This is a genomic window from Paenibacillus sp. UMB4589-SE434 (assembly GCF_030226685.1).
Taxonomy (GTDB): domain Bacteria; phylum Bacillota; class Bacilli; order Paenibacillales; family Paenibacillaceae; genus Paenibacillus_B.
The window spans coordinates 1-115343 of sequence record NZ_JASOYK010000009.1 but is presented as its reverse complement, the minus strand read 5'-3'; the positions used below and the strand labels follow the sequence as shown (position 1 = coordinate 115343).

Genomic DNA, 115343 nt, shown 5'->3' with positions numbered 1-115343 from the left:
CGTTTAAAAAGTAACATCCCCTATTCTACCAAAGTCCCAAGCGAAAATCATCTTCGAACGTATAGAGGTTATGTGAACAAACCAGCTCAGCCTTTCCACATCGGATTTACGATCGGCCTCGTGACTGGCTTCGAATAGTCTTTGTTGTCCGTTCCCTGAATATCCGCTGCACCGTTCATACGAATTTGAACTTTCCCCACATTAGGCAGCTCTGTTAATGACAGTACTACTGATTTTAGAAGATCGGCAGGAACTTTATCGCCCTTCTCAAACATGGAATCAACCAGATCAACCGTCACGGTATCCTTGGTATGTTCGATATTTTTTATTTTTGTCGCCTCAGTAGCTACCATAGACATCGCCTTTTTGTCTTGTGGTCCTTGAATAATCTGCTGAAGCGCAGCTTCTACAGGGTTCTCTGACGGTTCAATCAGACGTGTTACGGGAATGTAGTATGATTTTCCATCCTCTGTGAGTGAAGTGAAATATAACATAACAGGCATCGATTTTAAGTAATTGACGCTTTCACCCTTCTCCAGATTAATGCCTAAACTGCGTGTGATGTGCGTATCTACTGGAGTACGATCAACAGGCATCTCTGTCAGCTTCTTCGAATTCATCCACAATTGCACTTCCTTGACATTAGGCAAGGACGTTAAAGTCCAAGTAATGGATTCCAAAATGGAACGTTCCTGAGCGGCCTCGTAATTTTTGAACTCATCCGAGAACTCCACAACAGCCAGCTTCTGCTCTGGCTTTAACGACATATTAGTAATTCGTGTGCCTTTAGGAAGTGTTGTCTTAAAACCTGCTGGCAGCTTGTTGGCATATACGCCGCCATCAATCAGCATTTCCAGCGCAGTCTTAGCCAGTGCAGTCTCATCTTTAGCCTGCCAGTGATAGGCGATCGGTGCCAAATATCCATGACGATCCTTTAAATATACGAACATATTTGCCTGTGCAGCTGCATCGTCTGTCAGTTGGCCTGTACTGTTCACATCCGTGACAGCCTGTCCCTCCGCTTGACGCAGCATCTGGGTTTCTACATCAGGGGGCGGGGCGTCGATTGCACCTTCACCTCCGCATGCTGCTAGACCCGTGGATAATATAAGCGTGCACGCAAGCACTCCTAAGCGGCGGCGGAACGTGTTCGTGTGTGGCGTAAGCAGTTTCGAATTATTCATCTGTTACTAATGCCTCCTTGACCTGTAGTGATGCGTGTTCGCAAGCGAACCAAGCTTGTCTTCGCACCCATTTGTCCTATGTATACGAAGGGATAAGCTTATTCATGACGAGATTTGCAATTTTTGTTGCGCTCGTGCATGCTAAAGAAGTACACCAATCAGCGCGATAGATGTGGATGCTAATAATGAGGTGAAATGTATGAGTGAACAGATGAAGCTGGACAAGCACAACTTGTCAAACGATTTGTTAGACAAAGACAAGGCAGCGATAGAAAAGAAGCCTTACACCCTGAACAGCGAGAAAGTGGAAGCCGAGACGCGTGCATGGCTGAAAAAACGTGGGGTCACAACTGATCAGATTGCCGAATTGGTTCTGTTCTTGCAGCACAAATATTTCCCGGAGCTAACACTCGATTATTGCAAATATAGCGTGGAGCAAGTGTTGTTGAAGCGCGAAGTGCAAAATGCCATTCTGACAGGCATTCAATTGGATGTACTGGCAGAGGAAGGCAAGCTGATTCCAGCCTTGCAGGAAATGGTTGAAAATGATGAAGGATTGTATGGCGTTGATGAGATCGTTGCCTTGTCGATCGTTAACGTATATGGGAGTATTGGCTTTACCAATTTTGGCTATGTGGACAAGATGAAGCCAGGTATACTTGAGCGTTTAAACGATAAGAGCAGCGGGGAAATACATACTTTCTTAGATGATATTGTTGGTGCAATCGCAGCAGCCGCAAGCAGTCGAATTGCCCACCGCAAGCAAGCCGAACGAGAAGAAGATATGGTGAAAATGCGCGCTCTTCAACAAGCAGAAGCGGAGAAGTAGATCGCGCATCGCCTTAAGCACCTATAACCTTTGTAGCCTTCATACAACGAATCTGTTTGATGCCCAAAAAGCATTATCAGGTTCGTTTTTTATTTTATTAATACTTATGAACATATTTTTAAATGAAAATACAACCATTTATGTCATAAATATATCATTCATAATTAGCAGGATTATTACGATATGAATACGACGGGGCTGTAGGCAAACAGTCAAAACAAGCAGCATCATTTTCGGAAGGAGTTTACAGATTGGATAAGTTAAGTAAGTGGTTTAGACTAAATTCTTTGAAAAAACAGCTTATATTTACGTTTGGAGGGCTGCTGATCGTATTATGTATCGGTTTGACAGCAACCTCTTACCTTGAAGCGAAGAAAGAGCTGGAGTTGTCAGCAGAAGCGATGCTTCCCCAGCTTGCCAAACAATCGGCCATGCGTTACAACGATGCATTAAATAACAAGCTGAGCTTCCTCATTACGATGAGTGGCATGAACGGGGTTAACGAGTTTAAGCAAGGTGTGTCCAAATCATTGTTAAAACAATTGGAGCACCATTTTCATTTGGAAGAAGCTAATGGCTGGGGAATCGCTGACCAAAGTGGTCTTAATAGGTTTGGAACAGAGGTTGGCTCAAACATCGCACAGCGTGATTACTTTATGACCGCTAAGACCGGAAGCCCAGCAACTTCTGACGTGTTAATCTCTCAGGTAGACAACAAGACACTTATTATCGTATTTGCAGTTCCGCTGTATCACGATGGTGCTGTTAACGGCGTAATCTGGATGGAGCATAAGGCGGATCGATTGAGTCGTATCGCCAATGACATGAAAGTTGGCGAGACAGGTCGAGTATTTATTGTCGACAAAGATGCTAACGTTGTAGCGCATGAAGACATTAATATGGTATACAACCGTATAAATCTGATCCAAGCAGGTGCACAGGACGCCAAGCAGGCAGGCCTCGCAGAGATTACCAAGCGGATGATTGCAGGTGAGACAGGTAATGGCAAGTATACATATGAAGGAGAGACCAAGCTTGTCGGATTCTCACCTATTCCGCTGACTGGCGGTTCAGCCGGCATCTATATGCACGAAGATGAGCTGCTAAGCGGTGTGACGAAGATGCAAAGGGATTTGGTCATTGGTTCCATTATTTTTATCGCGTTTGGCATAACATTAGTCCTGTTATTCTCGAATCGATTAACTGGGGCATTCCGTATGATAAGCAGTAACTTTAATGCGATTTCCAAAGGACGACTGAATACACAAGTTAATGAAGCTATCTTAAAACGCAACGATGAACTTGGCGCCCTTGGTGGCATGCTCGTTAATATGCAGCAGTCCTTAAGACAGCTGATTGGGACAGTGCAGCAGCAATCTCGCGAGATCGATGATGCTTCTGTTCAGCTAAGCCAAGCTGCCCAAGAAATGTGTGTCGCATGCGATACGGTCTCTACTTCTATTCAAGATGTAGCAGGCGGTGTGGGCGCACAGACCGAAGACCTGGTCAGCATTAGTGATACCTTATCCAGTTATGGTCAAAGACTGGATGAAATGTCCAATTCCGTCTCTGTTATTGATCAGAGCGGCAAACAAATACACCAACTTGCCGATGGCAGCCGTACAAATATGAATAAACTCGAAACTTCCGTGCACGATATGCAGCGAGCATTCGAAGCCTTTATTCAGAACATCGTGGTGTCAAACGAAAACTTTAAGCGAATTCATCGCATTACCGATACGATGAATGAGATCGCAGAACAGACGAATTTGCTCGCACTTAATGCTGCCATCGAATCCGCACGCGCAGGGGAAGCAGGCAAAGGCTTTGCCGTTGTAGCAGATGAAGTACGCAAGCTGTCGGAGCAATCTCGTGAGTCCGCACGTGCTATCGCTATGCTCATTCACGGTGTATCCCACGATGCAGCTGAGATGCTAAATACTGCTCAAGTGATGCAGAGTGCTGTAACAGAGCAGCGCCAAGATGTGGACACGGCCATCGTATCGTTCCAGCATATTATCGAGGCACTGGAGTATATCACACCGCAGTTGGATGCGGTGAACCAGGCTGCCATCGTCATTAATCAAGAAAAAGACGATATCCTGAGCCGCGTAGAAGCAAGTTCTGCGATTGCGGAAGAAATATCCGCGTCTTCAGAAGAAATTGCAGCAACATCCGAGGAAACGGCGGCCGCGTCTGAGGAAGTACTTGGAACAGCCGAAGGACTTACGCTGATGACACGACATATGATGGACGAGATTAACAAGTTTAAATTGTAGCAGACATTATATATTCCCTTATAAATTTCATTTGTAATGAACAAACAGCCCCTGCATCCTTAATCGGATGCGGGGGCTGTTGCTTTCCACACGGTAACCTTGTCCACTTGCCGAGTAGTCACTTGTTTGCGCCACTGCAACTCAGTCAAGTGAGCCAGCGTCTCACCCATAGCAAAACGGAACTGATGGATGGTAAGCCGTTCAATTGACCCGAAAAGCTGGGAACAAAGCTCTTGGGCAGTCTGTTCTGTGACAAGCATAGCTCGCAGTTCTGTTAGACGCTGCTCGTGGTGACCAAGAAGATCCTCAATTCGGCTGTGAAAGTAAACAAAAGGATGTCTATGACCAGGCAATACAAGTACAGCGTCAAGTTGTGCCAGCCGTTCTAACCCTAGCAAGAAGTGATGCAGGGGCTCAGGATCACTTCCTGGCATGTAGCTGACGTTAGGCGATATTTGGGGTAGAACGTGATCTCCGGCAAGTAAAACCCGACACTGCTCGTTATAGAAGCTGAGATGACCCGGTGCATGCCCATGCGTCTCTATTACCTGCCACTCCCGACCACCAAATCGAACAATCTCGCCATCCCCCACCAAAGTGACCTGCGGAAGTGGGGATACGAGCGGGATAAAGCTGTCCATGTGTTCGCCAACAAGCTCGCTTACTTGTTGTGATACGCCGTGCTGCTGAAGCAGCCGCTGCATCTCGGCAGTCATTGTCTGCCCTGCTCCCCATAACATCTGGGCATGCTTCCAGCCGATCTCCGACATCAATACGGGAACCTGAAATCGCTGCTGCAGCCAGCCTGCTAAGCCAAGATGATCCGGGTGATAGTGCGTGAGCACAATACACGCTACTCCCCCTTGATTCAGATTCATTTGTACGATAATCTGCTCCCAGACCAACTCCGCTGCGGCTGTACGCAGACCAGGGTCCACCAATGTCCAGCCCTCTGCTTGATCATAGATGGCATAGGCGTTTACCCAGCGCAGCGAGAACGGCAGTGGAATACGAATCTGATATATAGCGCTGGCGTCGTTGACTCCATCCTCGTTCCAGACCGTAATCGACCAATTTTCGCCTTCTGCCCACGTCTGGCTTGTATAATCTTGCTTTGCGAGTTCCCCTACAAGATTGGACTCCGACATTTAGATGCCTCCATCTCATGTGAACGTTACTGGATCTGCAGTCTGAGCTAGGTGTTAGTTTGACTTATAACGAATGCCTTATAGCTTGCGTCCGACTAGGATGAGACGGGTGGATCGCTCTGCATCGTATTCTGAACCTTCATAATCTCCATACACATGGTCCAGCATCAGGCCTGCGTCAGCAATCATACGCCTGAATGCAAGCAAACCGTACAGCTTCACACGCTCGTTATAATGACGTGTGGTCTCCTCTACGGACTGTTGTTTATCCTGCGTAATCGTAGTTAATTTAATATTCTTTTTCACACATCCATCTTCAATCATTCGGGTCTCTTGAATAAGTGTGTTCCCGTCTACGCGCTCTGATTGGCGCACCAAGTGTTGTTCCACGTAAGCTGCGTTCAGAAAATCAATGATAAAAGGACACCCGGTTCGCAATACACGCGCAATCTCAGTGATTACTTGTGCATTGTCTGCATCCTCTTCAAAGTAGCCAAACGACGTAAATAAGTTCACAACAGCGTCAAACGGGCCTTCTAAAGGCACGCGTCTCATATCTCCTCGTACAAACGTAACGGATCCTTTCCCATCATGAAGCCGCGCTTCCCTAAGCAGTACTTCAGACAAATCCATTCCCGTTACCTGGTATCCGGCTTCCGCCAGAGCTACAGAATGTCTGCCCATACCGCAGCACAGATCAAAAATATGCGCCCCTTGTGGAAGCTGCAGCCAATTCACCATACGGTGCACCTCTTCTGCCGCCCCTTGCATGTCTCGATGCTTGTACACAAGTAAATAGTCCTCACCGAAACTTTGTTCATACCATGCCGGCATGTTTGGCTCATCCTCCTATATGGTTAAGTCTATATGTAGGTATACGCCTTCTATTCTAACGGTTGCAATCGCATTTGTTAACCTTTGTGTCCAGAATAACGAATAATGGCAGCCCGCGATGGAGCACTCTAAGAGAACAGGAATTACGCAGATACCATGATTCGCAGTATCCACTACTCGCTTCTGCATCTATCTAAGTTTGGAGGTGAACGTTCTTGCTTTGGAACATCTTACTCGTATTTTCACTGATCGCACTTACCTCCTTCTTTGTGGCGACAGAATTCTCGATCGTCAAGATGCGTTCTTCCCGTGTGGATCAGCTGGTGCTGGAGGGGGTGCCTAACGCAATTGAAGTTCAGAGGATCGTTACCCAGATGAACAGCTATTTGTCTGCCTGTCAACTTGGCATTACTATTGCTTCACTTGGCCTGGGCTGGCTTGGCGAGCCCACTTTCGTACGACTGCTCCAGCCGTTGTTTGATTCCTTGGCCATACCAACCCCCGTTTCACGGGTCATCTCGTTTGCGGCGGGATTTACACTCGTCACCTACATATCGGTCGTATTAGGCGAACTGGCGCCAAAAACGATTGCTTTGTATGAAGCGGAAATTCTTGTACTTAAATTTGCCAAACCAATTATATGGTTTTACCGTGTGATGTATCCGTTTATTTGGATGCTGAACAGCTCGGCTAACGCAATCGTGCGCCTATTCGGATATAAATCAACCAACGAACATGAGGCTGCACATTCAGAGGAGGAGATTCGCATCATTCTCTCTGAGAGTCTGGAACGCGGGACCATCACCAAGACGGAATTTGGATACGTAAATCGCATTTTTAATTTTGATGATCTGTCTGCTAAAGAGATTATGATTCCGCGCACAGATATGGTATGCCTTTATAAAAATAAATCCATGCAGGAAAATGTCCGTGTCATCAAGCGCGAGCAGTATACCCGCTTCCCAGTGGCAGATGAAAACAAAGACCATATCATAGGTCTTGTGAATACGAAGCAATTGTTTCTGGAAGCCGATCATGATCTGAATTATCCATTTCATCGGTTAATAAGACCCATTATCAGTCTACCGGAATCAATACCAATTAAAATCGTGCTTCGTCGGATGCAGCAGGAGCATATTCATATGGCTATTTTACTGGATGAATATGGTGGCACAGCAGGGTTGATCACCATTGAAGACATCTTAGAGGAGATTGTTGGAGAAATTCGAGACGAATTTGATGACGAAGAAGTGCGAGAGATTGCTACTCTGCACGAAGGGCATTACTTGATCGAAGGGCGAACACCACTATCACATGTGAATCATACAACAGGTTTGCACCTGGAGAGTGAGGATGCAGATACGATCGGGGGCTGGCTATATAGTCGGAATCCGGAACTTCGATCAGGGCAATCCTATGTATATGAAGGTATGCAGTTTACGGTCAAACGGAAAGACCGGCATCGAATTAAAATGGTAGAACTTAAATTAGCAAGGCTCGATTCTACAAGTCAAGCGGAATAGAGATAGAAAAAGCCAGGAAGAGCGCCCCACGCAATCGTGTGGGAACATGCTCACCCCGGCTTCATGAAAATGCCGTCTGCTACGCACTTACCTGTTTCTCAGCGGCAGAGGCGGCAGCTTGAGAAGACTGCTTGCCGTCTGCGCGATCCTGCTCCTCAATACGATCCCACGGCACGATCCGATCAAATATCAACGTAATCATCATGCCCAGCAGCAAGCCGTTGGAAATCAAAGGACGGATCAAGGCAGGAAATTGTACCCATACTGTATTCGGCATCGTCATCCACGCCAATCCGATGAAGAGTGGCAGTGCTACACGGTAAATTGATCGACTCGTAAACGATATTCCCTCCAGCTGTTTAAGTGATGCACCTAACATGCTTAGATATGCAACAAATAGTACCGCATTGCCAACTGTGAGCGGTAACGCTGAGAACATCTCAGCCAACTGCGGTACAAAGCCGAACACCATCATCATGACAGCTCCGATGATATATGGAAGTCGGTTTAGTATCCGCGACGCTTGCAAAAATCCAATCGAAGACGCAAACGTCGAGTACGGGACAACGCCGAACAATCCTGCCAGCATATGCATAATCCCGGTGACAACAAAAGCTCCGCTGTATTGTCTTGGTGTCGCTTCTTTACGATAAATGACGGCCGCTCCTTTTAAGGTAGCCATTGAATTAGCCATATTCAGCAGACCCGTCACATAAGCTACGCCGATAACACCTAAGTTAAGACTATGTTCCGTCGGACTTCCCCATGTGAACAGCTTCCATAGGCTGCCACCCTCTTCCATCGGCTGCACACGTGCATCAAATAGTAAGGCATAGGCAATCCAGCCCACAATAATCCCAATTAAGACTGAGAAGTTACGCAGCTTTTTCGGTCCGAATAAATTAAATAACAGCAAAAACACGATAATCGCAAAACTGAGCAGTGCGATATTTGGTGAGATCTCTGGACTATCGTTTAGTCCGAGCATGCCTTTCGAGAAAATAATCATGAGCTGTGAACCAATAAGCAGCAAAATAACAAACATTACATTCGGGTTAAACCAAGGTCTTAATTTGTCAGCAACACCAAATAGACCAAGCAATATTATCGTGACACCCGCCAGCACGATCCCTACAGCCAAGCTGGCCCCTAACTCGGGCAGCGTTATACCCATCGTGGGTGCTGATGCGCACAAACTGATAATAACTCCCCACCACAAACCGGCCTGTCCTTCCATTAGCACCCATTTATGTCCCCACAGCACCTGCATTAAACAAGCAGCACCTGTTAAAATAAAGGAGCGCTGCATCATTAATGCTACATCAGCCGCACCGAGTTCAAATGCATGGCCAATGGTCAGTGGAATTACAATTGTGTTTGCAAACATAAAAAACAACCATTGAATGCCAGCGAGCGCCGTCTTCAAGGTTCCTTGCCGTTCCATTATGAATCACCCTTCCGCTTCTACCTAGACGTTACATCATTATGTCACAGGTAAAAATACGACACAACAAGGTTGAGAATCCATAATAGGCACTTAGAGGCTGATAATGTTCACTTATGAGCCTTTCTATCGTTTTCTCTGTGCCTTACGATAAGACTGGAACTTCATAAACAGGCAGTCGGGACTTTGCCGTCGCTGTACGGAACAGCCTATTTCAGAACACCGTCGACTATCTTGTCTTTATCTCTTACATAAACATCACATTAACTTCTGACAATACGCGATATAGAACAATTTGAGAATAACCTAGATATTTTTACTTTTTTTTAAATAACCACAGCACTTAAACGATTATTTTTATTATTGCAACCTTTTAAACGTTAGGGATTGGATAGGAGAATGCTGGGGATAAAGATTGTAATCATCTAGTAAGTGGTGGGGACTTACTTCTATTATGAAAAAACCAAGAGGCTGAACTGTGATGCTGCGCAACATGTCACCTGACCCTATGAGTGCATTGGGCGATGCCTAGTATCGCCTTTTCCTTATAAATGTCTACATCTAAAAAGGGGAATTTATACTTTGTGCAGATAACTTAATCATCACGGATGATAAATGTGAGGAAATTACTTCTGTGTTCAATAAAACTACGGATACCATTTCAAAGAGTTATGCTGCTTCAGTTCAGTTCCTGAGTAGTCGCATGTCACCATCATTACGCCTAGCTGCACAAGACCGGACGATTCATATGAGCCGGCCTGTGCGGACGCGTTATTCTATAAGTTGTCAGAGCGTATTATGTAACGGCAAATACCTGCACATTAAGTGAAATCGCAAGCTTAGATACAGCCCGCCACTTTAACTTGTAATAACTATATTCCGTTAGCGGCGGATCAAATGTGAAGTTGTACACCTGATAATCGTATACATCATCATCCTTCAAATATCGATCCGTTATTAATTGGCGTTCCTTGTCCGGAAGCCGTGATACAGCCTTCTCGACACGCTCGCAAAAAGCACGCATCTTCTCCGGTATATCAACGTTATCCGCGGCAATATCTCCTGTCTGATCGGAGATACGGTTCGTCTCTCCGTGAACACGAGCAGTATATGAAGATGTAAGTCTGGTCTCTCTCACCTCATAGCCAATCTGCTTGTACATACGATACTTCTCAAATACTGCTTCAACATTTCTACGTGTGGCTTCTTTGTCCATCTCAGGAAGGTCAAAAAATACGTCACATAGCATCAAAACACCGCCTTGTTCACTTCTTCTGTAATGTCCGCTGCTAACATTGATTAGCTGGTCTTGGAGCAGATCAGGTCATGCCTATCGCCTCTCCTTAATGAGAAGAAACAGTCAGCCTCTCTTCCGAGAGGCTGCAAAAAATGAGGAGAAGTAAGTCATGATAGTGGCCCTGTTCTTATTATATAGGAACATACGTTCTTATTCAAGAGGATTGTTTGGGATATTATTTATTTTTTCTTTTACTTTGTGGCTTATCACGTAGAAGGTTACGAGGATTGTCACCCTTTCCCTGTAAAATGGCGATAGCCTGTCTAATTGCCGGAGGAATGGGTGCCCCCATGCTGCCCCCATTTTCAACGATGGACAGCAGTTCGTTAGCGATATAAAAAAAAGCAATCATATCCCTGAACATATGGGCATCGCCCAGAATGCTATCTACTAGATGGCCGACGGATACCATAGCAAACATGTACGCTTTCCTTGCTATGCCTATCAAGCCAGTTCGACTCACCAGTTTCCCAGCAAATGCTGCGGCCCCTACTCCTGAGACATAATCTATACATGCAAGCGCTGCCAATACACCAATGACGGAAGACGTTTCGCCAAACAAATAAGCTATCGCACTGGATGCAGCCGCCACGATCCATTTTAGCAGAATATCGAAGCGCTCCATATTTCATGCCTCCTTAAATGAACATGAGCTTGAGAATGACATTGTCCATGCTCAAGCTCATATGTTCGAGTATGACAAGCTGTCTTGCTACTGCAGAATTATGTTTTGGCGGATTCGTTATTAAGCTTGCCTTGCAGTACCTCTTTGTGTAAACACCCCATCCATGTGAGTCTAACTACACCCCTTCAAATGTAATGCCTGTAATGTCAGCATATTGTTCCTGGGTAATCTCACCAGACGGATTTATATCCGTCTTCACTACCCGACGTAATATTTCCGCACTGATCCAGTTGAGGTTGTATGCATGTTTCCAAAATTCCATGAGTTTTGCTCCTTTCATATGGTTATGTGTTAATATGTTGCGAGCCCCTTTTGTACCTTTACAAAAGGGGTTCAAACTCCGTTTATAAATTACTGAAAACTACAGCCCTGCACAGGTAGTAACTCTTTTGTAAATCCTCCATCCCTAACCATTAGCCGTGCTTCACCTGTATCAGTTCTTGTTTAAGAGCTTGAATTTCGTTTTGCTGCTGTATGGCTTTCAGCTTTAATTGCACCAGCTCTCGTCCAATAACCTCTGTATCTGTTATTGTCGCTGCATTATTTTGCAGCGCATTAATTTCCTCCTGCTGCATACCTTCCATCCATACAGCAAGCTTAAAGTCCCAACGTGGTTTGTATAATCCCGCTGGCACTTCAACAGCAACGATATGACCGGTAAGCATCTGCTGTTCAGAACTCGCTGCTTCGGATCCCATGACAGGAAAAACGCCTGTCACGGAATCCGCAACAAGCGTTGGTTCGACGTAGAATCCGTCAATATTAACTTTTATCGCTTCTTTCATTAGGACTCCTCCTCAGCTAATGTCAAATGTAATCCCATCCAAACAGATTGAGTTTGAGGGACCCATTTCAATGATTACTGTTCCATCTGGGTGAACACAAATGTATCTGCTCGAAACAGTAAAATCGTTTACTGTGAGATAGGTTGAAGTCTTCGGGCGGTATCCCTCAGGTAATACAAACGCAGGTATATTGAGTCCCACACTCCCTGAGGCAAGGCGCCCTTTGAGCTTCACAACATCATGAATCTTTCTATATCCCACTGGCAGGTGTTCGAATGCTGTCCATCCATTTAACAATGTCGGTTTAACCCATTGCGGAGTATCTGTTACACTTGAATAGTTTTCAATTACAGTTAAACGCCGTTCCATGTCGCCCGTTTGTTGCACTAGATTAGACACTGTTCCTCGAAGACTGCTTGATAAAGCTGTTTCAATGATTGGAGTTACACTAGGTGTCAAGGACACATAGGTAGCCCAGTACGTTTTTTTAGGATTATAACCTTGTATTAATGTTCTAAACTTTTCTTGACCTGCAGGATTGATGGCAGAAGTATACCAGTTGAGATCTTGCTTTCCATTAACCGAGATATACAACGCTTTTTTGATATCCTGTTTCAAAGGTGAATTGATATCTCCAATCGCGGCGGCTGTATCCGTTGTTAATACGGAATAAACTCTTTCCGAGAGTACTAAACCAGAGCCTGCTTCTACCATGTTAGCACCCTTGAACAGAGTCGCCCCTATTTCGTAGTTCTTAATCTCTTCAATGGTTGGAACAAGTTTAAGATATTGAAGTTTATAGCCCCTATAATTGTAAGGATTAATTGATGTAGGGAGTGTTCCTACACCACTTCCACTAACTACTGTGCCATTGGCATACATAAAAGGTGTTCCTTTTCCACAATAAATAGCACTCCATCCCTTTGTTCCTTCTCCGTTAAAAGGTTCCAAAGTACTATTCCATGATTCTTGTGTTGTCATACGCCAGCCCATAAAATATGCTTTAACTTCGTCAACTGAAGGTGTGTAACTTTCCCCCCAACCGCTGTTGACGTTACTAATTCCTACATATAAATGTCCCGTTTCTGGTTGAAAGATAAACGTATCCGGGGTTATGACATGACCATCTGGTTTTAGTTGGCTGCCATCGTGCTTGACACCAAACATATGGTAGATTGATTCTGTACTAGAATGGATCGGAACATAATTTTTAATTCGCACCTGTTTTACACCTGCTGCAAAACTACTAAATTGCCATGGTTCCGAACCATCAAGCGTTACTTTTTCCCACTTCTCAAGCAGCTTAGGTGTCCCATCATCACTAATAAATAACTTATCTGCATTACTTCCATCTATCGGATGTGCAGCTAATTCACATTCTGCTGCCCATAAACTTTGTCCGTGTGGTGTAAATGAATTAGTTTCTGCATCAACTGCAAGCATAGGATTTGAATAACTGTAAGTCCCTATGCCACCAGCAGCCAATATAAACGATGCCCTGACAGCCCCTACTGGAGCTTTGACAGAAGATCTTATTACGCCATTACCTGATGGCTTCACATCGTTAAAACCAAGCGATGTACCTGAATGATCAAGAAATTCTAATGTCATATAAGGTGTAACACTTGCAGAAATATATCCACCAACTGTGCAAGAATAAGTATAGGTTTGATTGGCTAATACGGGAAACGTGTAATAACCCACCCTTGACCATTCTGCCTTCGTAGTTGCTTGAATAACATAGGAATCGTGTAAGATTGTAATGGGATCTAGAAACCATTGCGTAAATGCTGGGACCAAATTAGATCCCGTAATCTTTGCATACGGATTATTTATATTAGTCATTCCATTCACAAAAGGAAACCGCTCTTCAATCTCCTCTAGAGCTAAAGATCTAAATGCAGTATAAGTATTATCTGCCACCGCGTATACTCTAGCTTTTTTAATGAATACTTCGTCACCGCTCTTTCCTTGTACCACAACTGAAAAATGTACGGGGTTAGCACCAGACAGCTTACCTTTATCCACCATGATCACATGCGGCTTAAATGTAGAAGATACGACGCTCGTGAACACTTCATTTCCGTTTTCCTCAATTAATCTTATTCTGGCAGTACTAGTCGACTTCACTTCTGCAATAACTATATAGTTCCGAGTCGGATCATACGGTACTCTGTGAAATGCGTCTGTTACGGTTGCCCCCTGAGGGATCACTGAGCTAATTGATTCTCCATCAGTTGTTAATCCGTTTCCTGTCCATCTGTTTGTACAGATGCCCTCCCCGTCAAACCCCAATAAGTTTATGAGTGTACGTCCATTAATTGCCTTTACATTGAATGGAGTATCTCTTGGAACACTAACCTTTTGCAGTTTCTCTTTTAATTCAATGGCTATCACAGGAGTCTCTTCAAGCTCTGGTCTGATGACATCCATTACTTCTTTTCTAATATCATTGTTCACTGCACGAAGGGTACCAATCGCACTATCAATTGTCTCCCACTGCTCATTAAAATGTTCCCTACGAACATAGTCATTGGAATCAAATTTATTCAAACCGTTCGGTAATTTATGAACCATACTCAACCTCCTTACTGTTTAGCTAAAAATGAAATACCATCAAGCCCTAGATAACCGTTATATCCTTGCACAAAAGTCATTTTACCATCAGTACTAATTTCTACACGAGAGAGGTTCTGCATAGTCCCATTGCTGCTAGCTGGGAAGTAGTTCAATCTATTAGCTGGAGTGTATCCTTTTGGTAGAATGAATATTTCCGTACCTATTAGTCCACCCTTTACAAACCCACGTAAATATACAATCCCATTATCATCCGTACAATAAGCAGCATCAGAATAACCCTCGCCAAAATTTACCCAACCTGACAACAATGTAGCTTTTATCCACTGTGATATTCCTTTTGTAGATGTTTGATTCTCCAATACATTTATTCTGCGTTCAGCCCCACTCATCCAATCATGTACATCTGAAATAGAACCTCGTATATTAGCTGACAATGACCCATATATAGGTACTTGGAGAGCAGGTGACAGCGATAAGTAGGTTACTTGATACATAGCTGATGAATCAAAATGATGTTGAGCACATGAAGCATTTACAATACCATAATCAATGTTGACATCCGAAGCATACAAATTCCAAGAGTAGTCCTGAATCTGGTTTTTATATATAGCTACGATATTCTCAATCAAATCATCAGTTTTATTTCCCAGCCCTCGAGAATGCACATAATACTGATTCCATTCCCCTTTCATTGGGGTAATCTGTTCCCGTAGTTTGATCCCCGAACCTACTTCAATGAGATTAGCTCCCGAAGACAAGACTGATCCTGTCTCATAATTCTGTACAGCTTCAATAGTAGCTAGGATTTTCAAATACTGCATTTGGTAAGGTGTCCAGCTGCTAAACCTTGTGTAACTAAATTTCGATACAGGCTGTGTTGGAGTACTTTCCAAATAAAATGAGCCAGTATTTCCGTGAATACCGTCAAGCGGAACCCATGCTTTGGTCCCCGTTCCATCATACAAAGTATTGGGATTACCCGAACTGCCTTCACACATCTTCCACCCTAAGAAAAATGCGTTTATATCACTATCCGACGGTGTGTATTTGTCACCCCATCCACTATCTTTTGAGCTTATTCCTAGCCCTAGAAACGGAGCCTTCTCACCCCAATCCCTAATACTATAACAGTCCACGCTACCCGAAGGTGCTCCGCTTCTTAGCAATGTACCATTATGTTTTGTTATAAAGGGCAAGGTGGTGATGTCAGCATCTGTAAGTAAATAATTAACCCTTACACACTTTCCACCTGGGTACGAATTATAAAATGAGTACGTAAACTTATCGTCTAACCGTATTTTTTTCCATTTTTCCAGTACGCATGGTTTAAATTCATTGTTTACGTAGAGGATGTCAGCATGACTTCCGTCCATAGGATGTGAGGCTAGTTCACACTCTGCTGCCCACATATTAAATTGTGGGGGCTGAAAAGACGCTGCAACAGTTCCAAAGGTGAGCATTGGATTCTTATACGTAAAGTTTCCACTCTTATCATTGCTAATATAAACTATTACATATTTTGCATGTAGTGGTGCTATAAGGGTCTGGCTTTGCTCGGCTGTATACCCTGATGAGTGTATAATCTTATCCTTCTCATCCTGGAATGCCAGCTGTATCAGTCCATCATGTTCACATGTAAACGTATACGCTTGTCCTGCAACACAAGGTATTTTAGGCATTCCATGCCACATATCTTTTGATGGAGCCACATTTTTTAAAACAAACGGGCTTTCGATTCTAAATATACCTTCTCTTTTAGGGACCCAATCGTAAAAAGAAGGACAGAGATTCTTTGCTTTAACAAACACATAGGGATTGATGACATTAGTGATCCCATCCACATAAGGATAAACCGACTCTACTTGTTCTAACTCGAGATGCCGAACAGCATTATAATTTATTTCAGATAGTTCAAATAGTCGGAAGCTATTCACAAATCCGTATTCATCCTTTAATGAATGTGGTGCATAAGCATATATAAATGTTTTGGCATTCTCCTTGCTTGAAGTTCTAAAAACAACATGTTTTAATTGGAAGTCTGTTGATTTATTAAGCTCTGATTCCGCTACATATTCTCCTGAAGCAGCACGAACTCCCACACCATGTAATGAATTACCGTTTCTCACATTAGCAAGTGCGATATAATACTTCCCGGGCAATACAATAGCAGATATATCCGCGTAGACGCCCATTGCATCATCATTCCTGCTAGAGAGAAATTGGATAGATTTGCGGCCCATGTTGTTATACAGCGGTTCTACCGAAACAAGCGAGGAATAATAGGGCACCCAATCTTGCAACCCCTCAAAACGACCGGAATTTCCCAACAAATTAATTAATGTCCGGCCTTGAATGCCCGATAGCTTAAACAAAGAATCTTCCTCCGCCTCCACCACCTGAACGCCCGGCTTCAGCTCCAACAACACAGGCGGCTTTTCCACCAATGGAGTGCCACCCTGCAAGGGATACAAGCCCATCCTATCTCACCCCCACAACTTGAATCTTAGGTGTTCGCTCCGAGATAACATGCAGCTCCGCACCACGTACATTCAATGTATAGCCCATACCTTCCGGTACCATGATGCAATCCGCACCATCAACGGTTGCAGCGGCACCGATGTTGACGAAGATATCACCAACTCCAAAGTTGTGGATATCAAACGCTTCGCACGTCCCCGTAAACGTCAATCGTGTACTCACCCGTGCTTCCAGCTTTATTCGTTTCACTTCCTTGGCTTCGAATCCGGTAGACTGCGACGGGACTGTAAATCCGTTGGTGCCAAGCGACTTGACGGCCCCCGCCTTATTGTTGGAATCCACAGGGAATGTAAATGTCACCGCTATCCCTCCTTCACTTATCTTTCAAACTAATATCTAATAGAACCTCAGACCGCCTCACGCAGCATGCTTCTAGATCAGCACGAGATGACCAGTGCCAATCTCGTACCTATTTGTCCCTGTTCTGGTCTGATACTCTCGTTAGAGTAACCTAAAGCGCCTTAACCAACAGATTTATCACCTGCATCAAGGTTCACCCATCGTCAACCCCACACTGGATCTAACTATAGACTGACGATGATCCAGCACTTCGGCCTGCTCCCAATCCAGTTGAAGATCGTCGAAATCGTTCCAATTTAATTGCATTTGATCCAAGTTTCCCCATGTTAAATAAGTAAACTCATATTCGATGTCCAAATGCGCAGGAATGAGTGCCCGCAGACTTGCCTGTAAATCCGCCAGATTAGGCGGAATCCCCATTTTTCCAATAAAAGTAACGACCAGTTTGTACTCGGCAGCCAACTCACGAATGCTTACTTCGCCGTTTGAATAGGATTCTGCTACATTTTTGATCACGCCTGCTGTGACTGTACCGATCCCCCGCAGCTTCGACTTGATGACTGCACGCCGCTGGTCGATCGGTTTGACAGTACTTGCCGGGATACCGCAGAATCGTTCCCACAAGTCCAGACCATAAGTAGCGGTATCCACATAAAATTGGCGCAGCAGTTCTTCTATGTCGTAGTTCAATTTCCCGAAGCGCTCTGCCTCTGCTTTCAGCAGTTGACTGTACAACGGCGATTCCAACAGGAACTCAGGGACAGATTGTCGCATTTGTTCTAAAATAATGCTGCGCTTGTCCCCTAATGATTCTGGACTTGAGACAAGACTTGTTACTCGTCCACTGCTCATAACAACTTCACCGTCCCCAGTACGGCTACCTGATCTTCCTGCAGTACAAGATTGTGGTTACCGTCATTCATCATTAATTGGTCATAATCCAACACAGCAGGGGTATCCAGCAGCACATTGGCAATCCGAGCAATTCTTACGACACGGTCTTTAAATGCCAGCTTATGCAAGTATTCCTTAATCCCCTGCTCAATCTGGGCCCGTACTTGGTCCAAGCTTCCAGCTTCAGGCGTCAGAGAGATTTGAACCTCTACATGAACAGGCACTTCTATTGCCCCTGCAACGGTAACATCGGCGCCAATCGGTCTCATCGTCTCGATGTGCCGACGCACCTCTGCAATCACCTCTATGCCAGGAGCCTGCTTATCACTGCCCAGCGCTACGATCTTCACCGTTCCAGGCCCTTGCCAGATCGGGAATACCTTGGCGTCTCCAATACCTGGAACCTCTAGCGCCCATTGTAAATAATGATCCGCATTGCCGCTTGTTGCCGGATTGCGCACTTTAGCAAGCAGACGCTGCAGCAGTTCACTATCTGGTTCCCCATCATATCCCCCTAGGGTCGGCGCAGCATTAAACACCGACTGGACGCCTGGCAGTTCCGTAATAATTGTATTAATAATAGCCGCAGGTACATTACCGGAAGATCCGGCTTCTAGTGCCTTAACGGCTGCCGATACAACTCCTGTATCGGATACAATCGCAGCGGCCTGCGTGCGGTACATCGTGCCATCCGCCGTGGCCACTATTACGCCTTTAGGAACTGCTGCCCCCGCCTTGCCCTTAAATGTGACAAACCCTTGCGCAGCCTCTGAGGTCTTGCGCTTTAAGCCATGCTCGTCTGCACGCATGTCGAGGTAACGGCCATAACTCGTCTCCGCAAATCCAATCTGTAATACACGATTCAACTGCATATAAACTTGTTCCAATTGAAGCGCTGCTGGGGATAACACGTCATACACAAATGTACCCTCACGTTTAGCTACCTGCGGCAAATGAACTGCTGTTAATAGGTCATCCATCAACTGCTCCCACGTCTTATGTTCATACATCAACATTCACCTCCCCATAGATGGTATGGACGGTTACGTTAATCCGCAGCTCATCGCCAGCAAGCAGCACATCTGGCTGCTCAATGCTTACGATATATGGATTCACGAGCAGCGCCTCGCGAATATAACGTTCGGCTTCGCTCCGTTGAATTACGGATGTAAATGCACTGCCGATAAGCGCCTCAAATTCACTGCCATAATTCCAACTGTATGCCGGATATCGATAACGATCCGTCTTTAACGTTTTATAAATCCATACTCGCAATGCATCATTACCTGCCAGCAGCAGCGGTTCACCGTTATGCATCACAAAGTCGTTAAGCTCATAGTTCCAAGCATATTCTTGGAACAAAGGCAGTTCTGTATTTTCATTACCATCTAGCCTCTGTTCTCCATCAATAAACGGAAATATGGAACCCATTACGGCCTCACCACCTTACCTAGTACGATAAATCGCTGCGAATCCTTCATGGGCATAATAGCTACCTGCGCACCTGCTGGAATATTCCGATCCAAGAGCGATTCGGCCACCCACAGATCCTCCGTGCCAAGCACAATTCCCTCCACTCGAATCTGCAGCTTGGGCGAAGGTTCCAATACTTCACCCACCATCATATAAGGCGGATTGTACTTCGCCCCCTGCTCCCGAATGTAATCGACGAACCAGGACCATTGCGACATATGCCACCTCCTTATTCCGCTGTACGTTCGTCCATCATCTTATTAAATTGCAGCTCCAGTTGAATGAGATGCTGCCCACTTTCAAAGGTGTGTGTATCACCGCTCACAAAAAAGAGGCCAGTCCTCCCCAAGATGCCATGGTTCATCATGACCATGTGTCCCGTGATCATGTCCAGTGCATCGTGTCCGCCCAATACTTGCGCGGAGGCTGTCCTCTGTATGCCATTCTGATGTTCTTTTGCCAATGTGAGATTATCTTTCTGTTCTTCTTGCTGCACGGTTGCCTGCAGCTTCCCATATTTTTGTATCCAATCTTCTTGTACAATCTGCTTGATTAACGTACCGTTCTGATCCGTCACTCGGACCGAGTTAATCATACTTTCGATATCTTCATCATATTGGGCTTCTAGCAGATTAGATGCAGAGGACATAAGCCTGTCTGCAATCACATCTCCTGAAGTTACAACTACTACCTTCCCCTCTTGCATGCGGGGGATATAGAGCTTGCCTGTCTTCTTCGATAGCTGCGTATAGGCTACCATAATAGCCTCATAAGCACTTTTTCCCATATGCACAAAGCTAATTGGGAAATCCGATTCCGGCAAGACACCAACCTGTAGATTTAATTCTTTACAGATTAGCTTCACAATGCTGCCTGCTGTCAGCTTCTCGAACTTCATTGAAATCGTTGATTTTAACAAGTAGATTAGGCCATCGTAGGCATTATAAGAAATCTCAGTCCCCGTAAGCGACTTGCCCTTGCGAAAGACGTAGCCCCGAAACAGCTCACTGTCGTCCTCCGCGTAGAGTGTCACCATTTCGCCGAGATCGATCGGAGTATTAGCGATATAATAATCGTGATCGGATACTAGAACAGACCATTCCAGCTTGCGTGCTGCTTCACTCAAGGTACCGCTCCAAGTCATGCGGGTAATGAGCTCCGTTATATTCGTCCTGTTTCCATCGCGAGAGGTATGGATAAGCTTCATCTATTCACCCCCCTTTATTTCAAATAAATCTCTCTCCACTCATGAGTGGTTAGCCAAACGTCATCCAGCACCGTCGTATTCGTCTTCTTTCCTATCCCCTTCTTCTCATTCAGCTCCTGAAGAAACTTCGCCTTCGCACCGCTGCCCCATACTTTTCGAGCAATCCAGAACCAAGTATCTCCCGGCATGACTCTATATTTAAGTGGGATCTGTTTCTCGTTCGGACGAGTCTGGCCTTGCTTCTTTACTTGCCCTTTTTGAGCCGGCACAGCACTCACAGTCGTTAAGAAGCGGTATTCTTTCAGATCTAGTGTAAATTGGACATCTTCCGGACCATGCTTCTGTGAATAGTTAAAATTCTCAATCGCCATCGCTTCATTAATGTTTAATCCCTGTCCTTGAATGATCAAACGTATTGGCTTGCCGCTGTCGCGCCATTTCTCAATCATCCGTACACATCTCTGTGGTGTGGGAAAGCTGCTGTACTGACATAGGCCATCATTGACGATTGGAAAATACGAACTAAGTGATATCGCTTTTAATCGCCTCCTGCCAATTACGTTGGCTTCGCCCAAACTGTGAATATTGACAGCAGTTAAGGTGGCACCTGTTTGCATTTCAAATGTCTGCGGCGGAACCGGGAGCCTAAGATGCTCGGCTCCGTTCTGAAATGACAGCCAAAATTGGATCATGTTATCTCACCTCTTTTAGACCATGTTAATAACTGCACCTTCCAATTCAGCACGTAGCACTTGAGCCCACTTAGCAAAGTCCGCCTCATCGCGTGCTACCGGATGGTTCAAATTAATCGTAATGCCATGACTGCCGCCGCGACCGTTCCGATATTGATTTGCCTCTTGTGCAGTCAGCACCGCCTCGTTCTTATGCAGCAGTGCGGGATAGTTGTCCCGCGGAACCGTACGTAGGCCTGCCGCATGGGGTTTGGCTGGATTACCAGGAGAATCGGGAGGCTCCCCACCAATCATCCAATCAATCAGATTGCCAAACTTGTCGCCAACCCAGTTCACAATCTTTGAAATCCCATCCATGATAGGCTCTAATAGCGTCCACAAGGTTTCAAGCATCGGTCGGAAGCTTTGGTTAAAAACAAATACGACGAGTCTAAACACATCGACAATCCCATTAAAGATCGGCTCAAAGATTCCCCACGCCGTAGATAAAATATCTTGAATAATCGGCCAAGCTTCCTGCCACGTTTGCCATAAGGAATTAAACGTATCCAATACCGTATAGATGACCGGTTGTAGAAAATCAAATACCGCACCAATCGCTTCTTGAAAGATAGGCATATTTTCCTGAATCCATCCAAACACGCTTTGGAACAAGGTCATAATCGGTGGCAGCAATGGGGTAATAAATTGTACCGCTTGTTCCACGACCTGCTGGATAATGGCGATCACTGGCTGGATTAACGGCGTAATCCAATCGATAAAACGTTTCAGATGTGAAATGACAACGGGAATGGCTTTTGCCGCAGTTGTGCCAAAATTGGTCATGAAGTCAACCATATTCCCCATGAACGGTGTTAGTTTCTTCAGTTCAGGAGCTAAATTTTTAATAAATTCATTTCCCATGCCGGCTAAGCCCGACTTGAACTTATTTTTAATGACCGTGACCATCCCGCCAGCCGTTGCCCCTAGTTTGTCAGAACCGCCGCTAAACATTTCGGTCAATCCAATCCCCTGCTGCCCTTTTATTTTGCTCCAATCCCCATTTGCGCCAGCAAGCTGATTCGGATCAACTTCAAAGCCATAGTCTTTTATATCGTAAGCGACTTTCATGCCCGATTTGCCGATCTTTAATTCATTAAGCGCACCTAGTGCGTCCTCTAGTGACTTGGCCGGATTAACGGCTACCATATCTTTGGCCAAATTAAGCATCGTCATCGCTTGAGTCGAATCTCCAGCTGACATTTTTAAAGCAGAAGCTCCTGCCTTCAACATGTCGTCAGGGTCAAACGGAGAATTAGATATATTGCTATCAAGCATTCTAAGATAATCGTCAGCTTCATTCTGAACGGTTCCAGCTGATTTCCCCGGCTGACTCGATGCCATGATGTGATTTATGGACATCCCTTGCCTTTCCCAGTCAAAAGCACTGTTCAGGGCAAAGCCAATCCCGTCTGTCAGCATCTTGTCAAACTTAATATTTTTTAAGAGGGAGTGAATGCCTTTGCTAATGCTAGCGATAGCAGACGCAGTAAGGTCCACTGCTTTAAAAAATATCGTGATCGGCTTTACCGAAATTTGAGCAATTGCTTTAGATATTTTGGCAGTTTGCACAAAGAAAGGAGCAATTACCGCTTTAAAATAAATTTTCTTCGCATCCATCTGAAGGTCTAAATGTTCTTTTACCGACTGGAACGATTGAATCATTCGAAAAGCTGCTCTCGCAGAGCTGATTTTCAAAAATCCGAATACCCCTTGAAAGCTAGTTTTAAAGTCCTGAAGTATAGGATTCATTTCTTTCTCTAACCCCATAAAACTATAAAATAGATTTTGCACAAGAGGTGGAGCATCCATATCCATTTTCGAAATCTGCTGCAAATTTTTCGTCACAAGCGTCGCTTTTTGGGATATGGCATTCATTGCCGAAACACCCGCTTCTTTTAAAACTTCAAACGGTTTTTTCGCCTCTTCTTCTTTGCCTTGCATTTTTTTAAGCTCTGCTGTCATTGATCTTTGGGTCGAGAGAATTTGTTTACTAGCCCGCTCGAACGATTCGATCATGGAAGCTGACAGATCTTGGTACTGCTTCGCCGTATCCTTGCTGAATTGCTTTGTTTTTCTGACACTCACCTATATTCACCCCCTTATAAAGCAGGCATCGTAATCCACACCTGCCCCGTTTTAGCCATCTTCTCCCGATCTTCCTGCTCCATCTCATAGAAAGCTCGGATCAGATGTCGTTCTCCGGCAGGCATCGATTGAATTATAGAAGGCCGGATGCCTTTGCGGCTCCAATAATAATAGAGCATCTCGCCATAGCCATCCGACCTTAGTCGTTTTTTAACTCTTCCATGGAGCCCTCACCAAAGCCAGATAAGGAAGAAATCATGTTATAAATTTGAGTAATTTCACCAGGCAGGAGCAGCTTGGAGGATTCAAGCAATTGCTTCGGCGTGGATACCCCGAATGCTTCCAGAAGCTGAGGTTCCTTCAGGTTCGGTTCTACGACACCTTGCAGAACCGTAAACAACTGCACCCGACTGGCGCTAAAGTTTTCCAATTCACCCTTTTTACTAATCGACATCGAGATTTCCTGAATCTCCTCAAACTCGTCCATTGTTAAGGCCTGGCACTTAAACACAACCGGCTCGCCTGCTGATTGACTTAGGCGCTTTAGCTCCACTTCTTTAAAAGGCCGCTGCAGTTTTCCATTTCCCATTCCCAACAATAAGTCAAACGTTGATTTTCCCATAATCAAGCTCCTTTTTTCATTTGAATTGTAATAAGACGGCATACTTTGTACACCGCCTGTGTCTTGCTTGATAAATCTCCAATTAGTCCGCTTTCACTGAATCCTGTACCGTCCAATCCGTAAACGTAAAAGGAGCTTCGATCTCGCCTTTTTTCTTCAGTTCCCAGTTCACCAGGCTTAAGTCATTAAAGCAGGCATCTTTAATTGTGATGACTTCACCACCGTCGGCGGAGGGATCTTTTAATTTGGACATAATCATAAACCGTGGATTAATCCCTTTCTTGATCTGCTCGCTCAGTAGATTAATCATACGAGAATTCGCTTTGTGCATTTTCAAGGTGCCTGAACCCTTGTAGCCCATAAATTTAGAATCTGTTGCAAACTTGCCTGCCAACGGAACGTCTTCCTTTTCAATCTCAATTTTGGCTTCCATCGAAAGTGCTTCAGCCACTAATTTTCCATCCAGCCATACCTCCCCGAACGTACCGGACATTACTTTTTCTCCATGAAATGCAGTTGCCATATTAGCTTCCTCCCTTATTTTCACATGACTCCGCTGCCCACAGCAGTTGCCATATCCATTTTGATTACAAGCATGCTACTATACACAGCACTAAAAGTAGCTTTCTCCTACAAATAAACGGCAAGCTTCACATCTTCAATCGCATCAAGCGGACGCTGAGTTGCAGTGAGGAACACTTGATCATGCGTATTTGCTTCTTTAATGTCCTGCTCCTTCATTTTGGCTACTTCTTCTGCCCCTAACAGTGATTTCAAGTAAGTACGCTGTGCGGCCATGTCGATAGAGACTATATTTTTGCCCACATCAAGTACTCCCTCTTGCTCCAATACCTCGTAATAGGCATTAATAGCGGAAATCAGCAGCAGCTTATTCATGTATGAATTTTGTACTTTGCCGATATAGAGATCCTCAATCGTGTCTTTTATATCGTGATAGGTCTTATTTAATACACGCACCACCTTAATTTTCTTCCAGTCCGGCCCCATGGCCTCGGTCACCGTCTGGAACGAAGTTACGCCGCGCGCAATCTTCACTTTCTCGCCGTCATGGTAAAGAACGAGCTTACCCGCATTAACTGCTGCGTCAGCTTCCGCCTTCGTCAACTTTGGTACGTTGGTCACTTCGTTCAGCACTTGGAAGGTTGGTGCAACGGTCAGCGGCAGCCCCGCGATCAAGCCTGCAATGCGGGCCGTATACTGGCTTGCCGTATACTTCTTTGTACCAACTTCAATATGATCCGTTGCCAGGTTTACAACTGCCGGGTGATCCGCGGCTGCATTTGGCAGTACGGTCAGAATACGGCGCTCCTTATTGGCAAACATTGATTTGGACCATGTGGATAGTGCCGTCACATCGGCTTCCGCCACACCAGGAAAAGCGACTACGTTGAATTTCAACGTTTCCAGCAGATCCAATGCTTTATTGTAGTCAGTCGCTGCGGCTGGAATAACAACAAGCTTCACTTCCTTTGGCAGCCCCATAAGTCCCTGTTCTACATAGGCTCGGTTATCCGCACTTAACCCCGCTGGAATCTCTTCGATGCCAAACACTTTATACTCCTTTGCTTCCGTGACACTGGCATCCTTTAGTACAAGCGCCAACGTCCCAGCCGCTCCCTGCGTCACTGCTCCAGAAGCTTTCTGCTTAAATTCAATCGTTACACTAGGCAATCCCATCGATTATTCCTCCTCATAATGTACAGATACCCGCTTTACCTGATCGTATAGCTCCTGCGGCAATTCCTCTTCCGCAGCTAACGTTACCCGGACAAAAGTATCGTGTGACCGGGTCCCGCCCTTGACCGAGACGAGGTCAAACACGTCTCCTTCCATCCCACTCAGCTGCCTATGTCTGGACAGATCGCTGCGAATCAACTCTGCTGCCCGCAGCTGTGCCATACCGTCCGGCAATCCGTTTACAACAGCAGGCACATAAATAATTTGCCATGATGCAGCAGATGATAAGGTCCAAGCTCCTGTTCTCTCATCTTCTGCTTGCATAAGCTGCACCCATATGGCAGGACGTGCAGGTGATTCAGGACAGCTTCCCACATACCATGCAGAAACTTCTGGGAATAAGGCAGCCAACTTCACTTGTAAAGCTTGATAACTTCGCTCCCACATCGTGTTAAAAGATTCACCCCCGCTGCTAAACTCGCTTTTGAAACAAAAAAATCAAACCTAATCCGAAGCACACGCATCATAAGCGCTTAAGCGCAATCGTTCCATTGTGGAACCGGTGTGTCGTTTACGTTTGATTTTCCTAATACCAATTTATCATGTTATAGACCTAACGCTTGATGATAGGTCTATTAATAAAATACGAACATACGTTCCTTTTATATTGTAGATCCATTGAGCCATCTCTGCACAGTCGTTGAATGATCGTTGAACATTCTGTTCTTTTAAGAAATAAATCAAGTTTGTGCTTATATAGGAATAGAAGTCACAGACGTTCTACGAAAAAAGAAGCCTTGCAAATACCGCAAGGCTTCTCCCTAGTTGATGTTAATATGTTTTATTTATGCTAAATCAGCGCCTAGCGTATCCACATCCAGTCGAATCTCGCGCCCTTCCTTGGCAGAGCGATACATCGCATCGAGAATTCGAATCATATCGATGCCCTGATCCGGCGTAAAGTCCGGCTCTACCACGCCGCGGACGACATCTACAAAATGATTCACGTTCTCTTGATGTCCCCAACCGCCCATCGGAACTTGCGGCATTTGATTCAGCGGTTCCCCCGCCATATCCGTAAACAGCTTGAACTCCTCGTTCTTCAAACTGAAGCCAGCCTTGGTCCCACGCATCTCCACGAACAGCTCGTCCTGCTCAATATGAGAGGCCCAGCTTACCTCTACCTGCAGCGTAGCACCATTATCAAAGCGAATAAAGCCCGTAGCCAGGTCCTCCACATCATACGTGTTGCCTTCGACTACACGGGTCTCACCTTTGATGTGTGCTTGACCGAAGTGGCTGTATGTCGCTCCAGTTACAGAAACCGGCTTCGGATTGCCCATCAACCATACGGCCAAGTCAATCATATGCACGCCAAGGTCAATTAGCGGGCCGCCGCCAGACATCGACTTTGTCGTAAACCAACCGCCTTTGCCCGGAATGCCCTTGCGCCGCAGCCAACCGCAGCGCCCTGTATAAAGCTCACCTGCACCACCGTCATTGATCCACTGCTTCAAAAAACGGGAACGCGGCCGAAAGCGATTGTTGCGCATAACCATAAGCACCTTGCCTGAACGTTCCGCCGCTTCCTGCATCTTTATCGCTTCTTCTGGCGAAATGGCATCAGGCTTCTCACAAAACACATGGAAGTCATGCTCCAATGCAGCAATCGCTACCGTCGCATGCAAATAGTTCGGTGAACATATATCAATAATATCCAAATCCTCACGTTCCAACATTTCCTGCCACTCCGTGTACACACGAACTTGGCCTAGTTCATCTGCCACCTCGCACGCAGATGGTTTATGCGGATCACATACAGCTACGATCTCTGTATAAGGATTAGCAACAAATGCTGGCATATGAGCGCCGCGAAATATACCGCCTGTAGATACGACCCCCACACGAAGTGGCTTCACTGTAAGTTGTTCTGTCATCGTCAGGTCACTTCCCGTCTCTTCATAGTAAAGACGGCTCAACTATGTTATTCACATGTGAGCCGTACGTTATATTCTTAATTATAGACCGTTTAGTTCAACGGCTCAATTGGCTGTGCATTGCCATAAGACGGATAAGGACGCGTAGATGGCTTCGTCCATTCAACCGCATTGCGGATGATGCGCTGTACGTTCTCATTGTAGTAAGTAGGATACGTTTCGTGTCCTGGACGGAAGTAGAATACTTTACCCATCCCCCGCTTGTAGCAGCAGCCGCTTCGGAACACCTCTCCACCAGTAAACCAGCTTACAAGCACCAGTTCATCTGGCTGTGGAATATCAAAATGCTCCCCGTACATTTCTTCTTCTGGAAGCTCGAAGTACTCGCCGATTCCCTCAACGATCGGATGACCCGGAGCTACAACCCACAGACGCTCCTTATCATTAGCTTCACGCCATTTCAAATCGCATGAAGTACCCATTAGCTTTTTGAATATTTTCGAGAAATGACCTGAGTGCAGTACGATTAAGCCCATACCGTGCATAACACGGTTATATACACGCTCGACTACCTCGTCGCTCACTTCACCGTGTGCCATATGGCCCCACCAGATCAGCACGTCCGTATCATTTAGCACCTGTTCAGATAGTCCATGCTCAGGCATGTCCAACGTAGCATACTGAACGCGATAGTTCGCTTCAAGCGGCTCGCCAATTGCACCGTGAATGCCTTTAGGATAAATGTTGGCAACTGTCGGGTTGCGGTGCTCGTGGCGATATTCGTTCCACACGGTTACAGTCAATGGTTGTGTCATGATGTCTTCTCTCCTTTAGTGTCCAATGTACATTTCCAATTATGTCGACTTAGGTTTGTTAATCCAATTAACTATCAGGGAGTTGGGGCAGCGCACATCAAGCTGCCGCCCCGTTGCCAAGTACGCAGGTTGAACAACAATAAAGCTGCTTACACCCACCACATCTCGCCTAACGGCTCTTTCATCAAGATCGGCTGCAAAGCTTGAACCGCCTTCGTAAATCCTTCATCAATCGACATAAGCCCGTCCTCATGCTCAATGCTAACAACATAGTCATAACCAACTAAACGAAGCGCACTAATAATATCCGCCCACGTCTTGGCATCATGACCGTAGCCTACCGTACGGAACTGCCATGCGCGATCCAGCATGTTGGTATACGGCTGCATGTCCGTAATCCCATGCATGTTTACGTTAACCGGATCAATCGTAGTATCCTTCGCATGGAAGTGATGGATCGCCTGCTCACGCCCCAGAATACGAATCGCCTGCACCGGATCAATCCCTTGCCACCACATGTGGCTCGGGTCCAGATTGGCCCCAATAACGTCACCCACTGCTTCACGCAAGCGCAGAAGCGTTCCTGGGGAATGGACAGAGAAGCCCCCATGCAATTCGAGGCCAATCTTAATGCCCCGCTCTGCGGCATACTGTCCAACTTCCTTCCAATAAGGAATCACTTTCTCGGACCACTGCCAATCAAGCACTTCCTTAAAATCATTTGGCCAAGGCGCAACTGGCCAGTTTGGATACTTTGCATCCTCATGATCGCCAGGACAGCCGGAGAAGCCATTTACGACTGACACACCCAGCTTGGCTGCCAAGTCAAGCGTTGCCATAAAATCATCATGGAACGACTTAGCAATATCTTTCTGCGGGTGAAGCGGGTTGCCATGGCAGCTGAGCGCACTAATAGTCAGCCCGCGAGAGTCAACTGCTGTACGGAAAGCTTCCAGCTTTGCAGCATCCGCCAACAACTCGTGCGGATTGCAATGTTTGTTACCTGGATAGCCGCCTGTACCGATCTCAACAGCTTCAATCCCTTTTGCTGCTACTGTATCCAATGCTTCTTCAAGCGATAATTGTCCATATAGAACTAAAAATACACCTAATTTCATTTTACATCCTCCTTACAATTGCAGATTTAGAGTTTGCTCACAACTTATCTATTACTTGAAGAACTGTGCATTTTATAAACCTTTTATTCAAAATAAACGGCTTTGCCTGTACGAGCCGACTCATAAATGGCCTCCAACAGCTCGGATACAACACATGCCTGCTTAGGCGTCACTACAGGGTCTTTATCTTGATCAATGGCTTCCAGCCACAAACGCATTTCCAAATCCGTATCTTTCTCCGTCTCGCCGTCATAGAAAGCAACACCGCCGGAATTCAATTCAATCTTCTGCTCATAAAGACGACTGTGCTTCTCCCCGTTAATGGAAAGGCCATCCCACATATCTGCCCCGCCTTCTGTACCGCTCAGCGTACACTTGGCTTCTCCTACTTGTGTTGTATTTAACGCCCAACTGGATTCAAGCACTATCGTCGCACCATTTTTCATCACAATCATACCAAAGGCAGAATCTTCAACTGTAAACTTTTGCGGGTCCCATGGCCCCCATGCGTTAGCTGCGTTCTCCTTCTGGCCCAACTTATGATATGAAGTGCCTAGCACAACCTTCGGCTCATAATTGTCCATCATCCATAGCGTCAGGTCGAGGGCGTGTGTGCCAATATCGATAAGCGGACCTCCGCCTTGCTTCTCTTCGTCAAGGAACACGCCCCAAGTTGGAACAGCACGTCGGCGAATTGCATGCGCCTTCGCATAATAAACCTCACCTAAAGTTCCGTCCTCACATACTTTTTTCAAGTATTGACTATCTGCACGGAAACGGTTGTTATAACCAATCGTCAGCTTCTTTCCTGTACGTTCTGCTGCTTCTACCATTCGGCGGGCGTCTTCTGATGTTTTGGCCATAGGCTTCTCACACATGACGTGCTTGTCGCTTTCCAATGCAGCGATTGTAATTTCCGCATGGGAGTCATTTGGCGTACAAACATGAACGATATCAATCGACTTGTCCGCTAGCACTTCCTGATAATCGGTGTATACTTTAGCGTCTTCTTTGCCGTACTTCGCCTTTGCCTCAACAGCGCGCTCTTCCACAACGTCGCAAAAGGCAACCATTTCAGCATTCGACTGCTTTGCCAGCGATGGCATATGTTTGCCGTTAGCAATGCCGCCACAGCCAATAATTGCGATGCGATATACTTTAGTCATAATAAATTCCTCCTCATCATTTACGGCTTCATATTTATTCAGAATTGTTGGTTAAAGCTAATTCAAGCCTTTCAAGTTAGCGGTAATCCAGCCCAAGCTTGCTTCTACGCTTTCCAATGAGCCGCGCTGCGTGACGTCTTGCTCCACGATTAACCATTCAGCACCTATATTACTGGCCGCCTTAGCAATTGCCGTAAGATCAAGCTCCCCTTTGCCAAGCTCAACCGTAATCGGAGCACCTTCAGGCGTGCGCGCCAAATCTTTAAAGTGAACGAGCGGCAGACGCTCGGCATATTTCTCCATCCACTCTACTGGTTTATTCCCGCTATATTGCACCCAGCACACGTCAAGTTCTTGTATTAATAGTGAAGCTGGCAGCGCATCAAAAATACGCTCAAATACCGTCTTCCCTTCCACCATTGTCGTAAACTCAAAGTCATGGTTGTGGTAACCGAGACGCAATCCGTATGACTGAAGCCGCTCCGCTGCTTGCTTCAGTTTGCCCATCGTAACATCCAATGCTTCCAAAGAATCATATTGTTCCTTCGGCAGCCAAGGACAAATCAGATAGGAACTGCCAATCGCCAGGTTCATCTTAATATGCTCATCTAAATTATCAGTAAGCTGCTCCAAGCTAATATGGCTGCCTACAGCTGCCAAGCCCAAGCGTGATAATGTATTTTTCATTTCGTCAGGCGATAAACCACCGTAACCCGCCAGTTCTACACCTTCATAGCCCATATCTGCAATACGTTCCAACGTGCCAACAAAATCGCGCTCTGTCTCATCACGGACTGTATACAATTGCAAACCAATACGCATAATGTCCACCTCGATACTCAATGTATTTGTGTTGGTCATTCCATAACCATGCTTTGAAAAGGTTTTCAATAGAACGGTTTCATTGTGTCATACCTGTAGGCATATGGGAATGAAGTATATCGCACTAACATGAACAATTCTGCTGTTTATGATATAATCCAGCTTAACCTATTGTAAAAAGGAGCTGCTGACTTTGAGCAAAAATGCACATAATCAAATGGAGCAGCAATTCCCCATTCTGCATGCTGGATACGCCCGTCATCGTAAACCGCTTAGCCTTGTTATTCCATCGCTGAAACATTACATTATTCGTATTCAGCTTGAGGGAAGCGCTCATATTCGAACACATGATCAGTATGTCCCGATATTGCCCGGACAGATGATTATGCTTGGCCCCAAGCAGCACTATGACCTCAAAATCGGATACAAAGATCCCGAAACCATGGAGACCATGACGAAGGTGCACAGCCTCGATTACTATATGATGGTTAATGGACCTTGGATAGAGAAATGGTGGTTGGACCATCAACCTCCTTGGTTATCCAATCACGCAATTGATGATCGAATGCTAGCCATATGGCGTGAGATTATGCAGGAGCAGCGCCTGCCAGAAAATCACATGAACGATATTGTCAGACATTTGACATTTGTACTATTTCTTATGTTCGAGCGTGCCTTACAGCACCCGCATATGAATAGCCTTGACGATCGGACCACACAACTTGCACATCGCATGAAGCAATATATTGAGATCAACGCAACGGAAAGCTTCAGCATACAAGATGTCGCCGAGTCTGTTCAGGTTAGTGCATCACGCGCTTCTCATTTATTCAAGGACGTCTTCCAACAATCTATTATGGACTACGCAATTGAAGTGCGGATAAGTATGGCGTGTGAACGTATTTTGCATGGCTACATGTCGTTAGAACAAATAGCCGAGATGTGCGGGTTTCAGAGCTATTCCTATTTCCACCGGACATTCCGCAATCGACTAGGCCTATCTCCCAAGCAATTCCGTGAGCAGCGTCAATTTCAAGATGGCCAGTAAAGTCTAGGAAAAATGGGATGCAGAGAAGCAGCCCATGACTGTTTTTACTTGTATGCGCAAGCTGTTTGTATGGGCGTGCATCCTTCTCACAATTGTGAGGATATGTAAAAGTAAACTTACAAAAACCAATCTATCACAACCTTTATATGGTGAAGTTCCTATGAACGGGTACCCTATATTTGACGGTTATGAAACAATGATGGAATTCACTTGCATGCACCTATTTTCTTCGCTATGATAGGGATATCCACTAAAATTTTTTTCATGACAAAGGATTAAATAATTAAAATTTTTTTCATGGCAATTAACCATTACACAATCCCTACATGATGAATGCACGACAGCTTGTATTAACACCCAAGCATTACGATTACATGAAGTGAGATGATTTACATTGTCGAGTATTCTCCATGCCATCCGGCAGCAGTTAGACCATTTTCATCAGCAGGAGCGCAAGCTTGCTGACTATATGCTTCAATTTCCGGGTAATGTGGTGACAATGGGCATTACGGAGTTGGCCGAGCAGTCCAGTACTTCCGCGGCCACGGTGACTCGATTTTGCAAATCGCTTCATTTTCGCGGATATCCTGACTTTAAGACGAAGTTGGCCGCAGACTTGGCCCAGCAGACTACACCCTTGACTTATCAAGATATTATCGCAGGCAACAAACTGGCGGATATCGTTACCGCAATTGAATCCAATCATCTCCGTTCTATCTCAGATACGACAAGATTGTTGGACATTCATGCGCTAGAACGTACGATTGCTGCGCTCCAACGCGCTCGGCACATCGATTTATACGGCGTTGCCACATCAGGCATCGTTGCAATGGACTTCTATCAGAAGCTCGTACGTATTGGTAAGCGTGCTACCGCCTTTGCTGATCCTCATATGCAGATCACATCGGCCGCCAATCTGGGCACTGATGATGTTGCTATCGCCATATCGTATTCGGGTGAAACACCCGAGACGATTGATTCCTTGCAGTGTGCCAAGGAGCGCGGAGCTACTACGATTTCGCTGTCTAAGGTCGGTAATAACCGTCTCGCTAACTTAGCCGACATTAACTTATTTGCCTCTTCCTTAGAAGAAGGCATGCGTCGCGGGGATATGGCATCACGAATTGCACAGCTGCATGTTATTGATATTATTTTTGCCGGCATGGTCAGCGAGCAGTTTGACGAACATATTCCGAAGCTCGAACAATCGTATCGCATGGTACGAAAGTACCGTAAAGATAAAGGGAGGTAATATACAAATGAACATTATGACATTTAATACCAACGAAGAACTAAACCAGATTGGTGCTGGCATCGTTGCAAGTCTGATTCAAACTAAGCCCAATGCAGTGCTTGGTCTTGCTACAGGCAGTTCCCCCATCGGTATTTACCAAGAACTGATTCGTCTTTATGAAAAAGGATATGTCAGCTTTAAAAATGTACAATCGTATAACTTGGACGAGTATGTAGGTTTGCCAGAAGGACACCCGGAAACGTACCGCTCCTTCATGAACACGCAGTTGTTTAACCATGTCGACATTAACAAAACTAATACTCGTGTGCCTGATGGCAATGCAGTTGACCTTAAAGCAGAATGCAAACAGTACGATGCAGCACTTGCCCAAGCATCTATTGATATCCAATTCCTTGGCATTGGCCATAATGGGCATATCGGCTTTAATGAGCCTGATCAGCAATTGCATGGTGGTACTCATGTCGTGCAATTAAAAGAAGAAACGCGTCAAGCCAACGCTCGATTTTTTGATTCGATTGATCAAGTGCCTACGCAAGCCGTAACCATGGGAGTCGGTTCCATTTTAAAAGCAAAAATGATTCTGCTGATCGGCCGTGGTGCGGAGAAAGCAGATATTATCCACCGCGCCCTTACTGGTCCAATAACAACGGAAGTTCCGGCTTCCCTGCTGCAAACTCATCCAAATGTTGTCGTATTGCTCGACAAGGAGGCGGCACAAAAGTTCAATGACTAACTCAACCTTTACGCTTAAAAATGCACGTCTCGTGACGCTGAACGGTCTTATCCATGACGGAATCGTTCGCGTAGAGGACGGCCGCATTGCCTATATTGGTACCCTGTCGCAGCTGACACCAGTGGAACAAGCATGGCTGACCGATGCCATCGACGCAGATAATGGCTATGTTATGCCTGGCTTTATCGACGTGCACGTGCATGGCGGCTTTGGTGCTGACTTTATGGATGCATCTCACACAGCCTACGACCAGATCACAAAGTTCCATATGGAACATGGAACGACAACCATGCTGGCGACGTCGATGACACAGTCACACGAAGCGCTGGACAAAGTTGTGGATGCTGTAGATGCCTACATGAAAAGCAACTCAAAATATGCACAGCTTGCAGGGCTGCATTTGGAAGGCCCCTTTGTGAACCCTAAATACAAGGGTGCCCAAAATGATGCCTTTATGATGGATGCACAAATTGACTGGCTGGAAGGCTGGCATGAACATCATCCAGGCGTAATGAAGCAATTAAGCCTTGCTCCTGAGCGCGATAATGCACTTAACGCTATTCGCTGGTGCCGAGCACACGGTATCAATGCGGCGGCCGCTCATACCGATGCTACGTATGAGCAGTTAACAGAAGCAGCAAATGCAGGATTGAACCAAGCCGTTCATACCTTTAACGCGATGACGCCTGTTCATCACCGCAATCCAGGCGTCGCTGGCGGCGTACTTACAGACGACCGTATTGCAGCGGAAGTAATAGCAGACGGACATCATGTCCATCCGGCGTGTATCAAGCTGCTAGTACGCTCTAAAGCGGCTGGCAAGCTGATTCTGATCACGGATGCGATGTCAGCAGCCGGCATGCCTAACGGTCAATACGACCTTGGTGGATTGCCAGTAACGGTTATAGACGGTGTGGCACGTCTGACGGAAGGCGGCTCGCTTGCGGGCAGCACCTTAACGATGATTGGCGCGATCCAATTTGTTACTCGTCACGTCGGTTTGTCCGTCGAAGAAGCGTCCAAGCTGGCGAGTATCAATCCCGCTAAGCAAATCGGAATTGATGATGTGACCGGCAGCATTGAAGTCGGTAAACAAGCAGACCTTGTCTGGACCGATGCAGAGCTCAACATTAAAAAAGTATGGGCAAAGGGCCGTACTCATATGTAATTGAGAAAATAGAAAAAGGCACTCCTTCGTCTGCTGAGCAGATAACAGGAGTGCCTTTTATAGATTGTCCATTCGTGCCAAAAAATAGAGACGTCTCGCCCTACACCTTCGAGATTACGAAGATAAGCAGGCGGGACGCCTTTCATCTATCCGACGCAAGCCGTCAGTGGTATACTGCAGCAGCCTGCTCATCAAAGAGCCTCCTATCCATACCGCTTCCCGGCATGGAGCCAGAAGTTTAAATGGTCAGGGCGATGGGCAATGTCAGATTTTCAGCTCCCCAAGCTTGATCAGCTCGACAACCGCTTGCGAACGACCCTTCACATTTAATTTCTGCATCACATTCGATATGTGATTTCGTACCGTCTTCTCGCTTATGAATAGTTGTTGTGCGATATCACGGGTCGTTTTGTCCTGAACAAGCAATTCAAAGACTTCGCGCTCACGGTTCGTCAGTAGGAATTTGCTTTTGTGATCGCTACCCTTCAAGTGTCACCCCTCCTTGCCCGAGTTTTTGTAATTTAACAAGGTTAAGGGATACAGTCAAATTTATACTATGAAGGGCGATTACACTTGGTGCGATCGAATAAAAAAATGGGCTGCGCGCACCCGCTTTGCAAGCTGCGGCAGCTTGTCGGCACGGAGTGTTTGAGCCCATTTTACATTGAAAGTGGTTATCTCATACCTGGAGCCATGTTTCGAGTATGGTTAGGTGCTTCGTTGGTTGGGAATATACGCCCAACAAGCTCTTGAAACTCGACATTTAAGCCATGGAGCGGATGACCTTGCTTCGCATAAGTGGCGTATTGGTTCATACGATCAACAAAGTTAGCGTCGGCAGACACGTATACGTTGTTACATTCAGGCGCCATCTTTTTAACTTCCTTGCCGATTATTGATTTTAAATCGTCGTTAAGAATTGCTGTCTTGGCATGATTCGTAGAGCGTGTATACGTTTTATCCAAGCTATAAGGATGCACTTTGTTAGTTCCTTGATTCATATGCGAATTCGAGTCTGTTGTTACAGCTACATAGGCATTGTTATCGGTTACAAACACGTTGGCCGTCTTGACTCCTGGAATAGCATTGATTTTGTCGGCAATCTTCTGGCTTGACTGCATACGTTTAAAACCGTGGCTATTGCCGTTGGTGTTGCCATTGGCGTTGTAGTTACGCCCCATGTTGGTCCCGTATCGGTTGTAATTGTTGGCATCATACGTATTACGCCCCATATCATAATCAGTTCCATACGTATTGTAGCCGCCTCGGTAACCATTGTTTACGTTATTACGCCCGGTGTTATAATTGGCATCATTATAAGGGTTAATTCCATTGTGACCGTCATAACGTACTGAATTGGTACGTATGCCCTTTGCCGTCATATCCTTGTTGCCAAAGCACCCTGTTAACCCTGTCATCATGACTACTGCCGCTGTCACCGCGAGCAAAGCTTTTCTCATTTGCATGTACGTGCCTCCTATGAGCAGTTAGTGGTTTGATGAGATCGTGATGTTGACATTCAGTATGGTGCGTCCTCCGTACCGAACTTATCCTGATACCTTACTCCCTGCTTTGCAGCTAATTTTCTTAGTAGTCATGGTTTGGTAAAGTGCAATACGAACGAACTTAAACGGGGTTCTCTTTAGTCATCTTACAAGTAATGTATAACAGCTCATGTCATATTGTATTGACAGGTCATGGTATGATTTGTATTATATTTAGTACCTAGTACTAATATCTAGTTCTAAATAATAATTTAATTATCTATAAGGAGGGCAACGCATGCCTACAGTCCAATTAAATACGACAGCACGCATTACTGCATTTGCCGCATATACACCCGAAGAGGTACTGACAAATGACTACTTTGCCTCTTTTTTAGATACTAACGATGAATGGATCGTACAACGAACTGGAATGAAGGAACGAAGAAAAGCTGCTGAACATCAATATGCCAGTGATCTGGCCTTTGAAGCAGTTATGCGTATGACTGATCGCTATCCATCCTGTCTACAAGGTGTCGATGCCATTCTGGTGGCCACTACGACGCCAGATACATTTTTTCCAAGTACAGCCGCAATTGTGCAAGCTCGCCTAAAACTGCCTGATTGCTTAGCGTTAGATATATCCAATGCATGTGCAGGCTTTGTCAGTGCAATGCAGATGGCGATAGGACTTATTGATTCAGGCATGAACAAAAAAGTAATCGTTATTGGCACCGAAGTTCTTACAAAGACGGTTGATTATTCTGATCGTTCAACGTGCATCCTATTTGGTGACGGTGCAGGTGCCGTTATCTTAGAGTCTGATCCACAGTCTCCAGCTTCTTGTCTCGCCGCAAGCTCCGTGACAGATGGTGATCTTAGCGGCACGTTATACCGCACAGCTGTAAGCTGCAAGCTTAATGGCCTTGAACTTGCAGAGGACGGCAAGCTGCATCAAAACGGACGGGAAGTATACAAGTGGGCGCTGCAGCAAATTCCTGCCCATATTCATAACCTGTTAAATAAGGTTAATCTGACTGCGAGCGACTTGGATATCTTTGTCCCGCATAGTGCCAACTTGCGGATGATTGAGAGCCTCTGTGACAGAACCGGCATTAAAATGGATCATACCCTAACAAGTGTGCAACGTTACGGGAATACATCAGCGGCAAGCATCCCGCTCGCAATAGAAGAAGGCATTCGAGACGGAAGATTAGCAGCGGGTAAGCTGATGCTGCTCTACGGCTTCGGCGGTGGATTATCACAAGCTGGACTGTTAATCCGTTGGACCTTATAAAAAGCATTAATATGCTGCGAGGTACTCGTATAGATTGCCCCGAAGATTGAAAATAACCAATCAGGCAGCACCGATCCGGTTCTGCCTGATTCTGCCTGATTCCCGTACCTAGCAACGTTGTTCGGATGAAGGTAAACACAATGTTTCACCCACACCAATCCATGCCTCTATACATACAGTGCTAACAACGAGAGCGTACAACCGCCATGCTGAGCGACAACAAGTGCTTGATTACTTCACTTGAAATGAGGCGGCAAGGAAAATGAAAGTGTTGTTTACTTTTTATGTGCCAAGTGGTGGACTTGAAACCTTAAATCGGCTGCGATGTCACACGCTGCTTCAAGGCGGTATACAAGGCCATTTGCTGTATACTCAACACGGTGCAGGCATTCAAAACAATGTTAACAACATCCCCACTTTAATAACCAATCTTGACGAACAGATTCAAGCACTACTTGATGAGCATCAATATACAGCTATATTCGTCTCATCCGACTACTTGATGCTGAGGCGAATTCGAACGTTAGGATATAGAGGCCCGCTTATTTTTGAAGCACAGGGCTTAGGTATGCATTCCACTGCAGAACAAACTATGCTAGAGGCACTGCCCTTCCTACGCGACTATGCAAACGGTGTGCTGCTGCCTGCTACTTCTCATCTAATTGAGATGTTTGAACATCACTGTCCATGGCTGCCCCGCTTTTCATTTCCCAATGTTATTAATGCTTCTACATTCCATTATCAAGCTCGCGCTCCACTCCCTTATCCTGTTCTTGCTTGGGTAGGGCGTCTGGAGAAAAATAAAAATTGGAAACATTTTCTCGAAATTGGCAGCAGTCTAACTAAATTAATTCCTGCTTTGCAGCTATGGATGTTTGCAGATCCAAACATATATATAGAGGAAGAGCGCAAACAATTCGAGCCGATGATTGACAAGCTTGGACTTCGCAACAAGCTGACCATCCGCAACAATGTGCCTCATGCAGATATGATGACCTATTTTTCAATGGTCGGTGATTCAGGGGGACTGCTTCTATCAACATCCATTCTGGAAGGATTCGGCTACGCCGTCGCGGAAGCTATGTGCTGCCGCTGCCCCGTCTTAAGTACCGACTCGGATGGTGTACGCGCATTTATTATACACAATCAGACTGGCATGTATTATCGACATGGCAATATTCAGCAAGCTGTCCAGGGGGGAATGAGGCTGATGACCGATCAGCGTTTACGTGCCTCGATAAGAGATGCTGGTGTCGCTCATATCCGCACTCACTTTTCACCTGACCTCTACCTGAAGCAATTTACCAAAATGCTGGCACAGCTCCCGCTGCACGTTGAGCCATAACAAAACAGACGGACGTTTGTTCGGGTAACCGACCATGCGTCCGTCTTAACCATGACTCCTCAATCCAGAGTCTCGTATATTCGTAACGATTCCCTACCTGTGATCGAGCTTTTTTCAATAATCGGCGTCTTTTCACACTATATCTACTTCTGTAAACATCTCCATTCCGATTGTTCGAATGACAGAACGCTGACCATCCTTGAATGCAGCTTGGATAACGAGCGGATGATGCCCTGTTGTAGTTGTGAATATTTGTATTCCAAATGCACCCGGCTGTAAACGCATCTCCTGAATTTTAAATGCGGATGCCGAGTTATTTTTAGCTTTTAGCCTGTTTAAGTGCTCTGCTACAACTACGCCATTACATATAAGTCGAATCAGCACGTTGGCTGCGCGGTGATGCTGGTTCGTAATATGCAGATCTAACACTTTGACTACTGGGCCTTCTTGTGTTTCCGGGTTATTAAATGTAGTTGAATAGTATACGCCCATCGCCTTCTCCCTTCACTATCAAGCCGACAACTATCGTGTTAACATATGCAGCAGCTTGATTTTAGGCAAGGGTATGCGCCTATCTCCTCTCACATGAAGCTTTTAACACTGATATTCCTGGGGGGAATGTGGGCCGCATGACAGATCTCCCTCAGAAAAATCACCTATACGCTTTATGAAGATATGCCATATACTGCAATATCCTGATATGGATGGGATCGTGATGGTGATGAAAATATTGTTAGCTACTTATTGGGAGCTTCCGCACTTGGGCGGTGTCTGGCCTTTAATGGAAAGACTGGCACAAGACTTAATTCGGCAGGGTCATCAAGTTGATATTTTGGGCAACAATCCTGAATACTATCATCTCGTTAATCGCCAGCTTAAATTTCATAAATCTTTGTATTTGCCGCTAATCGAATCCCATCTTCGACAAACTGACTTAGTGGCTGTACCCGTCATCTATAATACCGAGATCGATCGATATACACTGGAATGTGTCGCCTTAAGCCTCAGGCTGGAACAATACGATCTGATCCATACGCATGATGTAATTTCCGCACGTGCATTCGCACGAGTCAAGCCAGCGCAGCTGCCGTTAATCGTCAATCCCCATGGCTACTTGCCGGGGGAAATCCAGCTATTAATGGAGACCAATAAGGCGGCTGACCGTGATATGAAGCCTATCTTACAGTATTATCGTAGGATCGAGCATCAAGGCCTGCAGTCCGCTTCTCATGCTGCATCTTCTTCCAAATGGCTTAAAAAACGGTTTGTTGACGATTACGGCGTTGCCGCTCATCGCATATCCGTTTTTCCCTATGGTATTGATACGGCCAAATACACAAAACTTTTAAATACACGGAACGACATCAGTCGTCCTCCTCGTAAGAAAGTAATTACTTTCGCAGGACGACTCGTCCATTTAAAAGGAATTGAAGTACTTATTCGGGCCTTGGCTAAGTTGAAAACACAGCGCAATGATTGGATATGCTGGATTGTCGGCGATGGCCCTAAGCGTGAGGAATATATACGGTTTGCAGCAGCCTGTGATCTTCAGGAAGATATCACATTCTGGGGTGCACGTGCAGATGTGCCAAGCTTTATGGCAATGACAGATATCTATGTGCAGCCCAGTCTCCAAGATAATCAGCCTTTGTCAGTCATTGAAGCACAGCTTGCAGGAAATGCCGTTATCGTGTCCACTGCAGGAGGACTGTCTGAAATGGTTGAGCATCGATTGACAGGTCTTGTCGTTCCTAAAGATAATGAGCACGCCTTGTCAACACTGCTAAACGAACTGCTGCAATCTAAGGAAAAAAGACGTAAGCTTGGCGCTAAAGCTCGCCTATTCAGTCAGAAGCATTGGTCCATTGATCAATATAATAGAAATATGATGCGAATGTATGAGCAGGTAATGCATAAAAAATAACCCTTCAGCTTGGTTAACACGAAAATACGACTTCATACATTTACACGTAGGAGGTGCTATTAGTATGCAAGTGCCGGGCAGCTTGTACAGCAATCTATTTTTGCCCCCACCCTCTACAGACGGGATTATGGTCGAATCCCTCGTCTGGAATGTGATCATTGAGCGTGTGCCTGACCACTACGTCATTCCAGATCTTCAAGTGGCAGCCCCTTTTTTAGATTCGCAATCGTTACCGAAACAACGCTGACCCTTTGATCACCTTTTAAGCAAAGACTGAAGCTTCCTCTTAGGTTATAAACACAAAAAAAGGGGCATTTCTGCCCCCTTCTCACCGCTTGCTCATTTTATTTTACGATAAAAGGAAAAATAGTAGTGCCTACAGCCACTTCACGGATGTCCGAGGTGCTGATCTGTTCGCCCAGTTTTACCGTTATACGATAGGGTAATGCACCTGCAGTTTCTCCAGCGGCAGCATTCTTTCCAGCATTTTCTGATAATTTCGCTTCATCTTTGCTGTCCTTCTCTTTCCCATCAGCACTCGTATCTGCTGGCTTTGTTCCAGTATTACCGGACCCCGCGGCTGAATCATCACCTGTGGCAGAATCAGTTGAACCTTGTTTATCTTCACCTTGACTCACTGCTTCCTTATCTGGCAGGGCAGAGCCTAGCTGATCTTCGGCATTCGCCTTGCAGGTCGAGAGCGCCTTCCGATCCTTATATTCGATCTGCTTCCCGTCATTAAAGGTAACCTGTATTCGTTTTGTATCAAATGCAGCACATTCAGCTTCTGTTGCTACTTCAAATACGAGTTGTGTTGTCACCTTATCTACACCTTCGACTTTATCCGTAACGAGTTCGGCAAATACGAGAGGCTTATGCTCTTTTCCTGTCTGTGGTAAAGTATCTGTCTCCGATTTCTTCCCTTCCGACGGCTGCTCCACTGCTACAGGGGCCGGCGGCTCAAATACCCCCGCAGCTTGCAGTCCCAGCAGCGTACCCCCAACAACTACTAACATCGTAACAAGCATCAGACTTACTTTCTTGTTTCGCTTGAAGAACTTTACGAGCGGGGACGACAGCTCCATTCTCGCTTTTTCATAAACAGGCTTAAGTGCAGTTCCTGCCTGTTCAAAATAAGCCTTACGATTAGCTCTGTTCTTAAAAGCATCACGATCATGCTTCTTAAAGTAAGATACGATTGCAGCCGCGTATGCAGGTACAAGCTTGCGTGAGCGGACAAAATTCATTTGAGTCTCCGACCATCTCATAAATTGATACAGCGTCTCTTTATCCGGTGAGTTCAGCTGCAAATAATGAAGCAGTGCTCCGTAATCGACCGTGCCGCTTGGTGCTTCACAGTAGAAGGCCAGCACCAATCTGCCGAACTGGTCCGGTATGATATCCCGCTGCAGCCAGTTGCGTCCCAGCTTTTGTACCTGATCCAACTCAGATAAGGTAAGATCATCAAACACGGTTTCGTCCGGGTCCTGCTCAACAAACCATTGATAAGCTGCCAGCATAATGGCTGCTTTACTTTGAACCTGTTGGTTAAATCGAGCTGCCCAAGACTTTACTTCATCCGGATATTGTAAAAATCCGATTTTCAGCAGCTGCTCTTTCCGAACCTGCTCCAGATTCAGCTCCGTCAACAGGAAAAGGTCTGCCGAATAAGACAGCTTCTGCATTAGAGTACCGTTCCCGTAATCACGATTACGCTCCAGCAGCTCATCGATCAAATCATGTGTCGCGTTGACAGCTGCCACAGCATCAGATTCTGTGCGCAGCTTGCTCACTAACTGCTTTTCCGCCAGCTCCACAAAAAAAGCATTTTTGAGCGTCTGCGGATGTGTAGACGACCACTGGTACGCCAACTGCACGACATCCTCAGCTTTTATAGCTGTGAGAAATTGCTGCTGGATATACGGCTCAAACAATTCGCTTGCTTTACCCAAATTTAATACGGTATCAAAAAATGCGCGACTTAAGGACGGCTGGCTTCCAACTAATGTGTAAAATGCCTCCGACCGGTCTTTGCGTTTGTCCAACTGCGCATTATGGATCGCGCCTATCATGTAAGCGACCAACTGTTTATCCACATCTGTGTCTGGCAGTTCTGCATACTCTTTCAAACATTTAACCAGCTGCAATTCCGGGATTTGGCGCTGCTTGACAAGCTCGAATTCCCGTGTGAAACGCGACATAAACAGCTCGTTAAGCCGCTTTTTGCCCGTTATGGCTCCTACAGGCGTCAAATATTCTAGCATCGCACGCAGCACTGCATTTTTGTTGACATCGTATAGTGATTCGTTGCCCGCTTCAACCTGATAAAATACAGCGAGTTCATGGTAGCTCGTAATTGCTGTATGACGAACGGCATCCATATCTGCCAGCATCTGACCTGCAAACTGATAGAAATCTTCTGCTCGATCAAGCTGCGTCAAATTGGTCCACGCCAGGTCCAAGTAAGGCTGCTTGCTGAAATCCACATCCGCATTAGTTACCCGCTGCGATGCGAGATCAAACGTGTAGTCCTTATCTGTATTTCGATCGTTTGGTCTAAGACTGCCTTTCTCGACAAAAGTCAGGTGAATACCTTTACGGCTTTGCGGTTCCTTCGCATAGGTTATAAAGCCAAGCGTTTGACGGAATGCATACGGCAAACAGGTATAAAGTACGCCGAGTAATCGACATGCTGTCTCTGCTACCAGCTCAATTGGCACATCGAGCGCCACATATACTTTACGTTTCGAAGCAACAGACGACATAACCGCAAATAACAGCTGCTTAAACAGTTTTTCGCCAATACCGATGCTTTCCAACCACGCAATGGGATCAGAGGGTGCTCCTCCGCGTTGCTCCGCTGTTGGCAAGGTATCCAGTTCTGCAAGTTCCATTCCTTGCTCAATATCGTAGCTATCTATGTAAAGCACGTCCAGCCAAGAATGGGACTTGTTGACGATGTCCGCGATGCGGTCTGCCGGAATTACATAGTTGTGTGTAAAGAAGGTGCTGCGCAGGCCGGTAAAGTCAGTTGAACGATAGACGCTGCGCCCGAGCACCATCTGTCCTGTATCATTGTGAAACAAATGCATCGCCTTCGGATAGGCCGTATCTTCCTTCTCCCCTCGTGCAGACAATTCTGCGGGAGCATCGTATACACAGAACGGGTGCAGCGCTTTTTTAATCCAATTCGGATCTAGTCCCTTGGATTTAGCAATCGTATCGTACCCTTCCGTGGAGCGAAAGATACCGCGCCGTTCTCTCGTATACATCTGCTGCTGAATCTTGCTGGGATCGGATAACGTCAACGTTCTTCTCTCCCTTCAATGTAATTCAGCTTATACAACAGCCAAATAAAGGGCTCATCTACCCGTACCGGACTAACTACCCCTTGAAGCTTTTGATCAACAGGATTGCTGCCAAGCGCAGATACCGCAAAGTAGGCCGTGTTCGAGAAATAAACGTCCATCGTGCCTTTAAATGGGCGATCTACCTTTTCAATAAATCGACGGATTTCACCGTCTATATTTTCGAATTCAGCGACATCCATATATTTGCGGTGCACAACGTTGTTAAAAATGTTGCTGTTAGACTTAATATACTCGCCATCCTCATCCTTTAAGGAATGCAGCATATCACTCTTTGTCAGCACAACTGCAGTGGGGATATCTGTCTTGTTCTTCGCCTCATATGCGATGAAGTCACCAAACATCGTCAGCACCACATCACGCGGCTCATCATATTGCGGAACCCAATTATCCGATGTATCGCCGTATTTAATGCGAATCTTCTCTCGAATGGATCGAATCTGAAGTGGGTCCACCATAAACAGAATACCAGCAGAGTTCTTAATGTGCTGGCCGTGCAAGCCCAAGTAATCTTGATCCACCATACCCTCGCCTGCGACGTCAAAGAACACCAGTGTAAGCGGCGGCTTCGTCTCATCCTTAAATACAAATTGGAAAATAAACGGTTCCTGCATCTTCTCTTTTTGTGTGGAAGCAAGCAAGTCTCCCCGTTCGAACAGAGGCTCCTCGTACATCGTGCGAAATTTACGACTAATCTCGGCATTGAGCGGCATACATGCGGCGTCAAAATGATCGGCTGTCATATGCTGCAGCGTATGAATAAGCGACGTCATATACACCGATTTACCGACTTGGGAAGCACCAATGATCGATATAATGTTGCTTGGCACTTTTCCTGCTGTAACAGGCAGCTCATTGTGGCAGTTCGGGCATAATCGGCTTCTGGTCACAACACCGTAACGATCATTCAGACCGATCAGCACATGATCCGAGTACAAATGATGCTCCTCTGGAATATCATGCGGATCCAGCACAGCCTCCATGTCATACACGGTGTCCAACCCGAAGCGCTCCCGATATTTATTTAGCTTCTCATCTTCCTGCAACGCATAATTCTCATCATCCTCGCGGTGATGTGCTGCACGGAACACGACCTCTTCGGGAGTAAATTTACTAAAACAGTAAGGACAGACAATATCGTAATAGAGCGGCTTGGGCGCCGTCTGTGGTTTCTTTTTAAACAAATCAAAAATACCCATAGTGAACCCTCCTTATTCCGGTATCAATTCGTATAATTGCCCGTATAAGCGTCCGTCGGTAAAAAATAACCGAATATAGTCATCCTTGCCAATCTCGATGATTGGCAGCACGTTTTTGCCTGGGGCAAACGGCGCAACAAATGGATACACGGTTCCGTCTTCTTTATTCGCCGGGTAAGCCCCTTGCTTCTTCACATAACACAATACTTCCTTTGCAATAGGAACTTCCGCCGTCACCTGAATGTGAACCGATTTGAGTTTTTTGAACAACGTGCTTTTTTGACGAATCGAGAAGTAGATTTTAGCTTTACCCGTACTCATGACAACACGATTAGAACCGTCTGCCTGTAGAACGAGCTGCGCTGTACCACCCGTCATCACACAGGCAAATATCGTATATACGATTCGGCCAAAACCCTCTATCCGGTCATAATAGCCATTGTTTGCTTTATATTCATCCTTTGTGTACAACTTCAGACTGGCCGGGGCTGGCTGTAATTGTAGCTGTTCATCTGCGTTAGCCTTATGAATGTATACGACTTGAACACCTTCGGGCCATAACCAGCGTATCGTGCTGCGATCATTATCAACACTGTGGGTGATCCCCTTGATGACTGGAGTTGCCGTATCCGCTTGGATATACTGCATCACTTCTTGCCTCCTCCGCACTTGGCTCTCACGTTTAGAACCCTTTATTGCGGCTTTCCTGCTGACGAGCGGCAAAGCTGCCACCGGTACGCCCAGTTGATCCTGGACGTTGACGGCCTTCACGCAGCCGCTGGTTCTCCTGTACTGGCACAACCAGGGTAAACAACGTGATGACACACGCCAATATCAGATCGGCTAACAGTCTAATTACGGCATCGTTAAATGGCTGCCCAGTTAAGCCCACCTCCAGCAATATGCCGGACATCAAGCCTGCAAATGCACCTCCAATGGCAAAACTTCTCGCCAGGTGGCGATTGTCAAACACAAGTCCAAGTGCAAGCCCTAGCGCCGCCCCAATAAGTACCAGCGCTGCAACTCGAAGCGCCGTATAATACCCACTATCTTTTAGCGGCCCGGTGCGCTCCGTAATCAACGTACGCTCGCCAATCTTGTTATAAATTTGCTCAAATACAAAGGACAGCTCGTCAGCCTTTGACACATCATAGTACTGACCGCCTGACTGGTTGGCGATATCTTGCAGCAAGCCGGCACCCTTTGCATCTACTAGACTCAGGCCAATCGTATGAACGGCGATCCCCTGTCGTTGGTATTCCGCCAGCGCTTCGCCAGTGTTCATCTCGCTAAAACCGTCCGAAAGCAGCACAACCATTGTGCCGCGACCTGCCGTATCGTTATCTTTGATATGCTTCATCGCTTCGGACAGTGACAAGCCAATATCCGTACCGCCTTCCGTCGGTTTAAGCGCATCGATCTTATTGTATATACTTTCTTTAGCTGCTTGATCTTTCACTTGAATGTAAGGTTGAAGCAGGTCGGCTTTATCATTAAATACAATGACCGCTACCTTTTTGTCACTGTCCATTTCCCCGATCATCTGCTTGGCTGCCTTGTATCGATCATTATCAGGGTCCGTATCCCGCATGCTGCCGGAATTGTCGATGACAAGTGTGATATCTTTAACGGGCCTAGCCCCTCCCAAGTCCAGCTGATGGACAAACTCCAGCGCAAGTCCTGCCACAAAGAGCATAACTAACGTGGCTGGCACAAGGAACTTCCATGAATTCCCGACATAGCGTTGACGCCAGGACGCCCCGCTCAAACGCGGCGATATCATCTCTGCGATCAGACAGAACAAGCCAATAAAGAAAGCGACTGTCCCAAAATATAGTCCCACTACAATAACCCTCGGCCATTCTCCAAGCAGACTGTGCAACAGCCATTCGCCGACCGTAAAGCCGATCAGTCCTCCGATCAAGCTAAACAGCACCATCAGCATATTCACTTTACGCTGCATATTGATTGCATCCTCTCACATGAAATAGGAACATGACGCACCGTAGGCCTCGCATCGAGCGAAGCCTATCAGCAAACACGATCAGCGGATATCCGGCAAAAGGTCCGGGTTAATGCCGTGGAACTCGTATCCGTTTTGGGCGTAACTGTCGTAATACACTTTGCCGTTGCGGTAATACATCATATCCTCTACATGGAAACCGCCCATCAGGTTTAACTTCTCTACACCACTACTGCGTCTCTCATGCACACAACCCAGCTTATATATACGCGACGTTTCGTCCGTACTAAGCGCATACCGAATAAATTCACTTGAACGGTCGCCAAAAAAGTATTTTTCTTCATATCGGTGCTCATGCGTATAATCCAATAAACGAATATGAATAACCGCATGCTCTTCCAATGTTCGATACAGCTTTTTAAACAATTCATCCTTTGACAATACTTCGCGGTTGCTGTAATCAACGGTAACATTTGCGCGTCGCAGCAATTCTTCTTCGAATGTTTGATGGAACGGTGCCGCAGTTAAAATATGCTGCTTACAGACCGCCATTAGCTTGTCCGTAAGCGCCTCCGCTCCTGCTTCCGCAAGCTGGGAGAAATTCCCCATAAAGCGATCCTCAAAGAAGCTCCCCTCTCCGCGCTTGGCTTCAATGTCCTGCATAACAGCAGCTGTTACGAGTTGATAGTACTCTATAATGTTCTGACCAATATAATCATCAGCCTCTCTGATCATGCTCCGTGCTGCTTGATGAAGCTCATGTTCCACTTGCTTCATTACCCGGACTTGACGGGAACATGCAGCATGGAGCTGTCCAAGCGCCGTTTCATATTCACGGTACCATGCCAGTTCCATTTCCAATCGGAGCATCTCAAGCTTATAGCGATACACTTTGTCGAAGAAACAGCGGATAAAGCTGCGCACATTATGTTTGTCCATCAGCGGCAAGCGCTGAAAAGACTGCTCGTCTACGCTTTCTTGATACATTTGTTCAAGTTCTCCTCGAACCGACTCCAGCACTTTGGATTTGTCCCGAATCAGACCATGGAAGTCACGCCAAATGCTCTCTGCTTCATTTGCTTCATTCGTCCACTCATAAAGTTGAAACAAGCTGATATCTGGATGCTTGCTCAAAGTTTGCTGAACGTGCTGATGCAGCTGTTCTGCCGCACTGTGCTGGCTCATACGAAGCTCTGCAGCTCGTATGAAGTTATCCCGAAAGTAAGCCTCACAGCCATCACCAAACAAAGCCTGTTCTGCTTCTCGCAGCGTCATATGCTTTAGCTGAGAATAGCTTATCCCATGCGTCATAATACCGCTCATATCCTGAATGGCATGGTCATCTGGCACAATCCCCGCCGTGACACTGGCCACATCTGCCGGAGTTAATCCAAGCACTTCCAGTTTCTCAATGCTGCTCCGCATCTGTATGTCGCTCATCCTCACCACGAGTTCCCGGTATAATTGATACATTACAGTGAGCGCAATGGACTCGTTCGGACGTTTCACTCTGGAGAACCCTGCGGATACATAACCTTGTCTGCCATCTTCCGTCATGATGTTATTTTTAAAAGACGTATTGTTATAACGCTCACCTTGCTGCTCGTGCGAGACGTCCGTCAGCTTTCGATTTTTTAACAGACTCATATGGCAGATGATTTCACAGTTATCTTCCAGGTCATGAGTAGACGAGATGCCTCGTTCATTTTTGTCTGAGAGCAGGTACGCCAGATCAAACAAGGGTGCAGCGGAGTGGACGACCGGAATCGAGATGCCGTCTTCTGTCACATGCAAGGGTGCATGGAATGAATATTGAGAGCTCTGCATATAATCCAATTCTCGGAGAAACGCCACTCCGAGCGAACTGTCATAGCCAAATGACTCCATCTGCTCTTTCTCGCTTATTAAGGCGTACAGGTCCATCTGTACCGACTTAAACGATTGGTTGAAAATATCTTTGGCGAGCAAAGATATTTCGGGCACAAATACGTTCAGCGGATCATCCACCCGGGTTATGACCGCCACATGAATGCGATCAAAAGATGCATATAACCGCCCGTACTCTGCTATGCTGTAACTGATTTGGCGCAGCATTCGATTCAATTCCAACAAGTGACCTTCATCCTGATGTAATTGGGTGTATACATCCTTGCGCTGCGACATGCTCTTTCCCGTTGTGTGGACAGGCAGCTCCAGTCGTGTTACGCGCGTCTGCATCTTATTTTGTTCGTGAGCCTTCCCTGCTTCATCCCTATCGTCTTCTGAATGAGAAGGGACAGAACTTCCGGAATAGATCCCGGAAGTTCCCTGTTTAAGATCCGCAGAAGCGGCTGTCCAATCGCGAGACACCACATGTGCATACATGACGCCGGCATTGTTATCCCATTTACGCTCATTTATCTGAATGATAGGTGCAATGGCATCTGACACTTTAGTTCCTATAAACAGGAATACAGTTGGAAAATGGATGCTGCTCTGATCGTCTCCCTGATCGATCTGACGTTCTTCTGAACTCGCATAATCGAATGCGAACCTTCTTAGGTTGTTGTGTATCATCTTATTTCAACTTTCTAATCATCGCATGTAGTTTCGTGGTTAACTGCTTGTAGAACTGATATGCTTCTTCTCCGTTGGCCAATTCGATCTTCTCATGTTCCAGACGGTCACGCGCATCCTTGAATGTATCGTACATCTCCTCCAGCTTAATCAGCAGCGGAGACACGTCCTCAGATGAGGTCAGTTCTGCATCGCGACGTGATGCCTTGCGCAACAACGTCCCCCGACTCTTGTCGTCAAGCTTACGGAACTGACTGTATACTTCATACTCCGCATAATCACGAATACGCATCAAATTCGCAAGCGGCTCCCAAGCCTCCTCCTCTTCATCACGATCATAGACAAAAAGAGCGCCCTTCTTGACGATAGTTCCCGTATACAATGCTTCGATGAAATGATCCTGCCACTTCTCTTCATCCTGATATTGGCCTAGCAGCTGCTCGAATTCCGCCACTTTAGCAGCGATCGCCGCGTACTTGGCCAGTTCCTCGCGCGTCCGCTTAATCAGCTCCGGCGAACGAATTAGATTTTCCTTCGCCAGTTCTTCACTGATACTTCCGAAAATATCCTTTGCTGTTTCTTGTTCCAGGCCTTCGGTCAGCAAACGCTTCAATTCGATATAGGCTCGTTTCACTTCACCGAGATTTGGCTTGGCCGCTGTCAGCTGAAGATCATAACCTTGCAGTACTTGCGTCATGTCAAATGATTTCGTAAAGATGACTGCATAACGATTGCTCGTATTATGATCAATCCCCTTCTCCACGATAACCTTGTGCGTCTTAGCCTGGTCGAATTCGTTCCGAACACGTGCATTGTACTTCTGCACCCGTGTGTTCATATATGTCTCTCCCCAGGATTGCTCCGGTATCGGGGACGGTAAATAAGTCCAGTTCATCTTATCGGTCTGTACCAAATGGCGACCAATGCCTTCCTTGTCGAGAATCGTCCGCTCGTAACTCTCCTCGTATACCTTCAACGGCGTATAGACAAAGAGTGGTACACCGTTTCGTGTATTCAGCCAGAAGATACGGTTCTTCACTTCGCTTTCTTTTACAGTGAAGTGGGACTTGCCAACTGCATTGTTCTGATAATTACGAATTCCTTTCAGAATGCTTGGCGCCTTCACTGGCACCGATACGAATCCCCATGACGGGAAGTACAGATTGCCAGAACTGTTACTCAAATGGAATACTGGCACTGCCTCCTCATCCAATTTGCTCGCAATGTTCCGTTCCACAAATTTGTCGATCGATTCCTCGTGACCGAACTTCATGATCAGAAATTCTTCCATTGACTGTGTAATCAAATCGCCAAACTTCTCTGACAAGAAGTCTGAGATCGAGCTTACAATATCCAGCTCCTGTTCCTTGATCCACTGGTTCGAGTGGTTCAACAGCTCCATTGAGAAGTCGCGGATCAGATCATCCACTTCCTTTTGCTCCATAATGCTGCTGATTACCTTAGAAATGTCAGGTACACTGACCAGATTCCAATAATACGTGTGATTGCCCTTATGGTCGGTCTGTTCGTCACCGTTAATTAAGATATCGCCATTCTTCTCGAAGATGCCATTCAGCGCGTTCAGAATCTCTGTAAACACGTTATAAATTCGATTATTTTCACCGTTCAACAGCTCATATAGATCCTCATAGAACTCGATCATTTGCTCTGTACGTTCAATATCAGCATGCAGCCAATACTCGTTGATCTTGGCTTCAACATACATATTTTTCTTTTTATCCTTCGATATAAACGCACTTTTTGCGTCGCCCAACCGCTCATTCGCCTGATCCTGCGCCGCTTCGATTTCACGCGGAATACGATGCAGGTTCTCACGCAAGGTTTCAATGTAAGACAACAGCATTTTTAGCAGACAGAAGCCCTTCTCCGTATAAATAAGACGTGACACATAAAACGGCCCTTGTTCCGGATGCAGGAACATTCTACGCAATTGATCTGTGAATTGGCCCACAATCTCGCCAGGCAGCTGCTTCTTCGCTTTGATGTATTCTTCGCGTGCCCTGGCTAAGAAGCTCTGCTCCAGCTCTGTATCGAGATTTACGACCTGCATTTTAACCACATTGTTATAACTGAGACGCTCACTATTCTCATACCCTGGGAGCGGTTCTGGGACTCGGGATTCGAATGTCTTTACCATCGAATCGAGGTCCACACCAAGCTTACGCGCAAACTTCTCTACTTCCTCCTGACTTGGTGCTTTTTCAAACATTTTCTCCATCTTGTTAAATAAGCGATAGCCGAGATACGTTGTCATCTCTTCAATCGGCAGTACTGCAGAAGAAGCTCCGATAATGTTGTATTCGTAATTAGCCGGATACGCTTTGTTCATCTGCGCGATGTTGGTACGAATGTTGCTTATATAGTCATGAATGGCGAATTCCTCGCCTGATTGCTTCTCTTCACTCGCCATAAAGTTCGTAATGTTCTCAGCGGTGACGTTCATCGTATAATCGTACGCGCTTTCCAACAGCTTACCTTCCGTGTTGGTTGCGGAGATGAGATGACATAGGTTAAATGGCGGCAGCGGTGAATTAACAGTCAAAATATTGCCGTATTTCTGCTGGAATCTTTCACCACGGCTGTCCACGTTCATCCAGTAATCCAACTCTTTTAGTGCAGCATAACCGTTCTTCTTGATATATTCTCTTGTATGCTCACTCAAGCTCTTGTTGGACAAGTTCACGTCAGGCGTGAACAAATAACCAAGTGTATTGACACGGTCAATGCCTGCAGAACCGTGATCACGCTCGATAATACCGCGTACAATATATGAAATGTCTAGGAAACAGCCGCTTCCCGTTCCGCCAGACAAGCCCGACAACAGAAACACCATCAGCTTTTTGTTGGTGCCGACGGATAACGTCTTGATCTTCTTGTCTATTGCCTGCACAACCTGATTGATCTTCGTGAATAGCAACAGCCGCCCTGCCTGACGCACCCCTGCCGCACCGTTCATACCGTCCGTAATACTGAGCTCTGGTGACAGCCACTCCGTAATGTACGGTTCCAGAATACTGCGATTTTGGAGCAAGCCCCCAATCTCGGCATTGGACAGCAGCACAAATTCGTTCAGCGGATCTAGACCGATACCTTTATATTTTTTGCTGCGGTCCTGCTCATTCGTCTCAAAAGCTAGAAATTCAACATTGTCCGGCTTTTCGCGTTTCTTCTTGGACAAAGGATCTTCCGGCAGCTTAAATCTGCGATTAATTTGGTATTTCAAACGCAGCAGCGCATCAATGCCTGTACCTCCAAGTCCAATAATCAGAATCGGATTATCTATCGTTTCGACTCGAATCTTATCGCTGACGATTCCCCCGCCAAGCGATACGTCGAGCTGCTGAATATGTTCTCTAACTACCGGTTTCATGTAATTGCCCCCTATACGAGATATTCAATCAAAATAGTCTTATCAACACTTTGCAGCGGCACTGTAATGCGATCGCCGTTCTTTAATTCCATCCCACCGCTAGCATCTACCGCCCGGCCGGATTTCTCAATCGTGCCTGCAGATCCACTCTTTACCAGAATGCGGTCATTACGTGCAGGCACAAATATAAGTTTTTCTGTCTCCTTCAGTTCAGGCGCCAATTGAAGTACTTGATGCAGCGTGAACTTGCCTTTAAAGGCCGCAAGCTTCTTGTATTGCGGGTAAGACTTCTCGCCTGTATTTTCGTCGCGAATCTCGATGACCAGCTGCCCAACGAAGCCCTTATTAGCTTTTTTCACCGCTGCAACAATAAAGTAAGCGCCAGCCGCTGCTCCCAGCAGGGCAGCAATACCGAGGATAATCAACCAAATCGACAGCGGCTTCTCTTCGGCTGCATCCGGCTTGCTCCCGGACAATCCGTTCGACTTCGCATCGACGGTGACGGGCTTGGTTTCGCGGAAGAAACTTTTCTCCTCTGCTTTGACCTTCAGTTCATAAATATGCTTGTCCTCTATCTTGTAGCTGCCCTCAAAACGGTCTCCCTTATTTTGAAGCGGGATTTCTTTTACATTACCTGTATCGTGGTCGGTTACAGACAGCACTGCTTTCATGTTCTTGTATAAGGCGCTATTTTGGAGCTTCTGACCGTTGCTGACCAGATAAGCATTAATATCTACGGTGTCACCTTTTTCGTACTTTTTTGTTGCGATTGGGTCCAGCGCAAGTTCCAAATCGTAATTAAAAACTAGATTAATATCGATCTTGTCTTGAGCAACCCCCTTGACCTGCAGCTTCCAATCACCTTGAGCTGGCTGAAGCAGTTTCATTAAAGAGTAGCTCTTCGAACGGGATAATTGTACTTCGTCTGATGGAATCGCTACCTGATTGCCGGATGGATCGATCAGCTTCACATCGACCGGCTTGGCTGACATGATCGAGATATTAGCCTCCATGACGTTGGCATTAGGCACATTAACCGTTACATCTTGATAACTCCCGTTAGCTGTAATGGACTGGATCGGCACAATCTTCAGTTTCAGGTGGCTGGCAAAGATCTCGCTTAATATTTGCGGCAGATCATCTGCTGTCGATGTGACAAACGACTTGCCTCCGGTCTGCTTGGACAAAACCGCCAGCGCTTCCTTGTTCAGCTTGCCGTCCGCGTTTAAGCCAATCGTATAGATAGGAATCCCCTTTTTTGTTGCTTCCACAACGGCTTCGTTCAGTTCCTTGTCTGACTGAGCCTGCGTACGACTTCCTTTAGCATTCAAATAATTGTTACCGTCAGCCAACAAGACAATCATTGGCTCATGCCCTGGGTCCGCGCCATGCTGCAGCACTTTTACCGCTTCCTTGACGCCAACGGCAATATCCGTATAGGCGCCTCTATTTAACTGATCGATGAATTGCTTCAAATCCTGCTTGTCCGCATCGGACTGGATCTCAAGCAGCGCCTTCTCGCGCTCGATCTTATCGGTATATGCTACGATACCGACTTTATCTCCCGCAGTAGACAGCATATCGATAAATAGCTTCATCGCCTCATTGCCCACTTTATTAGCATCACTTGTACTCATCGAATTACTTACGTCTACGACAAGAACAGAGTCAAGCTTCGAGGATTGCTGGGCAGCGCTTGCCACAGGCAGATTGGCAGCAAGCGGCAGCAGTAGTAAACCTATCATAAGCCAGATTGTATAGTTCAGAACGTTTCTACGAAGCATAGTTGTACTCCTTTATGTTGAAGTGTTAGTTTAATAGTAGCATGCAAGCGTTAGCTGATGGTCTGGTTAAGCGACTGTATATATAATCGTTGTCTGCAATTTGTGCTCCCTTATCAAGTCATTTATCATTAGTCTCATAGGCATAAAGTCACATGAAGGACATGACTCTATAACGTTACCTCTTAATTCTTAAGATTATATGAAAATTGTCTGAAAAAAAGTTACCAGTCGTCTCAATCCTGTAGTATATGACAATTTATTTACTAATTCTACCACGTATCATACATTATGATATAATCAGGGACTATAAAGTTCAACCATATCTCTCATTCGCGTCCAAGTGGTAGAATATGATCGATATTTGCCGCTTCATCTTGTATCGTTGAACTATTTACTTAATATAAAAGGAATGATAGTTATATGTTAGCATACGGTTGTTTAGGCATTTTGTTTCTATATACAGCAATACGGGCCGGCCTCTATTGGTTCCGCCGCACCTCGGCCCCTACACAGCAAGACATAGACAACAGTCTCTTAACTATTTTAAATGGCGAAAGCGAACGATAACTATGAAAAAAATACCTGTACATTTTCGGCCACACAAACCTACAAGATATATTTATCAAAAGTTGACGATTTGCAAGCAATGCCGAACATTCACAGCCTTAGACGAGCAACAGTGCCCTGCTTGCGGCAAATCATCTCTTGTTCCCGTTGAGCAGTATGCTGTGTCAACGGCGAAGCGTTCCATGCTTACTTCGCTGCTGATTGCGGTCTTTATCGGATTAGTAGGCATATTTCTCAGCAACACGCTGCTGCAAATGGTGCTCTGCGGTGCAGCAGGCCTTCTGCTTGTCACGCTGCTCTGGTTCGTGCAGCGCCAAGTCATGACGCAGGAAATGAACCGCGCCTTGCTTGTTCTCTTGCAACAGGACCAGGACCGTCTCGGGCAAGATCTGTATCGCGACTGGGAAACAGCCTTTTCCAACTGGGATACCGATAAGCAGTTGACATATGAACTGCTGCGCGAGCTTAGTACACTGCTCCACAACGATACGATTCGCCTACAGCAGGTTGCGCTGCTTCATTATTTTGCGCTTCGCAAAGATATGGACCTGGTGCTGGAGCCGCTGCTGATTACCAATTACGACCCTTTACTTGCTGACTATATCGGTGAGTTAACCAAGATTAAGCGTGATCTAATCAAAGACAGTGCGTTTCAATATGTGTTAAATTACGAGCTTGAAATACTTGGGCTGGAGAACGGCCAAGACATTCTCGCGGGAGTCGCTGGTGCTGCTGTTCGTATGAAACGTTATGTGCTGTCCTACTCTGGCCTTGTGCGCAGATATGCTCATAAACTGCCAAAGGACCGGTTCTTGCGGCTGTATCGTATGATTCAACAAAATCCCCATGAAATGGGGGACAGACTAACGAGTGAAGTCCACCGCATTTATCAAGAAAAATACCAATGGGACCCTGACTTTCAGGAGTCGTCCATAAGAGGCTAACTGATATGACGTGGTTACGAGTCGTAAACCCTCGAAATTTGATGATATTTCTATGTTTAATTGTAGTGGTAATGATTGGATTCAAAGGTGTGTGGATCACTCAGAAAATAATGGCGTTTAACGAGGCAGAACGTTTATATGCCAGCAAGGATCTGGTCGCAGCAGAAGATTGGTATCAGAAAGCACGCGGGAATCATTCCCTTCAATATAAAGAGCTGGAGCTTGCTGCACGTTTACAGAAGCTGGCGCCGATTACCGAGATCAAACAGTCTTTGTCCATTATTGCTGAGGAAGCAGACAATGCTGGGCAAGCAAGGGATTTTGCCGTCTTCATGCAGGTATATGACAAGCTCCAACAGATTCGTGGACCCTATATGGCGCCAAAAAGTCAATATGCCAGCTTCTACCGGCAGATCTCAGGCACGTTGCAGCTGTCCGAACGGATGATTGCACATTTACAGCAGTTCAAGCTCAGCTTCTATGAACAAATGAAAGAAAACATGCAGCAGGGCCGCTTTGAGGAGGAAACGTTCCGAACCAACCTGCTGCGCATTCCAGCATTTATATACGGCAGCAGTGCTAAGAAAGAACAACAGCTCAGCACCAAGTTTCAACAATATGATGAAGCTAAGCTCGCCAGTCTGGCGAGTGCAGGAAAATTTCAAGGTATGTTGTCAGAGGCGCTTCATCTGATAAATGTCTATACAGAGCTTAATTTTACAAGTGACTGGGTGTACCCCAAAACAAAGAAGCTTGCTGCAACGATGATGGTGAAGGATGTAGAGCGGGATCAAGTATCTGCCTTCATCGTTCATGCCAAGGATTATACGTCTTTTATGACCTCCACCCGTAAAGATTCAGATATGGAAACGTACTTACAGAATCAAATCCGAGCATGGATGAGAAATGCAGGGAAACTCATCTCTAAAGGCAGCTACCAGCAAGGTATTGCTCTCTACAAAATGCTCGGGGATTATCAGGATACAAAAGCAGAGATCAAAGCGGCAGAGCTGGCCTGGGCCATTGCAGAGCCCGTACGTCTACTTCCCGCCCTCAGCGGCAATCAAAGGTATGCACATGTGATTAGCGGCCAGCATCAATTTGGTGCCAAGACGTACGTGATTGCCGTAGATCCGAGTAACCGTCTTACATATGCAAGGTGGGATAATGACGATCAAATCCAGTCGTGGAACATGGTGTTGCCAGAGGGACACGCATCCATTCGGCGCTTAAGCTTAGAGGAACATCTAAGTACAAACAGTCAGCCTGTACTACTGCTCGAATCCACATCGGAGACCAGAAAAGCCAAATATACTGCCTTCTTTGTAGGTGTAGATACCCAGATCCCGTTGTTTCAATTCGAGGCAGACGGCTATGAAGCAGCCGCTAACGGCACACTTCTCGTCTACAGTCCGAACGTTGCGAATGCCGAAGGCCGCACTGCTGTTTATGAACGACACGGTAACAGCTATCAATTGGCGAGTTTCCAATCCGATTATACGATGATTGCGGCACAGAATCTGCTGAACTACTACAACGTTAAAGTGCAGTTTACCTGTAACATCGTCCTCATTGAAGGAGGAGATGTGTACGGCGAGATGGGATCAAGCTACGTGAAGTTAACAGGCGCTTATCCGTTTCAGACCGGCCAGATCACGATAACAGGCTCATTTCATGAATATGCAGAACTTATCGTCAATAATGAGCTGCATAAGATTCCCGTTTTTCAGGTGGAATCAGTGGAGAAGGCTAATTGAAGAAATAAGTTAACAGGTGTAACAGGATGATCTAGTGCAACCATCTCTATTATAAAATGGAATATATATTTAACAATTAAAATAAGCTGACGCCATGTATTTGGGCGTCAGCTTTTAAGTTGCTTAAGATTGATAACCTTTAAGAAAGTTAACGATGGAGTTATCTACTTCAATTAATTTTAATGAATCGAGCTCTTCATTTTGAGAAACGATTGTTGTTTTCACTATTATATTTTTGTATGAAATAATAGAGTCTTTAAATCTGGAGTAAGTCTTTTCTTCCTTGAACTTCTCATCTGCCAATTTCCAATATACTAGATCATTACCTATATAATTGTTTAAGTAAATAACATCAAGAAAGACCAGATAATGATCCCTATCATTATTAAATGTAATCCGCTCTTGCGTTTTTTGCCCAGTCTCTATGCCATTAGTTGTTAAATAACTCCTTTTATCAAAAGAAAGTTCTTTTTCAACTGCAATAATCGTATTGTCGCCAAGGGTACTTCCATTTATTTTAAATCCAGGTATGATAAGATTTTTTTCTATACTCGCGGCAAGCTGCTGGAACTGAAAGATGCTCAGAATATCATTCTTAGGAGCTAATACTTGGTGGGGAGATGCATTAGAGGTACTCTTGTTGACACATCCACTACATATTAATACGATCGCTAGACAAAAGTAAAATAGTTTAGACCTTTTAGATATCATCTTTAAATTTTAACCTCGCGTACCTTGTAATTAACTTTATCTTTTACAACAGTCCAAGCATTTCCTGTCTCAGTATACAATCCGATATATGGATTTTCACCAACTCCACCTGCAAATTTGTATTTTTTCCATTCGCCTGAACCACCAGAATATGCCCCTGTTAAGTACTTTTCTATATATCCTTTATATCCTGGTCGAACGACCGTAGAAAATTCAACTGTAGAACTTTGATTAGAAATATGTTCACGCGATCCTTCTAACGATAAAGCCTCAACTCTGGAATTTTTCCACTCTTCTTGATATTTTTGTTGCTCCAAAATTGTTTCTGGGTATTCAGGAACAGTACTTGAGCGAACCTGCACGTCTTGGGCAAACGCCATACTCGTTAATGTTAGAGAAAATACAGCAAAAATAATAATAATTTTTTTAACCATATGAAAACCCTCCCAAAACAGAGTTTAATGAGGCACACTTATCAACACTCTCGCATAATTCAAAAACATATGATAGTTAAAAATTTCTTCCCTAAGTTGGCCAACTATGGTTAGCACAATACTATAATAACCCAAAAAAGTGATATAGTTCAAAGACTTAAGTTCTAAGAATATAGAAAAAATTCGACTAGGAGCAAAACATAATACTAAAAGAGAAAGCGTAACATTTGGAGGCCTCCCAAATGTTACGCTTTCTCTTTTAAATTCTATCCCCGATCTTTATTCCATTTCTGCTCTGCTCCGTATTTGCCAATCCCATCTCATCTGATATTCAGCTGTTTAATAAAAGCAGCCAATCGACCGTGATAACGACTATTCGTCGCCGCCACCTCTTGAATAATAGCCTCTCGATGCCGCATCGTACCCATCGCATCATGCCAACGATAAGCCGTTAATGACGTATCAATATAGTGGAACTCAAACCCGGTTAACATGGCCCGGTACCACAGGTCCAGGTCATGTGTAAATGGAAGTGCCTCGTCGAAGCAGCCAACCACATCCAACAGCCTGCGGCTCATCATGACCGTGCAGCCGTTAATGGGATTGCTATGAAAGAAACTTTCATAAAATTCGATCACGTTATGGAACGTTGTAGCCGCACGGTGCTTTGTCACGCCATTAAATGCATTAATGTAATCAAAGTTTGTAAAGCTGATATGTGCTCCCCGCTCTTCCATGTATTGAACCTGTTGCTTGATCTTATCAGGGTAAAAGAAATCATCGGAACTGAGCCACGCAATATATTTGCCTGTGGCATACTTAATACCATGATTCAAAGCGGTTGCCGTTCCTCCATTGGCCTTGCTTAAATAATATATACGTGGTTGATAACGAGTTGCCCGATCTGCATACCTCACAGATCCGTCATCCACCACAATAATTTCAACTTGAGCATAAGTCTGCAGCAAAGCGCTGTTGATCGCTTGATCCACATAAGGATCGTTATAAAATGGAATAACAACTGTGACTAGTGGCTGCATGCCGTCACCTCTCTTGCGCTCTATAATAATTTAGAATATCAGCAACAGTATGTTCAAATGAGCGCCTCGGCTGCCAGCCCCATGCTTTGAGCTCTGGGCTCGTCATATCGAGACTGCCATCGGTATCACCTGATCCAGTCTGACAGGCTCCAGCTAAACTTCTAGAGCACGATGTCCCGTCTTCTCGCCAATGCAAGGGCAGATCTACCAATGCCAAGCGGCGATATAAGGTAGCTACTTCTTCTAGCGTCCGCTGTTGACCGCTTTCCACCCGATATGTTTTTCCTCGTTCCCCATGGCAGAGTATGGCTTCATAGGCCGCAATTGCATCTCTTACATCCAGGAAATCTCTCTTGTCGTGCTTAGCGCTCAGGCTGAATGCTGCATCAAGATGCCCCCGCTCTCGTTCCGCCGTGTATTTGCCGAGCAGCGAGCAGATGCCGGTTGATGGGCCAGGGCCAATTAAGTTTGAAGGTGCCGCAAGCATCACATCAAGACCATACATAGCTGACCACGCCAAAACGACAGACTCTTGCAGCGCCTTGCTATACGAGTATGGATGTGCGGGGGGAACGGTCGGGTCCAGTATGGCTTTGAGCTTTGAAGTAACAATAACGCTTCTCGCATCCGGCACCTGCCGAAGTGCATTCAGCAAATGTACGGTTCCCATCACATTAACGTGCAGCGCATGAGTCGGATACTGCCACGAAGCTGCTACGGCGTTCATACCTGCTAAGTGCAGTACATAATTTGGCTGGACTCTCTCTACGATGCGCTGCACCAGTTCTTCCTGCTGCATATCGCATATGAATACATCTGCTCCAACTGCTGTAAGCCCAGGAGCAGGCTTGCGAACCAACGCTGCCACCTCGATGCCTAAATCCACTAAGCGTTGGCACGCATGATAGCCAGTAAATCCAGATGCACCCGTGAGAAGCAGCTTTTTGCCGATCAAGGGGTGCCCATCCATTCTCCCAACTCCTTCAGCATCATGCCATAATCAGGCACTTGGTACAATGCATCTGATCTGCTAATGACTAACGTCCGATCGATTTCGGGCATTTTGTTAGGGACTATCGTCACGTCCTGCTTGTTAAACGTATGTTGGAACAGGCCGAGCAGGTCGTGCTTGTTAATGACGGTGGAATTGGCCAAATGAATAAGACCTGTGCATGTGCTATTCAAATAATATTGAATCGCTTTGGCGAGTTCTAATGTCGTCACACCGTTCCACCAGACACTCTTATAACCTGCAACTGTCCCCTTCTGGTGCATAAACCAGGACAGAAGGCCGATCCCATGCGGACGAATTTCAGGACCAATAATAGAAGTGCGCAGCGTCAGATGTGGAGGATAATCTCTTAATTCACCCAGCGCTTTGGTCACGGCATACATCGAGACTCCGTCAGGTTCGTCCGACTCCATATACCCTCCCTGCGCTCCAGAAAAGACGCAGTCCGTGCTTATATGCACGACCTTGGCGCCGATTCGGTCAGCTCTTTGCCGCAGACGATGCGGCAAGAAGCTATTGACCTGATAAGCTTCGATGGGATTTCGTTCTGCGGCTTCATTTAAAAGACCTACTGCATTAATGATAATATGAGGGCGGACCAGCTCAACCGCACGATCCACCTGCTCTATGTCAGTCACATCAAGCAACAGCGATTGTTCATCAGACGGATCACGAGAGGTGTAGAAGACGGTATACGCTTCAAGCTGACGGAAATAGCGGACCAGCATATGCCCCGCCATTCCATTTCCGCCGACTATTAACATTTTCATTACAGAAATCCTCCCCGCTCCAACATCTCCCGAATATCATCTTTGTTCATTACATTTCGTTCTGAGCTGAAGCTAGAGAATTGGACTTTGTCATACTGTGCATATTTTTCGTGTAATCCAACTATCTCAAGTGTAGGAAGGATTACAAAATACTGCTCATCATACACTACTGTTGTTAAGCTTTCGTAGTCGCTCATCAAAATTTCATGTATTTTCTCACCAGGTCGAATTCCTTTTTCCACAATACGAACTTGTTCTTCACCAGAAGCTTCTATTAATACCTCAGCCAGATCGATAATACGGCACGTCGGCATCGTCATAACATAGATTTCACCGCCATGACTGTTCGCGGTTGCTTTGAACAACAACTTAATAGCATCCTGCAAAGTCAAGAAGAAGCGTGTCATGTGTTTGTCTGTAATGCCAATCTCTCGCTTGGACTTGATCTGATCCTTGAACAAATGAACGACGCTTCCGTTCGTGCCGAGCACATTTCCACCACGTACGCATACGAACTGAGTGGAGGAACGAAGCAGATTGGCATATACGATCAGCTTCTCGCCAATCGCTTTCGTCATGCCATAGAAATTAGAAGGATTGGCAGCTTTGTCAGTGGAGATATAAATAACTTTGGAGACATTGTGTTCAATTGCCGCTTCAATGACATGCTGTGTACCGATCACATTGGTTTTCAGCGCCTCGTAGGGCTGTTCCTCACAAACGGGCACATGCTTAAGTGCGGCAAGATGAAATACATAATCCACTCCCCGGCAAGCCGCATGCAGTGCCTCCTTGTCCCGAATGTCACCGATACAGAAGCTGAGTCGTGTATCTTCAAATTCGCGGCTCATTGCGACCTGACTCGATTCATTGCGAGAGAAAACAATAATCTCCTGTGGTTGCTGCGGCAGCAACTGGCGGATTAATTCTTGCCCCCATGAACCGGTGCCCCCAGTCACGAGAATTCGCTTATGTTTAAACATCTATGTTCCCTCCAAGCAGAAATTTAACAACGGTGCGGGATACTTGGGGTACTGTATATCCAACCGGACATTCCCAAGATGCAGGCATAGAAACCGTTATTGCGACAGCCTCCATAATACGATCGGCCACTACTCCTGCTACGATATTACTCCCGCAATCAACCGTTTCAGGTCGCTCCGTCGTATGACGGATCGTTACAGTCGGGACTTGAAAGATGCAGCATTCCTCTTGCACAGTGCCGCTGTCAGTGATCGCACAACGTGTATGCTGTTCGAGGTGAACGAAATCAAAGAAGCCAAACGGTTCGTAAAATTCTACCAAGGGGTGCAAAGAGAGGTTGACCTGCTTATCCATTTTAGATCTGGTGCGTGGGTGAATGCTGCAAATGACACGTTGTTGATAGGTATCCGCTAACCGATTCAGACTGGTCAAAATTTGCAGAAGTGCTTCTGAATTATCTACATTTTCAGCTCGATGCGCCGTTACAAGAAAATATTGCTGTGGCTTCAACGCTAGGCGTTCTAACACATTGCTAGCATCGATGTGCGGCTTATAATGAAGCAATACTTCGTAGATAGGATTTCCGCTTAGTAAAATTCGCTCGCTTGGTATTCCTTCCTTGACTAAGTTTTTTTTGCTTTGCTCGGTGTAAGGCATATTAATAGAAGAGATCGTATCGATTACTCGCCGATTTTTCTCTTCCGGGACACGCAAATCAAAGCAGCGATTGCCCGCTTCCATATGCACAACCGGAATGCCAAGCCGCTCTACCACAATTGCACTTAACGCACTGTTCGTATCCCCTAGCAGAAGTACTCGGTCAGGACGTTCAGTAAGGCATAAGCGCTCAACTTCACTAAATATGGTCGCCAATTGGCTGCCTAAGGAGTGCTGCTGGTGGTGACACACATAATCCGGTTGTCTCAACTCCATCTCTTCAAAAAAAATATCATTTAGTGTACGCGTAAAATTTTGACCGGTATGGACAATCACATGTCGTTCCGCACATTCGTCTAGCCGCTTCATAATGAGGCTTAAGCGAATAATTTCGGGCCGCGTACCTAAAATCGTCATTATACGCATCAGGACAAGTCACCACCTGTCATTTATATAGGCTGGCTAGCGGCGGATTCGAAGCCGTCTTCGACCTTTCCGAACACGCATTCTCTGCTTGGTTCCGCGTTTACGTCTTTTCACCCGCAGCGTGGTCTTACGAGATAGACGCCGTTTTTTGCGTAACCTGCCTCGTAAATACCTCTTTAGTCTGCGTCTCACTTTGCGCTGCTTTGGCAGTGGATCGCCTTTAGGAAGATCGTGGAGCACCTCATCGGTAACTCGTCTGACCACACTTACTCCAAGCGACCTAAGCTGACTTGGGCTGATCGCACGGCGATATATCATTCCATCACGGATAAAAACATCGTGCGAGCTCCCTTGGATCGCATAGAACAGACTTGGTTGAGCCATTATCAACTGAACAAATAAGTGATGTAGTCTGGCTCGGCACTGCTCAATGCCATATACTTGCTGCACCGCCAGTGCATTGCTCTCGCCTACCCTTTTCATTTCTGCCGGATTATGCAGTAATCCAGTTACAATGTCCGTAATATGCGCCACACTGCCCGGTTCAGCAGCAAAGGCTGCATTACCAGTCGCCTCGGCAATTTCCGCAAGTCCACCTGATCGGTACACAACTACCGGTTTTCCAAAAATTAATCCTTCCAATGCTGTCATCCCGAATCCTTCAGGTATCAAGCTTGGTATGACTACGATATCCATGGCGGGATATATCCGCTGCACAATGGGCTCAAATCGAATGTGCTGAAATCGGCCTGCATAGGAAGATTCATGAATCTTACGCAAGCAATGCTCCATGTAGCCTTCGTCTACAGGATCACCCAGGATGACAAAGCGCACCCTTTCATCGATTGCGCACAGTCGCAGCGCCATTTCAACAAAATGTTCCAGTCCTTTGTTCCAATTAATAGATGAGGAGATATAGCCAATCAGGACCTCTCTGTCCGAAAGACCAAGTGTAGTACGCTGCTCACATCGATGGTGCAGCCATGTTAAAGGCTCTAACGCAGCCATATGCCAGGAAGGTGGAAGTACATAATGAGGAGGAAAAGGACCTTGTGGAAGAGCGGAATGCGGCAATGGATATAAAGTCGTATGTGATATGCCAATAACCATATCTGCATACGAATGGACAATCGCAGCGGCTTTGGAGGTAAATTCATTGTCTGTAATGACTTCTGTTATTTGCCATAATATAGGAATACCCAACGATTTCGCCGCCAAGGCAGGAACAACGTGTACACTTGTGTTTGTTAATACATAATCCGGTTGTATATCCTGCAATAAACGAACAAGCGCCCCATACTCAGCTTGATGCCTGAGTTCCTCCAGTTCGGCATCCATCGAGGGAGTGGGATGAACCATGGAGTAAAATAAAGGACAGGGCTGAACGCGATAAGCAATGCCAGCCTCCCAAGCTTCACGGGCAAGTATGCCCTCCTGTGGAACGATAAGCACGCAATTGTAGCGAGGAGATAATTCACGAAGCAGGAACAAGAGCAGCTTCTCAGCTCCTGTAATATAAGAGGTGTTGCACAAGTGGGAGAAACAAACGATCGTTGGTTTCATTTGTAAGTGCCTATTCTACCGACAGACGGGGAACAGGAGCAGGTTCACCTCCTTCGCCAGAGTACTACAGTATATTAGTCCTCCCCAGCTGCCGGCACGACTCATGAACCTCATACAAGCGTACATTTTATTAAATACAAAAATACACATATACTATGCTGCATTCATAGAAGAATCCCCTGCCTGTTTTGGCTTGCGTATTTTTTCCAACGGAATCATCACAAGCGGGATCACCATAAATAACACTAAACTTACACTTGGCCAAATACGAGAATCCCACCAGATCTGATAGGACGCACTAGAATACATAATAAACGACCACACCAAACATATAACCATCCAGGGCAGCGCATATATTTTCTCATCATCTACATTCATAACGTGCTTAAAAGCTTTAAGCCCAAAATAAAAGTAAATAAAGCTTTTAAAATAAAGCGTAGTCAGCCATAAAAAGGCCATAAACACTTCAATACGCGTAATAAAGTTGCCAATATTAATACGCTGTACCAGCATATAGCTTGGAAAACTGGATCTCGCTGTGTTCTCCCATCCCAACACAAAAATACAAGCCAACGTAATAATCGTTAACAAGCACCCACTAATAGCAGTACCAGCAATGATCGCACGACGCTTGCTCTTGTCGTCACCTTGAATACGAGGGTACAAGGTCCAAAATGCAAAAAATGTAAATACCGTGTACGCAACATAATGGAAGGCTGTTCGGGTATATGCTGCTACGTTGGCCTCCAGCAAGGGCAAAAGGTTATCTAAATCACCGTTAGGTACGGCAAACATGATCATGGCTACGTACATTGTAAATACAATTACAAAATATATTTCTCCCGCTCTGCATACGGCGCGCAGACCTAATCGTATCCCTAATAGAATGGGGATCGCAAATATAATTTGCAATATTTCACGGGGCGTCTCCGGCATAATCTGCGTCACAAGGAAGGAGCCTGAATAATAAACAAGCGAAGAGGTCCCGCAAAGGAAAGAGATAATTCCGTAAGCCATAACCAGCGTATTCCCAACATATTTGCCAAAAGCGTGCTCAAATCGCTCAAATACGGTCATATGGCTGTGGTTACCAATCCATCTTAAATACGCCCACGCCACAACAATACTTATTGCCACACCCATAATCGTTCCAATCCAACCATCCTGCTCAGCATGATAGGCCGCGGCGGAAGGCACAAACAATACGGATGAGCCTACTGTAAACAACACGACTAACCACATCATCTGTCTGACGCCGATCATATCCTTTTTCATTTTCGCTCCATCCTTTCAAGTGGGTCGACAACCATTTGGCTGATCGGATTAAATGCTCTGACAATCAAGTCATTCGGGTTAGCCAACGGAATATGTAAAGCGTATAAAGCCATGTACGCAAAGCTACACGCATACAATAACCAGAATACGACTTTTTCCTTACGTGGTTTGGGTGATAGCCGCGGCATCTCAATCCATATGAATATCAAAGCTGCGACCAACACGGCAATAATGTTTACATTCACGGCCTCATCTCCTTACTTTGGTAATTCATGTACGTATTACTCTGTGTACCCGTCTGATGGATCTGGATACGTGTGGTCAGCTTCACAGGAACAGTGGGAAAAATGTCCACCCATTGAGATCTAATCTTTTTCCAATACTTAGGATTACTCCGATGTATGGCTTCTCCAAAGCCGAATATATCGGATTTATATTTTTGCTGGACATGGGAGACAACATTTTTTAGCATGACTAACAGGCTCTGCTCCAGTTCCATTTCAAGTTCCTTCATATATTCAATGTTCGTAATGTCTTTATTACACGATACGTCTGAAATGTTGACGTCCAGCTTCACCTGCCCATAAATGACCGGTTGATTGTTTTCAAATTTTGCTTTAATATGGCTGCTGCTCTTCATTATCTCAATCCCAATGTTCCCTTCCTTCGAACAAGGGATGACACCGATCGAGCTTTTGACATTGCCTCTTATATAATTGTAGCCTTTACTATCCGATTCATTGAGCCACCCAATAAGCTTGTCGTTTCGAAATACCCCTAGAGTGGTATATGTATTCATCGTAAAATCCGAGGACTTGTTAATGTTTTCTACGCTGTTTTCTTTTGAATCAGGATGGGTGACCATCACCCCAGGGAGTACCGGGTTAATACCAGGTTTTAATGTTTGCTGAATGAAATCGTTCATCAACACCCCTTTGGTAGGTGCCCAGCTCACTTCCGATATCTCTAGGGAGGAGTACAGATTCTGCGCAGGCATCGGTTCCATTGGTGAAATAATTTCAAGCACATGCTTGGCTGTTGTATCCTTCGCAATAACTAAGTAGAAATCGCCTCGCATTTCATGATCACGCGATAAATCGAGCAATCTGCTTATGCCTTGCTTTGCCACTTCCTCACTTATAACAAGCATACGCATGTGAGATAAGTAAACTTTACGCGGCAGTTCTGTCGTCATTTTGCGTAATGCTTCTACAAGCGTGCGCCCCGTCTTTTGGATGACAATCACCGGAGCTGCGGTCCGATTCCCGCGTTTAGCTGCGATTGCACTTACGTTTGCAATTTGTGCACTTACTTTTACCGTTCCATCTGGTGAGCTATCAATGCCAAGAGCAAGCGCAATCCCAAGCGTATTCAGCTCTCTTCGGTTCCAACAAGATGTCAGCACCAAGGTCATAATGATGAGAACAATGGCTGCAGTCGTTCTTCTGCCCAGCGGAGCCACTTGCCGTGACATTGCAGAACCCTCCTTTTATTACTAACGATTGTCTTTCATTCTCTTATACCGCTCTGACTGTTTCGGAATCGTGTTTGACTCTGGTGGACGACGGTACTGATTCGTATTCATGCTCACCGGACGCTTACGCATCATCCAGATGGGGACACGAAACAATGCATCTTTCTGATCGGAACTATGAAACGGGGCAAATGGCGACATGTACGGCTTACCGAACGACTCCATATTGCACATGTAGAGCACAAGCACCATAATTCCGACAAACAAGCCGTAAAATCCAAACACGGCCGCTAGCCCCATAAATACAAAACGCAGCGTACGCAGAGACAGACCTATCTCTGCATTCGGAAAGATCATGCTAGTAATCGCAGTCACGGAGACGATAATCACCATTACGGGAGAGACTAGATCTGCATCGACCGCTGCTTGTCCAAGTACAAGCGCACCAACGATTGAAATCGCGGTTCCAAGAGCCCGCGGCATCCGCACTCCCGCCTCATACAGAAGCCGGAAAACAAACTCCATCACCATCGCCTCCACAAATGCAGGGAAGGGTACACCTTCTCGTTGAGCAGCAAGACTAATCAAAAGGGAGGTGGGAATCATCTCTTGATGAAATGTCGTCAGTGCAATATAGACGGCTGGTGTGAGCAGTGTCGCTACAAAGGAAACAAATCGCAGCAGTCTCGTCAATCCATAATCGTTACGATGATAGTAGTCCTCAGCGGACTGCATCATTTCTGAGAATAATGAAGGTACAATTAATACAAATGGTGATCCGTCAATAATGATAATGACCCGTCCCTCCAACAAAGCAGCAGATGCGGTATCCGGCCGTTCGGTATTGTTGACGGTAGGGAAAATGTTTAACACTCCATCTTGAATGAATTCTTCTACATAGTTGGATTCCAGCACACCGTCAATATCGATCTGCTTGACACGCTTAAACAGTTCCATTAGGACGTCCTGATCTACGATATGTTCAATGTACATAATCGCAATGGCAGTCTTGGTTACTTTACCCAGTTCCAATGACTCCAGCCGGAGATCGGGATGCTTGATACGTCTGCGCAGCAAAGCAGTGTTCACGCGCAGCGTCTCGGTAAATGCCTCCTGCGGACCTTTAATGACAGTCTGGGAAGTAGGCTCATTAACGGCACGATGTTCATAACCTAACGTGCATACGCTGATACCGTCAGCCAATCCGTCAATCAAGATGACCGTCTTGCCATCAATAAGGGCGCTCAAGAGCGCTGGGACATGATGGAACGTCTGCACATCACCAGTTGTTATACCTACGTAACGAATCCACGTGTCAAAGCCAATTTGTTTCGGATGCGGATAGTGCTCGACTGCAATCTCCATTCGTTCTACAAATGAATCCATCAAGTAATGGACCAATGTAGCGCTTATTAGACCATCTATAAAAATAAAAGAGATATCCCATTCACGTTTGCGTCCTACTTTCATCTCTCGCACAACCAGATCTGTACTGTCGCCAAGTGCTGCACGAATGCTGCGGATGTTGTCAGACAACTTATCGCCGAGCGGCTTGCCGCCTTGTGACGGTGTACCTCCCGCATTCTGATGAGGAGAGTAGACTTGCGAGCTGTCACCTGTGCCATCTATGGACCTATGTGTACCTGATTCATCTCGCATCTGAAGTCTTCACTCCTTGTTTATGAGGGCTGGTTTCCCTTATTTTTGTTTTGGTATTCCCCAATGAACATTCATTCATTCGCCGTAATACATATCTCCTGCTGAAAAGGTGAATAATTAGGCATTACACCGTCTTATTAATGGACAAAAAAACACCCTTTCACAACGATAAAAGAGTCTCTCTTTCATCGCGGTAAAAGGGTGCTCGGCACCGTATTAATACCCGCTCAACTATATAATGCTATTGCAACTCCTACCATCTCGTTACTGAAACGACACAAGAGATGTATGCTGGCAAGCTGTATGCAGATCACGCCAAATATGATTAAGCATCGAATGCTCCATAATCGCGCCCATACCCATGTATGGAAAAATACTGTCTACTGCCGCTCTGATCGATTGCGCCGCAGCCCTCGCTTGCAAACTAACTTCACGCTCCGACTCTTCCGTCACAGTTCCCAGTTCTTTAAGCTCTCTCCATGACATGTCCACATGAAACATGAATTTTCGTGCCGCTTCCTCGTAAGCGCAGCGTCCTTCCGCAATCAATTGCTCCGTAAAAGCAACACGTTCCGGCTTCGCCGCATGCCAAGCATCTCGGCTTCCAGCTGCCATACGCTCCGCCTCATCCAAAAAGTGCCGTCCAATACCAAGTGCAACAGCCGCAAAAGTAGCTGCTGCAAATGCAGGGAACGGATAACGATACGTAGGATGCTGATAAGCACCATATGGCTCCACTAGGCTAAATGTGCGCTCAACTGGAACAAATGCCTGCTCAACCCGAATCGTATGGCTATCTGTAGCCTTAAGCCCAAATGCATCCCAATCCGATTCGATCTGAACCTGATCAGGCATAAATGTAAAAGCCCTCATCACAGGCGAAGCATCTGCTGATTCCGTTTCATCCGATGCAACCTCAATAAGTGCATTTGCCGTAAACATCGTTGCATGCCTTGCTCCGCTGCAATACTTCCATGTACCGCTAACCCTATAACCGCCCTCGACTGCTGTGGCGCGGCCTGATGGATAGCCGCTCCCTGCAATGACCGCCGCAGGTTCACTGAACAACGATTGGCACACGCCCGGCTCCATAAAAGGCACAAAGAATCCACCACCTGCCCCAATCGTTACGGTCCATCCAAAGCTGCCATCTATCCATGCAGACTCTTCAAATATCCGCAGCGCCTCAGGCAGATCAGCCATCCTGCCGCCAAGCTGCTCTGGAACAAACATCTTAAACAAAACGCGGTCTCTAATCCAATCTAGAAATTGGTCATCAACCGTGCCGTTCTTTTCCATATGGATCGCTCGTTCGCGAATACAATCAATCTCATTCTTGCTCCATAGCTGTGCTGCTCTGTTCATGCTTCCACCTCTCAGTTGTAAATAGGCTCTATCCTAGAATGAATATCAAGGCTAATCTATGATTATTCTACCATTATTTCCACCTTGAATATAACCTTTTACAACTGCTGTATGGCCACTCCCGTAAACTGAAAACGATCCGTTTATCCTGGCTTCCCTTTCGCCCATTCGATCTCGTTCATGACGAGCACATCCATATGCCGAGACAGACGCATCAGCATTTTCATTTGTTGACGCTCCATTCTCCGCTGCTTTCTCCCTGGCAATCCAACGATAAGCTGTGTCGTAAGCTGTGCATCCGCAAGCTTTACGGCCGTACTCGCCCATTGTTTGCGTAATACAGGATGGTACATCTCAAATGTACCGCCTAGCCGCTCTGCCAGCGACTTAATCGATTTCATACCTTTTTCCTCGATCTTGCTTCGCCCCATAATAGGCAGGCAAGCAACAAACAATTCCGCCTTGAGCCGATGAGCAATACGGAATCCATGTCTTACGAGCCGCTCCGCTTGCGTATTTGGCTCAATACAGACGAAGATTACTTCCTGTCGGCGCCAGGGCCCCCGCAGCAATGCCCTTCGCTCCCATGATTCCAGTCGCTCGTCAACATCGTCCGCAACTTCGCGTAAGGCGAGCTCACGCAAGCCGATCAGATTAGACGTTCGAAAAAAATGATCTAACGCCTGATTCACTTTATCTGCGGAGTAGATCAAGCCGCTCCGCATTCGCTCCTGAATCGTATGAGGGGTGACGTCGATCAACTCCATCTCATCCGCAAGCCGTAATACGCCATCTGGCACCGTTTCCCTTACTCGCACGCCTGTTAATTGTTCCACGGCATCGTTCAGACTCTCAATATGCTGAATATTAATTGTTGTCATGACAGATATGCCTGCTTCAAGCAGCTGCAGGACATCTTCATAGCGCTTGTCGTGTTGACTACCTGGCATATTCGTGTGCGCCAGTTCATCTACCAGAACAAGTTCGGGCCTCAGCTGCAGCAATCGCTCTGTGTCCATTTCTTCCAGGAACCGTTCGTTATATGCGATCTTGCTTCTTGGTATAAGAGGTAACTGGTTAACCTGGGCCTTTGTCTCCTTCCGTCCATGCGTTTCCAGCAAGCCAATCACAACATCTACCCCTTGTTCGAGCAGACGATTGCCTTCCTGCAGCATCTTATACGTTTTCCCGACTCCTGGAGCGGCACCGATAATGATCTTAAATCGTCCACGTCGAAGTCCGTCAGCCTTCGCTAACAGTTCAGCCTGTGTCCAGCGTTTAAAAGGAGGATGGGAATGACTGGTTTCAGAGCGTACTGGAAGGATTCGCTCCCCCTCTTTCATCGAGCGGTCAGCGACAAAAAACAAATCCGTATGCTCAACCTCTTTCAGCAAGCCATTAATTAGAGAACCGTTCCAGAACTCCTGCCAGCGAGTTTGCCGCGAATGACCTAGTACAATCCGGGTCATGCCGTGCTCCCATGCGTATCGCGCAAGCAGTCGAGCCATGCCGCTTCTGGATGAGGAGGCTGTTTCCTCCCATGAAGCACCAAGCTTGGCTGCCAGCTTTTTGAGTGAACGCCTGAATGTCGTCTGTATAGGGGTAAGTGCTTTCTTCGGATGTACAAATGAAATAATAAACAGTTCTCCGTTCAATCGTTTGGATATCTGATGTCCTCTTCTGACATGAATAGATCCGTTCCATCCATACTGTGCCAGCACAAGAATACGTTCTGCAACACCGGAAGGACCACTTAATCCAAGCTCTTGCCGGTGCTGCTCCAATGATCCGTTGACATCACTTGCAAGCGTCCGCAGCGCCAATTCACGGAGGATGCTCAGCTGGCTTCGCTCAGATACAAGCTCTTTGCGTGTACTGGCACGTGTCTCTTTTCCTCTGCCTCGATGATGCTGCCGCCGTTCAATCAACGATTCTGCAGACACGTCAAGGAGGCGGACTTCGTCTGCCTCCTTGAGCACATCGCCGGGAATGGTCCAAATCGCATCGATTCCCGTCATTTTTTTCGCTTGTTCGCTTACACGTTCATCTTCATATGCGTTCATCGTAGCAATAACACTGATGCCCAGTTGAAGCAAATATCGGACGTCCTCCAGCCGTGTAGCACGCTCTGCCCCCGACCGATTCGGCTGAGCTAAGCCGTCCACAAGGACGATATCCGGTGAACCCGCTTGAATTTGAGTCATATCCAAATCTTCCATCCGCTGTCCATTCCATTCCCATTCTATAGAAGGAATACGGGAAATGAGAGATGACGCAGGCTCCTGCTCAGGCGAAGACGTTGCCCAGGCTACTTCCAGCCCCTGCTTGATTCGCTCTTGTCCCTCGCGTTCAAGCTGTGTTGTCTTGCCCGCACCGCTTGCTACCGCCACGAGAATACACAACCTGCCTCGCTGCATCTGTTCAATAAGCTGAAGCAGCACTTCTGGTGAGCGTCTACGATAAGCATCACTTTCTTTCATCCTCATCCCTCCCGAACCGCAGCCTGTACTATAACATTCCTTTATTCCAAAAGTATGAATGCGCTCCATATAAACCTTCAATTGAACCCCTACGTCTATACGCGCAAAGCATGACTATCTGTGCCTTTTTCATCTTGAATATCTTTTATATTTTCTATATGTTTTTTTATTCTATGTCACTTTCATGTTGCACTTCTATTTCTTCTAACCCTCTATGCGCACTGTATCGCCCTTCATTTCTCCTTGAACCGCCAAATTTAACAGCAGCACGTTCACACGCGGTTCACCGAAAATACCCAGATCAGCAGACTCGGTATACTTATCTACTAGGTGCTGTACCTCCTCTAAGGACAAGCCGGCAGCTTTTGCAACCCGTGGTAATTGAGCTTGCGCCGCCTCCGGGGAAATGTGCGGATCAAGACCGGAACCCGAATTCGTCACCAAATCAGCAGGCACCTTTGACAGCGGCACTTCAGGGTTGTTCTTACTCCAATCTGCTGCAAACTGTTCTACTCGTGCCTTCAAATCTGGATTGGAAGGCGCAAAGTTCGGTGACCCAGCCCCTACTCCGTTATAGTCAATGCTTGATACACGTCCATGGAAATACTGTGGTTCTGTAAAAGTCTGACCAATCAGCTCGGAACCAATCGCTTGCCCTTTGGCATTATAAATGAGGCTGCCGTTTGCTTCTTTCGGCAAAATAGCTTGTGCTATTCCCGTCATCAAGAGGGGATATATTAACCCGCATAACACAAGCAAGCCGACACTTGTACGGATGATGGTGCTGATGCCCCCGCCATTATCGGCGGGAGAATCTGTATGATCTGACTGTTGTAAATGTGAACTCATGTAAATACACCCTTTCTAAATGCCTAAAACTTTAATCTGATCGGCTGCTCAATTTGCCTGTTTTCTTATTCTTATTTGCTTATTAACGAACGTAACTATGCAGCTTGTTTGCCGAATCATGCTTAATCCGCTTAAGAACAGCTTGCTTGCCTATTGGCACATCCGTTAGCTGATTGAGAAGTTACATCCATATTCCAAGAACCATATCAATAGCTTTAATTCCTATAAACGGTGCAATCAGTCCGCCTAGTCCATAGATCAGCATATTGCGACCAAGCAGCTTCTCTGAGCTCATTGGCTTGTATGCTACCCCTTTCACGGCCAGTGGGATCAGGAGCGGGATAATGATCGCATTAAATACGAGCGCAGACAGTATCGCTGACATCGGCGAGTTTAATGCCATGATGTTCAAAGCAGAAAGCTGCGGGATCGCAAGCATAAATAAAGCAGGTATGATCGCAAAATATTTGGCTACGTCATTTGCGATACTAAATGTAGTCAAGGCACCACGTGTCATCAGCAGCTGCTTCCCAATAGCAACGACTTCGATAACTTTGGTCGGATCAGAATCCAGATCGACCATATTAGCAGCCTCTTTAGCAGCCGTTGTACCGCTGTTCATCGCAATCCCTACGTCTGCTTGTGCCAAGGCTGGCGCATCATTTGTGCCGTCACCCGTCATTGCAACCAGCTTGCCCGCCGCCTGCTCTTGACGAATAAGCGCCAACTTATCTTCTGGTTTGCTCTCTGCGATAAAATCATCTACACCTGCTTCCCGCGCAATCGTAGCAGCTGTCAGCGGGTTGTCGCCTGTACACATCACCGTACGAATCCCCATCTGACGAAGTTGCTCGAAACGCTCGCGCATGCCCGGCTTCACTGTATCCTTCAAATAAATCACACCATAAATATGATGATCGACTGCAACTGCCAACGGCGTTCCACCTGCTGCCGCAATCGCTTCGGTCTGTGCATCTAAATCAACAGGAATAGATCCGCCTTTCTCTTTCACCCATCGCTTCACTGAATCTACGGCGCCTTTGCGCACTTTGCGACCATCCGTCAGATCAATGCCGCTCATACGTGTCTCCGCCTTAAACGGAATAATCTCACCTTGTTCACTCAGCTGAGTGTCGTAGCTCCAACCCTGTTTATTTACCCATTCGACAACAGAACGTCCTTCCGGTGTCTCATCCAGATGAGAGGATACCGCTGCCCAGCGTCCAAGCTCTTCTTTCGAACCGCCCCCAACCGCATACATATCGGAAGCAAGACGATTTCCATAGGTGATCGTACCCGTTTTATCCAAAATAATAGTATGAATATCGCCGCAAGCCTCTACTGCCTTCCCTGAAGTCGCAATGACGTTAAAGCGTGTAACACGGTCCATACCCGCAATCCCAATCGCAGACAGCAGCCCCCCGATAGTTGTTGGAATCAAGCAAACTAGTAAGGCGATAAGTTCAGCTACATTTAGTTCAATGTTCAAGTACTGTCCAAAGAAAGGTAGTGTTACCACTACAATCAAGAAAATAAGGGTTAGACTAATCAGTACGGTGTGCAGCGCCAACTCATTTGGCGTCTTTTGCCGTTCAGCACCTTCAACAAGCGCGATCATTCGGTCAAGGAACGATTCGCCCGGATCGCTCGTGATACGAACACGAATCCAGTCACTTACGACCCGCGTGCCTGCTGTCACAGAGCAGAAGTCGCCTCCTGCTTCTTTTAACACTGGTGCCGACTCACCTGTAATTGCAGATTCGTCAACTGATGCCAAGCCTTGAATAACTTCCCCATCCCCCGCAATGGTCTCTCCTTCGCGGACAATAATAAGATCTCCTTTACGCAGCGTTGCAGAGGATACACGAACCGTGCCTGATTCTGTCACTTTGTTCGCCCACATATCTTTCTTGGTTTGCTTTAAGGAGTCCGCTTGAGCCTTACCCCGCCCTTCTGCCAGAGCTTCCGCAAAGTTGGCGAACCATACTGTAATAAACAATATAAAGCTCACTGATCCGTTGTACCACCGAGCGACAGGTGAACCAAACGCATCTGGAACTAAGGTTAAGAACAATGTGATGACAAATCCGATTTCTACAATAAACATCATTGGGTTTTTAACCATTTGCTTCGGATTAAACTTGCGCAGTGCGTCGATAGATGCCTTTTTGACTAATGCAGCTTGAAACATATCTTTTTGCGCTTTTATATGAGAACGTCCGCTTTCCGTGTCATACGGAACCGACGAATTCGTGGACTGAACCGTTTTCATGTCTTTCTTCCTCCTCTTAAGCCGTACACATTATTTCCACAACGTTAGATGCTCCGCCACAGGTCCAAGCACAATGACCGGGAAGAACGTTAATGCCCCTACGATAAGAACCGTTCCGACGAATATCGCTCCAAACATCGCTGTATTGGTTCTAAATGTACCGCTTGTTGCGGGAACAGGCCGTTTTCTTGCCATAGACCCCGCGACAGCAAGCAATGTAATCATCGAAATATAACGGCCGAAGAACATTACAATCCCTGTGGCAATGTTCCAAAACAACGTGTTATCGCCAAGTCCCTCGAAGCCTGAGCCGTTGTTGGCAGCAGACGATGTAAACTCATACAAAGCTTGTGACAAACCATGATAACCTGGATTCGATATCGTCTCAGGATAAGCAATGAGCGCAATCGCAGTTGGTACAAGAATGAGCAATGGATGCACGATCAACGTGACTGCGATTAGCTTCATTTCCCTACTTTCAAGCTTCCGTCCCAGAAACTCCGGTGTACGCCCAACCATCAGGCCGGACAAAAATACGGCAATCATGGCGTACATCAACACATTGACAAATCCGACACCGATACCGCCAAACACCGTGTTCAGCATCATGTTAGCCATCGGTATAAGTCCACCGAGCGGTGTAAGCGTATCATGCATGGTCGCAACCGCTCCCGTCTCGGAAGCTGTCGTGACGACGGAATACAAAGAAGACTGCACCATGCCAAGCCGCTGTTCTTTGCCTTCCATGCTCGGGCCATTTATGCCAAGTTGATGCATCATCGGATTACCCACATGCTCAGAAGTAAGGGAGAGGCCCAGCATCGTGATAAACATGACGGACATCGCCACAAACAATACCCTGCCTTGCTTCGCATTTCCGACCATTTTTCCGTATGCAAACGGCAAGGAAGTCGTTACCAGCATCATTAGAATCATTTGCAGCGTGTTACTGAGTGCATTTGGATTCTCGAATGGATGCGTCGAGTTCGGACCGAAGAAACCACCCCCGTTGTTGCCCAGCTCTTTAATGGACAATAATGAAGCGACAGGCCCCCGTGCGATCTGCTGCTCTGCACCTTGTACTGTTGTTACCGTCTCCGTCGGGCTGAGCGTCTGCGGAACACCCATCGCAACGAATATAATGCCTGCCACTACCGCAATCGGAAGCAGGATACGCGTAATCGAGCGAACTAGATCCACAAAAAAGTTGCCAAGTGGCTTGCCTGCCAGACCTCTCATAAAAGCAAATACAATGGCGAGACCAGTTGCCGGCGAGGTAAACATCAAGAAAATAATGCCGATCATTTGTGAGAGATAGGATAACCCTGTTTCTCCGCTGTAGTGCTGTAAATTCGTATTTGCCATAAAGCTGATCGCTGTATTAAACGCAACCGAAGGTTCCATGCCTGCAATGCCGCTCGGATTTAGCGGCAGCACTCCTTGCAGCCGGAATATTGCATAAGTGATCACAATCATGACCACGTTGCTTAGCACCAACGAACCTGCATAGGCTTTCCAGCTCTGGTTGGTCTCTCGGATGCCAAACAATTTGAATAAACCTTTGTCAATTGGACCAAGCACTCGATCCATCGGCAGCGGCTTTCCACCGCTATCAAATACACGAGATAAATAGATGCCGACCGGACGTGCCAACACCAATACAATAAGTAATGTAATGCCAATAGACAACCAACCTAAACCTGTCATTTTTGTGTTCCACCTTTCAACTATTTACAAGGAAGTCGTATCCCTAGAATTTCTCTGGCTTTACAAGTGCGTATCCCAGATAGAGAAACAGTGCCCCTACCAGTACGCCAAGCACGATAATCATCTTTGTTCACCTCTATATGCACGAGTCAGCCCGTGCGATGTTCATGGCATTAGCCATGACTAATGATCAACTTCTGTGGAGCACCAGGACAGCACCCCATACGTTACGACGCCTAACAATACAATTAATACAAGCATAATGACATCGAACATATGCCAACTCCTCCTTTGAGCCTTGGTGCTAAGATGTGCTCACCCTTCAGAGACGGTGCTTTACCTTGCAGCATGTTAAAAGACAACACAAAAAGCCGCACGGAAAGAGGATCCCTTTCCGTGCGGCTTCTAAACACGCAGCTAAATAAAACGCAAGCTGCGAATCGCCACAACGAAATAAGGCTGCCTCTATGGACGCTTACGAGGTTAGCTGACGGATTCGGGCGCATGAGTCGCCCTACTGGCCAAAGGCCAAGATTCACCCCTCGCACAGCAGCTTCTCCACTTTCGAAGCACTGTGCTCTAACATTGGGTCCCCCGTTCCCTTCTCAGGGATTCAGCGATGAGCATTGCCCAAAGCTTATCAATTAGTCGAGCCGTTCGAACTGATCGCACCAGAACCTGCTGTAAATAAGTTACTGGTGCAGCTATACGGTTGAACGCTGCTCGCTGTAAATCAATTCGGTCAGCAGAAAGGATACTTGATCCGACTGCGTGTACACAACCATATCCGCGCCTAGCAGGCGGTAAATGGAACGTGGATAATGCTGCTTAGTTATGACCGTAATCGGGTCGTACGTCCATGCTCGGCATTGCTGCAGCAGACGACAAGTCAGCGCAAAGCTTTGCTCGAATACGTATATACGTCCAACTGGTAATAACGGAATCTCGGCTGGTTTGGTCCGAGATGTGTTTACGTGCCAAATGTGCTTGACACCAAGTTTCTCCATTCTTGCCGAACATCTCACATTGTTACTGATGGCTGCCACTGGCAAGCCTGCGCCGCGCAGTTGGCGGACAAAGTCAGCCCCCATCGTGTTCGGAGCGAATACGGTAACGATTCGGTCCGTGTCTTGCATTTCACCATACCTCCTGAAGTCCGTTACTTTCATCATTCGGGTAGAGGTTGGTCAGTATGCGCAAATCGGTCTAGCGCGCCTCTCCTCGGACGCTTACGAGGTTAGCTGTCGGGTTCGGAATCGAAGAGTCGCCCTACCGGTTGCAAAGTGACATCCCCTAACATTTAGCATGGATATAACCTTTACCGGATTCACCCCCTGAACGCAAATCAATCTAATTCAGCCGCAATCGGTTGTTATGACGGATTTGCCTTCTCATTGTGGTTCCCCCGCTCCCGCCTTCCGGCGGAACTCAGCGATGAAGACGCAACGGATATTGTTGTCGTCGATGAACTGAATCTTACGCCTTTTCATGTATGTATGTAAATCAATTCGAACGTTCATATTGTTCCAAGCATGACCAAATGCTGGATATAATCATAATCAATCATCGAAAATCCTATCATTTACTCGTCATATCTTTAATTATCTTCATTCGATTGGATAACAGTAGCATTTTAAAGTAATTTCGATAACAATATGGATTTAATCGCTTTCTTGGCAAAATTTCTGTCATGATTAATCTATTACTCGTGTCCTGTTCAAGCTTCCATTTACAGCTCATAGCTCGCTTTGATGCGTTTGCATAAGGCATGCATAGGCGGGATTTAGACTACACTGCCTTTTCGTATGGCTATATCAGCGCATACACTAAAGCCGCCTGAATCGAGTACGTTCAAGCGGCTGTCTCATGTCATTTTTTGGGATCCGCGGGAACATCAGTAGCCAAAAAGAGTACCCAAAAGCTGATTCATCCGATTGGCATACGTATGCTCACGCAGCGTTCTTTCAAGCCCGCGCAGCGCAATCTCACGCCGTTCTCCTTCATGGTGCAAATAATGCTCCATCTTTGCAAGCAGCTCATCAGGCGATTGGTAGGTCACAATCTCGATACCAGGGGTATAAAAGCTAGCTAGATCACTGCGAATGTCTGTCAATTGCAGTGTGCCGCAGCAAGCAATTTCAAACGTCCTTGGGTTCGGAGAGGAGGCAATAATCTGACTGGAATTGCTGTTCACCGTCTCGTCATCGTGAGATCTGTGCATATTGATGACAATTTTGGTCATGTTGTACATATCAGCTGTTTCTTGCGGAGTCATCCAACGACCAAGATCAATCTTGCCCGTATAGGAGCTAAACTGTGGCAGTCGATCCCACCACAAGCCTGAAAAGTATGCGTTATACTGCATCATTCGATCTATAATCGATTCGAAAAAACGTACTCTGTTCCAGTAGGCTGAACCTATAAAACAAACATCGCGGCGCCCCGGTGTAGGTGTTGTCTTCGGCAAAAAATGGCCTGGATACACCGCAAACGGCAAGTAATGAACACTGGGACAGCCAATAGATTGATAATAGCTGACACTGTTGATTTCTAACGTAAACACATCGCTGTAATGCGGCACGATAGCAGACATCATATCCGTATAATACGGATCGTCCGTCAGCCATACGGCTGTGCGAATGCCTGCTGCCCGCAGTTCATCAAGCTGGCCGATTGGAAGCTCCATGCCATCCAAGGCGATGATAATATCCGGCCTTAAGGAGGCCGCCGAAGCTGCAACGGCATCTCTCGGCCCGATGACCGTCACCTTCCCCACCATCTCCTGAAGCGTGCTGACTAACGCATCATCAATTGGAGAGTATGGGAAGCCCTTGCCTGAGGTAACGTACATGACATGTATAGGTCGATGAGGAATTTGCGGGCGTATGGTCTTCACCAGCATATCCGCACGGCCACGAAGGTATCCATCCTGGTATCCTTCATGCAGACCGCGTAATCGTCCACGCCTGCGAGCAACGGTTATCGATGTCACGCGTCTGTGTCGATATGATTTCCTCCGTGAGCGTGAACCGGGCATCTCCTCACTCCTTTGTTGTTACTGTCGACCGTGAGCCAACCAAACTTTGGCTGTATCGAGGCCAACACCATACTTATTCAACCACCAATCTTTCATAAATCATAACGATCATCATCTATCTACTCATTTGTCATCCAATCAAACCAAGTTAGTCTGTTCCTTGCCTTCATAACGACAGGTGATTGTTCCTGAAACCTCAGTGCTTGACATTAGCGACACCCGCCTGTACCAATCATGAGCAGCAACTAGCAACGAATCACAACTGGTGCCGAATAATGTGTGCAGTCAAATCACTATATGCCGCTAGACCGACTGTCTTATGGACTTTTGTCGATATCGATAGAAATAAGGCTGTTGCCTTATGCACAGCCTTCCATAAAAACAGCCTGATATCGCACGAGGCACATATCAGGCTATTTTCCCACTATACTTGCCCGGCATAAGCTAACTGGTGTCCATCCTCATATCCTTTTGCAAAGCCGCTGTTAAAGCCCTCGTTGTATGCTGCATCATAACCTTGTTTAAAGATGATCCCAGATGATCCCATTCTTCTTCTGCCTCGCTTACTCTTTGCCTTAATACCACCCCTACGCTTGATTAGTCGGCTTTTCCCTGCTCGTCTGACGCGCAAGCGGCTTGACGCTGCTCTGCCAGACTTACTTCTCGTTCTCTTCGAAACGGACTTACGCTTTCGGCTGCGGCTGTCTTTCTTCAATGTGCTTCTCCTCCTGCGCTCCCTTGGGGGCCATATATTTCAACATGACAAACTGGATTTAGCCATGGTATTTCGGGGGTTCCTTTATTTAGGCTGCGCGGCCTCCAGCCAGTCACCATATGGCATAAAGCATGCTGATGCTGCGACAGCAAATGAATGTTGTCGTACATTAGTTTTACTTGCACCTCCGAATGTGCAGACACATCTGCCAACTGCTCAAGCAGCCGCGCCAATGCAATCTGACTCCTTGTGATCGCTTCAACCATCGCAACTTTGGCTTCATTTTCACGATGATCATGTGCTGTCGACATCACATGATAGGCAGCATTGCTTCCTGGAGTAGCTTGATTTGTTTTATTGTTCATTGCAGCCTATCCCCAAGTTCAAATTCTCCGAACGCTCCATCGGAAATACCATCGCCGTGTCCTCCGCTACCCGCACGATGAAATATCGTCTTCATATTTCTAGCCAAGCCCTGCTGCAGTTTGGTTAGTCCTTCTAATACTTCAATGACTTGCTCATGGATTTCAAGAGCTTCTTCTATCTGTTCATGAGGTGTCGCTGCTGGCTGGTGAGTGAAGTGATTAAGCATCCAATTGCGGGATTTCTCAGCTTCCATTGCTTTTGCTTCGAGAATCATCGATATGCTCCACTGCATGTCAGCCATAGCCTCCAGCATTTTTGTCATCGCACGTTCCCGACTCACCCATCAATCCCTCCTCACCTCATCGAGACACCGTTTATAAGACGCACAAGTGTCTACTCAAGCCTCTCCCTGCGCGTTCTCATTTTGCAGCTCGATCATAATCTGCTCCAATTGGTCAGCAAGAGCATGCTCTAGCTCCGCAATGCCATTCAAATAGGCAATCAAATTGCGGGATAATGCCATCGATTGCTCTTTAATGTCCCTTACTCCGTGAAGTAATTCCTGTGTATCGGGCAAGACATGAATGACCTGCGAATTGCGAACGGCTACATGACGCTCCGCATCCAGAACTCGCGCCATCTGCTGCTGCGTATGTGACAAGTGCTGCATCGTATGATTAACGGCATGATTAACGGATTCATTATTAGGATGCATGTTTGTCCCTCCTTTTCTCTCAGACCAGTTTATTTATGGCAATAGTACCTGGTGCACAAACAACGTCAGAACTTCCTCATACACAACATATGCCGTTTGATACGGCTTCGCATACGGCTGATTCGCCCAATTCATAGCATCACCAGCATGTACAGTATAATTTCCTCAACAGCAGCGCAAAGAAGCATAACCAGCGCATTGACACCGGTATGCTCCTTCACCTTATATATGATAAGCATGAATAACTGGCGCAGCGATAATAGGGATGCCCTCATGAAGCTGCAGGCGTTCAACCTCTGTTCGATGCGTTAATCGACCTTCGAGCTGCCAGCGACTCAGCGCATGTCCGCTAACGACCTCGCGGTACGTATCCCCTTGACGTTGATACCATCTGCCTGTCTCGGTTGTAAACATACCGCCATCGGGAATCGTTCCATCTACTGCTACTCGTTCATGCCACTTCGCCTCTGCAGCGGAAGCATCCATCACGTCACCAGTAGGCCAACCGAATAAGTCAACTTGTGACAATTTGACTACAGGTACACCCACATGTCCCCGCAGTGGATGCTTTGCCCCTTGTTCCACCCAATATACCGTCTCGCTAAGTCCAGTCACCGCCACATGCGACGGATAAAATGATTGGGATCTAAAATGCTGAACAATGCTTCCTTGTCCGTCATATATTCGTGGCTGCATCTTTCGAACCCAATCGCGGGGGTCAGCCCACTTAGCGCTAAAAAATGCGGCGTTCTTATCATTTACAACCTGAAACTGATCGCCGAGTGCCCTCATACTCTGACTGCCGTAGTGATGAATAAATGTATCTCTTGCAACCACCAGCTTGCGGCCGTTTATGAGCGCTCGTACAACGTAATCCTCATCTTCAAAATTTCCGATCTCGAAACCTTCATCAAAGTAGCCATTTGCATCAAAAAACGCACGATTAAATAAGAAACAAAAACCAACGATTCGATCAGTATGCTGCCACAGTTCCGGATTCGAGACGTTATGTTTGGCTGCAAATGCTTGCATATCTTCCACACGAGTATATGGAACCTCTATTTGTTGTTCTCCGCTAATATAGTTCGTAACAGGCCCTACAATCCCGATGTTCGGGTCACTATTTAGACATAGCAGCAAATTACTCAACCAATTGGGCGTCACGACAATATCATTGTTTAACACACATATTGTCTGTCCTTTTGCCATCATCAACCCTGTGTTGACAGCACCTGCAAAACCTTTGTTGCTCTCGTGAACATAGTATCGAAGCTTTCCTGCCATTGAATCGAGGTAAGAAGCGGCACCGTCCGTTGACGCGTTGTCAACAACGATGATTTCATGGGGAGTTGGCGTATACGCTTGAATGCTGGAGATGCATTGCTGGAGGAGATCTAACTTATTAAAATTCGGAATAATAATACTCGTGCCTTCCAACCGGGCTTCATACTGCTCTTGACCAGCACGAAGCCCTTCAGCATATCCATACGCAAACCCTCGCTCATAGCGCACCCGCCTTCCATGCACGGACTTGCGTCTAAAGCCCCTTGCTTGACGCTTGACCGCACGCGGTTGGCGATCCGTATTGATGCGAGTTGTTCGTCGAAGATTAGCCATCTTCTTCACACCTCCGGTGTAGTCTGGAATAACATGGGCAACTCATAGAGGATGTTCTCTACTTGCAATTTTATTAGCCAGATGACCGAAGTCTATGGCAACTTTGCCATACTGCGAGGCAATGCGCTCTGCAAGGATCACCGCTGGAATTCCTGCCGCTACCAAGGCAAAATCATATTGGTGAGAGCCAGCTTCCTGCATCACTCTAGGAATATCCCTCACACCTATCACGGGTGCAATAAGCCCCGTTACCGTAATACCATGCTGTTGGAGCACTTGCGAAAGCTCTTCTGCTACATTGCCGATCACGAGTACGCGTCGTCCCTGCATCAACCGCAGCAAAGAGCCCTGCTGCGCCAACATGTAGTTAACAGTTGAATAAGTTAACCGCATAGCACCAATAGACATGCCATACGAGCGGAATAACGGATGTACCAGACCTTGAAAATTGGGAGATTTGGCTGTAGGAATGCCAACAAAAGTTGCCTTGCGCACAGATTCGGCCAATTGCTCTCTATACTCATGGTCTGGCACTTCTATTCCAGAGTAAGGCAGAAAAGGTCCTTCTCTTTGCACCAAGGCGGAAGAAAGCACACGGTCATGCGCTAGAGCAAGCAGTTCGCCATCACCAAGCCGGACCAACGACATTGGCCGCCGTTCATCTAATGCTTGGATCATTTCCGCTAAAATCGTCTGTGGATCGACCAATGGCTTCAACAAATGCTTCACTTGTTCGAAGCCAAGTGCAATAACATGTTCTACCGGAATGTCAGGAAGAATGTGATCTTCTGGTACGAGGCCAGCAAGTACGGCCTCTCCACCTTCGTATTTCCCTTTACGGAACCCGTCCTCATAAGCGATGCTTCGCTCTGCTTCAACGATATCTGGCGCAGTAACAGGCTGAAGTGGAACTTGCTTGCGAGGTCGCATAGCGCGACGCCACTTCTTCTTGCCGCGCTTGAGCCTACGCTTGCTCCTGAGTGGACGCGCGCCAGGTTTAAGGCGCGCATCCGAAGCTCCTTGGGGGTGGTTACGAGTACTCTGCTTTCTGCGGTGAGCATGAACAAGGACTTCATCGCTTGGATGACTTGCAGATGTGTTCGCTTGAGAATTCCTCCTCATCACATCATCTCCCTTTCCGATAGGAGCCAGATTGAATTCGTTCCCACCAAACCCGATTGTCAACATACCATTGAACCGTTTCCGCAAGCCCTGTCTCCAGCGTTTGCTCCGGCACCCATCCCAGCTCCTGTTTTGTCTTTGCTGGATCAATGGCATACCTGCGGTCATGACCACTCCGATCGGCCACAAAGGTGATTAAGGATTCCGGCTTGCCCAGCAATTGCAATACAGATCGTACGATGTCGATGTTCGTTCGTTCTTGATGGCCTCCAATATTGTACACTTCGCCTACTGCGCCACGCTCCCATACTGCAGCAATGGCCGCACAATGATCACGCACATACAGCCAATCACGAACATTTAAGCCATCACCATACACCGGTATTGGCTGATTATGAAGTGCCTTGACAATAATGGTTGGGATCAACTTTTCTGGGAACTGATAAGGACCATAGTTATTGGAACACCTCGTGATAATAATCGGCGTTCCGTATGTGTGTACATAGGACCTGGCCAGTAGGTCAGAGCTTGCTTTGCTTGCAGAATAAGGGCTGTTCGGTTGAAGCGGTGTGTCTTCCGTAAAATACCCTGTTGCTCCGAGAGTGCCATATACTTCATCTGTGGAAATATGAATTATTCGGGCTACACCGCTTGCCTTGGCAGCTTCAAGCAGGTGAAAGGTTCCCAGCACATTGGTGCGCACGAACTGCTCAGGCCCTGTAATACTGCGATCAACATGTGATTCTGCCGCAAAATGAAACATAGCTTCATAGGTCTCGCTTTGAAAGAGACTACGGACTTGCTCTGCATCCGTAATATCCGTTCTAACAAACCGATATCGATCCGAACTGCTCCATTTTTCCACATTATCAGGATTACCAGCATACGTAAGAGCATCCGCGTTCGTAATATGAATATCAGCATAATGCTCAAACATGTATCCGATAAAATTACTCCCGATAAATCCCATTCCCCCTGTGACTAAAAACTTCCTCATAACTGTACCCCACGCAGCTTCATCGCTGCTTCATTAAAGGAGTCAAAGGTTCCGGCATCTGTCCACCATCCCCTTAACACATCATATTTAAGACTATCAGCCTGTGCGTACACATTGTTAACGTCCGTAATTTCAAGCTCACCACGCGCTGAAGGCGCAATACTGTGAATATGTCGAAACACTTCAGTATCATACATATAAATACCTGTTACGCAATAATAGGACTTGGGCTGCTTCGGCTTTTCCTCAATCCGTATAATGTAATCTTGTTTTACCTCGTCAAATACGGGTACACCGTATCTTCTGGGATCAGACACCTTCTTCAGAAGTACACGGGCTTCACCTGAGCCCTGCTCCAGATACGACTGCACATAAGGAGTGATGTCATCTTGAAATAAATTGTCGCCAAGCAGCACAACAAATTTCTCTCCCGGAGCAAGAAAAGGCTCAGCCAACGATAATGCTTGTGCAATGCCACCGGCTTCTTCTTGGATAGAAAAGGTAACACGAACCCCGAATTGCTGCCCGCTTCCGATATATTCGGTGAACAAAGCTGCGGACATTTTTCCTGTAACGATAATTAAATCGGTCACTCCGGCAAAGCGAAGCCGCTCAATGCCATAACTAATCATCGGATACTTGCCGACGGGAAGCAAATGTTTGTTCACCAGCTTCGTTAACGGATATAGTCGTGTTCCAGTGCCTCCCGCCAGAATAATTCCCTTCACATCTCTTCCTCCTCACATAAAATGGTGGGGATCGATATTCCATTTGCGCTTGAACAACTCATAATTACGCTGCACCAGTTGTCGAAGATGAGTCTCCCCGAGTTGTTTGAAGCTATGGCTGCCATAATGGTGAACGAACACATCCCCGCACATCATAATTCCGTAACCGCTCATACGTGCTCTTAGACAAAAATCATCATCCTCATAGTGTCCTGGATTAAATTGCTCATCCAGCAGGCCTATCGTATCCAAAACCTTACGTTTCAAGGCAAAACAAAGCCCAACTACACGCTGCACACGCTCACGCTTGAAACGATCGGGTTGATTAAGTTGTGCTGCTAATCGGTGAAACTGCTCTAGATCTTCATAAGGATGATTCACTTGTTGACGCCCGCTTGCGTAATTGGTAGTTGGTCCAACGATGCCAACTTCTTCATGCTCCATCAGAGCTTGACTTAAGTTGCGCAGCCAATAATGAGATACGACTACATCATTGTTAAGCAGCACGATTGTATCGCCTGAACTAATCAGCATCCCTGCATTGCATGCTGCGGGGAACCCCCTGTTCTCCGGCAGCGAAACATAAGTGAGCCTTTCCGCAATACAATAATGGCGTGTACCGTCTGAGGAATGATTATCGACCACAATGATCTCATACGGTACATCCGTATACTTGCGTATGGATGAGACGCAGTGCCGCAACAGTTCGCAGCGATTATACGTAGGAATAATGATGCTGGACAATGGCGCCGCTACATGGGCAAGTGTCATGTTCCATTCCTCCTGAGCGCGATCTGGTCACGACTACGCTGGGGCTCGTGAAGACGGTCACCGTACCATTTCCATATTTCCTGAATAGCTTCCACATGGTCCCCTAGTATAAGCTGAGCCACAGGATTGTGATCTCCAACGTTCGTGGCACGCATTCGATTATGTGTAATGACATCTACTACGTGAACTCGCTGCACGTTTAATCCATGCAGCAGTGCTAATGTATGCGCCCGCGGTGGGACACTAAGCGCATCAACACCGATGGTATCCACCGTACGCCGACTTAATGCGTGTGGCACTGCAGTCAGCGAATTCACATCCAGATCTTCTCTGCCCAGAGTGTGGTTAAGCCATAACTTGCAATGACTGATGGTATCCTGGTTGTCAAACGTACCCATAAAAGGACTAATATCGTTTAACGCGACATCTATACCACTTTCTACCGCCCAAATAAATGCACCCAAGTCCTCTGCTGGGACTTGGAGATCACTATCTGTAAACAGCATCACGTCTGCTCTAGCCAGCTTAGCACCTATGGAACGACCTACATCGTGCCCTATAGCATCCGGGTAATGGACAATCGTTGATGCAGGCGATGCTTCTCTTGCCAATTGTAAAGTCATATCCGTTGACCCGTTAACGATTATGATCAGTTCATCTAACACAAGACGTTCCAGTTCTTGCAGCACCGAGCTAATTCGTTCTTGTTCATTCATCGCGCTTATAATAACGGCATGACGCTTTGTCGCCGGAATCAGTACAACCGAAGGCAGCGCCAGTTCTGGCCCTGCTTCGCGGGAATACCCGGCCTGATAAGCTTTTCCTAGTGCCAATATCGCCTCGTACGATACAATATGCGAGAAGGCGTTGGCATAACATGCACTAAATGATCTCTTTAATGACTTTAAACGCGAATTCAGGTCCAGCAGCTGGTATTGGGCATCTCGTGCCAATTGTCCATCATGCATACCCGCCTCTTCCGAGCTCCGTATTACGGCAGCTGATACTAACGGTTCAGACAGCGGAGAATGCCGCTTCATTTGTTTGTCTTGCATCGATCCTGCAACTGTCTGCGCTGAACGCAATCGCCTCTTCTTGTGCCGCGGCCGTTGAAGTGGTCTTTGGCTTCTGTGAACAGCAGCTGCACGTCTGGATCGCTTCGCCTTACGTTGATATCTTCCTCGCCTCATTACCTTACGCTTCAACGATTTCACCTCACAAGATGGCGTTGTCGGTTTAAATCCGTGTAACCTCCCCGATTGCCCGCATGTTCAATGAGCCAGCGTACAGATTGAAGATGGTCATTGTCAATCAGAGATGTAAGTGGATCTTGCTCATACTGCTTCGTCCGTATCGGATTTAAACTGCCAACATCGATGCCGACCGTTCGTTCGACCCGAAGCCCCTGATGAACTGCCCTTGCATGAGCGAGCGGCGGGATCGATAATGCATCGGCGCCAATGGTATCCAAGGCTCTTCGGCTTAGGGCATGCGGAACAGCAGTCATGGACGTCCCTTTTAGATCAGATCGGGACAACAGTGCATTTAGCGTATGCTTGGCCAAGACGACACGATGTACATAACGCCTGTTGGTCGGTCCTGAATAATCATTTAAGGCCACATCTACACCTGCAGCAACGGCCCTAATAAAAGGTTTTAATCGCTCTGCTGGTATGACCATATCCCCGTCGATAAAGAGTAGAATCTCACCTTTCGCTGCCTCTGCACCTATGGTCCGGCCTACATCGTGACCCAGCGGATTGGCATGCCGAATGACATGCGCCCCGGCTCTTTCTGCTAGTAGACCTGAGCCATCAGATGTCCCATTGGACACCACAATGATCTCTGTTTCCGGATGAACTCTACGTGCCTCATGGATTACCTCCACGATCGTGCGACGTTCATTCATTACCGGGATAATGACCGACACGATTGGATGAGGATGCGATGTCCACTGCTTCCTCATCCTTTTCACGGCTTTCCGCCTACGCATACCCGTCTTTGTAAGACTCAGAGAGCTGAGGCGACGTATCGGCCTTTTCCCTCTGCGCAGCGATAATGCTGCTGTTCGTTTACCTGATCGTGCACCCGTCCGACTGCGATCCGAGCGATGTATCCGCTTAAGTCGACGCATGTATTCACCCCCTGCCACAAATAGGCCTGCTGCACCTGCTGCTACAACACATAGTATGAGCAGGGATAAATGTGGTAACGGCAAATGTACGTGTTGGCTGACTTTAGCCTTTCATTGCTGCCAAAAAAACGGTAGACCGGGACAGCTTTCTCCCGGTCTATTCCTTACAGGAATGGAACCTTTCCCATAATACATCCTCTAACAAAGCCGCGATTTTCCACTTTTGCCTCTTCATCACGATCTCTCGTATACGCCAGCTACGAGATGACGATCCACGACAGATGCCCTTGTAATGTGCCCCCTTTAAGTCGACGGACGATTGAGATGTCAGCACTATCCTTCCATCTTTGTGCTAATACGGCATAACATTCTTCATGATTGGTCATAGCGACAAGTACGTAATCAGGGGTATCGTATGGCTCTTGAAAATAAACCGTAAGTGTCATCCGATCTTCCACTTCGTTAAGTTCAAACGGTGTTGTGCCAAACTGCTGTAAAGCCGTACGTTTTGTAGCTGCGGTGCGAACTGGGGAATAGTTGCAGTGTTCTGCTGTTACTGCATATTTTTGTAGATGCTGTCCTTGAATTGCTCCTTCTTGCACATGTTCTGACTTGATGGCTCCATCCCGTATCGTCCGTGTAGATATCGAAGCCGTTGCAAGATGTTCCGTCATCACGGATTCGTTGCGAAGGTGTATGGAATGGATAGATTCCGCTGCCAGCTTCTGACCTGTCACTGCGTCATTTACCAGCTTATCATTTGTGATGCTATCATTCTGAATCATCGAAGTTATAATCGCTTCATCCTGAATATGATCACGGCCGATTGACTGCGGCAAGATCTTACTTCCAGATACAGCCCCATCTAACAGCTTCTCCTCCGTGATAGCCCCATCTTCTAGATGTTCTCTCCTGACAGCAGCAATCTGCAGCTGTAGAGGCCCGATCGCATGGGCTTGGATATGCGCGCCATTAATTTCGCAAGATCCAATATGCTGTGCGCCTACGGCGTTTTCCGCCAACTGCAGCTTACCGATTGCACCTGGCTCCAGATGGTCACACTTTACAGCCTCGAGACCGATCTGATCACTCGTCACACATCCTTGGGCGAGCTTCCCCGTTGTGACGCTTCGATCTGCTAGCTTATTTGACGTTACAACCTCATGCGCCAAGAGTTCAGTGGTTATTGCCTCTACTTGAATGTGTGACGCTTCGATCGCATGTATCGCTATCTTGGCGCTTGTAATACACCCGTCAGCTAATTTCTCGTTCGTAACGGCTTCATTCCGCAGATGCTCGCTGTGAATCACTTCCTGCTTTAAGTGGGCGCTATCCACAGCCTCTTCTGCCAGATGCTCTCCCTCTACCACTCCCTGGCCAATATGCTGTGCGCATACGGAACGATCAGCGATGTGTCGCGCCTCAATAGCTGCACTATCGATCAATTCCGCTTGAATGGAGTGTGCTATCAAATGCGCCCCTGTAATGGTTCTCATAGCCAGCTTTGTACCTGTCACACTTCCGTCCGCTAGCTTTTCATTTACAATAATATTGTCCTGCAGCATGAAGGACGCGATTGTATGCGGCTCAATATGTTCTCCTCGAACAGCATTAGATGCAATCTTATCACTCGTAACGGCTCCCTCTGCCAACTGTTCTTTTCCAACAGAAAGTTCTGCCAAATGATCCGTCCTGATCGAATGCACCGCAATTTGTCTGGACCCAACAGACATCGGCAATAAATGTTCCCCGCCTATTTCTGAATATGCAATGTGCTGCCCTTTAATGACACCGTCTCCCACATGACAGCTAAGAATCGCTTGATCAGCGAGGTGATTCGCTTGAACCGCCGCTGCTGACAAATTATCACTCTTCACTGCTCCCTCTGCCAGTCGTGACGTATCCACGGAGCGTTCCTTCAGCATATCAGTGCGAATAGAATCGGCTGCGATATGGCTCTCATTAATAATTTGCTCTCTTAAATGATGCGGAAGCAAAAAACCCTCTGTTAAATGGTGTGATGAAATAATAGCATGCTTTAAGTGTCTTCCATCTATGGCTTCCGCTTGGATATGCTTCGAACCAATCGTCTCGCTATGAATGTGATGCCCCCCAACAGCTGCATGCTGTATATGTTCCGCGGCAACGGCTCCATTCGCGAGATGCTCCTGTCCTACTGCATGCAAGGATAATTGGGTATGGCCTACAGCACCATCCGCAATTGCATCCATCCCTACAGATTGACGGGCCAGATGATCCGCTTGCACACTCCCTGCCATCAGATGCTGGCTCTCGATCGCTTCCGATTGGATATGAGCAGATGCAATAATATCTGATTGCAAATGCCCTCCATGTATAGCTCCCTGATCTATATGCCCTGAATGAATAGCTGCATGCTGTATATGACCAGACTGAATGGAATCCAACTCCAGATGCTCTTGTAGAACAGCACCTCGCTGGATGTGCTCTGCTGAAATTGCACCATAGGTTATATGCGTGCTCCCAATCGAGTGATCCTGTAATTTCACACCGTCTAGGCTGCCGTCCGCTATAAATTCTCCGGATAATATGTCCGGCCCGAGGTGATGGACATAAATACTGCCCTTTTTGACGTGATACCCCTGAATGGCCTCCACTCGGATATGCTTACCCGAAATCGTCTCCAGTGCAATGTGTTTGCCAGTAATCGCATTTGTATTTATCTTATCTTGCGTAATGCTGTTATCCACCAGCATTCCCGACGTGATGGACTGCTCCTGGATGTGACAGGCACCGATAATACCATCGTTAAGATGCTGTGTTTGAATAGCCCCATCAGCTAGATGCAAGGAGGAAATAGCCATTGCTCCCACTTTTGCGCTTGTAATACTGTTATCTTCTAAATGCCGTTCGCTGACGCTGCATGCCTGCAGTTGAGCAGCACCCACGCTGCCTTCGCCAAGCTTTGATTGTGATATTGCCCCATCCTGCAGATGCTCCGAATGTATGCTATCTTTGCTTATATGCGAAGCACTGATCGTCTCATTCGCTACATGCTCAGCATGAACGCTGTCAGCAGCAAGCAGCTTCGACACGATGCTATGGGGCGCTATTTTCTCTGTTGTGACAGCACCTGCTTGGATGGCTCCCTGATCAACAGCATTCAAGGACAGATGCTTGGTTTCGATCAATTCGTCGGTCAAGTGTCGAGACAAAATCGACTCCTCGTGAATTAATTCTTGTGTGATAGCCCCTTCGATAATATGAACGGTCTCCACACTGTCTGGAGCCAGCTTATCAGCAGTTACACTCTTATTAGCAAGCTTGCTGGTCGACACCGCCAAATCACTTAACTTATCGCTCGATACACTTTCCGGAGACAGCTTCAACGAGGTTACAATATGATCAGCTAGATGATGGGAATATATAGCTCCCATTCCCACATGGTAGTCGCGAATGGCTTGCGGCATAATCTTGTCGCTTGTAATAGTATCATTCTTCAGCATTTCCGACTTGATGGATTGCGCTCTTATGTGTTCGCTTCCGATCATATTTGGCGCAATATGATCATCCAGCACCACACCGTGGCCAATTGCAACCGAAGTAACAGCACCACTTTGCAGGTGGCGGGGGGCAATGCTGCCGTCAGCCACTTTTTCAGACGTTACACTCCAACTTGCCAGCTTCTCGACTGTCACAGCAGCGTCAGCAAGTACATCTGTAACTACACAGCCGCTGCCTAATTTCTCCGCTGTGATTGTACAGTCCTGAATATGGGCAGCCGATACACTTTGAAGATCAAGATGCCCGCTCTGCACTGCCTGCTGCGCCAAAATAGAAGAAGTGACTGCACCATTACGCAAATGTCGCTCTTCCACCGCAGCTGCAAGAATATGCTCCTTCCCAACGGATTGAGGCACTATATGCTCCGCATTTATAGCCATGTTCGCGATGTGCTGTGCATTTACGGCATGTTTCGCAATATGGCGCTCCTCAACAGCTTCGTCGGCCAGTTTGCCCGGTAGGATGCTTTGATCAGCTATCTTGGATGAGGTTACAGCATGGTCTACCAATTTAACTGTCGAGATAGACTGATCTCCGAGTTTTCCTACAGTAATGGCCTGCTCCTTCACGTGCCAACCATGAACTTCTCCCTGACCGATATGCTCCTGATGGATCGATTGTTCCACAAGGTGATAAGAATGAACAGCTGCGGGCATTAGCTGCTTGCCTGATATCGATTCCATCTTGATATGGTCGCCAGCGATGGCCTCGGGGGCAATATGTTCGCTGTCAATCTGCGAAGGCATAATGTGTCGAGACTCAATTGAGTAATCTGACAAATGATATCGGGTTACGCTGTGCTCTGCCAACTTATCACTTTGAACACTCTCTTGTGCCAGCTTATCAGAGGTTATTGCTCCCATACGGATTTTTGAGGATGTTATCGCTTCTTCAGCCAGCTTGGAAGTATCAACACTTTCGTTCGCTAGATTCTCTGTATGAATCGCACCACTGCGAATTTTGTCCGATGTAACGGCTTGTTCTTGAAGTAGTTCATTCGAGATAATCAGCGCACGTAAATGCTTCGTCTCAATCGAGCCTTCTGCGATCTTCGATGCGTCTATCGTCTTATCTGCCAGCTTCGCAGAAGTGATGCTGCCATCCTTTATTTTCTCGGATGTAATAGATCGATCCCTAATCTTGCTCCCAGAAATAGCATTACTGATAAGATGCTCGCCAGATATCGATTCCGCAGCAATCTTTGCGCCTGTAACGGCCCCATTCACTATTTTAATACCTGTAATGGCATGATCCCGCAAAGAGTCGGCGTTCACACTATCCCGCTTCAGCTTTGATCCATCGATGGAGTACGGAGCAATTTTCTCATTTGTGATCGCTTCATCCACAATGTCATCTGTGTAGATAAAAGCTTTAACGCGTTTGTGTTGTTTTTCCGTTAACAAATGCTCCCGTTGTTCTTCACTGACAACGTGCTGAGCTGCCTTGGAAAGTGGCAATTCCCCTGCTGCCCTTATTGGTTCGTTTACAATGAACTGGGTGTCGGTGTTCATGTTTACCACCGAATCATCTGTTTTTATTAATGATTCAGATGATTGAGATGGTTCAGAATTTTTCTCGAGCACAATTGGGCTCTCGCTACTTGGGGATATTAATGATTTAGCATGATGCTGCTGCGGAAGTTGAACAGACCTAGCCCCGATAATGGCCGTGCCTGCAATCTCTGCAGCCCCCCTTGTGCTTCCCGCTGCTCCCTCTGGGGCAGTTAATGCTTGTTCCGCTAACGCACTTAATGTGGCCTCTTTTTTGCTAGACATATTTGCTGTACTGTTCCTAGGAGATCGATCCAGCCATTTCAGTTCAGACGTATTCGGATTATCGACAATATATAGTGGTTTCTTCACTTTGGATGTCGAACGCGTATGCCTTTTCTTTTGCACGAACTTACTCCTTTCCGACTAACTGCAGTCTTAACCTAATTGATGTAACATCATATGCGTTAGGCTATCATCACGTCACTTACAGACCAGAAGGTCCAAGCATTAAAAAAGACCGTTCCCGTCCATTAACGAGAAGCGGTCGCACATAAGCTGATTTCATCTGCCCAACGTTCTGCTGTACGCCGCCAAGTATACAGCGACTCTACATGTTCTACACCCGCTTGGCCAAGCTGCTCACATAATGCCCTGTCTGATAAAAGGCGCTCCAATGCTATACTCAGCTGTGCCTCCATCCGGTGAGGAGGTACCAACAATCCTGTCTTTTCATCGACTACAACCTCTTGTATTCCGCCAACCCTGGAAGCTATCACGGGCACGCCAGAAGCCATCGCCTCCACGTTCACAAGACCAAAAGCTTCTCTCCTTACTGAAGGGACAACAACTACGTCTGCCATCGCATACCACGAGGGCACTTCTTCGTGAGACACATAGGGAACAAAACGAACATGCTCCCGATGTCGTCGCCCGATTCTCTCCAGTCTTCTGACATACTTCGTCTTGCGCTTGGAACCATAGAAAGCACTACCCACGATCACAAGCAATACCTCGGGGTGAGACTTCTTTAACCTAGGAACGGCTTGCAGCAAATGGTGTACTCCTTTTAAAGGAATGAGACGTCCTACATACAGCACGACTTTACGCTCTTCCCAGCCATGACTACTTTTGCCGGCGGTATATCGTTCTCTTCCCTCTTCGCTCCAGCGCGTCCTAAAACGTGCTCCATCCACACCAAGCGGGTTAATTACGATTCTGGCTTCGCAATCCGGCACCTTACGCCGAACCTCCTCATACAAATAGCGGCTGTTGACAAAAATCCGATCCGCAGACCGGAAGGCTGTGCGCAAAAGCTTCACTGAAATATGTTTACGGCTCATAAAAGTAGTGGAATGAAGGTTCAGCCAGACCTTAGTATTGGGAAACGAACGTTTTAATTCCAACACAAAGCGCGGCCTGTTTTCCACTTGCACAATATCAGGATTAAACGCTGCCAGACCATGAATGACGTCGCGGATATAGCTGCGTGTCGTTGATGATCGGATACGCTCACAAGGAACCCCACGAACAAGTCCATACTGTGCTTGCCCCGGCCACAATCTGCCGTATATACGTGCTTCCATACGTTCAGCAGCCATACTGACGACATATTCGACGACTCTTTCGACTGAGCTGCTGGCACCTGAAGGAATAGGGAATGTTCCGGGTGTGATGACAGCTACTCGGGGAAGCCGCATGCAATCCACCTCTTATTCTGTAAAATTAGACATTCGGCATTCTGCACTCGTCCATGCGAATGCTCGCGGACATACATACGATATTGTACAAACCGCTTGCAAAGCGTACATAGCGCTTTGACATAGAGGGAGGTACATCCATTGTTAGACAACCGTATAGGTATTCTGTTTAACGCCAGCATGCTGCGAGGGCTCACGCGCGGCAGAACCCGTCACGAGGCGATTGTGTATTATGAGGAAGCTGCTAAACGTCACGGCGTTGTCCCCGTATATTTCCGCTTGGAAGACGTGGATGTTCGTTCCCTGCAAGTAACGGCCTACATTCGCCGTCATGGCATGTATACGCGGAAACGAATGACCGTTCCGACCGTCATTCATAATCGGGCGATTTACTTTCGTTCTGATTTACACGCGAAAGTTCGAGCACTCGTCAATCGGGGCATTCAGTTGTTCAACCAAGTGAATCGATACAGCAAGCTGACGATTCATGAACTGCTGCAGCGTGATCCGGCGCTCGTCCCCTACCTACCGGATACAGTCCAGGCCGCGCACGGTACCCTCTTTAAGATGATGGAAAGACATCACTCCCTCATCTTAAAGCCTGCTAGTGGCAGCGTGGGTAAAGGCATCATGAAGCTTGATCGCACATCCCGAGGCTGGCAAGCCATGTTCTCCGTACACACGGCTGCCAAAGGCAACCGTTGGCGTACGATTGAGAGCCTTAATCAAGCTTTGCCTGGGCTCATAAGGACCCGCATAAGCCGTGGATCTTACTTGGTACAGCAAACACTGCCGCTTGCTACGTTTCGCGGCAGACCTTTCGATCTTCGTGTTTCGGTACAACGAGATGCAAGTCGCAATTGGCAAATTACCGGCATTGTAGGAAAAGTAGCGCCCTCATACACCTTCTTAACCAATGTAGCGCAGGGGGGGACTGTGCATACCTTTGAAGAGATTGCAGCCAACTCTTTACCATCGTTCCCCTTCCATAGACTGCGACAGCGTGTCTCCAGCTTATCGCTGCTAATCGCAAATAATTTATCACAACAACTCCCGCATCTCGCAGACCTAGGTCTTGATATTGGTCTATCCCCGGATGGTACGCCTCTATTCATCGAATGTAATGGCCGCGATCAACGTTATAGCTTTCGTGAAGCCAATCTAATTACAGAATGGAAATTAACTTATGAGAACCCGATTGCATATGGCGCAAGTCTGATTTATCAGCCTCAATATGCCCCGCTTACAAACTAACGTTAACGCGTTCCCTTACGCTCCAACTTATGATGTTATTGAAAAATGAGGCGTTCTGTGTCAAGATAGTCCAAAGGAACCACTGTATTTTCAGGTATCCTTAAACTACGCAGGACGCCTCTATAAAGGCGGACCGACAAATAGGTGATTACGTAATTATGATGAAGCGATTGTTGCGATTATTAACGGAGCTGTCCTCTCGCAAATGGGTATCCCGGATCGCAGGTACGGTGGCAAGTTCACGATTTAGCCGCAAACTTATCCCGACATTTGCCAAGTCTTATGGCATTCATATTGAGGAGGCGGAAAAAGCGTTACAGGAGTACGAGACACTTAACGACTTTTTCACACGTCGATTAAAGCCCGGTCTACGACCGCTGGCTGAAGGACAGGACAAACTGCTAAGCCCTGTTGACAGTATGATTACGGGGATGGGCCAGATTGAAGATGGTACGATTCTGAATGTAAAAGGGCAGGATTACACGCTCGATGAACTGTTGAATCGCTCGCCACATCGACAAAAGTATAAGCACGGTTTTTATTTTGTGCTGTATCTCAGCCCAACAGACTACCATCGCATCCATTCACCAGTTACCGGACACACTGTAGAAAGTGAATATGTTCCTGGAAAAGTGTATCCAGTAAATGATTTTGGATTAAAGCATATGCGGCGTGTGCTCAGTCGCAATGAACGATTGATTACGTACATCCGCCATGATCATGGCGAAGTATCCGTAGTGAAGGTTGGAGCCCTTAATGTTAGTAGCATACGCTACGTGGATGATAAGGTGAATGCTAATTATGAAAGAGGCGGGGAATTGGCGTACTTCGAGTTTGGCTCTACCGTTGTACTGCTGACAGATACCGGAACTTTTACACCACGTGGGAATCTCAAATTAGGCGATAAGGTGAAGATGGGCGAGGAACTCGGACAGCTTCATACCAAAACAGCCAAATCATAAATTATTAAATGACAAAACCGTCTGAACCGCGCTCCCACTTCAGAGTGCCGTCAGACGGTTTGTTGTCGTTATAGTCAGCAGTATCTGCTACGCTCACGGCACGTCGCAAGTCTTACAGCACTGCGACAATTGCGAGGTCACATTTACTCAAATAATATCACCTTCGGCTCGCGAACATGTTCTGTCATCATCATATGCAGTTGTGCACGGTGATGGTAAACGTGGCCTACCATCTCCACCAGCCATTCATATCGGGAGTAACTTACTCCCCAATACGATGTAGTCTTCTCCATAAGCTCCACCTCGGAATATCCCTTATAAAGGTATTCCAATTGATGCAGTCCTGCCAATGCTACTTCTTTCGCACGCTGCAGCGTGTGAGGTTCGTGCTCCTTGTAGAACACACGCATCTCTTCTTCACTCGCTCCCTCGACGATACGCCTATCCGCCATACAGATCATGGACAAGTGTACGAGTAATTCCCGCAATGAACGCTTATTTGCTATCGGTGATATGTCCAACTCTGAATCTGTTAACTGGTCCATCATCTTGACCACCGATTGTACTGCCACTTTCAGTTGGTGTAATGAAGCCTCTACATATAAGTTCAATATAGTCCTCTCCTTTATTCCCCGCCAACAATCATATGTTCAGTTAACCGTTTGCATGTTTCTTCATGTACTTTCGGTCGCTGTGGGTCTAGTATCGCTAGGAACTGCTGGTATAACGATTCCAGCTCTATGTTACGATTCAAGATGTCCATGGCAGCTTCATATACCTGCTCATTTTCATACATCTGAATCTCAACAAACTTTGTCGGCTCCTCTTCACAGCGGACATGAAGCATCGTATAGTCGACCACAGTCTTATAAATCTGATCGGAGCGATCCACAATAGTCAGGCACTTATTAAGTTGATTAGGTTGAACATAATAGCGATAAATTTTAATAAACACGGTCCTTTTTCCTCCACAAATTCCTTACTTGTTGTCCGTAATAGCCGCTTTATAGCATCTTCTTAAATCCCTTAACATCAACGGTATAACCTAATGCCTCATAGAATCGATGCGCTTCTGTCCGCTGCGCACCTGAGATCAGCATTGTACAAGTACATTCATAACTGCGTGCAATATGCTCCGCATGCTCCATCAGCCTGTTGCCAATACCAAGTCTTCTGAAGCGAGAGGAAACAACAACATTCTCAATCAGCATAAATGGCCGGCAATCTCCAACAAGATCCCAACATAAAATACAAGTAATCGAACCTGCCAGTTCCCCGTCACACTTAGCGCCGAGCAGTCTGTATTGAGAGTTGGCAGCTATATGATCATACACCGTATTCATACGGCTCAAACTACCAGAAACCCCCATCAATTCTTCGTATAGTCCATTTAAGGCCATTAGGTCCTCATGGCTAATGGGTTCAATCGTAATCATGCTGTTACCTTCTTTCTGGATGATACCTCTTTTAATGTCTTTCACTTACAAAATACCTCATGAATACTACTGATCCTTACTGCTGTATGTGCTAAAGATGAATTCACTAATTATGAATTCACTAATTATTTTATATAAATAATAATACGGCGTAGGCGTGATAAAAACCACTTAACAACTGATTTCAGAGCATAGAAATAAACTCCTAAGAATAGGATGAAACTGACATTGATGATAAAGGAGGTTAAGCATGTCATTTAAGAAATATATAGCCGAGTTCTTAGGAACACTCGTTCTTGTCCTATTCGGGTGTGGCAGTGCAGCAACAGCAGGCGGTGAGCTTGGCTATCTTGGAATCGCATTTGCTTTTGGTTTATCTATCGTAGCTATGGCTTACGTAATTGGACCAATCTCTGGATGTCACATTAATCCTGCAGTTTCATTGGCTATGCTGCTTACCAAGAAATGTTCAGGTGGTGATTTCATAGGTTACGTCATTGCACAACTCCTCGGAGCTGTGTCCGCATCGGGAATCCTCTATGCCATCATTAGCTCTACAGGCACAACGACTGTGTCCAATCTCGGACAGAATGGCTTCGGCACAGGCTATGGGATCGGAATTACGATGGGAATGGCGTTTATTGTTGAGATTATTCTAACCTTTGTGTTTATTTACACCATACTCGGAGTAACCTCCGGTTCCAGTAACAGCAGCGTTGCCGGGTTAGTCATAGGACTTACGCTCGCATTCGTTCACATTCTTGGAATCGGGCTTACTGGTACCTCAGTTAATCCAGCAAGAAGCTTTGGGCCTGCTATTCTGCTAGGTGGAGAGGTCCTCTCCGAGCTGTGGGTATTCATCCTTGCTCCACTTATCGGTGCGATTCTAGCCGCTCTAGCCTATAAAACGATTAATCAACGGAGTCAGCAGGCATAATCAAATAACCATCACCCAATGGGAAGAAGATCCTGAATTGCATGGAAATGAGTCATCGAACGTGTGACCATTTCACTAACGTTCCCGTCTGATCTAGTGGCCTCATCCGATACAAAGCGACGCAATCACGCGGTCAGGTTATGCTCAGGCAGTCAAGCGGTATAACTACCATTATGAGGAGTGCAGCTGCTGCACTCCTCATACCTGTATCACATCCATATTGTCAACAGACATCGTCTCCTGCCCTTCATTAGTACATATAGCACGTGTTAAGTCTGTCCACTTGGTTATGCTTGAATGACGTTATGACTTGACTTCGCTTCCAAAAATCGCTTGATCTGATCCATATGATGATGGTCATGATACTTAAAGTCTTCTATGTAACTATCTACTGAAAGCTTGCCGCTTCCATGCTCGATCGGATATTCCTCATCAGGGATACGATGGAGCGCTGCTATAATATCCGCTCTATTTTGGATCGTCAATTCGAGTAATGCATCCTTGGATACGGTTTTGCTGTATTCACTCGCCTCGCGATTAAACTGTTCAAAATCAACCTTTTTAAGTGTTAATGGTTCATGTTGAGCTATACGTAATATTGCACCTTCGTAAAAAAATCGGTCCCATAACGCTATATGGCCTATAATTTCGCATGGAGACCATTTTCCTTCTTGCCAAGGAGTAGACCAAGTCGTTTCGTCTAGAGGCTTTAATGATTCCACAAATGAAATGAGTTCCTTCATAATAGAAATCTTCTCTTGTTTCGTAGTCATCGTATTCATCCCCCCATGTTGGCTTACTCTTTCTCGCTGTTAGACTTCTATGTATAGGAATTCGATAAACCTCCATACCTTCCTTGTCTTACAACTCTACCACTTCTCACTTCTTTCTATTTTATACTTCCCTAGGATCTGACATCAATGACTAAACAAATACCACTAATTATCGGATCTCGGAAGGACTGCGTCCAGTATACTGCTTGAATTGACGACTGAAGAAAAAAATATCGCGATAACCGAGCGCATCCGCCACCTCTGTCACATTCATTCCAGCATGATGCAGCAAATGTTCTGCTCGTTCAATTCGCGAACGAATAATATAACTTTGGACAGACATACCAATCAACTCTTTAAATTTCACTGAAAAATAACGCGGCGACAAATGTGCCCGCGCCGATAAATCTTCAATTCGATGGGTCATGCTCGGATTTTGGCGAATAAAATTGGCGATTTCATGAATGGAAACTGCTAATTGATGGCTTGTATTACGTTCACTTGGCTCCTCCTGATCAGCTCGGAGCAGATAGATCATCATCTGCTTCAGAACAAGCTGTATCTCAATGTCATAGCCATAGGGCTTAGTCATATACAACCGGACAAAGCGAGCAAGCAAATGCTCAAAATCAACCGTCTCGCTTAACTCCCGATAGGCAACAGGCACAAGAGCAACCGGCTCCTCTACATCAAAGTGAATATACGTTAATGTAAGCGGCTTCTGCGGATTATGCGTCGCACTTGTATGATCGCCTGCCCGGAACATAAAGCAGCTCCCTTTACTCACTTGATAGGGCACGTCATTTAAAATTACTTCCCCTTCGCCACTCCACACGTAAAACAAATCATAATTGGCCATCGGCTTTTCCCGCTTCTGCCACCTCCAATTCGGCTCACATGTAATTTTGGCAATTGCAGGCTTCCAGACGTAAGAAGTCGGCGCGGCATTCAACATGTCGTTGCCTCCTTTATTTATCCATTAACATATTTTTCTGTTGAGACACTGCCTCCCACGCTAAGCGCATACGTTGGCATGCGATTGTCCATGCTTCCTCATCCACATAGGACAACCCAAATATAGCGCTGACAGGAGCAGCATCACCCTGTATATCGTAGTGTCTCCCATCTTGCCAAACAACACCCCTGCGTGCTGCTTCTTCACAAAAGGCCTGATACATCGCTGACGGCTGCATCCACCGTGCATACAGATGAAGACCTACATCCTCAGCATACCATTTAAACAAATGACTTACATTTTCCTGCATAATCCGGCAATATATTTGTACTTTTCGACGATGTTCCCGATTAATCCGCCTCAGATGACGCTCGTATTCACCACTGTTCATAAAACGTGCAAGCGCAGCGTATTCCACACGTTCATACTCATTATAACTATACAGGCGAAGTGCCGAATGTACAGGTGTCAACAGGACGTCAGGCACAACCATGTAACCTATACGAAGCTTGGCGCTCAAGGTACGAGTGAAAGAACCCACGTAAATGACTCGACTATGTCGATCCATCGACTGCAGAGGTTCGTAACGTTTGCCGCCAAATCCAAACTCGCTATCATAATCATCCTCGATAATCCACTTTTGCCCGGCCTGGGCCCAACTCAACAGTTCGCCACGAGCATTAACACTCATCGTACGCCCCGTTGGGAAATGTCGATTGGGGGTCACGATTGCTAATCGTACCTCAGAACCATGGAGCAATTCGCTAAGTTGCGATTCCATCTCGACTGCAAAATAAAGAGGATCGCCGCCCGCCGCTCGGACGGCTTCATGAATGCCTCTGTAGCCTGGCGTCTCAATAAGCACAGCGTCACCTTGGCCCGCAAGCAGTTGAACCAGCAGCGTTAAAGCATGCTTGGAGCCATGTGTCAGCACGATACGATCAGGTGACGCAGACACGCCACGGTGACGCATCAGATGAGCGGCAATGGCTTGCTGCAGCGGATGAAGTCCAGCACTGCCCAATTGGGCCAGTGGTTGCTGCCAATCCATTTCACGGATAGCCAGTCGCAAACATCGCTGCCAGTCCTCCACTGGAAAGCCGTGACTTGAGCTCCAGCCAAGACTAAGATCAATCGTATTCGGTGCAGGAGGATTAAATAAACGATTAGGTACGCTGCCTTCCGCTTGAACAACTCTTTCTGCCCATTCGGACAGCATGACTTCCGGAGTGGCTTGCCCGCTCAACGAAGGCAGCGGCAGCTTCAACATGCGAGCCACTCTAGTATGGCTGCCCTGGGCCGCTTCTGCGTAGCCTTCCGATATAAGGCGATCATACGCCGAGAGGACTGTTCCTCTCGACAATGATAGTTGTTTTGCCACTTCACGGGTTGAAGCTAAAGGAACACCGCTTGTCAATTTGCCTTCTAAGATGTGCTGCCTGATGGAGCGATATAAAGCCTCACCCTTGCCGTATCCGCTTTCTAACCATGTCGTGTATGCAGCTAGGCCGTTCATGAGTTTATCTCCTTCGTACTTGGTCATCATGTAACTGGTACATTCATATTAATCCAAATTGGATCTTATTGCATGATCACTTTTTGCGATATGCTCATAAGCATAAATAAGGTTATAACAATGAAGGAATCAGGGAGGCGGACAAATTGAGACGGGCAGAGTTCGAAGTAGAGGGACAAGAATTAATTAACGATTTTTTGAAAGAGCAGCCTTATGGCGTTCTTGGAACGATGGGAGACGACAGTTATCCACGGCTGACGCCAATTATGTACATCCACATGCCAGAGCAGCATGCGTTGTACTTCCATAGCAGTCGTAAAGGAGAGAAAATCGAGCAGTTAAAGAAGCACCCACAGGCTTCCTTTAATGTCTCGGAAATGCACGCTCTCATTCCTTCCCATTTTGTAGACCCCGTATTTGCATGTCCAGCCACCACTTATTTTAGATCTGTGCATATTAGAGGCACGATGTCGATCGTCTCGGATTCGGCTGAGAAAACAAAATTTTTCACAGCATTTATGGAGAAATTGCAGCCTGAAGGCGGTTATGAGCCATTTGACTGGTCCATGTCTGGATATGCCAAACAAGATGCTGCCCTCTTTATTTACAAACTAAATATTGAGGATCTTACAGCCAAATTTAAGTTTGGCCAAAACTTGCCTGAAAAGAAACACCAAATGGTCAAACAAGGATTGGCGGATAGACAGGCTCCTGGCGATGCAGAAACCATCGCATGGATGGAAAAGCTGGACGTTCGACGTTGTCCTTTCTCTTAATACACCTGTAAACACCCGTAAGACAAAAAGAGTTCCTAACCAAGGAACAGATTCCCAAATCACAATGACGAATGATTAAGCTTAATGGTATAATAGGGTGATTAGTTCAATTCAGAATGAAGTTGGAAGGATGGAAAAGATGAACCCACTCGCTCACCAGTTAAACGAAACGATTCGTCAGGAAAATGAACAAATCTTCAGCATGTTGTCCCGCTTGGGTCAACTCATTTACTTTCCTAAGGAAGGCATATTAAGCCAATCCGCGGAGGCAGCAAGCAAAGCCAAGCTGTTTAATGCCACGATTGGTATTGCAATCGAAGACAAAGCTCCGATGCACCTGAAGGTCATCCAAGATCAACTGTCTGCGTTTAACCCGAAGGACATCTATCCATATGCACCTCCTGCAGGCAAGCCTGAGCTCCGGAAGCTGTGGCGAGAGAAAATGTTGAAGGAGAACCCTTCCCTTGTTGGCAAAAATATTAGCAATCCGATCGTAACCAATGCCTTGACACATGGCTTAAGTATTGTGGCAGACCTGTTCGCGGATGATGGTGATGTTGTTATTATGCCAGACAAAAACTGGGAAAATTACGAATTGACGTTTAACATTCGTCGGGGAGCAGAAATGGTTTACTACCCGCTCTACAATGACGAGTGGAAATTCAACAGTGAGGCTTTGCGCGCATCTCTACTGGCAAACCGCGATAAGGGCAAGGCCATTGTCGTGCTGAACTTCCCGAACAATCCGACGGGATATACGCCAGGCAGAGAAGAAGGGGAGAAGATCGTAGCCGTCATCCAGGAAGCAGCAGAAGCCGGCATGAAACTGGTTGTCGTTACAGATGACGCTTACTTCGGATTATTCTTTGAGGACTCCGTCCACGAATCACTCTTTGGCGCGTTGGCCTCCATTCATCCAAATGTGCTGGCTGTTAAAGTTGACGGTGCAACGAAGGAAGAATACGTATGGGGCTTCCGTGTAGGTTTTATCACCTACGCCTCAACATCCGATTCACTGCTTGCCGCATTGGAGCAGAAGACGATGGGAATTATCCGTTCTACAATCTCAAGCGGCCCGCACCCATCCCAGACATTTGTGCTGCATGCACTGCAATCGCCTGACTTTGAGCCCCAGAAGCAAGAAAAGTTTAACATTATGAAAGGCCGCGCCAATAAAGTGAAGTCCCTGCTTGATAGCGGTAAATACTCAGGCGTATGGACCTACTATCCATTTAACTCCGGATATTTCATGTGTTTGAAGCTGGATCATGTGAATGCTGAGACTCTTCGCCTTCATCTGCTTGACAATTACGGAATCGGCACTATAGCGCTTGGGGATACCGACCTGCGAGTTGCATTCTCCTGTATTGAGGAAGAGAACCTCGAAGAGCTATTTGACAAGATTTATCAGGGTGTACTGGATCTGCAATCCTAAAACTATTCATATATGCATGCCGCGAGGGCCAAAGTTGTCGGATTGAGATCCGCTTCTGAGGCCCTTGGCGCTTTATTCTACATGTCAGTTTGGAGATAAGTTATGACTACGCTCATGTTGCCGCAGGAATCCGCTCACTTACCGATGTATAAGCGGATTTTCGATTATATGAAGTCTGAAATAAGGAATGGACACTGGAAAGCGGGCAGCACGCTGCCGTCCATTCGGAAGTGCGCACTGGAATTACATGTTAATAAAAACACAGTTGATGCAGCATATCAGCTCCTATTGTCAGAGGGGTACATTTATAGCGTTGCAAAAAAGGGATACATTGTCGCTTCCATAGTCGAGACGGTATTGTCGGACAGTGACAAACCACTATCCGCTTCGAGCGTCACAGCCCAAGAAATAATAGATTTTAAGTATGGCAATATTGAGCTGCGTCACTTCCCAATCTCCGTCTGGAATCGCCTGAGAAACCGGCTTTTCAAACAATTTTCCGAGCAATATGAGGTTGTGGGCGATCCTTACGGTGAAGCGGCTTTGCGAAGCGAGATTATAAAATTAGTACACAGTGGAAGAGGTATCCACGTCCGTGAAGATCAGGTCATTATTGGATCGACTCCGCAACAGCTAGTGACGGTTTTGGCTCAATTGCTCGACAAGGAACAAATTCGACTAGGTGTCGAGAACCCAGGGTATGATGGGGCACGACTTGTATTTCATAATATGGGCTACGATGTTACAGGCATCCCGCTGTTAGAGGACGGAATTGATCTGGTTCATGTTGAACGCTCAGGTGTTAATGCACTTTACGTAAGCTCATCGCAGCAGTTTACCAGCAAGCTGGTTCTGCCGCTCCACAAGCGCATGCAATTAGCAGAATGGGCATCCGCTCACGAAGACCGTTGGCTAATCGAAGACGATTATGAATGGGAGTATCGGTATTCGGAAACGCCGCTTCCTTCCATTTGCAGCATGGGGAGCTCTCACCATATCATCTACATCGGCTCCTTATCCAAATCTATTATACCGCTATGTCACATCAGTTATATGATCGTCCCAGACTCAGTCATCGAGCTCATGGATAACAGACTCTCAGAATACGATCAACCCGTATCAAGACTGGATCAGCTGACATTAGCAGCATTTCTGGCAGAAGGGTGCTGGCACAAACATGTTGCTCGGTTGCGAAAATATTACGAGCGGAAGATGAATCATCTGCAGCAAGCCATTCTCACTTATATGGGAGATTCCGTCTCTATTCAAGGCAAGGATATGGGTATGCACGTTTTTTTGGAAGTTCATCTCGATTGTACAGAAGAAGAGTTGCTCGCACAGGCACATGCCGCAGGCGTACGTGTGTATGGGACATCCAGATACTGGACAGATACAACTAAGCGCTGGCCTGTAGTGCTGCTTGGTGTTGGTTCTTTAGATGAAGAGCAGATGGTTGCTGGTGTAAAGCTGCTCGCGTACAGCTGGTTCTCTTCACATTAAGCACATCCTGTCTTGTCCCATTTCATTGAAGAAGATCTGTACCTTTCTGACTTACGATAAAAGTCCTACACTAGAGAGGTACACATCAAACACGAGGTGAGCACTTTGAATTTCATTTTTGATATCGACGGTACGATCTGCTTTAAAGGCGAGCCTGTCTCCCAGCTAATACAAGAGGAGCTGCTTAAGCTGAGAGAACAAGGTCACGTTGTCGGCTTTGCATCAGCTAGGCCTTGCCGAGACATGCTGCCTGTACTAGACAAACGATTACATGATTGCTTAATGATCGGTGCTAATGGTGCAATGACTTATTATAATCACGAGTTAGTACAGCTTAATTTTATTCCACAATCCATCTTAGAGCAGCTGATCAGCATGAGCAGCAAGCATAAAGCTTCTTACTTGATTGATTTGGCGTGGGACTACCATTATGCGGGTGATCGAAGCCATCCCTTTTTAGCCAAAGTAGATCCAAGCGGCCTCGCTGCCAGTGTTAACTTAACTACAGAGACCAAAGCTGCTAAGTTCCTCGTTACAAGCTGTATGGATGCAGCAGCGCTTCAGCAAGATCTTGCAGCGTTACCGATTACTATTCATCACCATTCAGATGAGGAGATCGTAGATATTACTGCTGAGGCTGTAGACAAGATGGTTGCACTACGACAATTTGGCATACAGGAAGGTCAATTCATATGCTTTGGTAACGATACGAATGATCTCCCCATGTTCTGCCACGCCGCGTACTCCGTCATGATTGGCGATCACCTTGGGCTCCAGAAAATCGCATCGGAACAAATTAGAATGGGATCAGACACCGAGGATCAGATCCTCACCGCGTTGTCCAGATTCAGCACGGAAGCAGCTACTTCGCACTAAGCGAACTAGCTGCTTTTCTTTTCCATGCCACATGCGTAAGTAGTTTTATGAAATAGCTGTATAGTGCTTAATTGTTCGATCCAACGTCAGTTGCTTCTGCTCGCTCCAGACTGAGCTAATCTCAAATGTGCCTGGTTCAAAAAATAACAAAAACCTGCTTTTAAACCAATCCTGCATAGGAAGTTCTAGTGCTTGTTCGCGATCAATCCATATTAATTCGCCTTCTGGCGGATGCTCTAGCAGCTCGCCTTCATGGGATGTGGACAAATAATTAAAAACCATATATCGAAGCCCTGTATCCGGATCACAAAATTCCGCTAGCCCTTTATATTGAATCTGCTTGACGATAAGCCCCGTCTCCTCATACACTTCGCGAATCGCACCATTCACGATGCTTTCGGGAAAATCTACCTTGCCACCTGGAGCAATGTAACCTGGAAAACCTCGCTTGTCCGGCCTGTTCAGTAGCAGTACTTTGTCTCCGTCTGCTATCATGCACATCGTGTAAAGTTGGTGTGTAATATCTGTTGACATGTCATTCATCTCCATATTTAACTCATACTCTCTATATCCATGTGGTCTTTCTATCAATATCATACTTTACCGCGAAATGACCCCCATATTCCATTATTATCTTAGAATTAAAAAGCTGCGTTTGCAATCGTTCTAATCACTCTTTGCAGCACTTGTGTCCTAGTTGAGCGAGGCAGAGATAGTCGTCCATGCTGCGCACAGCCCTACCTATGAATACATAGAATATTGCTGTAATCGGTATTGCAGGTTTGTTAGGCTAACGTACCTGTTGTTTAAAAATAAACACAAAATTTACAATCCATGACGAAAGGAAGGATGCTCATGCAGCATGATAGGCCACAATGTTACTCGATATTTCCGCCTCAAAGCTGCAATTCCATATTTCCTCCACCACCTCACCCACCACCAATTATAGGGCCAACTGGCCCTACTGGGCCTACAGGAGCAACGGGGATTACAGGAAATACAGGGGCTACTGGGGTAACAGGACCAGTTGGTCCTGCAGGTCCAAGGGGAGTTACTGGAGCTACCGGTGACACTGGCGCTACTGGAGTCACTGGAGCTACCGGGGCTACTGGAACCACCGGCGCTACTGGCGTGACCGGAGCTACCGGTGCCACGGGCGCTACTGGTGCTGCCGGCGCTACTGGAGCCACCGGGGCTACTGGAGCTACTGGAGCTACTGGAGCTACCGGCCCTACTGGGGCTACCGGGAACACGGGTGCTGCTGGAGCCACTGGCGCTACTGGGGCCACCGGTGCTACTGGGGATGCTGGAGCCACCGGCGCTACCGGCGCTACCGGGGCTACTGGCGTTACTGGTGCTACTGGCAACACGGGCGCTACTGGCGTGACCGGAGCTACTGGGGCCACGGGCGTTACCGGTGCCACTGGCGCTACTGGTGCTACTGGGGCTACTGGTGCTACTGGGGCTACTGGGGCTACTGGGGCTACTGGGGCTACTGGTGCCACTGGTGCTACTGGAGCTACTGGGGCCACCGGTGCTACCGGTGCTACTGGCGCTACTGGTGCCACTGGTGCTACCGGAAACACTGGCGCTACCGGTGCTGCTGGCGCTACGGGTGCTACTGGTGCTACCGGAGCCACGGGTACCACTGGGGCCACGGGCGCTACTGGGGCTACGGGCGGTAACGGAGCCACTGGAGCCACCGGCGCTACCGGTGCCACGGGTACCACTGGAGTCACTGGGGCCACTGGCGCTACTGGCCCTACTGGGGCCACCGGTGCTACGGGTGTTACTGGAGCCACCGGAGTTACTGGAGCCACTGGCGCTACTGGAGCCACCGGCGCTACTGGCGCTACGGGTGCTACCGGCGCTACTGGGGCCACCGGCGATACTGGAGCTACGGGTGCCACCGGGGCTACTGGAGTCACTGGAGCCACGGGCGACACTGGCGCTACCGGTTCTACCGGCTCCACTGGGGCTACCGGTGCCACGGGTGCTACTGGAGCCACGGGCGACACTGGCGCTACCGGTTCTACTGGTGCCACTGGGGCTACCGGGGCTACTGGCGCTACCGGAGCCACTGGGGCTACTGGAAACACCGGGGCTACTGGCGAGACTGGTGCCACTGGAGCCACTGGAGCCACTGGAGCCACTGGAGCCACTGGGGCCACCGGCGATACTGGTGCCACCGGCGCTTCCGGGGCTACTGGAGCCACGGGCGCTACCGGCGCTACCGGTGCTACTGGGGCTACTGGGGCCACCGGCTCTACTGGCGCTACCGGTGCCACGGGCGCTACTGGCCCTACTGGGGCCACGGGCGACACCGGAGCCACGGGCGCTACTGGGGCTACCGGAGCTACCGGTGCCACCGGGGCTACCGGCGACACTGGTGCTACTGGTGTGACGGGCGACACTGGAGCCACTGGTGCCACGGGCGCTACCGGAGCTACTGGTGCTACTGGGGCCACTGGCGCCACCGGAGCTACTGGCGCTACTGGGGCTACTGGGGCTACTGGAGCCACCGGAGCTACTGGCGCTACTGGCGCTACTGGTGCTACTGGTGCTACTGGTGCTACTGGTGCTACCGGGGCTACGGGTGTTACTGGAGCCACCGGAGTTACTGGAGCCACTGGCGCTACTGGAGCCACCGGCGCTACTGGTGCTACCGGCGCTACTGGTGCTACCGGCGCTACCGGTGCTACTGGGGCCACCGGCGATACTGGAGCTACTGGGGCCACCGGGGCTACCGGCGACACGGGTGCTACTGGGGCTACTGGGGCTACTGGGGCTACGGGCGCCACCGGAGCTACTGGGGCTACTGGGGCCACTGGCGCCACCGGAGCTACTGGCGCTACTGGGGCTACTGGTGCTACTGGAGCCACCGGAGCTACTGGCGCTACTGGCGCTACTGGCGCTACTGGTGCTACTGGTGCTACCGGGGCTACGGGTGTTACTGGAGCCACCGGAGTTACTGGAGCCACTGGCGCTACTGGAGCCACCGGCGCTACTGGTGCTACCGGCGCTACTGGTGCTACCGGCGCTACCGGTGCTACTGGGGCCACCGGCGATACTGGAGCTACTGGGGCCACCGGGGCTACCGGCGACACGGGTGCTACTGGGGCTACTGGGGCTACTGGGGCTACGGGCGCCACCGGAGCTACTGGGGCTACTGGGGCTACTGGGGCCACCGGCGATACTGGAGCTACTGGGGCCACCGGGGCTACCGGCGACACGGGTGCTACTGGTGTGACGGGCGACACTGGAGCCACTGGGGCCACGGGCGCTACCGGAGCTACTGGGGCTACTGGGGCTACTGGGGCCACCGGGGCGACCGGTGCTACTGGCGCTACTGGAGTCACTGGAGCTACCGGGGCTACTGGAACCAGCGGTGACACTGGAGCTACCGGTGCCACGGGCGCTACTGGTGCTGCCGGCGCTACTGGAGCCACCGGGGCTACTGGGGCTACTGGGGCTACTGGGGCCACCGGGGCGACCGGTGCTACTGGCGCTACTGGAGTCACTGGAGCTAC

General features: G+C 46.8%; 99 protein-coding genes, 1 pseudogene and 2 riboswitches. Of the genes and pseudogenes, 22 read left to right on the top strand and 78 right to left on the bottom strand.

Annotated elements, in window-relative coordinates; all coding sequences use genetic code 11:
* Nucleotides 1-86: 86 nt before the first annotated feature.
* Complete coding sequence (locus QP775_RS22920; protein WP_285109095.1) at nt 87-1184, bottom strand: GerMN domain-containing protein; 1098 nt, start codon at nt 1182-1184, stop codon at nt 87-89.
* A gap of 211 nt (nt 1185-1395) precedes the next feature.
* Between QP775_RS22920 and QP775_RS22915 the strand changes: the two genes are divergently transcribed.
* Nucleotides 1396-2013, top strand: a complete 618-nt coding sequence (locus tag QP775_RS22915) for a phosphatidylglycerophosphatase A family protein (RefSeq protein WP_343224482.1) — start codon at nt 1396-1398, stop codon at nt 2011-2013.
* A gap of 251 nt (nt 2014-2264) precedes the next feature.
* A complete protein-coding gene (locus QP775_RS22910) occupies nt 2265-4292 on the top strand; it encodes a methyl-accepting chemotaxis protein (protein ID WP_285109094.1) in 2028 nt (675 codons plus the stop codon).
* A gap of 59 nt (nt 4293-4351) precedes the next feature.
* Here the strand turns inward: QP775_RS22910 and QP775_RS22905 are convergent, their stop codons facing one another.
* Nucleotides 4352-5440, bottom strand: coding sequence for an MBL fold metallo-hydrolase (locus tag QP775_RS22905; protein ID WP_285109093.1), 1089 nt, complete (start codon nt 5438-5440; stop codon nt 4352-4354).
* A 78-nt stretch (nt 5441-5518) separates the two neighbouring features.
* Nucleotides 5519-6274 carry a class I SAM-dependent methyltransferase gene (locus QP775_RS22900; RefSeq protein WP_285109092.1) on the bottom strand — a complete coding sequence of 252 codons (756 nt, stop codon included), beginning with the start codon at nt 6272-6274 and terminating at the stop codon, nt 5519-5521.
* Between the two features lie 215 nt (nt 6275-6489).
* Between QP775_RS22900 and QP775_RS22895 the strand changes: the two genes are divergently transcribed.
* Complete coding sequence (locus QP775_RS22895) at nt 6490-7797, top strand: hemolysin family protein (RefSeq protein ID WP_285109091.1); 1308 nt, start codon at nt 6490-6492, stop codon at nt 7795-7797.
* 79 nt (nt 7798-7876) lie between these two features.
* Here QP775_RS22895 and QP775_RS22890 read toward each other — a convergent pair whose 3' ends face one another.
* From QP775_RS22890 to QP775_RS22770, 25 genes are all read right to left on the bottom strand, one after another.
* Complete coding sequence (locus QP775_RS22890) at nt 7877-9241, bottom strand: uracil/xanthine transporter (protein ID WP_285109090.1); 1365 nt, start codon at nt 9239-9241, stop codon at nt 7877-7879.
* Nucleotides 9242-10037: 796 nt separating this feature from the next.
* Nucleotides 10038-10490, bottom strand: a complete 453-nt coding sequence (locus QP775_RS22885) for an ArpU family phage packaging/lysis transcriptional regulator (RefSeq protein WP_285109089.1) — start codon at nt 10488-10490, stop codon at nt 10038-10040.
* Between the two features lie 223 nt (nt 10491-10713).
* Complete coding sequence (locus tag QP775_RS22880; RefSeq protein WP_239332599.1) at nt 10714-11163, bottom strand: phage holin family protein; 450 nt, start codon at nt 11161-11163, stop codon at nt 10714-10716.
* 175 nt (nt 11164-11338) lie between these two features.
* Entirely contained in the window at nt 11339-11485 is a 147-nt protein-coding gene (locus tag QP775_RS22875) for an XkdX family protein (protein WP_239332597.1), read from the bottom strand.
* 151 nt (nt 11486-11636) lie between these two features.
* A complete protein-coding gene (locus QP775_RS22870) occupies nt 11637-12008 on the bottom strand; it encodes a hypothetical protein (protein ID WP_285109088.1) in 372 nt (123 codons plus the stop codon).
* Between the two features lie 12 nt (nt 12009-12020).
* The gene (locus QP775_RS22865) at nt 12021-14585 is read right to left on the bottom strand and encodes a hypothetical protein (protein ID WP_285109087.1); all 2565 of its coding nucleotides are present in this window, start codon (nt 14583-14585) and stop codon (nt 12021-12023) included.
* Between the two features lie 11 nt (nt 14586-14596).
* Nucleotides 14597-17032 carry a hypothetical protein gene (locus QP775_RS22860; RefSeq protein WP_285109086.1) on the bottom strand — a complete coding sequence of 812 codons (2436 nt, stop codon included), beginning with the start codon at nt 17030-17032 and terminating at the stop codon, nt 14597-14599.
* Nucleotides 17033-17066: 34 nt separating this feature from the next.
* Nucleotides 17067-17426 (bottom strand): hypothetical protein, encoded by a 360-nt coding sequence (locus tag QP775_RS22855; RefSeq protein ID WP_239332591.1) that lies wholly within the window; start codon nt 17424-17426, stop codon nt 17067-17069.
* Between the two features lie 186 nt (nt 17427-17612).
* The gene (locus QP775_RS22850; RefSeq protein ID WP_285109085.1) at nt 17613-18278 is read right to left on the bottom strand and encodes a YmfQ family protein; all 666 of its coding nucleotides are present in this window, start codon (nt 18276-18278) and stop codon (nt 17613-17615) included.
* Nucleotides 18275-19330, bottom strand: coding sequence for a baseplate J/gp47 family protein (locus QP775_RS22845; protein WP_285109084.1), 1056 nt, complete (start codon nt 19328-19330; stop codon nt 18275-18277). Before QP775_RS22845 ends, QP775_RS22850 begins: the two co-directional genes overlap by 4 nt.
* Nucleotides 19323-19751: a DUF2634 domain-containing protein gene (locus QP775_RS22840; RefSeq protein ID WP_285109083.1), complete on the bottom strand. Its 429-nt coding sequence runs from the start codon at nt 19749-19751 to the stop codon at nt 19323-19325. Before QP775_RS22840 ends, QP775_RS22845 begins: the two co-directional genes overlap by 8 nt.
* Nucleotides 19751-20011 (bottom strand): DUF2577 family protein, encoded by a 261-nt coding sequence (locus tag QP775_RS22835; RefSeq protein ID WP_285109082.1) that lies wholly within the window; start codon nt 20009-20011, stop codon nt 19751-19753. The genes QP775_RS22840 and QP775_RS22835 overlap by 1 nt, the downstream gene beginning before the upstream one ends.
* 11 nt (nt 20012-20022) lie before the next feature.
* The gene (locus QP775_RS22830) at nt 20023-21000 is read right to left on the bottom strand and encodes an XkdQ/YqbQ family protein (protein ID WP_285109081.1); all 978 of its coding nucleotides are present in this window, start codon (nt 20998-21000) and stop codon (nt 20023-20025) included.
* A gap of 14 nt (nt 21001-21014) precedes the next feature.
* A complete protein-coding gene (locus QP775_RS22825) occupies nt 21015-21692 on the bottom strand; it encodes a phage baseplate protein (protein ID WP_285109080.1) in 678 nt (225 codons plus the stop codon).
* Between the two features lie 15 nt (nt 21693-21707).
* Nucleotides 21708-23819 (bottom strand): phage tail protein, encoded by a 2112-nt coding sequence (locus QP775_RS22820; RefSeq protein ID WP_285109079.1) that lies wholly within the window; start codon nt 23817-23819, stop codon nt 21708-21710.
* A 14-nt stretch (nt 23820-23833) separates the two neighbouring features.
* The gene (locus QP775_RS22815; RefSeq protein WP_169450994.1) at nt 23834-23998 is read right to left on the bottom strand and encodes a hypothetical protein; all 165 of its coding nucleotides are present in this window, start codon (nt 23996-23998) and stop codon (nt 23834-23836) included.
* Between the two features lie 20 nt (nt 23999-24018).
* Nucleotides 24019-24441, bottom strand: coding sequence for a phage tail assembly chaperone (locus tag QP775_RS22810; RefSeq protein WP_285109078.1), 423 nt, complete (start codon nt 24439-24441; stop codon nt 24019-24021).
* 82 nt (nt 24442-24523) lie between these two features.
* Nucleotides 24524-24964, bottom strand: coding sequence for a phage tail tube protein (locus tag QP775_RS22805; protein WP_239332573.1), 441 nt, complete (start codon nt 24962-24964; stop codon nt 24524-24526).
* Between the two features lie 107 nt (nt 24965-25071).
* The gene (locus QP775_RS22800; protein WP_285109077.1) at nt 25072-26139 is read right to left on the bottom strand and encodes a phage tail sheath subtilisin-like domain-containing protein; all 1068 of its coding nucleotides are present in this window, start codon (nt 26137-26139) and stop codon (nt 25072-25074) included.
* Nucleotides 26140-26142: 3 nt separating this feature from the next.
* Nucleotides 26143-26586, bottom strand: a complete 444-nt coding sequence (locus QP775_RS22795) for a hypothetical protein (RefSeq protein ID WP_239332569.1) — start codon at nt 26584-26586, stop codon at nt 26143-26145.
* Between the two features lie 398 nt (nt 26587-26984).
* Nucleotides 26985-28118: a Gfo/Idh/MocA family protein gene (locus QP775_RS22790; RefSeq protein WP_285109076.1), complete on the bottom strand. Its 1134-nt coding sequence runs from the start codon at nt 28116-28118 to the stop codon at nt 26985-26987.
* 50 nt (nt 28119-28168) lie between these two features.
* Nucleotides 28169-28891 (bottom strand): ThuA domain-containing protein, encoded by a 723-nt coding sequence (locus QP775_RS22785; protein ID WP_285109075.1) that lies wholly within the window; start codon nt 28889-28891, stop codon nt 28169-28171.
* Between the two features lie 149 nt (nt 28892-29040).
* Nucleotides 29041-30009 carry a sugar phosphate isomerase/epimerase family protein gene (locus tag QP775_RS22780; RefSeq protein ID WP_285109074.1) on the bottom strand — a complete coding sequence of 323 codons (969 nt, stop codon included), beginning with the start codon at nt 30007-30009 and terminating at the stop codon, nt 29041-29043.
* Between the two features lie 83 nt (nt 30010-30092).
* The gene (locus tag QP775_RS22775) at nt 30093-31175 is read right to left on the bottom strand and encodes a Gfo/Idh/MocA family protein (protein ID WP_285109073.1); all 1083 of its coding nucleotides are present in this window, start codon (nt 31173-31175) and stop codon (nt 30093-30095) included.
* Between the two features lie 57 nt (nt 31176-31232).
* Nucleotides 31233-32036 carry a sugar phosphate isomerase/epimerase family protein gene (locus QP775_RS22770; RefSeq protein WP_285109072.1) on the bottom strand — a complete coding sequence of 268 codons (804 nt, stop codon included), beginning with the start codon at nt 32034-32036 and terminating at the stop codon, nt 31233-31235.
* A gap of 154 nt (nt 32037-32190) precedes the next feature.
* Between QP775_RS22770 and QP775_RS22765 the strand changes: the two genes are divergently transcribed.
* The 5 genes from QP775_RS22765 to QP775_RS22745 all read left to right on the top strand — a co-directional run bounded on the left by QP775_RS22765 (nt 32191) and on the right by QP775_RS22745 (nt 36443).
* Complete coding sequence (locus tag QP775_RS22765) at nt 32191-33045, top strand: helix-turn-helix transcriptional regulator (protein WP_239332555.1); 855 nt, start codon at nt 32191-32193, stop codon at nt 33043-33045.
* A 394-nt stretch (nt 33046-33439) separates the two neighbouring features.
* Nucleotides 33440-34297: a MurR/RpiR family transcriptional regulator gene (locus QP775_RS22760; RefSeq protein WP_285109071.1), complete on the top strand. Its 858-nt coding sequence runs from the start codon at nt 33440-33442 to the stop codon at nt 34295-34297.
* A 7-nt stretch (nt 34298-34304) separates the two neighbouring features.
* Nucleotides 34305-35033 carry a glucosamine-6-phosphate deaminase gene (gene nagB, locus QP775_RS22755; protein ID WP_285109070.1) on the top strand — a complete coding sequence of 243 codons (729 nt, stop codon included), beginning with the start codon at nt 34305-34307 and terminating at the stop codon, nt 35031-35033.
* Complete coding sequence (gene nagA / locus QP775_RS22750; protein ID WP_285109069.1) at nt 35026-36201, top strand: N-acetylglucosamine-6-phosphate deacetylase; 1176 nt, start codon at nt 35026-35028, stop codon at nt 36199-36201. Before nagB ends, nagA begins: the two co-directional genes overlap by 8 nt.
* Entirely contained in the window at nt 36174-36443 is a 270-nt protein-coding gene (locus QP775_RS22745; RefSeq protein WP_239332547.1) for a hypothetical protein, read from the top strand. The genes nagA and QP775_RS22745 overlap by 28 nt, the downstream gene beginning before the upstream one ends.
* Nucleotides 36444-36465: 22 nt before the next feature.
* Here the strand turns inward: QP775_RS22745 and QP775_RS22740 are convergent, their stop codons facing one another.
* Both QP775_RS22740 and QP775_RS22735 read right to left on the bottom strand, forming a co-directional pair.
* On the bottom strand, nt 36466-36690 hold the full coding sequence (locus QP775_RS22740; protein ID WP_019422432.1) for a helix-turn-helix domain-containing protein: 225 nt from the start codon (nt 36688-36690) through the stop codon (nt 36466-36468).
* 185 nt (nt 36691-36875) lie between these two features.
* The gene (locus QP775_RS22735; RefSeq protein WP_285109068.1) at nt 36876-37667 is read right to left on the bottom strand and encodes a YhcN/YlaJ family sporulation lipoprotein; all 792 of its coding nucleotides are present in this window, start codon (nt 37665-37667) and stop codon (nt 36876-36878) included.
* A 316-nt stretch (nt 37668-37983) separates the two neighbouring features.
* Between QP775_RS22735 and QP775_RS22730 the strand changes: the two genes are divergently transcribed.
* Together QP775_RS22730 and QP775_RS22725 are read left to right on the top strand one after the other, a co-directional pair.
* A complete protein-coding gene (locus tag QP775_RS22730; protein WP_285109067.1) occupies nt 37984-38982 on the top strand; it encodes a ketoacyl-ACP synthase III in 999 nt (332 codons plus the stop codon).
* 262 nt (nt 38983-39244) lie between these two features.
* A complete protein-coding gene (locus QP775_RS22725) occupies nt 39245-40327 on the top strand; it encodes a glycosyltransferase family 4 protein (protein WP_239332541.1) in 1083 nt (360 codons plus the stop codon).
* A 132-nt stretch (nt 40328-40459) separates the two neighbouring features.
* Here QP775_RS22725 and QP775_RS22720 read toward each other — a convergent pair whose 3' ends face one another.
* Nucleotides 40460-40819: a hypothetical protein gene (locus tag QP775_RS22720; protein ID WP_239332539.1), complete on the bottom strand. Its 360-nt coding sequence runs from the start codon at nt 40817-40819 to the stop codon at nt 40460-40462.
* Between the two features lie 175 nt (nt 40820-40994).
* Between QP775_RS22720 and QP775_RS22715 the strand changes: the two genes are divergently transcribed.
* Together QP775_RS22715 and QP775_RS22710 are read left to right on the top strand one after the other, a co-directional pair.
* Entirely contained in the window at nt 40995-42251 is a 1257-nt protein-coding gene (locus tag QP775_RS22715; RefSeq protein WP_285109066.1) for a glycosyltransferase family 4 protein, read from the top strand.
* Nucleotides 42252-42315: 64 nt separating this feature from the next.
* Nucleotides 42316-42498, top strand: coding sequence for a hypothetical protein (locus tag QP775_RS22710; RefSeq protein WP_285109065.1), 183 nt, complete (start codon nt 42316-42318; stop codon nt 42496-42498).
* Between the two features lie 97 nt (nt 42499-42595).
* Here the strand turns inward: QP775_RS22710 and QP775_RS22705 are convergent, their stop codons facing one another.
* The 7 genes from QP775_RS22705 to QP775_RS22675 form a co-directional block, all read right to left on the bottom strand.
* The gene (locus tag QP775_RS22705) at nt 42596-45559 is read right to left on the bottom strand and encodes a GAP1-N2 domain-containing protein (protein WP_285109064.1); all 2964 of its coding nucleotides are present in this window, start codon (nt 45557-45559) and stop codon (nt 42596-42598) included.
* Nucleotides 45556-46818 carry a TRAFAC clade GTPase domain-containing protein gene (locus QP775_RS22700; protein WP_239332531.1) on the bottom strand — a complete coding sequence of 421 codons (1263 nt, stop codon included), beginning with the start codon at nt 46816-46818 and terminating at the stop codon, nt 45556-45558. The genes QP775_RS22705 and QP775_RS22700 overlap by 4 nt, the downstream gene beginning before the upstream one ends.
* Before the next feature lie 12 nt (nt 46819-46830).
* Nucleotides 46831-47466, bottom strand: a complete 636-nt coding sequence (locus QP775_RS22695; protein ID WP_285109147.1) for a beta-mannanase — start codon at nt 47464-47466, stop codon at nt 46831-46833.
* 34 nt (nt 47467-47500) lie between these two features.
* The gene (locus QP775_RS22690; RefSeq protein ID WP_239332527.1) at nt 47501-48781 is read right to left on the bottom strand and encodes a vWA domain-containing protein; all 1281 of its coding nucleotides are present in this window, start codon (nt 48779-48781) and stop codon (nt 47501-47503) included.
* 81 nt (nt 48782-48862) lie between these two features.
* A complete protein-coding gene (locus tag QP775_RS22685; protein WP_285109146.1) occupies nt 48863-51334 on the bottom strand; it encodes an FtsZ/tubulin family protein in 2472 nt (823 codons plus the stop codon).
* 4 nt (nt 51335-51338) lie between these two features.
* Nucleotides 51339-54728: a tubulin-like doman-containing protein gene (locus QP775_RS22680; RefSeq protein ID WP_285109063.1), complete on the bottom strand. Its 3390-nt coding sequence runs from the start codon at nt 54726-54728 to the stop codon at nt 51339-51341.
* An 11-nt stretch (nt 54729-54739) separates the two neighbouring features.
* Nucleotides 54740-56512 (bottom strand): vWA domain-containing protein, encoded by a 1773-nt coding sequence (locus QP775_RS22675; protein ID WP_285109062.1) that lies wholly within the window; start codon nt 56510-56512, stop codon nt 54740-54742.
* 569 nt (nt 56513-57081) lie between these two features.
* On the opposite strand from QP775_RS22675, the gene QP775_RS22670 reads away from it, so the two are divergent.
* Together QP775_RS22670 and QP775_RS22665 are read left to right on the top strand one after the other, a co-directional pair.
* A complete protein-coding gene (locus QP775_RS22670; RefSeq protein WP_285109061.1) occupies nt 57082-58023 on the top strand; it encodes a hypothetical protein in 942 nt (313 codons plus the stop codon).
* A 5-nt stretch (nt 58024-58028) separates the two neighbouring features.
* Nucleotides 58029-59780, top strand: a complete 1752-nt coding sequence (locus tag QP775_RS22665; RefSeq protein WP_285109060.1) for a hypothetical protein — start codon at nt 58029-58031, stop codon at nt 59778-59780.
* A gap of 123 nt (nt 59781-59903) precedes the next feature.
* On the opposite strand, the gene QP775_RS22660 is transcribed toward QP775_RS22665, so the two are convergent.
* From QP775_RS22660 to QP775_RS22505, 33 genes are all read right to left on the bottom strand, one after another.
* Nucleotides 59904-60491, bottom strand: coding sequence for a hypothetical protein (locus QP775_RS22660; protein WP_285109059.1), 588 nt, complete (start codon nt 60489-60491; stop codon nt 59904-59906).
* A 2-nt stretch (nt 60492-60493) separates the two neighbouring features.
* Nucleotides 60494-60925, bottom strand: a complete 432-nt coding sequence (locus tag QP775_RS22655; RefSeq protein WP_239332515.1) for a hypothetical protein — start codon at nt 60923-60925, stop codon at nt 60494-60496.
* A 320-nt stretch (nt 60926-61245) separates the two neighbouring features.
* Nucleotides 61246-61965: a glycosyltransferase family 2 protein gene (locus QP775_RS22650; protein WP_285109058.1), complete on the bottom strand. Its 720-nt coding sequence runs from the start codon at nt 61963-61965 to the stop codon at nt 61246-61248.
* A gap of 4 nt (nt 61966-61969) precedes the next feature.
* Complete coding sequence (locus QP775_RS22645) at nt 61970-62935, bottom strand: NAD-dependent epimerase/dehydratase family protein (RefSeq protein ID WP_285109057.1); 966 nt, start codon at nt 62933-62935, stop codon at nt 61970-61972.
* Nucleotides 62917-63747, bottom strand: a complete 831-nt coding sequence (locus QP775_RS22640) for an SDR family oxidoreductase (RefSeq protein WP_285109056.1) — start codon at nt 63745-63747, stop codon at nt 62917-62919. Before QP775_RS22640 ends, QP775_RS22645 begins: the two co-directional genes overlap by 19 nt.
* Nucleotides 63747-64730 carry a polysaccharide biosynthesis protein gene (locus QP775_RS22635; RefSeq protein ID WP_285109055.1) on the bottom strand — a complete coding sequence of 328 codons (984 nt, stop codon included), beginning with the start codon at nt 64728-64730 and terminating at the stop codon, nt 63747-63749. The genes QP775_RS22640 and QP775_RS22635 overlap by 1 nt, the downstream gene beginning before the upstream one ends.
* The gene (gene wecB, locus QP775_RS22630; RefSeq protein WP_285109054.1) at nt 64723-65814 is read right to left on the bottom strand and encodes a non-hydrolyzing UDP-N-acetylglucosamine 2-epimerase; all 1092 of its coding nucleotides are present in this window, start codon (nt 65812-65814) and stop codon (nt 64723-64725) included. The genes QP775_RS22635 and wecB overlap by 8 nt, the downstream gene beginning before the upstream one ends.
* 36 nt (nt 65815-65850) lie before the next feature.
* On the bottom strand, nt 65851-67377 hold the full coding sequence (locus QP775_RS22625; protein ID WP_285109053.1) for a glycosyltransferase family 4 protein: 1527 nt from the start codon (nt 67375-67377) through the stop codon (nt 65851-65853).
* Between the two features lie 153 nt (nt 67378-67530).
* Nucleotides 67531-68652: a GerAB/ArcD/ProY family transporter gene (locus QP775_RS22620; protein ID WP_239332501.1), complete on the bottom strand. Its 1122-nt coding sequence runs from the start codon at nt 68650-68652 to the stop codon at nt 67531-67533.
* Nucleotides 68649-68897: a hypothetical protein gene (locus QP775_RS22615; protein ID WP_239332499.1), complete on the bottom strand. Its 249-nt coding sequence runs from the start codon at nt 68895-68897 to the stop codon at nt 68649-68651. The genes QP775_RS22620 and QP775_RS22615 overlap by 4 nt, the downstream gene beginning before the upstream one ends.
* The gene (locus tag QP775_RS22610) at nt 68894-70126 is read right to left on the bottom strand and encodes a Ger(x)C family spore germination protein (protein WP_239332497.1); all 1233 of its coding nucleotides are present in this window, start codon (nt 70124-70126) and stop codon (nt 68894-68896) included. Before QP775_RS22610 ends, QP775_RS22615 begins: the two co-directional genes overlap by 4 nt.
* 21 nt (nt 70127-70147) lie before the next feature.
* Nucleotides 70148-71785 (bottom strand): spore germination protein, encoded by a 1638-nt coding sequence (locus QP775_RS22605; RefSeq protein WP_285109052.1) that lies wholly within the window; start codon nt 71783-71785, stop codon nt 70148-70150.
* Nucleotides 71786-72049: 264 nt separating this feature from the next.
* Entirely contained in the window at nt 72050-73150 is a 1101-nt protein-coding gene (locus QP775_RS22600) for an acyl-CoA dehydrogenase family protein (protein WP_285109051.1), read from the bottom strand.
* Between the two features lie 143 nt (nt 73151-73293).
* Nucleotides 73294-75630 carry a histidine kinase gene (locus tag QP775_RS22595; protein ID WP_285109050.1) on the bottom strand — a complete coding sequence of 779 codons (2337 nt, stop codon included), beginning with the start codon at nt 75628-75630 and terminating at the stop codon, nt 73294-73296.
* Between the two features lie 204 nt (nt 75631-75834).
* Nucleotides 75835-76479 (bottom strand): potassium-transporting ATPase subunit KdpC, encoded by a 645-nt coding sequence (gene kdpC, locus QP775_RS22590; protein ID WP_285109049.1) that lies wholly within the window; start codon nt 76477-76479, stop codon nt 75835-75837.
* Nucleotides 76480-76660: 181 nt separating this feature from the next.
* Nucleotides 76661-78670 (bottom strand): potassium-transporting ATPase subunit KdpB, encoded by a 2010-nt coding sequence (gene kdpB / locus QP775_RS22585; RefSeq protein WP_239332766.1) that lies wholly within the window; start codon nt 78668-78670, stop codon nt 76661-76663.
* A gap of 111 nt (nt 78671-78781) precedes the next feature.
* Nucleotides 78782-80458, bottom strand: coding sequence for a potassium-transporting ATPase subunit KdpA (kdpA, locus tag QP775_RS22580; RefSeq protein ID WP_285109048.1), 1677 nt, complete (start codon nt 80456-80458; stop codon nt 78782-78784).
* A gap of 43 nt (nt 80459-80501) precedes the next feature.
* Complete coding sequence (gene kdpF, locus QP775_RS25810; RefSeq protein WP_350338994.1) at nt 80502-80582, bottom strand: K(+)-transporting ATPase subunit F; 81 nt, start codon at nt 80580-80582, stop codon at nt 80502-80504.
* Between the two features lie 334 nt (nt 80583-80916).
* A riboswitch (cyclic di-AMP (ydaO/yuaA leader) is annotated at nt 80917-81087 on the bottom strand.
* 75 nt (nt 81088-81162) lie between these two features.
* Entirely contained in the window at nt 81163-81594 is a 432-nt protein-coding gene (locus tag QP775_RS22575; RefSeq protein WP_285109047.1) for a hypothetical protein, read from the bottom strand.
* 74 nt (nt 81595-81668) lie between these two features.
* A riboswitch (cyclic di-AMP (ydaO/yuaA leader) is annotated at nt 81669-81902 on the bottom strand.
* A gap of 450 nt (nt 81903-82352) precedes the next feature.
* Nucleotides 82353-83450 carry a CgeB family protein gene (locus QP775_RS22570; protein ID WP_239332483.1) on the bottom strand — a complete coding sequence of 366 codons (1098 nt, stop codon included), beginning with the start codon at nt 83448-83450 and terminating at the stop codon, nt 82353-82355.
* A 469-nt stretch (nt 83451-83919) separates the two neighbouring features.
* Nucleotides 83920-84210, bottom strand: a complete 291-nt coding sequence (locus QP775_RS22565) for a hypothetical protein (protein ID WP_285109046.1) — start codon at nt 84208-84210, stop codon at nt 83920-83922.
* Nucleotides 84207-84575, bottom strand: a complete 369-nt coding sequence (locus tag QP775_RS22560) for a hypothetical protein (protein WP_285109045.1) — start codon at nt 84573-84575, stop codon at nt 84207-84209. The genes QP775_RS22565 and QP775_RS22560 overlap by 4 nt, the downstream gene beginning before the upstream one ends.
* The gene (locus QP775_RS22555) at nt 84572-84916 is read right to left on the bottom strand and encodes an alpha-helical endospore appendage domain-containing protein (protein WP_239332477.1); all 345 of its coding nucleotides are present in this window, start codon (nt 84914-84916) and stop codon (nt 84572-84574) included. The genes QP775_RS22560 and QP775_RS22555 overlap by 4 nt, the downstream gene beginning before the upstream one ends.
* Nucleotides 84917-84973: 57 nt before the next feature.
* Nucleotides 84974-85291 carry a nucleoside-diphosphate sugar epimerase gene (locus QP775_RS22550; RefSeq protein WP_239332475.1) on the bottom strand — a complete coding sequence of 106 codons (318 nt, stop codon included), beginning with the start codon at nt 85289-85291 and terminating at the stop codon, nt 84974-84976.
* A gap of 222 nt (nt 85292-85513) precedes the next feature.
* Nucleotides 85514-86908, bottom strand: coding sequence for a glycosyltransferase family 2 protein (locus QP775_RS22545; RefSeq protein WP_285109044.1), 1395 nt, complete (start codon nt 86906-86908; stop codon nt 85514-85516).
* A gap of 42 nt (nt 86909-86950) precedes the next feature.
* Nucleotides 86951-88030 (bottom strand): GT-D fold domain-containing protein, encoded by a 1080-nt coding sequence (locus QP775_RS22540; RefSeq protein ID WP_239332471.1) that lies wholly within the window; start codon nt 88028-88030, stop codon nt 86951-86953.
* A 4-nt stretch (nt 88031-88034) separates the two neighbouring features.
* Nucleotides 88035-89027, bottom strand: coding sequence for a dTDP-glucose 4,6-dehydratase (rfbB, locus tag QP775_RS22535; RefSeq protein WP_285109043.1), 993 nt, complete (start codon nt 89025-89027; stop codon nt 88035-88037).
* Complete coding sequence (locus QP775_RS22530; protein WP_239332468.1) at nt 89024-89755, bottom strand: sugar phosphate nucleotidyltransferase; 732 nt, start codon at nt 89753-89755, stop codon at nt 89024-89026. The genes rfbB and QP775_RS22530 overlap by 4 nt, the downstream gene beginning before the upstream one ends.
* A 12-nt stretch (nt 89756-89767) precedes the next feature.
* Nucleotides 89768-90526, bottom strand: a complete 759-nt coding sequence (locus tag QP775_RS22525; protein WP_239332466.1) for a glycosyltransferase family 2 protein — start codon at nt 90524-90526, stop codon at nt 89768-89770.
* The gene (locus tag QP775_RS22520) at nt 90523-91731 is read right to left on the bottom strand and encodes a glycosyltransferase family 2 protein (RefSeq protein WP_239332464.1); all 1209 of its coding nucleotides are present in this window, start codon (nt 91729-91731) and stop codon (nt 90523-90525) included. The genes QP775_RS22525 and QP775_RS22520 overlap by 4 nt, the downstream gene beginning before the upstream one ends.
* Nucleotides 91732-91736: 5 nt before the next feature.
* The gene (locus tag QP775_RS22515) at nt 91737-92519 is read right to left on the bottom strand and encodes a glycosyltransferase family 2 protein (protein ID WP_285109145.1); all 783 of its coding nucleotides are present in this window, start codon (nt 92517-92519) and stop codon (nt 91737-91739) included.
* Nucleotides 92520-92917: 398 nt separating this feature from the next.
* A complete protein-coding gene (locus QP775_RS22510; RefSeq protein WP_239332462.1) occupies nt 92918-98101 on the bottom strand; it encodes a WIAG-tail domain in 5184 nt (1727 codons plus the stop codon).
* A 125-nt stretch (nt 98102-98226) separates the two neighbouring features.
* Complete coding sequence (locus QP775_RS22505) at nt 98227-99393, bottom strand: glycosyltransferase family 4 protein (RefSeq protein WP_285109042.1); 1167 nt, start codon at nt 99391-99393, stop codon at nt 98227-98229.
* A 141-nt stretch (nt 99394-99534) separates the two neighbouring features.
* Between QP775_RS22505 and QP775_RS22500 the strand changes: the two genes are divergently transcribed.
* Nucleotides 99535-100647, top strand: coding sequence for a YheC/YheD family endospore coat-associated protein (locus QP775_RS22500; protein ID WP_285109041.1), 1113 nt, complete (start codon nt 99535-99537; stop codon nt 100645-100647).
* A gap of 158 nt (nt 100648-100805) precedes the next feature.
* A complete protein-coding gene (gene asd / locus QP775_RS22495) occupies nt 100806-101609 on the top strand; it encodes an archaetidylserine decarboxylase (RefSeq protein WP_239332456.1) in 804 nt (267 codons plus the stop codon).
* Nucleotides 101610-101752: 143 nt separating this feature from the next.
* On the opposite strand, the gene QP775_RS22490 is transcribed toward asd, so the two are convergent.
* From QP775_RS22490 to QP775_RS22480, 3 genes are read right to left on the bottom strand one after another with little or no spacing between them, the layout of a single operon-like run.
* Complete coding sequence (locus QP775_RS22490) at nt 101753-102220, bottom strand: DinB family protein (protein ID WP_239332454.1); 468 nt, start codon at nt 102218-102220, stop codon at nt 101753-101755.
* Between the two features lie 14 nt (nt 102221-102234).
* Nucleotides 102235-102564, bottom strand: coding sequence for a hypothetical protein (locus QP775_RS22485; protein ID WP_239332452.1), 330 nt, complete (start codon nt 102562-102564; stop codon nt 102235-102237).
* Nucleotides 102565-102613: 49 nt separating this feature from the next.
* Nucleotides 102614-103090, bottom strand: a complete 477-nt coding sequence (locus QP775_RS22480; protein WP_285109040.1) for a GNAT family N-acetyltransferase — start codon at nt 103088-103090, stop codon at nt 102614-102616.
* Between the two features lie 205 nt (nt 103091-103295).
* Between QP775_RS22480 and QP775_RS22475 the strand changes: the two genes are divergently transcribed.
* Nucleotides 103296-103982 (top strand): MIP/aquaporin family protein, encoded by a 687-nt coding sequence (locus QP775_RS22475; protein WP_239332448.1) that lies wholly within the window; start codon nt 103296-103298, stop codon nt 103980-103982.
* A gap of 287 nt (nt 103983-104269) precedes the next feature.
* On the opposite strand, the gene QP775_RS22470 is transcribed toward QP775_RS22475, so the two are convergent.
* From QP775_RS22470 to pdxR (QP775_RS22460), 3 genes are all read right to left on the bottom strand, one after another.
* The gene (locus tag QP775_RS22470) at nt 104270-104755 is read right to left on the bottom strand and encodes a DinB family protein (protein ID WP_285109039.1); all 486 of its coding nucleotides are present in this window, start codon (nt 104753-104755) and stop codon (nt 104270-104272) included.
* A 169-nt stretch (nt 104756-104924) separates the two neighbouring features.
* The gene (locus tag QP775_RS22465; RefSeq protein ID WP_239332444.1) at nt 104925-105710 is read right to left on the bottom strand and encodes a helix-turn-helix domain-containing protein; all 786 of its coding nucleotides are present in this window, start codon (nt 105708-105710) and stop codon (nt 104925-104927) included.
* A 13-nt stretch (nt 105711-105723) separates the two neighbouring features.
* Entirely contained in the window at nt 105724-107226 is a 1503-nt protein-coding gene (gene pdxR, locus QP775_RS22460; RefSeq protein WP_285109038.1) for a MocR-like pyridoxine biosynthesis transcription factor PdxR, read from the bottom strand.
* 146 nt (nt 107227-107372) lie between these two features.
* On the opposite strand from pdxR (QP775_RS22460), the gene QP775_RS22455 reads away from it, so the two are divergent.
* The 4 genes from QP775_RS22455 to QP775_RS22440 all read left to right on the top strand — a co-directional run bounded on the left by QP775_RS22455 (nt 107373) and on the right by QP775_RS22440 (nt 111813).
* Nucleotides 107373-108002 (top strand): pyridoxamine 5'-phosphate oxidase family protein, encoded by a 630-nt coding sequence (locus QP775_RS22455; protein WP_285109037.1) that lies wholly within the window; start codon nt 107373-107375, stop codon nt 108000-108002.
* Between the two features lie 139 nt (nt 108003-108141).
* Nucleotides 108142-109437, top strand: coding sequence for an aminotransferase class I/II-fold pyridoxal phosphate-dependent enzyme (locus QP775_RS22450; protein ID WP_285109144.1), 1296 nt, complete (start codon nt 108142-108144; stop codon nt 109435-109437).
* A 102-nt stretch (nt 109438-109539) separates the two neighbouring features.
* On the top strand, nt 109540-110937 hold the full coding sequence (pdxR, locus tag QP775_RS22445) for a MocR-like pyridoxine biosynthesis transcription factor PdxR (RefSeq protein ID WP_239332438.1): 1398 nt from the start codon (nt 109540-109542) through the stop codon (nt 110935-110937).
* Nucleotides 110938-111042: 105 nt separating this feature from the next.
* The gene (locus tag QP775_RS22440; protein WP_285109036.1) at nt 111043-111813 is read left to right on the top strand and encodes an HAD-IIB family hydrolase; all 771 of its coding nucleotides are present in this window, start codon (nt 111043-111045) and stop codon (nt 111811-111813) included.
* Nucleotides 111814-111858: 45 nt separating this feature from the next.
* On the opposite strand, the gene QP775_RS22435 is transcribed toward QP775_RS22440, so the two are convergent.
* Complete coding sequence (locus tag QP775_RS22435) at nt 111859-112356, bottom strand: 8-oxo-dGTP diphosphatase (protein ID WP_239332762.1); 498 nt, start codon at nt 112354-112356, stop codon at nt 111859-111861.
* A gap of 312 nt (nt 112357-112668) precedes the next feature.
* Between QP775_RS22435 and QP775_RS22430 the strand changes: the two are divergent.
* Nucleotides 112669-115343: pseudogene (locus tag QP775_RS22430) on the top strand (collagen-like protein); the annotation flags it as partial.

Bases quoted from the DNA above. Each gene is read 5' to 3' on its own strand.
- QP775_RS22835 (WP_285109082.1), bottom strand. From the start codon at position 20,011: ATGTCGCAATGGTCCTGGTTCGTCGATTACATTCGGGAGCAGGGGGCG.
- kdpB (WP_239332766.1), bottom strand. From the start codon at position 78,670: ATGTTTCAAGCTGCATTAGTCAAAAAGGCATCTATCGACGCACTGCGC.
- QP775_RS22645 (WP_285109057.1), bottom strand. From the start codon at position 62,935: ATGGATGGGCACCCCTTGATCGGCAAAAAGCTGCTTCTCACGGGTGCA.
- QP775_RS22865 (WP_285109087.1), bottom strand. From the start codon at position 14,585: ATGGTTCATAAATTACCGAACGGTTTGAATAAATTTGATTCCAATGAC.
- kdpA (WP_285109048.1), bottom strand. From the start codon at position 80,458: ATGACAGGTTTAGGTTGGTTGTCTATTGGCATTACATTACTTATTGTA.
- nagA (WP_285109069.1), top strand. From the start codon at position 35,026: ATGACTAACTCAACCTTTACGCTTAAAAATGCACGTCTCGTGACGCTG.
- QP775_RS22735 (WP_285109068.1), bottom strand. From the start codon at position 37,667: ATGCAAATGAGAAAAGCTTTGCTCGCGGTGACAGCGGCAGTAGTCATG.
- QP775_RS22605 (WP_285109052.1), bottom strand. From the start codon at position 71,785: ATGCGAGATGAATCAGGTACACATAGGTCCATAGATGGCACAGGTGAC.
- wecB (WP_285109054.1), bottom strand. From the start codon at position 65,814: ATGCGTATAATGACGATTTTAGGTACGCGGCCCGAAATTATTCGCTTA.
- QP775_RS22710 (WP_285109065.1), top strand. From the start codon at position 42,316: ATGCAAGTGCCGGGCAGCTTGTACAGCAATCTATTTTTGCCCCCACCC.
- QP775_RS22600 (WP_285109051.1), bottom strand. From the start codon at position 73,150: ATGAACAGAGCAGCACAGCTATGGAGCAAGAATGAGATTGATTGTATT.
- QP775_RS22640 (WP_285109056.1), bottom strand. From the start codon at position 63,747: ATGAAAATGTTAATAGTCGGCGGAAATGGAATGGCGGGGCATATGCTG.
- QP775_RS22620 (WP_239332501.1), bottom strand. From the start codon at position 68,652: ATGAAAAAGGATATGATCGGCGTCAGACAGATGATGTGGTTAGTCGTG.
- QP775_RS22560 (WP_285109045.1), bottom strand. From the start codon at position 84,575: ATGAACAATAAAACAAATCAAGCTACTCCAGGAAGCAATGCTGCCTAT.
- QP775_RS22915 (WP_343224482.1), top strand. From the start codon at position 1,396: ATGAAGCTGGACAAGCACAACTTGTCAAACGATTTGTTAGACAAAGAC.
- kdpF (WP_350338994.1), bottom strand. From the start codon at position 80,582: ATGATTATCGTGCTTGGCGTACTGGTAGGGGCACTGTTTCTCTATCTG.
- QP775_RS22475 (WP_239332448.1), top strand. From the start codon at position 103,296: ATGTCATTTAAGAAATATATAGCCGAGTTCTTAGGAACACTCGTTCTT.
- QP775_RS22730 (WP_285109067.1), top strand. From the start codon at position 37,984: ATGCCTACAGTCCAATTAAATACGACAGCACGCATTACTGCATTTGCC.
- QP775_RS22785 (WP_285109075.1), bottom strand. From the start codon at position 28,891: ATGACACAACCATTGACTGTAACCGTGTGGAACGAATATCGCCACGAG.
- QP775_RS22435 (WP_239332762.1), bottom strand. From the start codon at position 112,356: ATGAATGACATGTCAACAGATATTACACACCAACTTTACACGATGTGC.
- QP775_RS22815 (WP_169450994.1), bottom strand. From the start codon at position 23,998: ATGCTCTATTATTATTGGAGCCGCAAAGGCATCCGGCCTTCTATAATT.
- QP775_RS22665 (WP_285109060.1), top strand. From the start codon at position 58,029: ATGACGTGGTTACGAGTCGTAAACCCTCGAAATTTGATGATATTTCTA.
- QP775_RS22825 (WP_285109080.1), bottom strand. From the start codon at position 21,692: ATGATCCAATTTTGGCTGTCATTTCAGAACGGAGCCGAGCATCTTAGG.
- QP775_RS22680 (WP_285109063.1), bottom strand. From the start codon at position 54,728: ATGAAACCGGTAGTTAGAGAACATATTCAGCAGCTCGACGTATCGCTT.
- QP775_RS22830 (WP_285109081.1), bottom strand. From the start codon at position 21,000: ATGAAGCTTATCCATACCTCTCGCGATGGAAACAGGACGAATATAACG.
- QP775_RS22850 (WP_285109085.1), bottom strand. From the start codon at position 18,278: ATGAGCAGTGGACGAGTAACAAGTCTTGTCTCAAGTCCAGAATCATTA.
- pdxR (WP_239332438.1), top strand. From the start codon at position 109,540: ATGACTACGCTCATGTTGCCGCAGGAATCCGCTCACTTACCGATGTAT.
- QP775_RS22545 (WP_285109044.1), bottom strand. From the start codon at position 86,908: ATGGCTAATCTTCGACGAACAACTCGCATCAATACGGATCGCCAACCG.
- QP775_RS22550 (WP_239332475.1), bottom strand. From the start codon at position 85,291: ATGCATCCTAATAATGAATCCGTTAATCATGCCGTTAATCATACGATG.
- QP775_RS22900 (WP_285109092.1), bottom strand. From the start codon at position 6,274: ATGCCGGCATGGTATGAACAAAGTTTCGGTGAGGACTATTTACTTGTG.
- QP775_RS22635 (WP_285109055.1), bottom strand. From the start codon at position 64,730: ATGTTTAAACATAAGCGAATTCTCGTGACTGGGGGCACCGGTTCATGG.
- QP775_RS22875 (WP_239332597.1), bottom strand. From the start codon at position 11,485: ATGGAATTTTGGAAACATGCATACAACCTCAACTGGATCAGTGCGGAA.
- QP775_RS22660 (WP_285109059.1), bottom strand. From the start codon at position 60,491: ATGATATCTAAAAGGTCTAAACTATTTTACTTTTGTCTAGCGATCGTA.
- QP775_RS22505 (WP_285109042.1), bottom strand. From the start codon at position 99,393: ATGCGGCTTCCCCGAGTAGCTGTCATCACACCCGGAACATTCCCTATT.
- QP775_RS22695 (WP_285109147.1), bottom strand. From the start codon at position 47,466: ATGCAGTATATCCAAGCGGATACGGCAACTCCAGTCATCAAGGGGATC.
- QP775_RS22670 (WP_285109061.1), top strand. From the start codon at position 57,082: ATGAAAAAAATACCTGTACATTTTCGGCCACACAAACCTACAAGATAT.
- QP775_RS22890 (WP_285109090.1), bottom strand. From the start codon at position 9,241: ATGGAACGGCAAGGAACCTTGAAGACGGCGCTCGCTGGCATTCAATGG.
- QP775_RS22715 (WP_285109066.1), top strand. From the start codon at position 40,995: ATGAAGATATGCCATATACTGCAATATCCTGATATGGATGGGATCGTG.
- rfbB (WP_285109043.1), bottom strand. From the start codon at position 89,027: ATGAGGAAGTTTTTAGTCACAGGGGGAATGGGATTTATCGGGAGTAAT.
- asd (WP_239332456.1), top strand. From the start codon at position 100,806: ATGATGAAGCGATTGTTGCGATTATTAACGGAGCTGTCCTCTCGCAAA.
- QP775_RS22575 (WP_285109047.1), bottom strand. From the start codon at position 81,594: ATGCAAGACACGGACCGAATCGTTACCGTATTCGCTCCGAACACGATG.
- QP775_RS22810 (WP_285109078.1), bottom strand. From the start codon at position 24,441: ATGGGAAAATCAACGTTTGACTTATTGTTGGGAATGGGAAATGGAAAA.
- QP775_RS22745 (WP_239332547.1), top strand. From the start codon at position 36,174: ATGGGCAAAGGGCCGTACTCATATGTAATTGAGAAAATAGAAAAAGGC.
- QP775_RS22610 (WP_239332497.1), bottom strand. From the start codon at position 70,126: ATGTCACGGCAAGTGGCTCCGCTGGGCAGAAGAACGACTGCAGCCATT.
- QP775_RS22800 (WP_285109077.1), bottom strand. From the start codon at position 26,139: ATGGGATTGCCTAGTGTAACGATTGAATTTAAGCAGAAAGCTTCTGGA.
- QP775_RS22515 (WP_285109145.1), bottom strand. From the start codon at position 92,519: ATGCGTAGGCGGAAAGCCGTGAAAAGGATGAGGAAGCAGTGGACATCG.
- QP775_RS22675 (WP_285109062.1), bottom strand. From the start codon at position 56,512: ATGCTTCGTAGAAACGTTCTGAACTATACAATCTGGCTTATGATAGGT.
- QP775_RS22920 (WP_285109095.1), bottom strand. From the start codon at position 1,184: ATGAATAATTCGAAACTGCTTACGCCACACACGAACACGTTCCGCCGC.
- QP775_RS22840 (WP_285109083.1), bottom strand. From the start codon at position 19,751: ATGGGTTCCATATTTCCGTTTATTGATGGAGAACAGAGGCTAGATGGT.
- nagB (WP_285109070.1), top strand. From the start codon at position 34,305: ATGAACATTATGACATTTAATACCAACGAAGAACTAAACCAGATTGGT.
- QP775_RS22595 (WP_285109050.1), bottom strand. From the start codon at position 75,630: ATGAAAGAAAGTGATGCTTATCGTAGACGCTCACCAGAAGTGCTGCTT.
- QP775_RS22725 (WP_239332541.1), top strand. From the start codon at position 39,245: ATGAAAGTGTTGTTTACTTTTTATGTGCCAAGTGGTGGACTTGAAACC.
- QP775_RS22655 (WP_239332515.1), bottom strand. From the start codon at position 60,925: ATGGTTAAAAAAATTATTATTATTTTTGCTGTATTTTCTCTAACATTA.
- QP775_RS22780 (WP_285109074.1), bottom strand. From the start codon at position 30,009: ATGAAATTAGGTGTATTTTTAGTTCTATATGGACAATTATCGCTTGAA.
- QP775_RS22650 (WP_285109058.1), bottom strand. From the start codon at position 61,965: ATGCAGCCACTAGTCACAGTTGTTATTCCATTTTATAACGATCCTTAT.
- QP775_RS22470 (WP_285109039.1), bottom strand. From the start codon at position 104,755: ATGACTACGAAACAAGAGAAGATTTCTATTATGAAGGAACTCATTTCA.
- QP775_RS22625 (WP_285109053.1), bottom strand. From the start codon at position 67,377: ATGAAACCAACGATCGTTTGTTTCTCCCACTTGTGCAACACCTCTTAT.
- QP775_RS22805 (WP_239332573.1), bottom strand. From the start codon at position 24,964: ATGGCAACTGCATTTCATGGAGAAAAAGTAATGTCCGGTACGTTCGGG.
- QP775_RS22465 (WP_239332444.1), bottom strand. From the start codon at position 105,710: ATGTTGAATGCCGCGCCGACTTCTTACGTCTGGAAGCCTGCAATTGCC.
- QP775_RS22795 (WP_239332569.1), bottom strand. From the start codon at position 26,586: ATGTGGGAGCGAAGTTATCAAGCTTTACAAGTGAAGTTGGCTGCCTTA.
- QP775_RS22525 (WP_239332466.1), bottom strand. From the start codon at position 90,526: ATGACACTTGCCCATGTAGCGGCGCCATTGTCCAGCATCATTATTCCT.
- QP775_RS22775 (WP_285109073.1), bottom strand. From the start codon at position 31,175: ATGACTAAAGTATATCGCATCGCAATTATTGGCTGTGGCGGCATTGCT.
- QP775_RS22845 (WP_285109084.1), bottom strand. From the start codon at position 19,330: ATGTATGAACATAAGACGTGGGAGCAGTTGATGGATGACCTATTAACA.
- QP775_RS22870 (WP_285109088.1), bottom strand. From the start codon at position 12,008: ATGAAAGAAGCGATAAAAGTTAATATTGACGGATTCTACGTCGAACCA.
- pdxR (WP_285109038.1), bottom strand. From the start codon at position 107,226: ATGAACGGCCTAGCTGCATACACGACATGGTTAGAAAGCGGATACGGC.
- QP775_RS22880 (WP_239332599.1), bottom strand. From the start codon at position 11,163: ATGGAGCGCTTCGATATTCTGCTAAAATGGATCGTGGCGGCTGCATCC.
- QP775_RS22720 (WP_239332539.1), bottom strand. From the start codon at position 40,819: ATGGGCGTATACTATTCAACTACATTTAATAACCCGGAAACACAAGAA.
- QP775_RS22770 (WP_285109072.1), bottom strand. From the start codon at position 32,036: ATGACCAACACAAATACATTGAGTATCGAGGTGGACATTATGCGTATT.
- QP775_RS22885 (WP_285109089.1), bottom strand. From the start codon at position 10,490: ATGCTATGTGACGTATTTTTTGACCTTCCTGAGATGGACAAAGAAGCC.
- QP775_RS22700 (WP_239332531.1), bottom strand. From the start codon at position 46,818: ATGGGTATTTTTGATTTGTTTAAAAAGAAACCACAGACGGCGCCCAAG.
- QP775_RS22690 (WP_239332527.1), bottom strand. From the start codon at position 48,781: ATGCAGCGTAAAGTGAATATGCTGATGGTGCTGTTTAGCTTGATCGGA.
- QP775_RS22540 (WP_239332471.1), bottom strand. From the start codon at position 88,030: ATGAGGAGGAATTCTCAAGCGAACACATCTGCAAGTCATCCAAGCGAT.
- QP775_RS22905 (WP_285109093.1), bottom strand. From the start codon at position 5,440: ATGTCGGAGTCCAATCTTGTAGGGGAACTCGCAAAGCAAGATTATACA.
- QP775_RS22450 (WP_285109144.1), top strand. From the start codon at position 108,142: ATGAACCCACTCGCTCACCAGTTAAACGAAACGATTCGTCAGGAAAAT.
- kdpC (WP_285109049.1), bottom strand. From the start codon at position 76,479: ATGAGTTCACATTTACAACAGTCAGATCATACAGATTCTCCCGCCGAT.